Raw genomic sequence first — 110162 nt, 5'->3', positions numbered from 1 at the left:
CAACACCGGCGGACCGGCAAAGCCGGTTCCTCAGTGTTTCACGAACAGCGGGAGCCGGCCTGGCCGGTCCCGCTTCTTGTTTTTTTGAATGGGACCACGATGCTTGAACAGCAACTGGTTAACGCGCTCTCTTTGGGGTGCGTCTATGCGCTCTTCGCGCTGGGCTTCACCCTGATCTTCGGTGTGCTCGGCGTCATCAATCTTTCGCACGGCGCGGTCTTCATGGCGGGCGCTTACGCGGCCGTGCAGATCATGGCGCACTTCGATCTGCCGCTGTGGGCCGGGCTGTCGTTCGCCTTTCTTTTCTGCGGCCTGCTGGGGCTCTTGATCGATTTCCTGGTGCTCAAGCCGCTGCGGGCGCGCAATGCACCGCACCTGATCCCGATGATCGCGACCATCGGCGTGGCGATCATCCTCAACAACGGCGTGCAGGGCCTGTTCGGCGCGCAGAACGTGCGCTTCCCGGCGGACGCGGTGTCGGGCGAGTCGCTGAATCTCGCGGGCATCCATCTCACGGCGCTGGAGCTGGGCATCATCCTGCTGTCCTTCGTGCTGATGGCGGTGCTCATGCTGGCGCTGAAGCGCACGCAACTGGGCCGCGCGCTGCGCGCGATCGCCGAATCGCCGAAGGCCGCCTATTTGCTCGGCATCAATGTCGAGGGCCTGTTCTACCTGACCTCGTTCGCGGCCGCCGCGCTGGGCGGGCTCGCGGGCGTGCTGATCGGGCTCTATTCCAACGCGGTCTTCCCGCTCATGGGCCAGCCGATGCTGCACAAGGGCATTGCGGTGATCATCCTCGGCGGCATGGGCGACATCCGCGGCGCGATGCTGGGCGGCCTGTTCCTCGGCTTCGCGGAAGTGCTGTCGGTGGCCTACATCGGCTCGACCATGCGCGACGCAGTGGCGTTCGGCCTGCTGTTCCTGGTGCTGCTGGTGCGGCCCAAGGGTCTCTTCGGCACGGTGCAGGAGCGCAAGGTATGAGCGCCGCACGGCCGCCCGAAGGCGCTCGCACCGCAGTGCGAAGCACGGAGGTTTTTGAATGAGCGCCCTGGAGAACTTCTGGTCGGTCTACAGCAACCTGGTGCTCACCCTGGGCACCAATTCATTGCTGGCGTTGTCGATCTGGCTCACGCTGTCGTGCGGCATGCTCGCGATGGCGAACGCCGCCTTCATGGGCATCGGCGCCTACACCTCGGCGATCCTGTCGATGAACTATGGCGCCCCGTTCCCGGTCGCGATCGCGGCCGGCATGGCGGCGCCGGCCCTGACGGCTTTCGTGATCGGCAAGCCGACGCTGCGGCTGTCCGGCGTGTACCTGGCCATGGCGACGCTCGCCTTCGGCGAGGTGGTGCGCATCGTGGTGCTGAATGCCGAATCGCTCACGGGCGGCGCGCTGGGCCTGAACGGCATTCCGCAGGCCACGCAGTGGTGGCACGTGCTGCTCGCCGTGGTGCTGGTGCTGTTCGCGCTGTGGCGGCTGCGCCGCTCCAAGGTCGGCCGGGCGTTCGAGGCGATCAAGGAAGACGAGACCGCCGCCGGCCTGATGGGCATCGACGTCGGCGGGCACAAGATGCTGGCCTTCGTGCTCGGCGCCGCGATCGCGGGGCTGGCGGGCGTGCTCAATGCGCACCTGACCTTCTTCATCGGGCCGAACGAATACGGCTTCGACCGCGGCGTGGACATCCTGACGATGACCGTGCTTGGCGGCATCAACGGGCTGACCGGGCCGGTGCTCGGCGGCGTGATCCTCACGGTGTTGCCCGAGGCGCTGCGTGCGTTCGGCGACTTCCGGCTGGTGGTCAACGGCGTGATCCTGGTGCTGATCGTGCTGTTCCTGCCGAAGGGCATCTGGGACCCGGCGCGCTTGCGCCAATGGTTCGGGCGCAAGGGAGCCGCGGCATGAGCGCCGCGCCGGGCCGCTCCCAAGCAAGCTCGCGCCCCCTCGGGGGGCAGCGAGGACATGAAGTGCCGAGCGTGGGGGCAACAGCCTCGGCACTGCTCCAGCTCGACGGCGTCTCGCGCCACTTCGGCGGCCTCAAGGTGCTGCAGGAGGTGAACCTCGAAGTGCCGCAGGGCGGCGTCTTCGGTCTCATCGGCCCCAACGGCGCGGGCAAGACCACGGTCTTCAACCTGACGACGGGCCTGCTGCCGACCACCGGCGGCTCGATCCGCTTCGAGGGCCGCGACCTCGCGGGGCTCAAGCCCCACCAGATCACGCGCGCCGGCATCGCGCGCACGTTCCAGAACATCCGCATCTTCAAGGAGATGTCGCTGCTCGAGAACGTGATGGTCGGGATGCATGCCAACCTGCGCTACGGCGCATTCGGGTTGTTGGCAGGCACGGGTCTCTTCCGCGGCGAAGAGCGGCGGGCGCGCGAACGCGCGCGCGAGCTGCTCTCGTGGGTCCGGCTCGATCACAAGGGCGACGACGTGGCCGACAACCTCTCGTACGGCGACCAGCGCAAGCTCGAACTCGCGCGCGCCCTCGCCACCGACCCGAAGCTGCTCTTGCTCGACGAACCGGTGGCGGGCATGAACAGCACCGAAAAGACCGAACTGATGCACGAGATCCGCAACATCGCGGGGCGCGGCTACACCATCTTCATGATCGAACACGACATGCGCTTCGTGATGGGCTTGTGCGAGCACATCGCGGTGCTGAACTTCGGCCGCATCATCGCGCGCGGCAACCCCGACCAGATCCGCAACGACCCGCAGGTGATCGAGGCCTACCTCGGCCGCGAGGAAGACGAGGCGACGAACGAGGGAGCGTCCCAATGAGCGCAACCCCGCTGCTGAAGGTCGAGGGGCTCAAGGTCGCCTATGGCCACATCGAGGCCGTGAAGGGCATCGATTTCGAACTGCGCGAAGGCCGGATCACCACGCTGGTGGGCGCCAACGGCGCGGGCAAGTCGACGACGCTGCTGGCGCTGTCGGGACTGGTCGCGAAGGCTGCCGGACGGGTCGTGCTCGACGGGCAGGACCTCACGGCCCTTTCGCCCCACAAGATCGTCGCCGCCGGCATGGTGCAGGTCGCCGAAGGCCGCGCCACGCTGACGACGCTGACGGTGCGCGAGAACCTCGAACTCGGCGCCTACACGCGCCGCGACAGCCGCGCCCAGCGCGCCGATGACCTCGAACGCATCTACACGCTGTTCCCGCGGCTCAAGGAACGCGCCGACGGGCTCGCCGGCAACCTCTCGGGCGGCGAGCAGCAGATGCTGGCGATCGGCCGCGCGCTGATGGCCAAGCCGCGCGTGCTGCTGCTGGACGAACCGTCGATGGGCCTGGCGCCGATCATCGTGCAGGACATCTTCCGCACGCTGCGCGAGATCAACAAGGCGGGCCTCTCGATCTTCCTGGTCGAGCAGAACGTGCGGCAGGCGCTCAAGATCGCCGACAGCGCCTATGTGATCGAGACCGGGAGGATCGTGTTGACCGGCAGCGGGCGCGAGCTGCTCGGCAATCCGAAGGTGCAGGACGCCTACCTCGGCGGATAGCCGCAGACAGAACACCTTCGACTGACGGTCTTCTCCACTGACGGCGACTCTGTTTCCAACTCGATCGATCCCATGCCTGAAGGTCTCACCGCACTCAACGGCCTTCTGGGTCTCGCGCTGACTTCCGCCCTGCTGATCGCCGTACCTGGCCCGAGCATCATGTTCCTGGTCGGGCAGACCATCACGGTCGGACGCAGCACGCTTCTGCTGGCCGCGGAGTCTCTGCGATGAGCTCCGAGCCCTCCCCGGCGAACCGACCTACAGCTTCTGCGCCTGCATGAAGCGGTCGAAGCTGCCTTCGGCGAAGCGGAACCAGGCGTTCTGGTCGGCCAGGAACCTGGCGTAGTCGGTGTACACCTTCTTCCACTCGGGGTTGGTGTTGTTGAGGTCGGCGTAGATCTGCTGGGCCGACTTGAAGGCCGCGTCCACCACGCCCTTCGAGAAGGGACGCAGCTTGGTGCCGGAGTTCACGAGCTGCTTCAGCGCGATCGGGTTGCGCGCGTCGTACTTCGCGGTCATGCCGATGTTGGCCTGTGCGGCGGCCGCCGAAACGATCGCCTTGTACTCGGCCGACAAGCCTTCCCAGGCCCTGGTGTTGACGTAGAAGTCCAGTTGCGAACCGCCTTCCCACCAGCCGGGGTAGTAGTAGTACTGCGCGACCTTGTTGAAGCCGAGCTTCTGGTCGTCGTAGGGGCCGACCCACTCCAGCGCATCGAGCGTGCCCTTTTCGAGCGCAGGGTACAGGTCGGCGCCGGGGATGGACTTCGGAATCACGCCGAAGGGTTCGAGCACGCGGCCGGCGAGCGGGTTGGTGCCGAACTTCAGGCCCTTCAGGTCGGCGACCGACTTGATCTCCTTGCGGAACCAGCCGCCCATCTGCGCGCCGGTGTTGCCGCCCGGCAGGTTGTAGACGTTGTACCTGGCGTAGAACTCACGCATGAGCTTCAGGCCGTTGCCCTCGTACATCCATGCGTTCATCTGGCGGGTGTTCAGGCCGAAGGGCACTGCGCAGCCGAGGCAGAAGGTCGGGTCCTTGCCGTAGAAGTAGTACGGTGCGGTGTGCGCCATTTCGACCGCTGCGTTCTGAACGCCGTCGAGCACGCCGAAGGCCGGCATCAGCTCGCCGCCCGCATGGACCGAGATCTGGAACCTGCCGCCCGTCATGTCGCTCACGCTCCCGGCGAAGGTCTCGGCCGTGCCGTAGATCGTGTCGAGCAGCTTGGGAAAGCTCGAAGCGAGACGCCAGCGCACGGCGGCTTGCGCATGGACGGCGGGCGCGATACCGGCGGCAAGGACGCCGGCAATGCCTGCGTTCTTGATGAGGGAGCGACGATCCATTATTTACACGACCCCGGGCCGGGTCTTCCCTGCGGAAACCAGGCTGTCGAAGCGCTGCGCGATGGAGCGTTCGATGCCTTCGGCGTCCAGCCCGATGCCCGACAGCAGCTTCGCCGGATCGCCGTGCTCGATGAAGCGGTCGGGAAGGCCGAGCTGCAGCACCGGCTTCTGCAGACCCGCGGCCTGCAGGGCCTCGAGCACCGCACTGCCGGCGCCGCCCATGACCGCGCCCTCTTCCACCGTCACGATCGCGTCATGCGATCCGGCGACCTTGAGCAGCAGCTCGACATCGAGCGGCTTGGCCCAGCGCATGTTGACCACGGTGGCATCGAGCGACTCCGCTGCCTTCAATGCCGGATAGAGCAAGGTGCCGAAGGCGAGGATCGCGATCCTGCGGCCTTCGCGGCGGATCTCGCCCTTGCCGAACGGCAGCCCGTCGAGCGACTGCGGCGGCGTGACACCGGCGCCCGAGCCGCGCGGATAGCGCACCGCGACCGGATGGTTCTGCTCGTAGCCGGTGGTGAGCAGCTGCCGGCACTCGGCTTCATCCGCCGGGCAGGCCACGCTCATGTTGGGGATGCAGCGCAGGAACGAGATGTCGTAGGCGCCCGCATGCGTCGCGCCGTCGGCACCCACGAGTCCGGCGCGATCGAGCGCGAAGACCACCGGCAGGTTCTGGATCGCGACGTCGTGGATCAGCTGGTCGTACCCGCGCTGCAGGAAGGTCGAATAGATCGCGACCACCGGCTTGAGGCCCTCGCACGCAAGGCCTGCCGCGAAAGTCACCGAATGCTGCTCCGCGATGCCCACGTCGTAGTAGCGCTCGGGGAAGCGCTTCTCGAACTCGACGAGGCCCGAACCCTCGCGCATCGCCGGCGTGATGCCGACGAGGCGAGCGTCCTTCGCGGCCATGTCGCACAGCCAGCTGCCGAAGACCTGCGTGAAGGTCTGCTTGGGCGCGGTCGCCGGCTTGACGAGGCCGACGGCCGGGTCGAACTTCGACGGCCCGTGGTAGGCCACCGGATCGGCCTCCGCCAGCTTGTAGCCCTGGCCCTTCTTCGTGACCACGTGCAGGAACTGCGGGCCCCGCAGGTGCTTCAGGTTTTCGAGCGTGGGCACCAGCGAATCGATGTCGTGGCCGTCGATCGGCCCGACGTAGTTGAAGCCGAACTGCTCGAACAGCGTGGCCGGCACCACCATGCCCTTGGCGTGCTGCTCCAGCCGCTTGGCCAGTTCGAACAGCGGCGGCGCGGCGCGCAGCACGCTCTTGCCGACGTTCTTCGCGGCCGAGTAGAAGTTGCCGCTCATGAGTTGCGCGAGATAGCGGTTGAGCGCACCCACCGGCGGGCTGATCGACATGTCGTTGTCGTTCAGGATCACCAGCAGCTTGCAGTCGTCGCACACGCCCGCGTTGTTGAGCGCCTCGAAGGCCATGCCGGCCGTGAGCGCGCCGTCGCCGATGATCGCGACCGAATGGCGGTCCTCGCCCTTCTGCCGTGCCGCCAGGGCCATGCCGAGCGCGGCCGAGATGCTGGTGGACGAGTGCGCGGTGCCGAAGGTGTCGTACTCGCTCTCGGTGCGCTGCGGGAAGCCGGAGAGGCCGCCGAGCTGGCGCAGCGTCGGCATGCGGTCGCGCCGCCCGGTGAGGATCTTGTGCGGATAGGTCTGGTGGCCCACGTCCCACACCAGGCGGTCGTGCGGCGTGTTGAAGACGTGGTGCAGCGCGACCGTGAGCTCCACCGTACCCAGGTTCGAGCTCAGATGGCCGCCCGTGCGCGACACGTTGTCGAGCACGCAGCTGCGCACTTCGTCGGCGAGTTGCTTGAGCTGGGCGCGGTCCATTTGCCGCAGCTGGGAAGGGTCGTGGATGGTGGGAAGCAGCGGAGCCATGTGCAGATTCTTGTCGTTATCGATCGCGATCGACGACCATGTGGGCGAGCGCGCGCAGCGCGCCCGTGTCGGCCAGCGCGCTGCGGTCCAGCGCTTCGAGGGCCTTGGCCAGCAACTGGCGCGCCTGTGCACGCGCGCCGTCGAGGCCGAGCAGCGAGACGTAGGTGGGCTTGTCGCTCGCGGCGTCCTTGCCCGCGGTCTTGCCGAGCGTTTCGGAATCGGCGATGACGTCGAGGATGTCGTCGACCACCTGGAACGCGAGGCCCACCGCCGCGCCGTAGTCGCGCAGCGCGGCGAGCGACTGGGGCAGGAGCGCATCGCCGCAAGCCGCGCCCATCTCGACGCTGCCCTTCAGCAGCGCGCCGGTCTTCAGGCGATGCATGGTGCGCAGCTCGGCTTCGGTCAGGGCGACGCCGACGCTGGCGAGGTCGATCGCCTGGCCGCCCGCCATCCCCTGGCTGCCGGCGGCGCGCGCCAGCAGGCGGCACAGCGTCGCCTGGACCCCCGGCGAAATGCCGGTGCCGTCGGGCGTGAGCAGCTCGAACGCGAGCGCCTGCAAGGCATCGCCCGCGAGCAGCGCGCCGGCTTCGCCGAACTTGACGTGCACCGTGGGCTTGCCGCGGCGCAGCACGTCGTTGTCCATGCACGGCAAGTCGTCGTGCACGAGCGAATAGGCGTGGATCAGCTCGACCGCGCAGGCGGCGCGCAAGGCCGCTTCGGCATGGCCGTCGACCGCTTCGCTGGCGGCCAGCACGAGCAGCGGCCGAAGCCGCTTGCCGCCGTCGAGCACGGCATAGCGCATCGCGTCGCCCAGCTGCACCGGCGCATCGATGCCGACCCACTCGGACAGTGCGGACTCGACGCGCGCGAGCAGGGGTTCGCTCCACGCGGCCAGACGGGCGGCATCCCACCGCGAGGTTTCGCAGGCTGTCGTCATTCGCCGGTCCAGGCCTTGAGGCTGCCGGCGTCGAGCAGCTTGATCTGGTCTTCGACCGCCTGCAGCTTGTCGCGGCAGAACGCCAGCAGGGCCGCGCCCCGCTGGTAGCTGCCCAGGAGCCGATCGAGCGGCAGCTGGCCGGATTCGAGTTCGGTCACGAGTTGTTCGAGCTCCTGCAAGCCGGCTTCATAGGTGGCCGGCAACGCGCCGGTATCGGGCACGGCGGACTCGGCCGGCTGGGAGGAGGAAGGCACCTTGGGCATGCGGCGATGGTGGGTGAAACCCCACATTTTAGAGTGGGGGCCCCGATCGCATCCCGAAGGGTACAATCCGCGGTTCCCCGGGCCGGCAGATGCTGACCCATTTCTTTTGGGGCCGTCACACGTCGTCGCACGGTCGTCGCACGCATTCAAGACGGCCATCCGTTCTTCTTTCTCCCTGTGGGGAGCTTGGTCAGGTCACCCATGTCTGATTTAAGTCTTCAACTGCAGCAGGCTTCGAGCCAACTTCCGGTTACCGCATATTTCGACGAGGCGCTCTACGCCAGCGAAATGCAGACACTTTTCGCCGCCGGCCCGCGCTACGTGGGCCACCGGCTGGCGGTCCCCGAACCCGGCAGCTTCCACACGCTGCCGCAGGAACACCAGGGCCGCGCCTTGGTCCACACGCCCAAGGGCGTGGAGCTGATCTCCAACGTGTGCCGCCACCGGCAGGCGCTGATCCTGCAGGGCCGCGGCGAAATCGAGCCGACGAGCGGCGGCAACATCATCTGCCCCCTGCACCGCTGGACCTACGCGGCAGCGGACCCGCGCGCCACGGGCACGCTGATCGGCGCGCCCCATTTCGAGCAGGACCCCTGCCTCAATCTGCACAACTACCCGCTGACCGAGTGGAACGGTCTCCTGTTCGAGAAGAGCGCGAACCCCGGCACCCGTGACGTGGCGGCCGACCTCGCGAAGCTCGGGGCACGGGCCGACCTCGACTTCGAGGGCTACGCGCTCGACCGCGTCGAGCTGCACGAGTGCAACTACAACTGGAAGACCTTCATCGAGGTCTACCTCGAGGACTATCACGTCGGGCCGTTCCATCCGGGCCTCGGCAGCTTCGTGACCTGCGACGACCTGCGCTGGGAATTCGGCAGGCACCATTCCGTGCAGACGGTCGGCGTGGCCAACCGGCTCGGCCGCGCCGGCAGCCCGGTCTACCAGCGCTGGCAGGAGCAACTGCTGAAGTACCGCGAAGGCAAGCCGCCGAAGTACGGTGCGATCTGGCTCACCTACTACCCGAACGTCATGGTGGAGTGGTATCCGCACGTGCTCACGGTGTCCACGCTGCACCCGATCGGGCCGCAGAAGACGCTCAACATGGTCGAGTTCTTCTATCCCGAGGAAATCGTCGCCTTCGAGCGCGAGTTCGTCGAAGCGCAGCAGGCCGCGTACATGGAAACCTGCGTCGAGGACGACGAGATCGCCGAACGCATGGACGCCGGCCGCCGCGCGCTCATGCAGCGCGGCGACGACGAGAGCGGCCCCTACCAGAGCCCGATGGAAGACGGCATGCAGCAGTTCCACGAGTGGTACCGCCGCGAGATGAAGGCCTAAGACCCCGGGATGCAGGCACTATGGATGGTGCTGGGCGCACTGATCTTCGCCACCATGGGCGTGTGCGTGAAGATCGCCTCGGCCTGGTTCTCCTCTGCTGAACTGGTCTTCTACCGCGGCCTGATCGGCATCGTCTTCCTGTGGGTCCTGGCGCGCCAGCGCGGCGTCACGCTGGCCACGCGCTACCCCGGCATGCACGCGTGGCGCAGCCTGATCGGCGTGGTGTCGCTCGGCGCGTGGTTCTATGCGATCGCGCACATGCCGCTCGCCACCGCGGTGACGCTCAACTACATGAGCAGCGTCTGGATCGCGGCCTTCCTGGTCGGCGGCGCCTTGCTGGCGTGGGTGCCGGTGCCGGGCCGCGACGGCCGCGCGCCGAAGCCGCCGCTGCAGGGGCCGCTGGTGCTCACCGTGCTCGCGGGCTTCGGCGGGGTGGTGCTGATGCTCAAGCCTTCCGTCGAAGGCAGCCAGGGCTTCGCCGGCATGCTGGGCCTGCTGTCGGGCCTGACGGCCGCGTTCGCCTACATGCAGGTGGTCGCCCTGTCGCGCATCGGCGAGCCCGAATCACGCACGGTCTTCTACTTCGCCGTCGGTTCGGCCGTCGCGGGCGGGCTCGGTACGCTGCTGGGCCCTTCCACGCCATTCGGCGATTGGACCCTGGCGCATGCCTTCTGGCTGCTGCCGGTCGGCGTGCTGGCCGCGCTCGGCCAGCTCTGCATGACGCGCGCATATGCCACCGCGAAGACCGAAAGCGGTACGCTCGTGGTCGCGAATCTCCAGTACTCGGGCATCGTGTTCGCCGCGATGTACAGCGTGCTGCTGTTCGGCGATCGCATCGATGCGACCGGCTGGCTCGGCATGGCGCTCATCGTGGCGAGCGGCATCGCGGCGACGGTGCTGCGGCAACGCTCGCTGCCGAAGGCGCCGGCCGAGGAACATTGAAGGATTTGACATGTACACCACCCTGATTTCCGCCGAGCAGCTCCAGGCCCTGACGACCCGCGAGGCACGGTTGATGGTGTTCGACTGCACCTTCGACCTCATGAAACCCGAAGCCGGTGCGCAGCAGTACCGCGCCGCGCACATCCCGGGCGCGGTGTACGCCAACCTCGACACGGCGCTGAGCGCCAGGCACGGCGTGGCCGGCGCGCACGGTGTCGTGGTCGCGAAGGACGAAGGCCCGCCCGCATCGGGCGGCCGCCATCCGCTGCCCAGCCGCGAGAAATTCGCGGGGTGGCTGTCCGGCGTCGGCTTGGCGAACGACATGCAGGCCGTGGTCTACGACCGCAACGGCGCCAACTACTGCGGCCGCCTCTGGTGGATGCTCAAGTGGATGGGGCATGAGGCGGTGGCCGTGCTCGACGGCGGCCTCTCGGCCTGGCAGGCGGCGGGCGGCGCCGTCACGGACCGCGAGGAGCCTTCGCATTTCCAGTCGAACTTCGTCACCGGCCAACCGCTGATGCGACTCGTCGACACGAAGACGGTGGCCGCGCGACTGGCGCAATCTGACCAGACGCTGATCGACGCGCGCGCAGCGCAGCGCTATCGCGGCGAGGTGGAACCACTGGACCCGATCGCCGGTCACATCCCCGGGGCCCTGAACCGGCCTTTTTCCGAGAACCTCGGTCCCGACGGGAAGTTCAAGCCGGCCGCGCAGTTGCGTGCCGAATTCGAAACCTTGCTGGCGGGCCGGGATCCGTCCACGGTCGTCCATCAATGCGGCAGCGGCGTGAGCGCGGTGCCCAACCTCCTCGCGATGCAGGTCGCGGGACTGGGCCCGTCCGCGCTCTACGCCGGCAGCTGGAGCGAGTGGAGCAACACGCCGGGGCTGCCGACCCGGCAAGGCGCAGAACCATGAAACCGATGAGCCAGCCGCTCGTTTCGCTCCTACTGACCGCAGTCGTCATCGCCACACCGCTCGCCGCCCTCGCGCAGGCCCAGCACGCGCACGTGCATGGGCAGATCAAGCTCGACGTCGTCGTCGAAGGCCCCACGGTGGTGATCGAGATGGAATCGCCCCTCGACAACTTCACCGGCTTCGAACGCGCGCCGCGCACCGACGCCGAAACGAAGATCGCGGAAGCCGTCGTCGCGCAGTTGCGCGCGGCGGACCAGATCTTCCGGATCGACCCCGTCGCCAATTGCAAGCTCGGCCCGGTCACGCTGCGTTCGCCCGCGCTGGGCCTCGGCAAGGCCGAGGGCGAATCGTCCGAAGGCCATGCCGATCTCGACGGCACCTTCGCCTTCAACTGCACCAATGCGGCAGCAGCGAAGTTCATCGACATCGGCCTGTTCAGCGCGTTCAAGGGCCCACGCCAGATCGAGGCGCAGATCGCATCGCCGCAAGGCCAGTTCAAGCGCTCGCTGAAGCGGCCCGGCGAACGGCTCGCGTGGAGCAAGTGACCCGGTCGTGAGTTCCGTTCTTTCGGCTGCAGCGCTGCGATTCCAGTGGCCGGGCGCGAAGGCGCCGTGCATCGACATCGAGCGGCTCGACATCGCCGCCGGCGAGGCCGTGTTCCTGCACGGCCCGAGCGGATGCGGCAAGAGCACGCTGCTGTCGCTGCTGGCGGGCGTGCTGGTCGCCCAGGGCGGACGCACCACGCTGCTGGGGCACGACTGGGCTTCGCTTTCGGGCGCGGGTCGCGACCGGCTCCGTGTCGCGCATGTGGGCTACATCTTCCAGCAGTTCAACCTGCTGCCCTATCTGAGCGTGCTGGACAACGTGCTGCTGCCGTGCCGCTTCTCGGCGCGGCGCATGGCGCGGGCGACGCGCGATGATGGTTCCGCGCAGGCGCAGGCCGAGCACCTGCTCGAACAGATGGGGCTGGATTCCAGCCTGTGGTGGCGGCAGGCCCTGCAGCTGTCGGTCGGCCAGCAGCAGCGCGTGGCGGCCGCGCGCGCCTTGATCGGCCACCCCGAACTCGTGATCGCCGACGAGCCGACCTCGGCGCTCGATGAGGACCGGCGAGAAGCCTTTCTGGACGTCCTGCTCTCGGCCTGCAGGGAGAACCACAGCGCACTCGTCTTCGTGAGCCACGACCAGCGGATCGCCGAACGCTTCGCGCGCCACATCCTGCTGCCGGAGATCAATCGCGCAGCAAGCGGGGAACCTGCATGACCGCTCTCTTCGCCATCGCCTGGCGCAGCGCGTGGAACCGCCGCTTCACGCTCGCGCTGACCGTGCTGTCGATCGCGCTGTCGACCTTCCTGCTGCTGGGCGTCGAGCGCATCCGCACCGAGATGCGCGAGAACTTCGCGTCCTCGGTGTCGGGCACCGACCTGATCGTCGGCGCGCGCACCGGCTCCACGCAACTGCTGCTGTACTCGGTGTTCCGCATCGGCGCGGCGACCAACAACATCCAGTGGAAGAGCGTGCAGGCGCTGGCGGCGCATCCCGGCGTGAGCTGGGTCGTACCGCTGTCGCTCGGCGATTCGCACCGCGGCTTCGCGGTGCTCGCGACCACGCCCGAGTACTTCGAGCACTTCCGCTACGGCGACCGTCAGCCGCTGCGCCTCGCCGAAGGCAAGCCGTTCAGCGAGCTCTTCGATGCGGTGATCGGCGCCGAGGTCGCCGACCGCCTCGGCTATCGCGTCGGCCAGAAGATCACGCTCGCGCACGGCAGCGGCGAACTGGTCGCCGAGCATGCCGACAAGCCTTTCACCGTCGTGGGCATCCTTGCACGCACCGGCACGCCGGTCGATCGCACGGTGCACATCGGCCTCGGCGCGATGGAAGCCATCCACCTCGAATGGGCCGGCGGCGCGCCGCTGCCCGGCGTCAAGATCCCGGCGGACCAGGTGCGCAAGTTCGATCTCACGCCGAAGAACGTGACCGCCGCGCTGGTCGGCCTCAAGAATCGCGCGGCGGTGTTCGCGGTGCAGCGCTGGGTGTCGACCTATTCCGGCGAGCCGCTGATGGCGATCCTGCCCGGCGTGGCGCTCGACGAACTGTGGAGCGTGATCGGCGTCGGCGAGAACGCGCTCTTGCTCATGTCCGGGCTCGTCGCGCTGGTCAGCCTCGCGGGACTGGTGTCGGTGGTGATGGCCGGCCTCAACGAGCGTCGCCGCGAACTCGCGGTGCTGCGTGCGGTCGGCGCGAACCTGCGGCATGTGCTCACGCTGCTCGCGCTCGAAGGCGCGCTGGTCACGCTGCTCGGCGTGGTGACCGGGGCGGCGCTCGCAGCGCTGGGCATTGCGGTCATGTCGCCCTGGCTGCAATCGCACTTCGGATTGGCCCTTGCGCTGTCCGAACCTACACTGAACGAATGGCTGCTGCTGGCGAGCCTGATCGCGGCGGGATGGCTCGCGAGCCTCTTGCCCGGCATCCGCGCCTACCGGCTTTCGCTGGCCGATGGACTTTCCCCAAGGATCTGAAGATGACTCTGCGCCTTCCTCTTTCGTTTCTTCTCGCCGTGATCGTCGCGGGCAGTGCACTTGCGGCCGAGCCCGTGCCCTCGGCCACCTCGCCGACCAACCCGCTCGGCGGCAAGGCGGGCAGCGAGAAGGCCGCGCCCGGCCAGCCGCGCGTCATTTCGTGGGAAGAGCTGGTGCCCAAGGACTGGGACCCGATGAAGGAGCTCAAGGGCATGGACCTCGGCAAGCTCGACGACAGCGACCCGCGCGCGAACGAGCTGCTGATGAAGCTGCAGGACGTGTCGAACAACGCCCCCACCAACACCGCGATGAACGGCGTCGAGGTCAAGATTCCCGGCTTCATCGTGCCGCTCGAGGAGAACAAGGGCGAGGTCACCGAGTTCCTGCTGGTGCCCTACTTCGGCGCCTGCATCCACACGCCGCCGCCGCCGGCCAACCAGATCCTGCACGTGCGCCCGAAACAGGGCGCGAAGTTCCGCGCGATGGACACGGTCTGGGTCACCGGCAAGCTGCAGACCCTGCGCAACGATTCGATGATGGGCGTGAGCGGCTATCACGTGACCGCCGACAGCGTCACCAAGTACACCGGCGGCGCGAAGTAGGCTAGAGCCGCTTCGTCATGAAAAGGCTGTTGGGGTCCGGGGCGTAGTCACCGAACGGCCCGCAGCGCGTGAACCCGAACGACTCGTAGAGCCGTTGCGCGGGCTCGAAGGCCTGCATGCTGCCGGTCTCCAGGCTCAATCGCTCATAGGCGCGTGCCTTCGCTTCCGCGACGATGTGATTCAGCACGGCGCGGGCCACGCCGCGCCCACGGTGGGCCTCGGCGGTCCGCATCGACTTGATCTCGCCGTGCGCGGGCGAAAGCGCCCGCAGCGCGCCGCAGCCGAGCAGATCGCCGTCTTCCCACAGCGTCCAGAACGAGATGTCGGGCTGCTGCAGCTTGTCGAGGTCCAGCGCGTGCACGCTCTCGGGAGGCGACACGGCACGCATGTTGCGCAGGTGCTCTTCGAGCAAGGCGCGGATCTCGGGGCCGGAAAGATCGTCGAGTCGGATTTCCATGGGCGGAGAGTGGTTGAACGGCATGGCAAGCATATTCCACGCCTCGTCCCGCACAAGCAGTTGCGGGACATGCATGCGTGGCACCGATGCCCGGGTTTCAACTAGGGCCCCGGCGGCCGCCCGACGTGCCACCATGCAGCGCCAGTCCACGAATCCGAAACGACCACAAGGAGAACGCCATGACCAGCCACGTCTACAAGCTCATCGAACTCACCGGCTCCTCGCCCAGCAGCAGCGACGACGCCGTCCGCCGCGCCATCACCAAGGCCAGCGAGTCGGTGCGCAACATCCAGTGGTTCGAAGTCACGGAAACCCGCGGCCACGTCGTGGACGGCAAGGTCGCCCACTGGCAAGTCAGCCTGAAAGTGGGCTTCACCCTGGAAGAATAAAAGAAGCCCCCGAAAACACCAGGGCGGCGCAAAGCGCCCGCCCGTTCGTGGGCCGCCGCGGAACTGGCTCGGCCGGGCCGCAGGCGGCGCCCCCTCGAGGGGGTCCTAATCCGGTGCTTGAATCACCCGATCGAACTCCTCGTCCGCCAGCACGTTGTCCGCATCGAGCTCGCTCGCGTCCGAGAGATCGATGCCTGTCTCCTCGGAGAGTTCGTCCGTCGCCTCCGCCTCGAGCTCGGCATCTTCGAATTCTTCCTCCGTCTCTTCTCCGGACACGTTGTCATCGGTCTCGTCGATCTCGGGTTCGTCTGCGGCTTCTCCGGGACGCAGAGGGGGGTCGGCGCTCTTCATGATCGGACTCCTGGCTGACTGGCTGGCTGTCGCATCTCGACGGTGCACAACCCGAGTGTGGGCCCAACCGTCGAAGCCGTCTTGTGAGCAAAGAAGCAACAAGCGTTTCAGAACGTGCACGGCGCGGGCGGGCCTGCAATCAGGGCGCGTGATCGTGCGCCTCGTGCGCAGGGTCGGCGTCGTCGTGCGCATGCCCATGCTCGCCATGGGCGAGCCGGCTGACCAGCGTGACCAGTACGATGCCGACCGCCAGCCAGATGATCTGCATGGCGGTCTGGCGCGCCGGCAGGCGCTTCTGCAGCTGCGGGATCAGGTCGGCGAGCGCCACGTAGACGAAGCTGCTGGATGCGAGCACCAGAAAGTACGGCAGCCATCCGTGCAAGCGGTCGACCAGCCACCAGCCGACCACGCCGCCGAGCGCGGTCATGGTTCCGGCCAGCGACACCTTGACCAGCGCCGCGCGCTGATTGGCCGAACTCTGGCGCAGCACCACCAGGTCGCCGATGTGGTGCGGCACCTCGTGCGCCAGCACCGCGACCGCCGCGACGAGGCCGAGCCGGAGGTCGGCGATGAAGGCCGAGGCGATCAGGATGCCGTCGCCGAAGCAGTGCACGCTGTCGCCGGTGAGCACCGCCCAGCCGCCGCCCCGGGTGGTGGCATGGGAATGCGAGTGCGAATGGCCGTGCGCGTGCTGATGCTCGTGATCGTGACCCGGGTCGTGATCGTGGTCATGGTCGCTGTCATGGTGATGCTCGTGCCCGTGGTGCCACAGCTCGGCCTTGTCCAGCAGGAAGAAGAACACCAGCCCGAACAGCAGGGCGGCAAAGAGCACGCCGGGTTCGATGCGGCTTTCGAAGGCCTCCGGCAGCAGGTGCATGAAGGCGGTCGCGAGCAGCGCACCGGCCGCCAGGCTCAGCAGATGCTGCGGATTGACACCGCCTCCGTCGGTGCGCATCCCCACGCGCAGCAGCAACGCGGCGATCCAGACACTTCCGATGCCGGCGACCAGGGTCGCGGCGATGATGGCTAGCAAATTCATGACGATGACGCTGTTTGGCAAAACAAAAGCCGTCCATCGGACGGCTTTCGGTGGAAAGCGGCTGGAGGATGCGGCTTGTCCACACCTTTGGCTCCTGGCGCCCGGTCAGCCGGCCGCCAGTTCGCTTTTCATCTTATCAATCGTGTCAAGCACCATGTTCAGCGAAGGCGGAGGCCCCGTCGTAGGCCCGGTTGGCCAGCGCGCAAGCGAGCACCCGCGCCGGATCGACGAGCCGCAAGTCACCGACCGCCGCCCGGCCTTGCAGGCCCAGCGGAATCTCGGTGCAGCCCATCACGATGGCCGCGGCGCCATGTCGCCGCGCCAGTTGCAGCGCGACTTCGCTGAAGCACGCCTCTGCCAGCGCCATGTCGCCCGCCTTCACGCCGTCGTAGATGCCGCGCATGAGGAGGCGCCGCTCGTCGGCCAGCGGCAGGTGGCAACGCAGGCCCGCGTCGGCCATCGCATGTTCGTAGAGGCCGATCCGGTAGGTGCCTTCGGTTGCCATCAGGGCCACGTCGCGCACGCCCTGGGCCGCGAGATGCGCCGACACCTCGCGCGCGACGTGGAGCAGCTCGACGTTGGGAAAGCGCGCCTGCAGCGTGTCGTGCCACGCGTGCGCGGTGTTGCAGGCGATCGCGACCGTGCGGCTGCCGAGCGCGGCCAGACGGCCCAGCGCCTGCAGCATCGGCTCGAGCGGCTGGTGCGCGCCCTGCGCCGCGGAGTCCAGCGCGCCGCTGCGATCGGGCACCGGCACCTGCGCCAGCCAGTGCTCCGGAAAAGCCTGGTCCCGCACCGGCTCGCCGCGCGCCCGCATCAATCGGGCGCAGGCCTCCACGAAAAGGCGCACGAAATCCGCGCCGGCGGCCGGCCCCATGCCGCCGAGGATGCCGACCGTCTGCGGTGCAAGCACGATGCGCTTCCGATCAGGTCGCCGGCTTGTCGCTGGGCGCCTTGATGTTGTCGCGCAGCTGCGGGCTCATCGGCAGGCCGAGCGCGGTGCCCCGGGGCGGGATCGGCTGCATGAACCACTTGTCGTACATCTTCTCGAAGCGGCCCGATTTCATGAGGTCGATGATGGTGTCGTCCACCACCTTCTTGAAGGCCGGGTCGTCCTTCGGCAGCATGCAGCCATAGGGCTCGACCTGCAGCGAATCGCCGACGACCTCGAAGTCGCCCGGGTTCTTGGCGTTGGCGATCAGGCCGAACAGCAGGATGTCGTCCATCGCGAACGCCACTGCGCGATCGGTCTCCACCAGCAGGAAGGCATCGGCATGGTCCTTGGCGAGGACGATGTCCATGTCGAGGTTCTTCTCGACGTTGTACTTGCGCATGACCAGCGCGTTGGTGGTGCCGGTGGTGCTCGCGACCTGCTTCTTCGACAGGTCCGCGTAGTTCCTGATGTGGGCGGCCTTCTTCACCAGGAGCCGCGTGCCGGTGTAGAAGTGGTTGACCGCGAACGCGACATCCTTGCCGCGCGCCGTGTTGTTGGTGGTCGATCCGCATTCGAGATCGACGGTGCCGTTCTGGATCAGCGGGATGCGGTTGGCGGAGGTCACCGGCAGCAGCGCGACTTCGAGGTTGGGCTTGTTGAGCTTCTTCTTGACCGCATCGACCACCGCGTTCGACAGCTCGACCGAGAAGCCGATCGGCTTGCCGCCGTCCAGGTAGCTGAAGGGCACCGACGACTCGCGGTAGGCCAGCGTGATCTTGCCGGACTCGGCGATCTTGGCCAGGGTGTCGGCCGCCTGCGCGGCCGTCGCGGCGGCGGCGAGCAGGACGGCGGTCATCAATGCGGATAGCTTCATGCGAGCCCTTTCGGTGGTTTGAAAAAATGTGAAGCGGAGTGTAGGAAGCATTGGCCCGCTCTTCACAATTCCTTTTGCAGCGACGGCCATGACCAAAAGTTATGGGCCGGGCATCCCATGAGCTTTGGCTATGGGACGCGGCGCTTTTGGCATTTCCCGCCTGCGGCGGTGCGGCATAGAGTCGGCGCATTCGAAATCGACAGAGAGAGGAAAGCGTCATGCACGTGTGCGTGCTCGGTGCCGGCATCGTCGGCTTGGCCACCGCGTGGCAATTGAACCGGCAAGGCCACGAGGTGACCGTGATCGACCGCGCCGAGCCAGGTGCCGGCGCCAGCGGCGGCAACGGCGCGCAGCTCAGCTACTCGTACGTGCAGCCGCTGGCCGATCCTTCCATCTGGCAGCAGTTGCCCAAGCTGCTGCTGTCGCCCGCCTCGCCGCTGAAGCTGCGCCCGCAGCTCGATCCGCTCCAATGGCGCTGGGGGCTGGCCTTCCTCGCCGCGTGCAACGCGAAGACCTCGCGCGAGACCACCATGCGGCTGCTGGCGCTGGCTGCTCGCAGCCGCGTCGCCTTCGAGGCGATGCGCGCCGACGTGCAGCCCGACTGCGACTTCTCGGCCACCGGCAAGCTCGTGCTGTACGCCAGCGAAGCCTCGCTCGACGGCGCGCGGCGGCAGCTCGAACTGCAGCGCACCCTGGGCAGCGAGCAGCGGCTGGTGACGCCGGACGAATGCGTTGGGATCGAGCCGGCGCTCGCGGGCTATCGCGGCCAGATCGCCGGCGCGATCCATACGCCGAGCGAATGCGCGGCCGACTGTCTCAAGGTGTGCACGGCGCTCGCGCAGGCGCTGCGCGCGCGGGGCGTGCGCTTCGTTCTCGGTGCCGAGGTGGACGGATTCGATCTGCGCAACGGCCGCGTCGCCGCGGTCCGGACCTCCGGCGGCGACGTGCCCGCCGATGTCTGCGTGATGGCGCTGGGCACCGCGTCGCACGGGCTCGGCGCGCAGTTCGGCGCCTACCTGCCGGTCTATCCGCTCAAGGGCTACAGCATCACAGTGGACGTGGACCCGGCACCGGGCGCCGCGCCGCGCGTGAACGTGACCGACAGCGCGCGCAAGGTGGTCTTCGCGCGCATCGGTTCGCGCCTGCGGGTGGCCGGGATGGCGGAGCTGGTCGGCCACGATGCGAGCATCCCCGCGACCCGCATCGAGACGCTCGCGGAGGCCACGCGCGCCGTCTTCCCGAAGGCGAGCCGCATGGCATCGCTGCATCCGTGGACCGGCATGCGGCCCGCGACGCCGACCGGCGTGCCGATCGTCGGCAAGGTGGCGGGCGCACCGCCGAACATGCTGTTCAACACCGGCCATGGCGCGCTGGGCTTCACGCTGGCCTTCGGCTCGGCAGAGCGGATTGCCCAGGACCTCGAGGCGAAGCGGATCTGACAAAGGCGCGCCGGCGCGCGCCGCGCACTCACTTGGCCGGCGCGCTGCCCGGCGGGAAGCCCGCGAACATCTTGTCGAGGGCGGTCTGCAGCATCGCGTTCATGCGGGCGGGGTCGTCCTGCAAGGTGCCGCTCGCGGTGCCGCGCCACAGCCCGCGCTTGGTGGCGCCGTCGAACAGGTCGACGACCAGCGTGCCCACCTCGAAGGTGTCGACCGTCGTCATCGAGTTCGGCGCCGCGGGGCCGAAGCCTCCCCAGCCGAGGTAGCCCACGCTCGTGGTGTTGAAGACCTGGCGCTCCTGGCTGGTCACATGCGCGGCCACGTGGACTTCGCCACTGGGCACGAGCTTCCACCCCCGGGCCTGCAGGCGCGCATCGATGCCGTCGACGATGCGCTGCTGCATCAGCGGCGACCCGCCGTCGGGCTTCGTCACCCAGCTGTAGGTCCTGAAGCGCGAGAAGTTCACGCCGGGATCGAAATCGGTCTTGACCGTGGGTGTGGCGGCACAAGCCGACAGAAGCGCTGCCAAGACCAGTGCAACGAAGCGTCCCATCATGTTTGACTCCAGTTGCGAGTTGCGAAGGCCGGGGCAGTTTAGCCCCGCATCCGCGCAATGCGAACCGCGCCCGGTTCAGGCGCGCCTAAAGACGAGAACCGAGTTGGTGCCGCCGAAGGCGAATGAATTGCTGATCGCCGCTTCGAGCTGCGGCGCCGCCGCCCCGGCTTGCGGCACGAGGTTCAGGCGGCATGCCGGGTCCATCTCGGCGCAGTTCGCGTTGGGCGGCAGCTCGCGCCGCTCCAACGCCAGCACGGTGATGACGGCTTCGAGCGCGCCGGCGGCGCCGAGCAGGTGCCCGTGCAGCGCCTTGGTCGAGCTCACGCGCAGCCGATCGAGATCGTGGCCCCAGACCTCTGCCAGTGCATCGCGCTCGACCACGTCGCCGATGCGGGTGGCCGTGCCGTGCGCGTTGCAGTAGCCGATGTCGCGCGGCTGCAATCCGGCCTGCCGCAAGGCCTGCCGCAGCGCGCGCGACTGGCCGGGCGCGTCGGGCTTGGTCAAGTGGGTGGCATCGCAGCTCTGGCCCCAGCCGGTCAGGAGGGCGTGGAGACGGGCGCCGCGGCGGCGGGCGCGCCCGGCGGATTCGAGCACCAGGAATGCCGCGCCCTCGCCGAGCGCAAACCCGCTGCGGTCGCTCGCGAAGGGACGGACCGCCACCGACTCGTCGCCGGGCGCGAAGGTGGCGAGCGTCTGCATCGCCTGCCATGCGAGGACGACGCCGGGCACGATCAGCGCTTCGCTGCCGCCGGCGATCGCGAGGTCGACCTCGCCGCGCTGGACGGCCTTCGCGGCTTCGGCGATCGCGAGGCTCGACGAGGCGCATGCCACCGAGTAGGTCAGCACCGGGCCATGCACGCCCAGGCGCATCGCCACATGCGAGGCCGGCGCGCTGGGCATGAAGGCCGGGATGGTCAGCGGCGGCACGCGCCCGTTGCCGCGATAGGCCGTCTCCAGGGCCGCCGCGCCGCCCATGCCGCAGCCGGCGAACACGCCGATGCGCTCGGGGTCGGCGTCGGCCGCCTCGCCGGCATGGCCCGCGTCACGCATCGCCAGGTCGGCCGCGGCAACGGCCAGCTGGCTGACCCGGTCGACGCCGGCAAGCTGCAGCTTGGTGAACCAGCGCGATTCGTCGAATGCGGCGGCGGCCGCGGCGGCCGGCTTCGGGAGTTCGGGAAAGACCGGCCCGAGCGCCGACTCGCCGCGCATCAGCGCATCGAACATGGCCTGGGGATCGTCGCCATGCGGCGAGACGATGCCCAGCCCCGTGACGGCGATTTCGCTCACGCCGATTGCGCGGCTCTGGTCCTGTCGACCACGGCCGCAAGCTGGGCCAGCGTGTCGATCGTGGGATCGTCGTCAGGCATGCTGATGCCGAAGCGGTCTTCGATCGTGAAGACGAATTCGACCAGCGCCAGCGAATCGAAGCCCTTCTCGCGCATGGAAGCGTTCGGGTCGAGCGCCGCAGGCTCGATGCCGTATTTCTCGTGGATGAGGTCCTGCAGTTCCTTGAGCGAACTCGTTTGTGCGGTGTCAGTCGTCATGTTCTGTCCATCGGCCGGTCCCGCCGATGGCAATGTTGGTGGATGCTGCGCTGGCTCAACCCCTCCTGGGAAGGCCGCGATCGACCCGCTGGCCATGCATTTCCATGATATCCGCTCCGACCCGCAGGCTTGGCACCGGACGGGGCCGCCAATACAGCGAGGGGATCGCGAAAGCGATGCCGAGCGCGGCGCCGGCGACCGCGTCGAGCGCCACATGCTGGCGGGTCGCGAGCGTCGAATAGACGATCGCGAGGAACCACGCGCCGTTGATGGCCCGCAGCCACGCCGGCACGCGCACCCCCCTGAAGACGTGGTCCACCCAGATGGCGGTGAAGATCGCCACCGCCACGTGCATCGAGGGGCAGGCATTGCCCGCGGCATCGACGCCGCGAAGGATTTCGAAGCCGGGAAAGTCCGTCGGGTCCTTGGGAATCGTCGGGATCCGGCTCGGCCAGAGATAGAAGAAGCCGAGCCCGGTCAGCAGCAGCGCGCCGACCCAGAGGCCGTAGGACAGCAGTTCCCTGAACGTGAGCTGCAGCCCCGGCGCGACGCCGACATAGACCCAGAGCGAGAAGTACGCAATCAGCGCCGGCGGCTGGAAGGGGATCCAGCGGTCGAGCGCGGTGAGCGGCATCACCGTCACCGGACCGGTCGGCTCGCGCAGCAGATGAAAGTAACCGATGAAGAAGAGCCAGGTCCATGCCGTGGTGCCCACCACCTTCAGCGGCAGGTAGCGGCGGAACCTCATGCCGAGGTCAAAAGCCCAACGCGGGGACGGATGGGACGCGAGCCCCGGGCGGGATGGGTTCATGCAGGTCGGCGCTTTCGTTCGGTCAGGGCGGAGCTACGCCCATTGCACCGCCCGGACGACAACGCAGACTTACAGGATCAACAGCGCACGAAAGTCGTTGACGTTGGTGTGCGTCGGTCCGGTGACCAGCAGGTCCCCGATCGCCTCGAAGTAGCCATAGGCATCGTTGCGATCGAGGTGATCCGTGAGCTTGCGGCCGGCGGCTTGCGCGCGGCTGAGCGTGTCGGGCGTCACAAAGGCACCGGCATTGTCCTCGACGCCGTCGATTCCGTCCGTGTCGGCGGCCAGCGCCCACACGTTCTCCAGGCCGGCCAGCGCGCCCGCGAGGCCCATGCAGAACTCGCCGGCGCGACCTCCCCGGCCCTTGGGCTGGCCCGGCTGGCGCGGACGGATGGTCACCGTGGTTTCGCCGCCCGAAATGATCACGCAGGGCCTGGCGAACGGCTGGCCGCGCATCGAGACCGCGCGCGCCAGCGCGCCGTGGACCTTGCCGACCTCGCGCGATTCGCCTTCCATCTCGTCGCTCAGGACGTGCGCCTCGATGCCGGCGGCGCGCGCCGCGGCGGCCGCGGCTTCGAGCGACTCCTGCGGCGTCGCGATCAGGTGCGTGGCGTGATGCCTGAACACCGGGTCGCTCGGCTTGGGGGTTTCGAGCGCGCCGCTTTCGAGCCCGGCCCGAACGCTGGCCGGCACCGCGATGCCATAGCGGTCGAGGATCGCGAGCGCCTGCGCGCAGGTCGTGGCGTCGGGTACGGTCGGGCCGCTCGCGATCACCGCCGGATCGTCGCCCGGCACGTCGCTGATGGTGAGCGTGACCACCTGCGCCGGCCCGCAGGCCGCCGCGAGCCGGCCGCCCTTGATGCGCGAGAGGTGCTTGCGCACGCAGTTCATTTCGCCGATGTGGGCGCCGGATTCGAGCAGCTGCGTGTTGATGCGCTGCTTGTCGGCCAGCGTCAGCCCTTCGGCCGGCAGCGTCAGCAGGGCCGAGCCGCCGCCGGAGATCAGGCACAGCACCAGGTCGTCGGCGGTGAGGCCCTGCGTGAGCGCGAGGATGCGCTCGGCTGCCTTCATGCCGGCCTCGTCGGGCACGGGATGCGCGGCTTCGGCGACCTCGATGCGCTGCGGCAGCCCTTCAGGGCGCGGCGGGATGTGGCCGTAGCGCGTGACCACCAGCCCCGACAGCGGCGCGTCGGCCGGCCACAGCGCCTCCAGCGCCTGCGCCATGGAGGCGCCCGCCTTGCCGGCGCCGAGCACCAGCGTGCGGCCCTTCGGCGGCTTGGGCAGGCACGGCCCCATGCTGGCAAGCGGCAGGGCGCGCTCGACCGCGACGCGATAGAGATATTCGAGGAATTCGCGCGGCGCGCGCTGCGGATTCCGGGCGGGCGATGTGTTCAGCGGGGTCATGATTTCACCTTGTCTCCGTATTAGAGCGTGCAGCCCTGGGGGGTTATTTGGTACTCGCGCCGCCCTCGAACCACTTGGCGATCAAGGCGCGCTCCGAGTCCGTGATGCCGGTCGCATTGTTCATCGGCATGATCTTCGTGACCACCACCTGCTGGTACACCGCCTGCGCATGCGCGGCCACCTGGTCCGGCGCGTCGAGCCGCACGTTCTTCATCTGCACCTGTTCGCCGTGGCACATGTAGCAGCGCTGTTCGAGCACCTTCTGCACGTCGCCGAACGCGACCTTCTGGGCGGCGGCGCCCGCTGCGGGCGCGGCGGCGGGCTCGGGCTTCATCCAGACGATGGAAAGGCCCAGCACCGCAATGCCGACAAGCGCATAGGGCGACGGATTGCGCGCATTGCCCAGCTTGAAGCGATGGCGCACCACGAAGAACTGACGGATGGCCGCGCCGCCGAGCATGATCAGCAGCAGCACGATCCAGTTGTACTTGTTCGTGTAGGTGAAGCTGTAGTGGTTGCTCAGCATCGCGAACAGCACCGGCAGCGTGAAGTAGGTGTTGTGCACGCTGCGCTGCTTGCCGCGAGCGCCGTGGATCGGGTCGACCGGCCGGCCCTCGCGCAGCGCCGCGACGTTCTTGCGCTGGCCCGGGATGATCCAGAAGAAGACGTTGCCGCTCATGGTCGTCGCCATCATCGCACCCACCAGCAGGAAGGCCGCGCGGCCCGCGAACCAGTGGCAGGCGAGCCAGGCCGCGAAGGCGATGAAGATCGCCACCAGCACGCCGACGATGGTGTCGCCGTTCTTGCGCTGGCCGAAGATCTGGCAGATGCCGTCGTAGACCATCCAGAAGACGACGAAGAAGGCCAGCGCCACCGCGATCGCGGCGCCCGGCTGCCAGTCCATCTTCGACTTGTCGATGAGGTAGGTGCTGGCGTTCCACAGGTACGACACCGTGAAGAGCGCGAAGCCGGTGAGCCAGGTGGAATAACTCTCCCAATACGACCAGTGCAGGTGATCGGGCAGCCTCTTGGGCGCCAGCGCGTACTTCTGCATGTTGTAGAAGCCGCCGCCGTGCACGGCCCACTGCTCGCCGCCGACGCCCTTGTCCAGGGATTCGGGGTCCTGCGGCTTCTCGAGGCTGTTGTCCAGCATCACGAAGTAGAACGAGGCGCCGATCCAGGCGATCGCAGTGATGACGTGGACCCAGCGCAGCAGCAGATTGGCCCAGTCGAGGTAATAGCTTTCCATGGCTTTCAACCCTTACGGCGTATGGGAACGCCGTGGTGTTCCGGCCTGCTCACCACTGCGGGCGCTGTAAGCAGAATATTTGCCGCGAACGAAAGGCACCCGATGGCTCCTCGCTCCGCTGCGGCTTGTGAACTGAAGTGTATACAATTTTGCAAGAAAGTCATCGGGTTCTGGCACTGGGATGCGTGCAGGAAAACCCTGATCACCCTCAAGCGGAATACAGGGACTGCAACAACTGTGCCGCGACCGCCACAGCGATCACCTCGGGCTCCTTGCCGGTGATTCCGGGCACGCCAATCGGGCAGGTGACACGATCCATGTCGGCCGCCGTGAAGCCGCGCGCTTCGAGGCGATGGCGGAAGGTGGCCCATTTTGTCTTGCTGCCGATCAGGCCGATGTAGGGCAGGTCGTCGCGCTCGCGCAGGCGCTTGAGGCAGGCGATCACGATGTCGAGGTCCTCGGCATGGCTGAAGCTCATGATCAGCACGCGCGAGCCGGGCGCCAGGTCCGCGACCGCCTGCTGCACCGGGTCGGAGTATTCGGTCTCGATCTGCGCCGGCAGCGCATCCGGGAAGACGCCGTCGCGGCTGTCGATCCAGCGCACCGAGAACGGCAGCGTCGAAAGCAGCCGCGCCAGCGCCGCGCCGACGTGGCCGCCCCCGAACAGCGCCACCGGTTCGAGATGCGCGAGCAACTCCTTCTGCAGGGCCTGCGCATCGGAAGCATCGATGCGCCGGTACGAAAGAAAGACCACGCCACCGCAGCATTGCCCGAGGCTCGGGCCGAGCGGATAGCGGCGGATGCCTGCGATGGCCGGCCCGCCCGCGAGCCAGGCGCGCGCTTCCTCGGTCGCCTGGAATTCGAGCTGCCCGCCGCCGATGGTCGCGGTCAGGCTGTCGGCCCAGACGGCCATCCAGGTGCCGGCTTCACGCGGCGCGGAACCCTGCGTGGACTCGACTTTGACCAGGATTGCGCTCTCGCGCTTCAATCGCGCGAGCAGTTGGTCGACCACTCCCGTCATGGGCAATACCTCCGGTTGCGGCGCGTGTTGGCGGGCACGGTATAACCGAGCCGATGACTTTCCAGATCACGCCGCGCCGCCTCGCATTGGCGGGCGCCCTTCTCTCCAGCCTGTGGCTTGCCGGTTGCGGCACCATCACTTCGCCGGGCGCCGTGCCCGGCCAGCTCAGCGACGCGACGCCCGAACGTGGCACCCGCCCGCGCCCGACGCCATCGAACGCGACCACCGCGCGCGACTACCGCAAGGACGCGGCGCGCCATGTCTACCAGCTCAACAAGAAGCGGATCTACGAAGGCAAGCTGCCGCCGATGCTCTATGCGGTCGGCACGCTGCAGGTCGAGCTCGATGCCAACGGCAAGGTGCTTTCGATGCACTGGATGCGCGCACCCAAGCACGCGCCCGAGGTGATCGCGGAGATCGAGAAGACGGTGCTCGAAGACCAGCCCTTCCCCGCGCCGGCGCGGCTTGGCAAGGTCACCTGGACGGACACCTGGCTGTGGGATGAGGACGGTCACTTCCAGCTCGATACCCTCAGTGAAGGGCAGCTCTAGCCGCTTCAGGAACCTCTGTAGGTCGAGTAGCTCCAGGGACTGACCAGCAGCGGCACGTGGTAGTGCTGGTCGGCGTGCGCGATGCCGAAGTCCAGCGACACGCGATTGAGGAAGTTCGGCTCCGGCAGCTTCACGCCGCGGGCCTTGAAGTAGCCGGCGACGTCGAACACCAGCCGGTAAGTCCCCGCCTTGAGCGTGCTGTTGTCATAGAGCGGGCCGTCGCTGCGCCCATCCGCATTCAGTGTGAAACGCCGCACCAGCGTGGCGCGCGCGTCTTCGCCCGTGCCATCGGTGGTGTACAGCGCGACCTCCATGCCGGCGGCCGGGGTGCCATGCATCGTGTCCAGTACGTGGGTGCTCAGGCCCATGGATTCGCTCCTTCAGTGCATTCGGGAAATTCCGGTCGACAAAAGTGTATACAGTTCCAGGCTTTCGGTCTATCATGAAAAAACCATGGAATCGACCACCACCCGCGCGATCGTCGACGCACTCACCAAGGCCATTGTGGAGCACCGGCTCCAGCCGGGCAGCAAGCTGGCGGAGCAGAAGCTCGCGGACCACTTCGGCGTCTCGCGCACGCTGGTGCGGCAGGCGCTGTTCCAGCTCTCGCAGAACAAGCTGATCCGCCTCGAACCCGCGCGCGGCGCCTTCGTGGCGGCCCCGGCGGTCGATGAAGCCAGGCAGGTCTTTGCCGTGCGCCGCATGCTCGAGGCCGAGATGACGCGCGCCTTCGTGCGCAGCGTGACGCCGGCCAAGATCAAGGCGCTCAAGGAGCATGTGGCGCTCGAGAAGGCCGCCGTCTCCGGGGAGGACATCTCGGGCCGCACCGAGCTGCTCGGCGATTTCCACGTCCGCATGGCCGAGCTGATGGGCAACGCCGTGCTGGCGCAGATCCTCGGCGAGCTGATCTCGCGCTGCGCGCTCATCACGCTGATGTACCAGAGCGCCAGCGCCGCCGAGCACTCGAACGACGAGCACGCCGACATCGTGAAGGCGCTCGCCGCCAAGGACGAGGAACGCGCCGTCCGCCTCATGACCGAGCACCTCGAGCACGTCGAGGCCAATCTCACCTTCGACCGCAAGGTTCCCACCCACGACATCTCGCTGGCACTCGCATGACCTACGACACCACCCTTCCCTATCCGCGCGACCTCGTCGGCTACGGTCGCAATCCGCCGCATGCGCAATGGCCCGGCCGCGCACGCATCGCCGTGCAGTTCGTGCTGAACTACGAGGAAGGCGGCGAGAACTGCGTGCTGCATGGCGACGCGGGTTCCGAGCAGTTCCTCTCGGAGATGTTCAATCCGGCGAGCTTTCCTGAGCGCCACATCAGCATGGAAGGCATCTACGAATACGGCTCGCGCGCCGGCGTGTGGCGCATCCTGCGCGAATTCGAGAAGCGCCAGTTGCCGCTCACCGTGTTCGGCGTCGGCATGGCATTGCAGCGCTATCCCGAGATCGCCGCCGCCTTCAAGGAACTGGGCCACGAGATCGCCTGCCACGGCTGGCGCTGGATCCACTACCAGGCCATCGACGAAGCGACCGAGCGCGAGCACATGCGCCTGGGCATGGAAGCGATCGAGAAGCTCACCGGCGAGCGCGCCCTCGGCTGGTACACCGGCCGCGACAGCCCGCGCACGCGCCGGCTGGTGGCCGACTACGGCGGCTTCGAATACGACAGCGACTACTACGGCGACGACCTTCCGTTCTGGATGAAGGTGCAGAAGACCGACGGCGAGGTGGTGCCGCAGCTCATCGTGCCCTACACGCTGGACTGCAACGACATGCGCTTCGCACTGCCGCAGGGCTACTCGCACGCGGACCCGTTCTTCCAATACATGAAGGACAGCTTCGACGCGCTCTATGCCGAGGGCGACGAGGCGCCGAAGATGATGAGCATCGGCATGCACTGCCGCCTGCTCGGACGGCCGGGGCGCATCACCGCGCTGCAGCGCTTCCTCGATCACATCGCCGCGCATGACCGCGTGTGGGTCTGCCGCCGCGTCGACATCGCGAGACATTGGAAGACGACGCACCCGTACGCCGCAGCCTGAAACGGAGACCGACATGGCCCTCACCATCGACCAACTGAATGCCGCCTCGGGCGCCGAATTCGCCGCGCTGCTCGACGGCGTCTACGAGCACTCGCCGTGGATCGCACAGCGCGCGGCCAAGGCGCGGCCTCTGCGCTCGCTGCCGCATCTGAAGCACGCGCTGGTGCAGGCCGTGACCGGCGCATCGCGCGAGGAGCAGCTCGGCCTCGTCCGCGCCCACCCCGAACTCGCGGGCAAGGCGATGGTCGCCAAGAGCCTCACGGCCGAATCGACCAACGAGCAGAACAAGGCGGGCCTCACGCAATGCACGCCCGAGGAACTCGCGAAGATCCAGCAGCTCAACGCCGGCTACAACGCCAAGTTCGCCTTTCCGTTCATCCTCGCGGTGCGCGGTCCGCGCGGCACCGGGCTCGCAAAGCAGGAAATCATCGAGACCTTCGAGCGCCGGCTGCACAACCATCCGGACTTCGAACTCGGCGAGGCGCTGCGCAACATCCATCGCATCGCCGAGATCCGGCTCGACGACAAGTTCGGTGTCGAGCCGGATCTCGGCAACACGGTGTGGGACTGGCAGGAGAAGCTCTCGGTGCACACCGATCCGGGCTACGCCGAGAAGGGCCAGCTCACGGTGACCTATCTCACCGACGCGCACCGCGCCTGCGCGCAGCAGATCGCGCAGGACATGCGCGAGGCCGGCTTCGATAGCGTCGAAATCGATGCGGTCGGCAACGTCGTCGGCCGCTATGACGGCGCCACGCCGGGCGCGAAGACGCTGCTCACCGGCTCGCACTACGACACGGTGCGCAACGGCGGCAAGTACGACGGGCGCCTCGGCATCTTCGTGCCCATGGCCTGCGTGCGCGAGCTCAAGCGCCAGAACCGCCGCCTGCCCTTCGGCTTCGAGGTGGTCGGCTTCGCGGAGGAAGAAGGCCAGCGCTACAAGGCGACCTTCCTGGGTTCCGGCGCGCTGATCGGCCACTTCGACCCGGCCTGGCTCGACCAGAAGGATGCCGATGGCATCACGATGCGCGAGGCGCGCCGCAACGCGGGACTGAAGGATGAGGACATCCCCGGGCTGCAGCGCGATCCGTCGAAGTACCTCGGCTTCGTCGAAGTGCACATCGAGCAGGGGCCGGTGCTGACCGAGCTCGACCTGCCGCTGGGCATCGTCACCTCCATCAACGGCAGCGTGCGCTTCGTCGGCGAGGTCATCGGCATGGCGAGCCACGCCGGCACCACGCCGATGGACCGCCGCCGCGATGCAGCAGCCGCCGTGGCCGAACTGATTCTCTTCGCCGAGAAACGCGCCGCGAAGGACGGTGACTCGGTCGCCACGGTCGGCATGCTCGAAGTGCCGAACGGCTCGATCAATGTCGTGCCGGGGCGCTGCAAGTTCAGCCTGGACCTGCGTGCGCCGACCAATCCTCAGCGCGATGCGATGGTTGACGACGTGCTGGCCGCACTCAAGGAAATCTGCGAGCGGCGCGGCGTGCGCCACACGCTCGAAGAAACGATGCGCGCCGCCGCCGCGCCCAGCGCGCCGGCATGGCAGAAGCGCTGGGAAAAGGCAGTCGATGCGCTCAGCGTGCCGCTCTTCCGAATGCCCAGCGGCGCCGGCCACGACGCGATGAAGCTGCACGAAGTGATGCCGCAGGCGATGCTTTTCGTTCGCGGCATCAACTCCGGCATCAGCCACAACCCGCTCGAATCGAGCACCAACAACGACATGCAGCTCGCGGTGCAAGCCTTCCGCCTGCTGCTCGACGACCTGGCCACCGAACAAGCCCACTGAAGACCATGACCGACTACAACAAGCTCGACGCCTGGATCGATGCCCACTTCGACGAGGAAGTGCGCTTCCTGCAGGAAATGGTGCGCGTGCCCACCGACACGCCGCCCGGCAACAACGCCCCGCATGCGGAACGCACCGCGGAACTGATCAAGGCCTTCGGCTTCGAGGCCGAAAAGCATGCCGTGCCAGAGCAGGAAGTGAAGGACTACGGCCTCGAATCCATCACCAACCTGATCGTGCGCCGCAAGTACGGCAATGGCGGCAGAACCGTCGCGCTGAACGCCCACGGCGACGTGGTGCCGCCCGGCGAAGGCTGGACGCATGACCCCTATGGCGGCGAGATCGAGGACGGCCGCCTCTACGGCCGCGCCGCCGCGGTCAGCAAGAGCGACTTCGCGAGCTTCACCTTCGCAGTGCGCGCGCTCGAAGCCGTCGCCAAGCCCGCGCAGGGCAGCATCGAGCTGCACTTCACCTACGACGAGGAATTCGGCGGCATCCTCGGCCCGGGCTGGCTGCTCAAGAACGGCCTGACACAGCCCGACCTGATGATCGCCGCGGGCTTCAGCTACGAGGTGGTCACCGCGCACAACGGCTGCCTGCAGATGGAAGTCACGGTGCACGGCAAGATGGCCCACGCCGCCATCCCGACCACCGGCGTCGATGCCCTGCAGGGCGCGGTCAACATCCTCAATGCGCTGTATGCGCAGAACAGGCTCTATCAGGAAGTCACGTCGAAGGTCGAGGGCATCACCCACCCGTACCTCAACGTGGGCCTGATCGAGGGCGGGACCAACACCAACGTGGTGCCCGGCAAGGTGGTGTTCAAGCTCGACCGCCGCATGATCCCCGAGGAAAACCCGGCCGAAGTCGAGGCGAACATCCGCAAGGTGATCGCCGATGGCGCGGCACAGATGCCGGGCATCACGGTCGAGATCCGGCGCATGCTGCTGGCCAATTCGATGAAGCCGCTGCCGGGCAACAAGCCGCTGGTCGACGCGATCCAGAAGCACGGCCAGGCGATCTTCGACGAACCGATCAAGGCCATGGGCACGCCGCTCTACACCGACGTTCGTCTGTACGGCGAAGCGGGCATCCCGGGCGTGATCTACGGCGCCGGGCCGCGCACGGTGCTCGAGTCCCACGCCAAGCGCAACGACGAGCGCCTGGTGCTCGAAGACCTGCGCCGCGCGACCAAGGTGATCGCGCGCACGCTCAGCGACCTCCTGGGCTGATTGACAGGGCGCGGCGGGCGGCTTTAGGCGCGCTGGCCGCTCGGCAGCAGATAGCCGTTGCGATAGACGCCGATGACGAGTCCGCTGACGGCATCCGTCGGGCGGGCCGTGACGTATTTGCCGGCGCCCGCCTGGTAGACGACGATCGTGCAGGCGGAACTCTTGCTCAGGGTGCGGGCAACGCCGACGGCCTGGTTCGCGGTCTGGTAGGTGTTCATGTTCGGTTCCTCAGGCGCGGGCGACGGACAGGAGATCGTCGATCGCGAGCACCACGCCGTCCTGGGCATCCTTGCTCGGCGTGCCTTCGGTCAGCAGCTTGCGGATCAGGCCCAGGGTATTGAGCAGTTCAGCTTCCATGTCGGTCAGGAGCGGGATGACTTCGAAGTTCGGATACTTGCCCCGCGCGCCCATTGGCCGACCGGGGCCGGAAAGATCGACGTCGTAGCCTTCGCTGATCGCTTCGCTCTGGGTTTTCATGGCGTTGGGAGTGGGTTGGACAAACTGGAACGAAGGGGTCCGGCACCGCGTCCGGCGAATACGCTCCAGGCGGCGCGCGACGCGGCGGACATGCAGGCGACTCAAGGCAGCCTCATCAGATCGGTCAGGCGCCTGCCCATGGCCTGGATGCGATTCTGCCTTTCGGCGCGGCGCCGGGCCACCGACTCGAGGGCCTGCGCGACGGACTCGGCGCCGAGATCTCCAAACGAAGTGCGATCACGCCAGGCGCTGGCCACCTCGGCGATCTGCTCGCTGTCGAGGCGCTCGGGGGGCAGATTCGCATGCGCCGCCAGGGCGCGCTCGCGGTCCGAGGGCGGCAGGCTTGCGCGCAAGAGTGCGAGAAGTCCGGCACCCGTCCACTGCGGTTTGGAGATGTTTCGTGCGTCCATGTAATACATTGTGCCTATGTAAACATTAGGTTACAAGCCGCCTCGTTTAACTTTCTTCTTACGTCTTCGCAGACCGGAACAAATTCACGAATTTCGGCCATCCACCCCTCGCGCGCCGCCTTTTTCCCGCAACTCCGAGCCTGCCAGCCCTCGCCGCCATTGGCAGCAAGGGTAAATACGGATCTCCGGACACCATGTGGCGCTTGTTTGCACCCATTTTTTGTATACAAATATAGGGTGCAAACCACGAACCGAACCCGATGTTCGGAGATCCGCCACCCGCCACGAGGAGACAACCCGTGAACACAGCCATCCCATCTGTCGGCATCGAGATGCCGGTGCCGACCGCTACGCCGCAGCCGGAATCCCATGCACGGATCAAGCCGGGCTATGACCCGCGCCTGACCAACGAAGACCTCGCCCCGCTGAAGCAGCAGACCTGGGGCCAGTACAACATCTTTGCCTTCTGGATGTCCGACGTGCACAGCGTCGGCGGCTACATCACGGCCGGCAGCCTGTTCGCGCTCGGGCTGTCGAGCTGGCAGGTGCTGGTGTCGCTGCTGGTCGGCATCTGCATCGTGCAGTTCTTCTGCAACCTCGTCGCCAAGCCGAGCCAGGTGACGAGCACGCCCTACCCGGTGATCTGCCGCGCGTCCTTCGGCGTGCTCGGCGCGAACATCCCGGCGGTGATCCGCGGCTTGATCGCGGTCGCGTGGTACGGCATCCAGACCTACCTCGCCTCCGGCGCCTTCATGCTGCTCGCGCTGCACTTCTTCCCCGGACTCGCGCCCTATGCGGACGTGCAGCAGCACGGCTTCGTCGGCCTCTCGGCGCTGGGCTGGGTCGCCTTCATGACGATGTGGGTCATGCAGGCCTTCGTGTTCTGGCACGGCATGGAAGCGATCCGCCGCTTCATCGACTGGGCCGGCCCGGCCGTCTACGTCGTGATGATGATGCTGTGCGGCTGGCTGGTCTGGAAGGCCGGCTGGAACAACATCGACATGCGGCTCGGCGGCCTGAAATTCAGTGGCTGGGATGCCCTGCCGGTGATGCTCAGCGCGATCGCGCTGGTGGTCAGCTACTTCAGCGGCCCGATGCTCAACTTCGGCGACTTCTCGCGCTACGGCAAGAGCTTCGACGCGGTGAAGAAGGGCAACTTCTGGGGCCTGCCGGTGAACTTCCTGTTCTTCTCGCTGCTGTCGGTGGTCACCTCGGCCGCCACGCTGCCGGTGTTCGGCGAGCTCATCACCGACCCGGTCCATACCGTGGCCCGCATCGACAGCACCACCGCCGTCGTGATCGGCGCGCTGACCTTCATGATCGCCACCGTCGGCATCAACATCGTCGCGAACTTCGTCTCGCCGGCCTTCGACTTCTCGAACGTCGCGCCGCAGAAGATCAGCTGGCGCACCGGCGGCATGATCGCCGCGGTCGGCTCCGTGTTCATCACGCCGTGGAACCTCTACAACAACCCCGAGGTGATCCACTACACGCTCGACATCCTCGGTTCCTTCATCGGCCCGCTGTTCGGCATCCTGATCGCCGACTTCTACGTGGTGAGCAGGCAGCGCGTGAACGTCGATGCGCTCTATACGCTCAGCCCCAAGGGCGACTACTGGTACACCAACGGCTACAACCGCCGCGCGATCTTCGCGCTGGTCCCCGCCGCGCTGATCCCGGTGATGTGCGTGCTCATTCCCAACCTGCACGGCGCCGCGAACTATGCGTGGTTCATGGGCACCGGCCTCGCCTTCGTCTTCTACGTGGCCCTCAACGCACTCAAGCGCTGAGCCCGTGCTTCCCACTCACCGACTCCACGGACCCCGTTCCGCCTTTCCCATGCGCATCAAGATCATCAATCCCAACACGACCTGGAGCATGACCGAGAAGATCGGCGCCTGCGCCCGATCGGTCGCGCGACCCGGCACGGAGATCGTCGCCGTGAGCCCCTCGATGGGCCCGGCCTCGATCGAGAGCCACTACGACGAGGCGCTCGCCGTACCGGGATTGCTGCAGGAGATCGCCGCCGGCGAGCGCGAAGGCATCGACGGCTACGTGATCGCCTGTTTCGGCGACCCGGGCCTCAAGGCCGCGCGGGAACTCGCGCACGGGCCCGTGGTCGGCATCGCCGAAGCCGCCATGCACATGGCGAGCCTCGTGGGCAGCAGCTTCAGCGTGGTGACCACGCTGGGCCGCACGGTCGGGCAGGCATGGCATCTCGCCGAGGCCTACGGCATGAAGCGCTTCTGCGCCAACGTGCGCGCCTGCGAGATCCCGGTGCTCGAGCTCGAAGCGCCCGGCTCGCGCGCACGCGAGCTCATCATCGACGAATGCCGCCGCGCGCTCGACGAAGACGGCTCCGACGTCATCGTGCTCGGCTGCGCCGGCATGGCCGATTTCTGCCAGCACATCGGGCAGGTGCTCGGCGTGCCGGTGATCGACGGCGTGGCGGCCGGCACGCAATTGATCGAATCGCTGGTCAGCCTGCGCCTTGCGACCAGCAAGCGCGGCGAGCTCGCGCGCCCGCTGCCCAAGCCGATGACCGGGCTGCTTCAGGACTTCACCCTTGCATCGGAGCCGCCGTCCCTCAAGCGCGCGGCCTGAAATGAAGCTCACCCCCAGGCTCGCGCACTTCGTGTCGCTCTCCACCCCCTCTCCGGGGGCAATCCCGGCGGCCCGGCAAAGCCGGTTCCGCGGGATTCCCCGAACGGGCCCCGCGGCGCGGGCCGGAATGCTTCATGCCATGCAGGTGGCTTGCCGCGCCGCGGAAAACTGAAATGCGCGCGGTGCGGGTCGTCCACAATCGCGGGATGCCCCGCGCACCGAAGACGTCCTCGCCCACCACCGACAACACCGCCATGCCCGACAAGGGCGCGACCATCGAAGGCATCGCGCAGGACATCGCCACCGCCATCGTCGAAAAACGCCTGCCGCCCGGCACCTGGCTGCGCGAAGAAGCGCTGGGCCGCGTCTATGCCGTGAGCCGCACGAAGATCCGCGCCGCGCTCCTGACGCTGTCGAAGGACAAGCTGATCGAGATCATTCCCGACAAGGGCGCCTTCGTGAGCAAGCCCAGCGTGCAGGAAGCGCGCGAGGTGTTCGGCGTGCGGCGCATCCTCGAGAGCGAGGTGGTCCGACTGTTCGTCGCGCAGGCGAAGCCGGCCGACTACCTGGCGCTGGAACAGCACATCCAGTTCGAGCGCTCCACGCTGCGGTCCACCACGACCACCGGCACGGTGCGCGAAAAGCTCCTGGGCGACTTCCATGTCGCCCTGGCCGAAACTACCGGCAACCGGACGCTGGCCGAACTGGTGCGCGAACTGGTGGCGCGAAGCTCGCTGATCGCGATGCTCTATCACTCGTCGAACGACCCGCACTGCTCTTCGGACGAACATGCCGATTTCCTGCGCCTGTGCAAGAGCGGAAACGTCGAAGCGGCCGTCGCGAGCATGACCGAGCACCTGAGGCGGATCGAAGCGAATCTGCAGTTGACCAGCGGCGTGCCGGACCGGCAGCTCGATCTGGTCAAGGCACTGCTGGCCTGATCAGCGCAACGACTCGAACGGCCGCAAGAGCTTGAACTTGCGCCCGCCGTCCGCCGGCTGCGCTTGCGCCTTGCCGCCGCCTTTCGCGGCGCCGGCCTCCAGTCCGCAATCCTTGGCGACGCCGGCGTCGCCGAGCAGCGTCGGCGCGAGCAGCGACAGGCCGCCGGTTGCCGCCGCCACGCCGTAGGTCGCGGCCTGGCGCACGGTGCCTTTGGGGTCGATGCTCAGCTCGGGACTCTCCAGCGGGCCCTTCAGCAGCATGAGCTGAACGAGGCTGCCCGGATTCAGATCGAGCCCCTTCTTCACCCGCGGCCGGAATTCGAGCTCGATCGTCTGCTTCGCCAGATCGATCTGCCCGATCGCAGCGACCGCGATCTGGCGCGTTTCCATCGCGATCGAGCGGTCGATCGGCGCCACGCCGTTACGCAGCGGCAGCCGCGCCACCGCGCACTGCACCACGAGGTCTTCGTGCGAAGCCTGCTTGGGCAGCAGCACATCGAGCAGCCGCGCGACGATGCCGCGATCGAGCGTCGCGGCCCGGCCGGCCAACGCCACGTCGCGCACCGAGAACTGCACGTCGCCGTTCGACGAGGCGGCGAGGCTGCGCGGCGTTCGCCCGGTCATCGACAGCTTGGCCGCGAGGTTCGCGCGGCCGCCCTTGAACTGCTTGCCGCCGCCCCACATTCCATCGAGCGCATCGACCGACAGCGAGCGTGCCGTGAGCTGCACTTCGGTGCGGGGCGCCGCGCCCTTGCCGAGCGCGATCGCCAAGCTGCCCTTGACCTCGCCTCCGGCAGCGCCGAACGAGATCGGCTCGATCGTCAAATGCCCCTTGTCGGACACCGCGCGCGCCTTCACGCCCGACAGCAGCGGCAGCCCCGGCACCGTCAGGCGATCGACGCCGAGCGCGACCCGGAGCGAAAACTCCGGCAACGATTCGATCGTGAAGAGCGGCACGTCGCCGAAGACCGGCTTGTGCGGTCCGGAACCGGCCGCAGCCGGCTTGCTGGCAGATCGCCCTACACCCCATTTGCCGAGGTCGATCTCCGCGCCCGAAAGCTCCGCGTCCAGGCTCGGGGTCGGCCGGGTGGCCATCCACGTGACCCGCCCGTGAAGCGACTGTCCCGCCAGCGACAGCGTCAGCGCATCGAAGCGCCACTCGTCCCGGTTGCGCTGCAGATCCACGCTGGCCTCGACCGGCATCGGCAGCACGGCCGCAGCCTTCGACACCTGCGACAGCGCCTGTGCGTTGTCGGCGCGAACCGTCAGACTGGCCGACAGCGTTCCGGTGCGCGGGCCGACGCCCAGGCCGCCGCGCGCGGTCACGAGCGCACCGCCGGTCGCCAGGCGCAGGTTGAAAGGCCATTCGTCCGCGCCGGACAGAAGGGTTGCCGGCCGGCCGACGTCGCCTTCCACCGTCCACCGCTGCGGCCCGATCTTGAAGGCGGCGCTCAAGCGGTCGCGGTCGCCCTGCCCCTGGAGGTCGAGCGATTCGATATCGACGTCGCGCGACGTCCCCTGGCCCGCATTGCGATAGCTGATGTGCACCTGCGAGAGCAGGAGGCGGTCCAGCGCGAGCGGCGGCGCTTCCGTCTTGCCGGTCGACGGCTCACGCGGCGCCATCTGCCAGTTGTAGCGCCCGGCGCCATCCGTTTCGAGCAGCACGTCGGCGCCATCCACCTCGATGCTGAGGATGCGGATCCTGCGGTCGAGCAGATCCCGGAGCGACACATCGAAGGCCGCGCGCCGGAAGCGGAACATGTCCGGCCGCGAACCCCACTCGGCATTGGCCAGCGCGACGTCGTCGGCGCGGACCGCGATCGTCGGCAGCAGGCGGATCGACAGGTCGCCTTCGATGCGGAACGCACGACCTGTCGCGGCCGTGACCTGCTGTGCCAGCAGCGCGGCGATGCGCGCCGGCGGAAAGGCCATGCGCAGCCCGATGGCCGCGGCCAGCAACAGCAGCACGATGACCGCCAGCACGATGCCGGCGATGCGCCAGCCGCGCGGTCTGCGTTTCGGGACCGGGGTGCCGGCGGTGTCGGCCATGGCGTCGCAGGACCCGCTACTTCCTGAATGCCGATGCCGGCATCCGGATTTCAGTCAGCTTCCAGTCAACGAAGCCGCTGCGCTCGAACACCAGGCCGAGGCGCTCCGAATTGGGCGCGTCGGGCTTCGCCGGGTCGATCGCGAAGGCCGTCATGCGGCTGGCGCCTTGCCGGTCGATGACCCAGCGGGGCTTGCCGTCCGCCGGCGCGGCTTCGGGCGGCGCAGCGGAATTCTCCGCTGCCGCCCTGCCCGGTGCGGGCGCTGGCGCCAGCGCGGGCGCGGGCTGGGCCAGCCTGCCGTGGGTCATCGCGGCCATGACCGTTTCCGGCTGCACCATCACGTCCACGAGCTGGTTGACCAGTCCGAGTCCGATCATGCTGCCGAGCGCCGCAAGCGGATTGCCCGCATCCTGCGGCGTGCCGAGCTTCTGCGCGACCAGCGCGGAAAACTGGTCCTTGAGGCTCTCGCGCACCTTCGGGTAATCCACGTGCCGGTTGAATTCCTCCGCGTCGCCGTTGCGCGCCGCCGTCTGAAGCTGCCGCACCGCGAGAAAGGGCGACCAGTACCAATAGGCCGCGAGGCCCAGGAGCAGCGCCAAAACAACCGCGATCAGACTTTTAGATTTCATGCGAGAGATTCTGCAACGTGTCATCCGGCGTCGATGTCGCGCGTTGAGTGCTTTGACCAGTCCGGAATTCGTTCGAGCTGGCCATTTTCAAAAACCGTCACAAAACCGATCTCTCATGAAACGCACTCTCATCGCTCTTGTCGCCGCAGGTTTCGCACTCGCCGCCGGTTCTTCCTTCGCCCAGGCGCCTGCCGAACCCACCGCTGCGCCGGCTGCCAAGACCCCGTCCAAGCACAAGTCGTCGCACAAGGTGTCGCACAAGAAGTCCACCAAGGCCCACGCAGCCTAAGACGACCTGAACATGAAAAGCCCCTGCGGGGGCTTTTTTTGTTTCTGGCACCCACCCAGGGAATCACCGCGGTCGTCGGGAAGCCGCGTGGGAACCCGGGTTTTCCGCCATACAGCGCCTCGGCTCAACTGTATACAGTTTGGCGTACAGATTCGTGGACGCTTTCTGGGACGCGAGTCCTGAAAGCTCTTTTGCCCACTCTCACGCCGCTCCAGGAGAACCCGAAATGACGGCTGCCGCCTCCGTTCATCCCGTCGACCAGCGATTGCCGCTGGGCAAAGTCACCGCCCTCGGGCTGCAGCATGTGCTGGTGATGTATGCCGGCGCCGTGGCCGTGCCGCTGATCGTCGGCCGCGCGCTCAAGCTCAGTCCGCAGGAAGTCGCGCTCCTGATTTCCGCCGACCTCTTCTGCTGCGGCATCGCGACGCTGATCCAGTCGCTCGGCGCGACGCAATGGTTCGGCATCAAGCTGCCGGTGATGATGGGCGTGACCTTCGCTTCCGTCGCGCCGATGGTCGCGATCGCCAACGCCAATCCCGGCCCGTCAGGCGCCCAACTGCTCTTCGGCTCGATCATCGGTGCCGGGATCATCTCGATCCTCATCGCGCCGATGGTCTCGCGCATGCTGCGCTTCTTCCCGCCCGTGGTGACCGGCACCATCATCGCGGTGATCGGCATCAGCCTGATGCGCGTGGGCATCAACTGGATCTTCGGCAATCCGGTCGGCCCGACCGCGCCGGCGATCGTCGATCCGGTCTACGCCAAGTGGCTCGCCGACGTCACCTCGCCCGGCTCCGCGGTGCCACCGATGCCCAAGGGCCTGTCGATCGTGCCGTCGGTGCCCAACCCCAAGTACGCCGATCTCGGCGGCCTCGCGATCGCGGCGCTGGTGCTGGTGTCGATCCTGCTGATCGTGAAGTACGCCAAGGGCTTCATCGCCAACATCTCGGTGCTGCTCGGCATCGTGATCGGCGCCGTCGTCGCGACGCTCTTCGGCTTCATGACCTTCGAGAAGGTTGCCAATGCGGCCTGGGTCGACATCGTGCTGCCCTTCCACTTCGGCATGCCGAGCTTCGATCCGGTCCTGATCCTCACGATGTCGCTGATCATGATCGTGGTGATGATCGAATCCACCGGCATGTTCCTCGCGCTCGGCGAGATGACCGACCGCAAGATCTCGCAGCAGGACCTCGCGCGGGGCCTGCGCACCGACGGCCTCGGCACGCTGATCGGCGGCGTCTTCAACACCTTCCCCTACACCAGCTTCTCGCAGAACGTGGGCCTCGTGGCGGTCACCGGCATCAAGAGCCGCTTCGTCTGCGTCGCCGGCGGCGTGATCCTGATCGTGCTCGGCCTGCTGCCCAAGATGGCGGCGCTGGTCGAATCGCTGCCCACGGTGGTGCTCGGCGGCGCGGGCCTCGTGATGTTCGGCATGGTCGCCGCGACCGGCATCCGCATCCTCTCGGGCGTGGACTTCAAGATCAACCGGCACAACGCGATGATCGTCGCGGTGTCGATCGGCATCGGCATGATTCCGCTCATCGCGCCCAACTTCAAGCAGTGGATGCCGCACGCGATCCACTCGCTGGTGGAGTCGGGCATCCTGCTGGCTTCGGTCAGCGCCGTGGCGCTGAACCTCTTCCTCAATGGTGCGAAGCACGACGAAGCGGCGATCGTCGCTGCTGCGAAGCAGGCCGAAGCGCACTGATCAGATCATTGCCAGCGGCTTCTTGCGCCGCGGCGGCGGATGCAGGCGGTCGATCTCGGCGAGCGCTTCGGCGCTCAGCTGCAGGTCGGCCACCGCGAAGTTCTCGCGCAGATGGTTTTCGCGCACCGCCTTCGGAATCGCGACGACGCCGGGCTGCGCGATGACCCAGGCCAAGGCCAGTTGCGCCGTGGTGATGCCAAGCTCCTGCGCAAGCCTGCCCAGCGCCGGATCGGCAGCCAGCGCGCCCTGGTCGATCGGGCTGTAGGCCATCAATGGCATTCCGCGTTCGCGCTGCCACGGAAGCAGGCTGAACTCCGCACCGCGTTCGCCGACCGAGAAGTAGACCTGGTTCGCAGCGCAGCCGCCATCCACGGCCTCGAGTTCCTCCATGTCGTCGACGTCGAAATTGCTGACGCCCCAATGCCGGATGCGGCCACCGGCGACGAGCGCGCGCATCGCGTCGCAGGTTTCGACGAGCGGATGATCGCCGCGCCAGTGCAGCAGGTACAGGTCGATGTGATCGAGCCCCAGCCGTGAAAGACTGCGTGCGCAGGCCGCCGGCGTGCCGCGCCGGCTCGCGTTGTGCGGATAGACCTTGCTGACGATGAAGAGCTCCTCGCGCCTCACGTCACCGGCGCGCAGCGCTTCGGCCACCGCCTGCCCGACGACCTCCTCGGCCCCGCCCTCGCCGTACATCTCGGCGGTATCGATGAGCCGATAGCCCATCCCGATCGCAGTGCGCACCGCCGCCACTTCGGTGGCGCGGCGGCCGGCCGATTCGCCCATATGCCAGGTGCCGAGGCCGAGCGCGGACATCGCGCCGCCACCCGGGATTTCCAGACTCTGCATTGCGGGCTCCTGTTCGTGTCGCTGCATCATGAAGGCAATCGCCCGCCAAAGCCAAGTTCTCCCAAGTTCTCCCAAGTTCTCCACGTCCCGTCGCAGGCGGCCAATCGGATGTAGAGTGCCCGGCGACATGCACAAGCTCACGATCCAGGTCGGCGACGACAGCACCGTCTCGGGCCTCCTCCAGAGGCCGGACGATCCCGTGGCCTGCTATGTGTTCGCGCACGGCGCGGGCGCGGGCATGGAGCACGCCTTCATGACGGCGGTGGCCGACGGGCTCGCCGAACGGCGCATCGCCACCCTGCGCTACCAGTTCCCTTATATGGAACGTGGCAGCAAGCGGCCCGATACGCCGCCGGTGGCGCATGCCGCGGTCCGCGCGGCGGTGGCCTGCGCGGCGCGTGAATTCGGCTCGCTCATGCTGCTGGCCGGCGGCAAGTCCTTTGGCGCGCGCATGAGCTCGCAGGCTCAGGCGACCCTGCCGCTGCCGCAGGTCGCGGGGCTGGTGTTCCTCGGCTTTCCGCTGCATCCGGCCGGCACGCCCTCGACCTCGCGCGCGGACCATCTGTCGAAGGTCCGGATCCCGATGCTTTTCGTGCAGGGCACACAGGACAAGCTGGCCGAGCTCGACAAGCTGCGCCCGGTGGTTGCGGCACTCGGCGCGAGCGCCACGCTGATGACCATCGAGCACGCCGACCACGCCTTCCACGTGCCGAAGCGCTCGGGGCGCGATGACGAGGCGGTGCTGAAGGAAGTGCTCGACGGCGTCGCGCAGTGGGCCGAAGTCCTTCGCGCCGGCTCGCGCTAGGCTCACAGCGCCATGCGGATGATCGTGAAGTCGTCGTCCAGCGCGCCGGGGCCGTGCGCGTCGCGCGCGGACGCCAGCAGCTCGTCGAGCTCGGAGCGCCCCTGTGCCACCGGCCGCGCGAGGAGATCGCTCATCACCGAGAACGGCTGCATCGAGCCATCGGGCCGGGTGATCTCGTAGGTCCCGTCGCTGAAGACGAAGAGCCGCGCAGGCGCCTGCAGCGTGCACGCTTCTTCCTGATAGCGCGCCGCCGGCATGATGCCGATGCACGGGCCGCCGGCCGGCAGCGCGTGGCTTTCGCAGGCGCTGCCTGGCGCGCCGTTCACCAGCAGTGCCGGCGGATGGCCGGCCGAGGCGTAGCGCAGCTGGCCGCTCGCCCGGTGATAGACGCCGTACCAGACCGTCGAGAACAGCTCGCCGTGGCGCTCCATCTGGTAGGCCTGGTTGAGCGCCGCGAGCACCTCGCCCGGACGGTGGAAGTCGGTGCGGGCGAGCGCCTCCGAGCGCAGCGTGTTCGCCACCGCCACCGCCAGCAGCGACGAGCCCACGCCGTGCCCGCACACATCGATCAGGTAGAGCGCGAAATGCTCGTCGTCCACCCAGTGGTAGCCGAAGGAATCGCCGCCGAGCTCGGTCGAGGGCACGAAGCGCCAGTCCACATCCAGCGGCGCCGACAAGGGCTCGGGCAGCGTGGCGCGGACGTAGCGCTCGGCATCGCGCAGCTCGTGCTGGAGCCGGTCGTGCGTCGCCTGCAGGGCTTCGCGCGAGGCGGCGAGATCGCGATGCGCACGCGTCAGCTGCTCGTTGGCCGCCTCGAGCTGCGCGATGAGCCGCGCCTCGCGCTGGCTCAGCAGGGTCATGTCGTAGGCCTTCTGCTGCACCAGGCGGGCTTCCTCCCATTCCGCCGTCACGTCGAGCAGCAGCACCCAGACCAGGCTGTCGTCGGCGAAGAAATGCACGTCCGCCACGCGGCCGCTGGGCATTTCGAGGGAGCGGATCAGGAAGGGCGTTTCCACGAGCGGCAGCAGTCCTTCGAGGAACGGAAGCTGGTCGGAGGCGGGCACACCCGAGCGCAGGCCGCCCAGCCCGTAGTGCGCCAGATGGCCGCCGGACTGCACGAGCATCTGTGCCTCGTCGATGACCAGATGCGCGAGCACACGCTGCCCTTCGAGCAGTTGCAGCAGCGAATCCGCGACGCGGGTCGGCAGGTCGAGCATGGCTATCGCGCCAGGCGCGTCGCGAGTTCCCGAAAAGCTTCCTCGACCCCGATGCCGGTCTTCGCGCTGGTGCGGCGGAAGGTCCAGCCTTCGGCCTCCAGCGCTTCGATGCGCGCGGGCGAAAGGGCCCAGTCCTCCACCAGGTCCGACTTGTTGAGCAGCACGAAGAAGGGCACCTGGCCCAGCTCCGCGACGATGCGCCGCTGGATCGACTCGGCGGTGTCCAGCGTCTCGGGCCGCGTGCCGTCGACCACGAGCAGGTAGCCGGCCGCACCGCGCAGGTAGGTCACGCGCACGGCAGCGACTTCGTCCTCGCCCGCGATGTCCCAGAGGATCAGCGCGAGCTCTTCCGCGCCGACGCTCACCACCTTCTTGTCGATCTTCACGCCGACCGTGGTGAGGTAGGTGTCCGAGAAGATGGTGTCGACGTAGCGCCGCACCAGGCTGGTCTTTCCGACGCCGAATGCGCCGAGCAGGCAGATCTTCTTTTGCAGCATGGGCGCCCTAGTCTCCGGTGCTCACGCCGAAGGACACGCGGCGGTTCATCGAGAGCTCGTCCTCGCTGGCGCCGGGGCTCAGCGGCTCCAGCGGGCCGGCGCCGCGCACGAAGAGCACCGTCGGATCCACGCCGCGCGCGCGCAGCATCGAGCGCACGACCTCCGCACGGCCGACGCTGAGCGCGAGGTTGGACATGTCCCTGCCGGTGGCATCGGCGTGGCCGACGATCGTCACCTTCACCGGGAAGCCATGATCGCGCGCGACCTGCACCAGCTCGCGCATCTGCGCGGCGAGCTCGTCGATCTTGCCCTCCTGCCCCGCCGCTGGCCGCGGCACGCTGAAGTCGAAGTGGATGAGCTGGGCCTGGATGGCGTCGCGCAGGCGCACGTAGTCGGGATCCTGCACGTCCTTGACCGCGCTGAGGTCCACCCTGGGCGCACCGGCGGGCATGCTCAGCAGGTAGGCCCGGGCCTTGTCCAGCCAGCGCTGCGAGGCGCTGCCGGTGACGCGGATGATGCCCGCCTCCTGCACCATGCCGATGGTCTCGGGCGGATCGAGGGTCGCCTGCAGGCGCTTGAGCACCATCGCCGGATGCAAGGCCTGGTAGGGCTCCCAGCGGCCGGTGACGTGCGAGGGGTCCAGCTTGCTGGGCAGCAGGGTCTCGGGCGGGACCGCCAGCGGATCGCGCAGCCCGGACACCACCCACTTGCCGTTGCGGCGCTCGAAGCCGGTGACGACGATGCCGGGCTGGTCCTGCAGCGCTTCGACGTAGGTGTACACGCGGTGGCGTTCCACGAGCCGTTCGCCGACCCACCAGCCCAGCGCAGCCACGAGCGCCAGCGGAATGAGCCACATGAACGGCGAGAGCTTGCGGTGCGCGTCGGCCGTCTGCGAGAGCAGGCATGGCCGCAGAAGCGATTCGACTTCCTCGAAGGGCGCAGTGTCGCCGTTGAATTCCTCCAGCGGCAGATGCCACTGGTCGTGGATCTGCCCGAGCGTCTCGCCCAGGCGCGTGCGCACCATCGGCGGCGGGCTGCCGTGGATCACGGCGGCGAGGAATGCCGACGGGCCTTCCTCGCACCACAGCAGCAGGTCGCCGAGCCGCAGGCTGTCGACGCTGCGACTGCCGCCGCCGGCTGCACCGCCTTCGGCCGACTCGGCGAACGAATCGCGCACGAAGTCCTGGATCGCGGACAGCATCGCCGAGACCAGTTGGGGATCGCGCGTGGTCGCGTCGTCGCGCGCCACATGCGCGATCAGGAGGCCGGTCTTGCGATGGATCAGGAACAGGTGCTCGACGCGGAATTCCGCCGTGTGCTTGAGCACCACGTCCGCGAACGTGCTGCCGGTGCGCCACGCCTCGATGCGCCATTTGAGCCCGCGCCACGAGAGGCTGTGCTTGAACGCGAGGTTGAGCGACTGGAAGGTGCCTTCGAGCGTCTCGGCGATGGCCTTGCGGATCGCCGGCCCCATGACCGGGTACAGGATGTCGACCATCGTTCGCGGGTTCTTCTGGATCGACGCCTGCGTGGCGCGCTCCATCGCGGGCGCGATGGAGTGGCCGAGGCGTTCGTCGCGCACCGCCACCGAGAAGGCTTCGGGCAGCACCGCGCCGATCGCGTCGGCGAATTCCTGCGGGTCGTCGACCTTGCGCTGCAGGCGCGCGAGCATGGCCTGTTCGCGCTCGAACAGCATGTCGCGCATGGCCTCCAGACGGGGATCGGCGTCGAGCCGGCTCGGGATGTCGGCCACCACCTGCGGATCGACGCAGCGGGCCAGCTCCAGCAGCAGCCCCGCGAGCCGCTTGCTCGGGTCCTCCTCGTTGGCGGCGTCACCGGGCGCCCGCGTCGCGACCGGCGACAGGCGGGCGTTCACCCTGCCCTCTCGCCGGCCGAAGCGGCGTCCGGTCGCACGGACGGGCTCGCCTGCTCTTTCAGCCGCCCTGGCCGCCGTTGACGCCCTTCGGCGCTACGTCCTGATTGAGGCATTTGGCAATCTCCACAAACAGGCCGGCGAGCAGGTTGCGATCGGTCTTGACGTTGCTGAGCTCGGCGAACATGCGCTCGGTGGTCGCGCGCATGTCGTCCTGGCGCCGCCGCATCTCGTCGCGCAGGGCCTGGACCTCGTGGTTCAGGCGCTCGGTGAAGTCGCGCTCCTGCCGCGCGAGCTGGTCGGACACCTGCGCAAGGCGCTTCTCCAGCGCCTGGGTGTGGTCGCGCAGGCTGCGTTCCAGCTCCTTGTCGCCGTCGGTGCGCAGCTCCTTTTCCTCGCGGAACTGGCCGGCGACCGATTCGAGCTGCTTCTTGATGGTGGCCTCGAGGCTGGTCAGGCTGCGCGACGACTCCGACTCCATGTCGCGCATTCGCTGCTGGAAGCGGTCGTCCATGACCGCGAAGCGCTTGTCGTAGTCCTGCATCTGGTTGCCGAACAGCAACTCGCGCATCTTGTCGACACCGGAGGCGTCGGCGGGGCCGTTGCCGCGCGTCGCCAGCGCGGCCTGCGCTGCCAGTGCGGCTTGTGGATCAATGCTGGGTACGGGCTTGGCTGCTGTTGCCATCGACATCTCCTCGGTTGCGTATTGAACGGATCGAAAAAACGGATCGAACGGTGACGGGCACGGGGCTGCGCTGCCGCCGGCGGTCACGGCGGCGCCGCGGCGCGGAAAAGAAGCGTGAGCCGGTTGCGGCCGCCCTCGTGGCGGTAGCGCACGCCGTCGGAAAAATGCCGGACCATCGGGATGCCCCAGCCGCCGACCCTGGCGTCGCGCAGGCTGGTGGGGCGGGCGGGTTCCGGAACCTGCCGCAGGTCGAACTCGCTTCCTTCGTCCACCACTTCGAGGACCACTTCGTCACCCTGCCAGCCCAGGCGCAGCAGGATGCTTTGCGCGCTGTCGCCGACCGCGTGGGTCATGATGTTCGTCACCACTTCGGTCGAGCACAGGTCGAGGTTGTGCGCCACCCGCTCCGGCAGGTGCTGGTACTCGGCCCAGTCGTGCACCCAGGCGCTGATGCGCGGGAGCTCGCACAGGGCGTTGTCGACGATGAGGGAAGCGCGCGGCTCCCCGCCGGCCTGTGCCATCAGCGGCTTTCGGCAGACGACGCCATCAGCGCGCTGAAGGCGGAGTCGACGTCGGGGTACACCGGGATGATCGAATCGATGCCTGCCATCTTGAGCACCTCCGCCACCACGGGCTGTGGGTTTGCCAGGGCCATCAAGCCGCCGCGCAGCGACTGCGCCCTCGCGTTGACGACGAGGGTGCGGATGCCGATGGAGGCCAGGAACGAGACTTCGGACATGTCGACCACCGCAAACAGCTTGCGGCTCGCCACGAGTGCGGCCAGACGGGTATTGATGTCGTGGCCGCCGACGCTGTCCATGCGACCGACGAGACTGATCTTCTCGACGCCCTCGGCCAGTTGTTCGCTCCTCAGATCCATACACGCTCCGCGGTCGATATCGATGGTGCTGAACCGGTCTGCCGCCGCAGGGATGAGCTGCTTCGCAAGTTCCTCTTGTTCGCCAAAGAGAACAAGCACGCCTTGCTGTCCGGGGTAGAACCTTTTTCTAGCTTACGCTCAAATTTCCGGCGCGTATACCACCCCTTTAGGGGAGGAACCCACGGGCAGTGGGATCAGCGGTCGTTGCGGGCCGGCGCGTTGCCCAGGGCCTCGACCAGCCGCTCCACCCGGATCGGCTTGGTCAGGTAGTCGTCCATGCCGGCGGCGAGGCAGGCTTCCTGGTCGCCCTGCATCGCGTTGGCGGTCATCGCGATGATGTGCGGGCGCTGGCCGGGGCCGAACAGCGCGCAGATCCGCCGGGTGGCGTCGAGGCCGTCGAGCTCCGGCATCTGCACGTCCATCAGCACCACGTCGTAGACCTGCCGCTGCACCGATTCCACCGCCTCGATGCCGTTGGAGGCGAGGTCGGCCCGGTAGCCCATCTGCTGCAGAAGGCGCAGCGCGAGCTTCTGGTTCACGACGTTGTCTTCCGCGAGCAGGATCCGCAGCGGATGGCGCTCCCCCATCGAAGAGTCGATCTGCGGCTTGGGCGCGGCGCTTGTTGCGACCGGCCGCGCCGGCGCCTCGTGCGCCAGCAGGCTCACCAGGGTGTCGAAGAGCTGCGACTGGTGGATCGGCTTCGAGAGGTAGGCGTTGAAGAGCGATCCGGTGTCGCCCGACTCGCGGCGGCCCAGCGAACTGAACAGCACGAGCGGCAGCGCGGCATGGTTGGCCCGGATGCGCCGCGCGAGATCGACGCCGTCCATCTCCGGCATGTGCATGTCGAGGATCGCGAGGTCGTAGCGCTCGCCGGCATCGAGCCAGCGCAGGGCCTCGGCCGGCGACTCGGTTTCGCGCGGGCGCATGCCCCAGCGGCCGGCCTGGAGCGAAAGCACGCGGCGGTTGGTGGCGTTGTCGTCCACGATCAGCACGCGCTTGTCCGCAAGCTCGTGCTGCACGCCGGCCGAGACGGACCGCTTGCTCGGCGGCGCCACGGCCACCGGCGCCTCGATGGTGAAGAAGAAGGTCGATCCGGTGCCCGGCCCGGCGCTCTCGACCCACATGGTGCCGCCCATCAGCTCGGCCAGCCGCTTGCTGATCGCGAGGCCGAGCCCGGTGCCGCCGTACTTGCGCGTGGTGCTCGAATCGGCCTGCGAGAACGACTGGAACAGTCGGCTCTTGCCTTGCTCCGACAGGCCGATGCCGGTGTCGCGCACCGCGAAGGTCAGGCGGACTTCGCCATTCGGCAGGGAATCCGAGCTGACCGTGAGCACCACCTCGCCACGCTCGGTGAACTTCACCGCATTGCTCAGCAGGTTCAGCAGCACCTGCCGCAGCCGCGTGAGGTCGCCGGACACGCCCGCCGGTACGTCGCCTTCGAAGACGTAGGCGATCTCGAGCTTCTTCTCGCTGGCGCGCGCGCTCACGAGGTCGAGCGCCGATTCCACGCAGTCGCGCAGGTCGAAGGGCTGCGATTCGACATCCATCCGCCCGGCCTCGATCTTCGAGTAGTCGAGGATGTCGTTGATGATGGTCAGGAGCGCATCGCCCGATTCGCGGATGGTCGAGACATAGTCCTGCTGCTCGGCATCGAGCGGCGTGTCGAGCAAGAGCCCGCTCATGCCGATCACCGCATTCATCGGCGTGCGGATCTCGTGGCTCATGGTCGCGAGGAAGGCGCTCTTGGCCTCGTTGGTGGCCTCGGCGGCGGCACGCGCCTCCTTGGCCTCGTTGAACAGGCGCGCGTTCTGGATCGCGATCACCGCCTGGTCGGCGAAGGTCTCCAGGAGATTGATCTCCTTGTCCTCGAACGGCCCCGGCGGCTGGCGCGCGACGTGGATCGAGCCGATGTACTGGCCTTCCCAGATCAGCGGCGCCAGCATGACCGCGTAGTTGCCGATCTTCTCGGCCACCTCGCGCATGAACGGCGGCAGTTGCGGCTCGGCGAGCGCATCCGGCAGATGCAGGACCTCGGGCCCGGCCATGGCTTCGCCCATCGGCGAGTGGTCGATCGGCCGCGGGTAGTAGCGCTCCAGCTCCGAGCGCGCCGAACCGCTGTGCGCGGCCAGGTGCATCATGCCGTCGGCGCCGACCAGCGAGATGCCGAGCTGGGTGCCCGCGAAGAGGCGCTGGCAGCTCTCGAGGATCTTCTCGAACACAGGCTGGGCGTTCTCCATCGACTCGCTGATCACCTGCAGCACCTCGGCCGTGGCGGTCTGGCGCTCCAGCGTCTCGCGGGTCTCGTTGGCGAGCCGGGCGTTCTCGATCGCGATCACCGCCTGCTCGGCGAAAAGATCGAGCAGGTCGATCTGCCGCTTGGGCGACTTGCCCGGCTGCGGCCAGGCGGTGGTGATGGCGCCGATCGGCACGCCGTCCCTGAGCAGCGGGGCGGCGATGATCCGCCTGCGCACCTCGACGTCCGCGAGCGCCGGGTCGTAGTCGGGGTCGGCCCAGGCGTCGTCGTTGCTCAGCGAGCGGCGCTCCAGGATCACCCGGCCGTTCATCTGGTGCGGATCGGGCGGCGCGGGCCACACGGTGTGGGCCACCTCCAGCGCCTTCGGGGACCAGTTGCGCGTGGCGGCGAGATGCACCAGGCGTCCATCGAAGGTGAAGATCGCCGAAGCCGGGCCCTCGAAGAGCCACATGGTGCAGTCCAGGATGGCCTCGAACACCGGCATCGCGTCGGTGGGCGATTCGCTGATGGCCCGCAGCACATCGCTCACCGCGGTCTGGTATTCGAGCGACTCGGTCAGCTCGGCGGTGCGCTCCTCGACCTTCTGCAGCGCCGCCTGCGTCTCGTTGAACAGCCGCGCGTTCTGGATCGCGATGACCGCCTGGTCGGCGAAGGTCTTGAGCATCGCGCGCTCGCCCGGCCGGAACGGGCCGGTCTGGGTGCGCTGCATGCTCAGGATGCCGACGCCACGCCCTTCCCACAGCAGCGGCGCCGCGAGATTCGCGAAACTGGTGCCCGCCACCTCGGCATTGCGGCGCAGCACCAGCGGCGCGCCGGGATCGCTCAAGACGTCGGCGAACTCCACGACCTCGCCCGTGCGGAAGCAGATCTCGGCCGAAGTGCCCACTATCGGCATCGGGTGGTGGGCCTGGTCCTGCATCGCCGCGACGAGCCGGGCCGTGCGCTCCTCGCCGATCGCGGCGCGGCCGGCCGCGGTCACCAGCCAGCGGGTCAACGCCAGCTTGCCGTCGGCGTCGAGCATCATCAGCGCGAAGGAGCTGCCTTCGAACAGGCGCTCGCAGCACTCGAGGATCTTGTCGAACACCGGACCCGGATCGGCCACGGAACTGCCGATCACCCGCAGCACCTCGGCGGCCGCCGTCTGGTGCGCCAGCGCCTCCTGCATCTCACGGCTCTGGCGGCGCGATTCGTCCATCAGGCGGGCGTTCTCGAGCGCCAGTCCCAGGCTGCCGGCGACGGTCTCCAGGAGGCGGATCTCGTCGGCGCCGAAGGCGTATTCGCGCTCGTGGTTCTGCAGCACGATGACGCCCAGCGCCCGCTCGCTGCCGATGATCGGCACCGCCACGATCGAATGCGCCCAGTCGGTTCCGGGTGCGGGACGCACGCCCACCCGCGTCTGGTCCTCGCGCGTGTGGGCCACCGCCGTCTCGCGCCGCCGCAGGATGCCGGCGAGGAACCCGTCCGGCTTCAGCGGCCATGCCGGCGGCAGCGGCAGCGGCAGGTTGTGCTCGTAGCGGTAGAGCACCTGCACGAGGTTGGTCTTGTCGTCCCACCAGACGATGTTGAGGTCGCCGGAGCCGAACAGCTCGCGCAGCTTGTCGCCCACCATGTCGACGATCGCCTGGAACTCCATCCGGGCCGCCATGCCCTTCTGGATGCCATTGATGAGCGTGACCAGCAGCTTGCCGTCGAACGGCTCGCGCAGGGCGCTGCCGGCGCGCGGCGCGTCGTCTTTCAACAGGGGGCGAGACCGGGACGGGGCCATGGGGATCTGCCTTCTGCAACCAGCGGTTGGATGCGCGCAGGCGCACATGGTGCGAGTCTAGCGGCGATGGCGAGACCGCGGCGACCCCCAGGGTTGACTCGCGTCAGGCGCCATGGGTACCCTGCGCGCCACCTTTCGCATGCCGAACGACGCGTCGCGTCCGAAGGAGTTGAGATGGCTTCGAACACCGCTTTCTTCAGGTCGCTCCCGTTCGCGAATGCACCGCTGGCATTCGACGCGCTCCCGGCGCAGATCGGCGCCGCGACGCCGCTGGACTTGTGGTTCACGGTATTTCCCGCGCATCCGAGCAATCAGCTCGTGGTGAGCCGCCGGTCGAACGGCCTCGAACACCCTGCCGTGCGGGCCTGGCCGGATGGCATCGATGCGGCAACGGGCGCCCAGCGCTTCCGGGCGATGATGCCCGCGCTCGCGCCCGGCGAGATCGCGGAGTATTCGCCGGTGGTGACGCGCGCGGGCCTGCTCGTACAGGAGTTGCCGACCCGGTCGACGCGAGGCGTCCGCTCGCCCGAGGCGCCGGCAGCAGGCGACACCACGCAGCCGAATCCGGCTGCCGCCCCGCGGTACGAGTGGGCCTCCGAGTTCCTCGGCGCGTTCACCGTGAAGCTGATCAACCCGCCCGAGTCCTTCGGCCCCGGCCCGGACGGCATGCACATCACCTACTTCATCGATTCCGGCGAGATCCACGGACCGAAGATCAACGGCAGGATCCGCGGCGGCGACTGGATGGTGCTGCGCCGCGACGGCGTGGGCATCGCCGAATCGAGGATCAGCTACGAGACGGTTGACGGCGCGCGGATCCTGTCGCGCTACTACGGCATCTTCGACCTCGGCCCCGACGGCTATGCGCGCGCGGCACGCAACGAGTTCGATGCGGATCCGCCGCTCGTGCTGGCGCCGCAGTTCATCACCTCGCATCCCGACTGGCTGTGGCTGAACCGTCTGCAGTGCCTGGCCGTCGGCCGGGCCTCGATGGCAGACCTCGTCGTGCGCCTGGACATCTATGCCATTCGCGCGGGCCAGCCGCTGGCTTCCTCGGGCCTGCCGCGCGTCGATGCGCCGCCACTGACCGGAGATGTCCACTGATCGACTCGGTGGCCGTGCCCTCCTCTCCCGTGAGGAGGTTTCGTTCCGTTAGAACTCCTTCCGTTTGTTGCGGCATCGCAGGCGGCGGCGCATAATCCCGCCGCCATCCGAGGGCCCCGGCGATGGCAGCCAGTGTTTTCGGCATTCACCCATCCGTGAGGGGAGGATCGAGTGGCTGAATTGAATTGGACAGATGCCCAGTGGCAGAAGATCAACGACGCGGTCACTGAAGCCTTCGGCAAGGCGAGCGTGGCGAGCGCCTTTGTGCCGATGTACGGCCCGCTCACCGGCAGCGCGGAGGTCGTTCGCAACGAGCGACTCCTCGAGCATGGCACGACGATCAGTCTCGACAAGGACCACAAGGCGGTCAACCTGCCGCTCGTGAACCTGACGGTGAAGGTCAAGTTGTCGAGCGAACAGATTGCCGACGAGACGCTGTCGAATGCCTTGCTCGCGTTCCGGCGCGCGGCCAACATCCTGGCGCTCGAACAGGACCTGGTGGTCTTGGCTGGCTACGCGCGGGGCTTCCCCGACGAAAACTCGACCTTCGTCACCAATCAGATCGGACCGCAAAAGGGCCTGGCCGACCTGCCGGCGCGGTTCGACTTCGACCTCCTGGGATTTCCAGCCTCGGTGGATGCTCTCGGGCAAAGCGTCGTTGGCGCCGCGGTGAGGGCCATGAACACGCTGGAAACGGCATCCAATCCGGCGCCTTTTGCATGCGTGCTCGGCAACAACCTCTACGAGGCCGTCCACAACCCATCCTCCAGCCTGGTGCTGCCTGCCGACCGGGTGACGCCGATGCTGAAGGGCGGGCCGCTGCTGCGTTCGGGAAAGATCGACGGGGATACAGGCATCGTCGTTTCTCTCGGCGGCAACGTCGTCGACATCGTCATCGGGGTCCCGCCGACGGTGCAGTTCCTGCAACGCGACGAGGACGCGAAATTCCTTTTCCGGGTGTACATGCGGTTTGCCTTGAGGATCAGGGACAACGTCAGGCGCCCCGTTGCCGGATTCCGGGTGGCGGATGCGGCCAAGATTGCCCTCGAAGGCACCCAGCTGAGAGCGCTGCGCTGAAACCCGAGAACGGAGGCTGCGATGAGCAAAGGCGGAACCCAACGAAGCTACGTTCTGAAGTTTGATGCCGACAAGAAGCGACTGATCGCGATCCTCGAAGGGCCGGGGCCAGCGAAGCCAAAAGACGACAAAGACGTCAAGTCGAAGGACGACAAACTGGTCAGGAGCATTGAAGCGAGCGCGCGGGAAGCCTTCAACGCTGCGAACGACGTGAGAAGCGAGGCCAATGCTGGACAAGCAGCAAGGGACCAAGCCAGGCGAGCAGCATCCGCCAGTGAAGCCGGTAAGGCAGCAAGCAAAGCAGAAGGGCACGCTCAGGCCGCATTCGATCGATCGAATGTTGCTGCCGAGAAGGCATCGAAGGTCATCGACGACGTGGCAACAATTTTCGATGCGACCATGAGGCAAACCGCAGGCGCCATCGTCGCACGGGCGCTGGAGAATGCCGCAACGGCGATCCAGGACTCCGAGCGTGCCGACCTAACGGCGAAGGGCGCAAGTGAAATTGCAGCTTCTACAAAGGCGTGGAACACCCAGACCCAATGACCTGATCCGTGAACCCCAAGGTCATCATCCTCGGCGGCGGCATCGCGGGTCTGAGCGCCGCGCATGAACTCGTGGAGCGCAACTTCGACGTCGAAGTCCACGAACTGCTTTCCATCCCGGGCGGCAAGGCGCGAAGCTTCGGGTTGCCGGGCTCGGGAATCGATGGCCGCAAGGATCTCCCCGGCGAACACGGCTTCCGGTTCTTTCCCCGCTTCTACCGGCATGTCACCGACACGATGGCCCGGATTCCCTACGGCCCGGGCAACGGCCTGGTCATCGACAACCTCGTCGACACGACGCGCTGCCAGCTGAACCGCTACGGGCGCCATCCGATCGACGTGATCGCCCGTTCTCCGCGCACGTTCAGCGACGTCCGCGCGGCGACCACGGACCTCAGCCACTTCCTCAACGGCGATCTCGATCTCACGCACGACGACCTGCGGTTCTTCGGCGCGAAGGTCTGGCAGATCGTCACCTCATGCCGCGAGCGCCGCAACGAGCAGTACGAGAAGATCGACTGGTGGGACTTCATCAGCGCCGAGGACCGCTCCCCGGCCTACCAGAAGCTGCTCGGCCACGGCATCACGCGCTCGCTGGTCGCCGCGAAGGCGCGCAGCGCGAGCACGAAGACGATCGGCGACATCTTCGTGCAGTTGCTGTTCGACATCATCACGCCCGGGCCGAGCACCGACCGGGTGCTGAACGGGCCGACGAACGACGTCTGGATCGAACCCTGGCTGCGCTATCTCAGGTCGCGCGGCGTCGGCTATCACCTCGGGTCGAAGGCGGTCGCGGTGTCGTTCGACGGGCAGCGCATCCGCTCGGCCACCGTCAGCCAGGGCGGCAGGACGGTCACGGTGGAGGGCGACTACTTCGTGCTGGCGCTGCCGGTGGAGGACGTGGTCGGGCTGCTCACGCCGGAAATGATCCGGGCGGACCCCGGGCTCGAGTCGCTGTTCACGCTCGACAACATCACCGAATGGATGAACGGCATCCAGATCTACCTCAAGGAGGATGTGCCGCTCACCCACGGCCACTGCATCTATGTCGATTCGCCCTGGGCGCTGACATCGATTTCGCAGGCGCAGTTCTGGCAGAACGTGAGCCTGTCGCAGTACGGGGACGGCACGGTGAAGGGCATCCTGTCCGTCGACATCTCGGAATGGGAAGAACCGGGATTGAACGGCAAGACAGCGAAGGACTGCACGCCGGAAGAGATCAAGGCCGAGGTCTGGGAGCAGATCAAGCGCAGCGTGAACTACGGCGATGTCGTCAAGCTCAGGGACGAGCAGCTGCACGGCTTCAGCCTGGACCCGAGCCTGAGCCGGCACCAGGGCACGACGGCGAACGAGGAGCCCCTGCTCGTCAATCTCGTCGACACGTGGAGGCTGCGGCCGGAAGCGGCGTCGAAGATTCCGAATCTCTTTCTTGCCGCCGACTACGTGCGGACCTACACCGACCTCGCGACCATGGAGGCGGCCAACGAAGCCGCACGCCGCGCGGTCAATGCGATCCTGGACGCGACCGGGTCGGACGCCGCGCGCTGCAATGTCTGGAACCTGCACGAGCCCGAGATCTTCGAGCCTTGGCGGGAACTCGACCTGATCCGCTTCACGCAGGGCCTGCCGTGGGATGACACGCTCGTGCGTCTGGGCCTCTCGGTCCACGAACTGGTGGAGAAGTCGATCATGGCGCTCGAACAGGGCTCGGCGGAAGGCGGGCTCACCCGCGCCTACCAGACCGATTCGCCCCTGCCCTGGCAGGCCGCTCTGTCGATGATCGACCGCGAGGCCGAGCCCGGCTCCACGTCGGACCTCCGGCGCGAGGCGACCGCGCTGGTCGAACGCGTGGTGCGGCTTTTCGCGATGCGTCTCGCCGAGGCGCAGACAAGGCAGGGCGTGCCCCCGGCGACCGGCCACGGCGACGCGTCCGGCGGCAGGGTCGAGATCATTCCGAACTGAGCTGGGCAAGCGATGGCGCTCGACGGCTTCCACGAATCGCTATCGGGCTACCGCGAGACGACGCTGGCAGGCCTGCTCTCGGCGGTGCCGAAGCGGGAACCGCAGCGCTATCTCTACGAGCCGGTGAGGTCCTACCTGTTGCGCACGGGCAAGAGCATCCGGCCCGCGCTGTGCATGGCCACCTGCAAGGCGTTCGGCGGCGATCCCGCCCACGCGGTCGCGTCCGCCACGGCGATCGAGATGCTGCATAACGCGTTCCTCGTCCATGACGACATCGAGGACGAGAGCGAGCTGCGTCGCGGTCTTCCGACACTGCATGCCGAGCACGGCGTGCCGATCGCGATCAACGCGGGCGACATGCTGACCGCCCTGAGCGTCCGCATCCTGCGCGACAACCTGCCAACGCTGGGGCCGACGCTTTCGCAGCGGGTGTACGACGAGTTCGAGCACATGATGCAGCAGTCGCTCGAAGGCCAGGCGATGGAGCTCGGCTGGGTGCGCGACAACCGCTGCGACATCACCGACGAGGACTATCTCCGGATGGTCCTCAAGAAGACCTGCTGGTACAGCTTCATTCATCCGTGCCGTATCGGCGCGCTCATCGCCACGCGGGACGGCGTCGACCTGGATCGCTTCAACCGCTACGGCTACTTTCTCGGCACGGCATTCCAGATCCAGGACGACCTGCTCAACCTGACGGGCGACGAGCAGCGCTATGGCAAGGAAATCGGCGGAGACCTGCTGGAGGGCAAGCGCACCTTGATGCTGATTCACCTGCTGCGGCATCTTGATGCCCGGGAGGCCAATCGCGTGACCAGCTATCTCGGCCGGCCGCGCGAAGCGCGATCGACACAGGAGACGCGCTGGATTCTGGAGCGCATGCGTTCGGCAGGCAGCCTGGAGCAGGCGCGGAAGGCGACGAAGCAATTCGCGGGCGCCGCGCTGTTCGAGTTCGCACAGGCATTTCGCGACGTTCCCGAGTCGAACGAGAAGAGGTTCCTGAACCAGGTCATCTCCTATATGGTGAGCAGGGACCTTTGACCTGCCAACTGCCGCTGCGAAGGGAGTGCATGTGCAAGACGAACTGCGATTTCCCGAAGAAGTACCCGGCGCCCCTGGGCTGTCGCGCGCCGGCCCCTCTCTCGACCAGGCTGCTGCGTTCCTGCAGCGGCTGACACCGTTTCCGAATGCCGGATCGGTGGAGCCCGCGTCGCTGCTTCCGATGCTCCTGCAGCGGGGTCCCGCCGCCTCGAACCCGATCCAGGAGGCGGCCGCTGCGGCCAGCGAACCGGCGCCTTCGATCGTGTCGCAGGCCGCAGCGGTCCTCGATGAGGAAATGGCGAAAGGCGTACTCGCCGCGCGCGGTGGCGCGGCAACGCAAGGCGACGCGAACGCTGCGCATCCGGTATTGCGACAGATGCAGGACTTCGTCGAGAACCTGGCGGCGGCCTGGCCGAATCTGCAGGGCAGCGTTGCGCCAGCGGTGCCCGATGCGCATCAGCCATCGGCAGCGTCCAGCCACGTCGAGCCGCTGGCGCGGCTGAAGCCGCGCGCAGGCGTCAAGCCCGGCGAACGGACCACCATCTCGATGACGCTGCGCAACAGCGAAAGCCGGCCCGTTCGCCTGGTGCCCGCGGCCACCGACCTGCTCGGCGCGCGTGGCGGCCGCATCGCCGCCTCGCTGCTCGAGTTCACGCCTGCGGAGATGGCCCTCGCGCCGCAAGAGCAGAAGGAACTCGTGATCTCGGCCACCATCCCGGCCGACACCGCCCCGGGCTGCTATTCGGGCCTTCTAGTCGCCAGGGGCCTGGACTACCTGCGCGCGCTCATGACGATCGAAGTGGCCGGCAACGCGGTTGCCTCCGCGCCGCGCCCGTCGCCGCAACGCGCCGCGATCCCGGAGCGCATGGCCGACGGCTTCCCGATGTCCCGCAAGCTCGGCGGTGCGGACGGCGGCCCGATGATGCAGGAAGCGCTCCACCTCGCCCGCGATGGCGAGTTGGGGAATTCGGATGCGATCCGGCTGCTGCAGACGCAACGCCGCCCCGAAGACATCAGGGAGGTGCTCGCCAGGTTCGACCGCCAGTTGACGCCCGAAGCCAGAAGCAAGCTGACGCTGGCGGCCTTCGCGCCTCTGCCCGAGGGAGTCGACAACCAGCGCTACGAGCCGATCTTCGACAGGTACCCGATTTCAGGAAGGACCTATACCACCGGCGGCGGCTCGGTGGTCTTGAGCGAAGTGCAGTACTACAACGGGGAGATGGTGCAACTCCATGGCGTCTGCGCGAACGTGGCGGCGGTGCGCGAAGCCCTCGCCGGAAGCGGCTACAAGCCGATGACGATGAAGCACGCCGACGGCCGCGAAAGCGCCATCGTGCAGTTCTGGTCGCATCAGCTTTCGGACACCTCCCTGCGGCCTTACAACGCGATGTTCCTGATCGTCGTGGCGGTCAGCGACGACACGCCCGCGTCGCAGGCATGCATGCGAGCCGACGGGAGCGGTGCATCGAGCGTGCTGCCGATGCTCGATGGCCACTACGATCCGGGCCGGCGCAGCTACGAGAACCGGGCGAGCCTCTACTTCGTGCGGCTGCTCGATTCGACGCGGGTGGCGATCGACGTCGGACGCGAGCGGATGGGCACCGACAAGCGCCCCGGCACGATCGAGCTCACGCGCAACGGGCAGCAGCGCACCTTCTCGGTCAGGGACGGTGCCGGTCGCGCGGTCGCGCGGATCTGCTTCACGCCCGCCGAAGATTCCCGTGCCTTTGCTGCCGATCTGGCCAGGGCGGCGAGTACTGCGGGAATCGCCCTGCGCGAACTCCCGCGCGGCACGGAGTGCATCTATCCCGGCGTTGCCCGCATCGGCAACGGGCCTGTCTCCGAGTGGCAGTGGCGCTCGGACGTCACGCCGCGCTTCCAGCCGGTGCAGCCCGACACCGCCGTCTTCGATGCCGGTTCGGAAGAGGGCCAGACGCTGATCCGCTGGGGATTCGAGCCGAAGGTGCTGGGCTACATACCCAACGTCCGAGGCGTGATCACCGGAATTCCTTAGCATTGCTCGTGGCGTCCGCCAGTTCGGCGAGCAAGGCCTTGGCCTCGATCAGGTCCCGCGTGTTGAAGCCTTCCGTGAACCAGCTGTAGATCGGCGCCAGCAGATCGTGCGCTTCCCTGCGCCGCCCCTGCGTCTTCCACAGGCGCGCCAGGGAGGTTGCGGTGCGCAGCTCCCATGACTTCGCCTTTTGCCTGCGGGCCCAGTCGAGCGAGGAGAGATAGCTGCGCTGCGCACCCTCGAAGTCGCCCTTGAGCGTCAGCATCCAGCCCTTGAGCCGCAGGATCTCCGCCAGGTGGCTGCGCTCTTCCCAGCCGACCCGTGCGATCTGCTCCAGCATCGCATCGACCTGCGAAAGGCCGCCGACCACATCGCCGCTCAGCGCAAGCGCCTCGCCCAGACGCGCCCGGATGTAGGGGCTGACGGTCTTCGCGCCGCTGCCCTCCCAGAGCTGGATGCCCTTGCGCATATGCTCGATCCCCTCGGACAGCCGCCCCTGCTGCGCGAGGCTGATGCCGCTGCCGAGAAAGGGTGCGAGAACTTCCGAGATGAACGGCAGGCCGGCGTCGCGGGCGAGCTTTTGCATCGCGTCGTTGCGCGCGTACTGCTTTTCGGGCTCGCGCCGGTAGTGGAAGACCCACGCACCCAGCGTCAGCGCGAAGCAGAGGTCGAACGGATGGCCGATGCTCCGCGCATGCGCATCGCGCTCTTCCACCAGCGCAACGGCCTTGTCCGGATAGCCCAGTATCCAGAGCACCTGCGAGAGGTAGATCCCGGCGAGCGTCTTGGGGTCGTGGTTCATGGACTTCACGATCTCGCCGTGACGCTCGCGAACGTAGCGCTCCAGGATGGCGTGTGCGTGCCGCTCCACCACCGACGGATTGCCCAGCCAGAGATTGGTCACCATGACCGACATGTGCCCCACCAGCAGCAGCTCCTCGTCGCCCGACTCCTCTCCCGCTCGCAGGAGCTCCTGCGCCCAGACCAGCGATTCGGCAACCGGCCCGACCGACATCAGCTGCACCCACAGGCCCCACAACGTACGAGCCAGCAGCTTGGGCTGCCGGCTCGCTCTCGCCAGCGGAAGTGCGGGCTTGAGCACGGCCGCGAGCTGTGGCTCCGGCCAGCCGCCGTAGGCTTCCCACGCGGTGCTCAGGAGAACCCGGCACTCCAGTTCGAGCTTGTCGCGCACCGCCGACGGAGGCAGCGATCCGATCGCACCGAGCCCGGCCTGCAAGTGCGCGATGGCCTCCGTCACCGCCATGCGACCGAGTGCGTTCCGGCCCGCCTTGAGCCAGTACGCTGCACCCTGCTCGAACGACTCCGCCCGCGTGTAGTGCTCGGCGAGCACTTCGGGTTCGGTCTGCTGGCGTTTCGGCATGCGCTCCTCGATCGCGCGCGCGATCTCGATATGCAGCTGCTGCCGCCTGCGCCTGAGGAGCGACTCGTACGCCGCGGCCTGAACCAGCGCGTGCTTGAACGTATAGGTGGCGTCCGGCGGGGTCCCCTTTCGGAACGCCAGCCCCGAAGCGGTCAGGCGAGACAGCATGTCGGCGAGCTCGGTCTTCGAGCGCGGCACCACGGCCGCGATGAGCTCATAGCTGAACTCCCGCCCGATCGCCGCACCGATCTGCGCGATCTCCTTGAGCGGCATGTGGCGGTCCAGCCGGGCCATGAGCGAATCGCGCAAGGTCAGCGGGATGTCCGTGGTGCGGGAGGCGCGCAGATATTCGTAGTGACTGCCCACGTCCTTGAGCTGGCCCGACTCGAGGATCGACTTGGTCAGTTCCTCGACGAACAGCGGCACGCCTTCGGTCGTCTGCAGGATCCGTTCGACGAGGTCCTTCGGCAAGGCCTTGTCCCCGGCAAGCCGCGAAATCATGGCGTAGCTTTGCCCGCTCGTGAGCTTCCTGAGGTGGATGACCTCGACATGCTCGTGCGCCGCCCAACGATTCTTGAACTCCGGACGGTGGGTCAGCACCATCAGCAACGGCATGCGCTTGACTCGCTCGACCAGCAGGTCCAGCACCTCGAGCGAGGTGGCGTCGGCCCAGTGCGCATCCTCGAGAAAAAGCACGCTGGGCCGCTTGCGAGCGACCGCCTCGGCAAAATCCACCAGCGTTCGCAAGGTTTCGTCCTTGTGCTTCTGCGGGGTCAGGGCGAGCGGTCCGTAGCGGGACTCGCAGGGAATCGAAAGGATCGAGGCAATGAAAGCCACGTCCGCCAGCGGCAGACCGTGCTCCTCCACGATGAGCGTTTCCAGTTTGTCGAGCTTGGCGTCGGGGGCCTCGTCGCGTTCGAACTTCAGCGCCCGCTCGAAGTAGTCGATGCTGGGCCAGAAGGCGCTGTTGACGTGGTAGGGCGAACACTGGAACCGCAGCGCTTGCACGCCCTCCTCTTCGAGACGCGTGCGCAACTCGCTCAGCAGGCGGCTCTTGCCGATGCCCGGCTCACCTGAAAGCATCACCACCTGGCCTTCCCCCAGGGTGGCGCGCTGCCGTCGCTGGAGCAACAGGCCGATCTCCTGGGCACGCCCCACGAGCGGCGTGAGGTGTTCGCCGCGGTTGGCCTCGAAACGGCTCGCCGCAGCGCCCACGCGCAGGACTCGCCAGGCGCGCACGGGTTCGGCGATCCCTTTGAGCGCATGCGTGCCGAGATCCGCGACATCGAAGGTATCGCCGACCAGCCGCCGGGTGCTCGGTGCGATCACCACCTCGTCGGGACCGGCCAGAGCCTCCAATCGCGCGGCCAGGTTGGGGGTCTCGCCGACCGCGAGCTGGGCTTCCGCGTCGTCCGCCCCCGAAACCGCGCCCACCACGACGGTACCGGTGGCCACACCGACATGAACGGCGAGCGGCGGTTCCGCGCGCACTGCCTTCACCGCTTCCACGAGCTCGAGGGCCGCGCGCACGCTGCGCTCTGCGTCGTCCTCGTGGGCGCTGGGCCAGCCGAAGTAGGCCATCACGCCATCGCCCCGGTACTGCGCCACCTGCCCTTCATAGCGCGCCAGTACTTCGCCGGCCACCCGCCGGTACTCGACCATCAGATCGCGCAATTCCTCGGGGTCGAGGCGCTCGGACAGTTCGGTAGAGCCCACCAGGTCGCAGAACATGACGGTGAGCTGCCGCCGCTGTGCGCTCTGCGCGCCGATCGATTGTTGGACACCGGTCACGATCTCTCCGTTCATGCCGATTTCGCTAGGGATTCGGCGGCGAAACAGCCCTTGGTCCGCCGCATTATTGATCGGGTTAGGACTTTATTCTTAGACGACAGGGGCGAAAACAACTTTGTCGGCACTTGCGGGAATACCCGCACAGCAAAACCCCAAATCTTGCCTACATTGCTTGTATGCAAGAAAGCGGATGTCTTGCATGCAACCCCAACACGGAGAGCCTTCATGCCCCGATTCGCCAAATCCCTTTTCGGTCAGGTCGTCATCGCGCTGGTGCTCGGCGTGATCGCCGGCCTCTTCTTTCCCGACTTCGCCATCAAGCTCAAACCGCTCGGCGACGGCTTCATCAAGCTGATCAAGATGATCATCCCGGTGCTGGTGTTCTGCGTGGTGGTGCACGGCATCGCCGGCGCGGGCGACCTCAAGCGCGTGGGCCGGGTCGGCGTCAAGGCGCTGATCTACTTCGAGGTGCTCACCACCGTCGCACTGGGGCTGGGCCTCTTGCTCGCCTTCGTGTTCGAGCCCGGCGTGGGCATGAACGTCGATCCGTCGAAGCTCGACGCCAACGCCATGAGCGCCTATACGTCGACCGCCGACAAGCTCACCAGCGGCGGCACGGTCGAGTTCATCATGAAGCTGATCCCCACCACGGTGATCAACGCCTTCGCCACCGGCGACGTGCTGCAGGTGCTGCTGTTCGCGGTGCTCTTCGGCTGCGCGCTGACGCTCCTGGGCGATCGCGGCAAGCCGGTCGCGGCGGTGGTGGATGCCACGGCGCTCGTGATGTTCAAGATCATGGGCATCATCATCAAGCTCGCACCGCTCGGCGTGCTCGGCGCGATCGCGTTCACCGTGGGCCAGTACGGTATCGGCTCGCTCAAGCAGCTCGGCGCGCTGGTCGGACTGTTCTACGTCGCGGTGTTCCTCTTCGTGTTCGTGGTCCTCGGCATCGTGATGCGGCTGTCGGGCTTCAGCATCCTCAAGCTGCTGCGCTACCTGCGCGAGGAACTCACCATCGTCTTCGCGACCACCTCGTCGGACAGCGTGCTGCCGCAGATCATGGGCAAGCTGCGCCACATGGGCATCCGCGATTCGACGGTCGGCCTCGTGATCCCGACCGGCTATTCGTTCAACCTCGACGCCTTCTCGATCTACATCACGCTGGCCGCGGTGTTCATCGCCCAGGCGACCAACACGCCGGTCTCGATGACCGACCTGCTGACCATCCTCGCGATCGCGCTGGTCACCTCCAAGGGCGCGCACGGCGTGCCGGGCTCGGCGATCGTGGTGCTCGCGGCGACGCTGCATGCCATTCCGGCGATTCCCGCGATCGGGCTGGTGCTGGTGCTCTCGGTCGACTGGTTCATGGGCATCGCCCGCGCTTTGGGCAACCTGATCGGCAACTGCGTGGCCACCGTCGCGATCGCCGCCTGGGAAGGCGATATCGACCGCGAGCGGGCGCATGCGGTGCTCAACGGCACGCACTCGCCCGAGGACGAGCCGCTGCGCGAAGCGGACACGGCAGAATCCCCAGCCGTCGTCCAACCCGCGAGCTGAACACCCCCATGACCGACGTCACGCCCACCACCATCGCCGAGCGCGTGGTCGAAGCCATCCTCGCGCAGAAGCTCGCGCCCGGCGAGCGGCTCGGCGAGCAGGCGCTGGCGGAGAACTTCGGCGTCAGCCGCACCATGGTGCGCGAGGCGCTGATGCAGCTGCAGGCGCGCGGCTTCGTCGAGGTGCAGTCGCGCCGCGGCTGGTTCGTGGTGGAGCCTTCGGCCGAGGATGCGCGCGACGCCTTCGCCGCGCGCCGCATCGTCGAGTCCGGCATCCTCGCCGAAGCCGGCCGGCCGCTCTCGAAGGTGATCCGCAAGCTGCGCGAACACATCGCCGACGAGAAGCGCGCCATCGCCGGGGCCGATGCGGCCACCCGCGCCTTCCTCTTGGCCGACTTCCACGTCTGCCTGGCCGACCAGATGGGCCACCGCCTGCTGTGCGATGTGCTGCGCGACCTCACCGCGCGCACCACTCTCGCAGCCACCCTCTTCCAGTCCAAGCACGAAGCCGACCAGTCCTGCGCCGAGCACGCGGCCATCGTCGCCGCGCTGGAGGACGGCGACACCGCCCGCGCCCGCCAGCTGATGCTCGACCACATCGGCAATGTCGAAGAAGCCCTGCAGGTCGAAGCCGCCGCCGACCCGACCGAGAACGAACGCCTGCGCGCCACGCTGGCGCCCGTTGCGCTCCCCCGCAGCGCGCGTTAGCGCCTGCCGGGGGGAGAATCGCCGGGCATGAATTCCCCAGCCCTCCAACGCGCTGTTTTTCTCTTCCTGCTGGCGATCGTCACGCTCGCCTTCGGCTGGATCCTTCTCCCCTTCTTCGGCGCGGTCATGTGGGCAGTCGCGCTGGCGATCCTCTTCACGCCGTTCTACCGCTGGGTGGTCATCAAGGTGAAAGGCCGCCGCAATCTCGCGGCGCTCATCACCCTGCTGCTCGCGATGGTCCTCGTCATCATCCCGCTGGTGGCGATCATCCTCGCGCTGATCGACGAGATGGCCTTCGTCGCGCAGAAGGTGCGATCCGGCGACATCAGCTTCGCCGGCTACTTCCAGCAGATCGTGCACGCCCTGCCCAACTGGGCGGTCGAGCAGCTCAACCGCTTCGGTCTCACCAACATCGAGGCATTCATCAGCCGCTTCTCTGCCTCGGCCCTGCGGGGCAGCCAGATCATCGCGACGCGCGCGGTCTCCATCGGCCAGAACGCCTTCGAATTCATCATCGCCTTCGGCCTGATGCTGTACATGCTGTACTTCCTGCTTCGCGACGGCCGCGAGCTTTCGAAGACGGTCCGCGCGGCGCTGCCGCTCACCAGGGCGCACACCAATCACCTGTTCGCCAAGTTCGCCGCCGTGATCCGCGCCACCATCAAGGGCAATGTCGCGGTCGCCGTGGTGCAGGGATTCATCGGCGGCGTGACCTTTTCGTTCCTCGGCGTGCAGGGCGCGCTGCTGTGGGGTTCTCTGATGGCCTTTCTCTCGCTGCTGCCGGCCGTCGGCGCGGCGCTGATCTGGATACCGGTGGCGATCTATTTCCTCGCCACCGGCGCCGTCGTGAAGGGACTGGTGCTGATCTTCATCGGCGTCTTCGTGATCGGGCTGGTCGACAACATCCTGCGGCCGATCCTGGTCGGCAAGGACACGCAGATGCCCGACTACATCGTCTTGATGTCCACCATCGGCGGCATCGCGCTCTTCGGCATCAACGGCTTCGTGATCGGGCCGGTGATCGCGGCGCTGTTCATGGCGGCGTGGGACTTGTTCGCTTCGTCGAACGCGGAGGAAACGCCGCCGCCGCGCTGACCCTCATCCGCGATCGCCGAGCCACCACTGCTCGCCGAACCGCCCCTGGAGGAACGCGACGAAGGCAGACACCTTGCCCGGAACCAGCTTCGGCGACGGAAACACCGCGTGGATTTCCTGCTCGGCCAGCCCGTGGTCGGACAGCACTTCGACCACCTGCCCCGACACGAGCGAATCGCTCGCCACATAGCGCGGCATCAACGCGATGCCGAGGCCCGCGCGCGCGGCCGCCAGCACCGCCGAGACGTTGTTGGAACGCAGCCGCCCCGACACCGGCACCGACACCGCCTCCCCCTTGGGCGTGTGCATGTGCCAGACGTCATCCCCCACCACGCTGCTGTAGATCAGCGCCACGTGCGCGCTCAGGTCCTGCGCCTTCTTCGGCGTGCCGTGCTTCCTGAGATAGTCGGGCGCCGCGACCATCACCCACGGGTTCATGCCGAGATAGCGCGCGCCCAGCGATGAATCGGCCAGCTTGCCCATGCGGATCGCCACGTCGATGCCCTGCGCGACGAGGTCCACGTAGCGGTCCTCGAAGCTGAGATCGACCTGCACCTGCGGATGCCGCGCCATGAACTCGAGCGCCAGCGGCACGATGACACGGCGGCCGAATGCGGTCGAGGTGCCGATGCGCAGCAGCCCCTGTGCCTGCGACTGCTGCAGCTTGACGATGCTGTCGGCCTCCTCCGCCTCCCGGACGATGGATTTGCACTTCTCGTAGTAGAGCGCGCCCGCCTCGGTCAGGCTCACGCCGCGCGTGTTGCGGTTGAGCAGGCGGGCCTTGAGGCGCGCCTCGGTGGCCGCGACCTGCTTGGTCACGGTGGGCTGGGTGGTGTTGAACTCGCCGGCGGCCTTGGAAAAGCTGCCGGTTTCCACCACGCGCACGAACATCTCCATCGCAAGCAGTCGGTCCATTGACGCATGGTAGCGCCAGCTATTCCGCCACGGAATAGGCTTTATGGCCCTCAGGCGTCTTCTGCCGCATGCCCCCTCTTCCTACAGTGGAGTCCATCCCAAGGAGACTTCAAATGGCAAAGATGACCGCGGCCCAGGCCGCCGTGCTCGTGATGGAAAAGGAAGGCGTGACGCAGGCCTTCGGCGTCCCCGGCGCCGCCATCAATCCGCTGTATTCCGCGCTGCGCAAGCAAGGCAGCATCGCCCACATCCTCGCGCGCCACGTCGAAGGCGCATCGCACATGGCCGAGGGCTATACCCGCGCCGTCGCCGGCAACATCGGCGTGTGCATCGGCACCTCGGGCCCGGCCGGCACGGACATGATCACCGGCCTCTACTCGGCCTGGGCCGATTCGATCCCGATCCTCTGCATCACCGGCCAGGCCCCGCGCGCCCGGCTCTACAAGGAAGACTTCCAGGCGGTCGACATCGAGTCGATCTCCAAGCCGGTCACCAAGTGGTCGGTCACGGTGCGCGAGCCCGGGCAGGTGCCGCAGGTCTTCCAGCAGGCCTTCCACCTGATGCGCTCGGGCCGGCCGGGCCCGGTGCTCATCGACCTGCCCTTCGACGTGCAGATGGCGCAGATCGAGTTCGACATCGACACCTACCAGCCGCTTGCGGCCTACAAGCCCGAGGCCACCCGTGCCCAGATCGAGAAGGCGGTCGCAATGCTCAACGCCGCCGAGCGCCCGCTGATCGTGGCCGGCGGCGGCATCATCAATGCCGATGCGAGCGAGCTGCTGGTGCGTTTCGCCGAGGCGACCGGCGTGCCGGTGATCCCGACCTTGATGGGCTGGGGCACCATCCCCGACGACCATCCGCTGATGGCCGGCATGTGCGGCCTGCAGACCAGCCACCGCTATGGCAACGCGACGATGCTTGCGAGCGACTTCGTGCTCGGCATCGGCAACCGCTGGGCCAACCGGCACACCGGCTCGGTCGAGGTCTACACCAAGGGCCGCACCTTCGTGCACGTGGACATCGAACCGACGCAGATCGGCCGCGTCTTCACGCCCGACTTCGGCATCGTCTCGGACGCCAAGGCGGCGCTGAAGCTCTTCGTCGAAGTCGCCGAGGAGATGAAGGCCAGGGGCCAGTTGCCCGATCGCGCCAAGTGGGTCGGCGAATGCCGCGACCGCAAGAAGACCATGCTGCGCAAGACCAACTTCGGCGACGTGCCGATGAAGCCGCAGCGCGTGTACCAGTGCATGAACAACAACTTCAGCCACGACACCTGCTACGTGAGCACCATCGGCCTGTCGCAGATCGCGGCGGCGCAGTTCCTGCACGTCTACAACCCGCGCCACTGGATCAACTGCGGCCAGGCCGGCCCGCTGGGCTGGACGATTCCGGCGGCGCTCGGCGTGCGCGCCGCGGACCCGAGCCGCAAGATCGTCGCGCTCTCGGGCGACTACGACTTCCAGTTCATGATCGAGGAGCTCGCCGTGGGCGCCCAGTTCAAGCTGCCGTACATCCACATCGTGGTCAACAACTCCTACCTCGGCCTCATCCGCCAGGCGCAGCGCGGCTTCGAGATGGACTACTGCGTGCAGCTCGGCTTCGACAACATCAACGCCGGCGAGGACGCGGGCGTCGAGCGCAGCTACGGCGTGGACCACCTCAAGGTGGTCGAAGGGCTGGGCTGCAAGGGCATCCGCGTCACCAAGCAGGAAGAGATGACGCCGGCCATCCAGCGCGCCGAACAGCTCATGGCGCAGTTCAAGGTGCCGGTGGTGATCGAGGTGATGCTGGAGCGCGTGACCAACATCGCGATGGGCACCGAGATCGATGCCATCAACGAATTCGAACCGCTGGCGGAAAGCGTCGCGGACGCACCCACCGCGATCGCCGCCGCGATGCTCGACTGATTCCCGAGGAGACAGACAACATGCCCAAGTTCGCAGCCAACCTGACGATGCTGTTCAACGAGCTGCCGTTCATGCAGCGTTTCGAAGCCGCCGCCCAGGCGGGCTTCAAGGCGGTGGAGTACCTCTTTCCCTACGCCTACGAGAAGAAGGAACTGGCCGCCGCACTGAAGGACAACGGCCTGGTGCAGGTGCTGCACAACTTGCCGGCCGGCGACTGGGACGGCGGCGAGCGCGGCATCGGCTGCCACCCGGATCGGGTCGGCGAGTTCCGCGAAGGCGTCGGCCGCGCGATCGAGTACGCGACCGCGCTGGGCTGCCCGAAGGTCAATTGCCTGCTCGGCAAACTGCCCGCCGGCGTCACCGCTGCCGACGCGCGCAAGGTGGCGGTGGACAACCTGCGCTTCGCCGCGAAGGAACTGCAGGCCGCCGGCATCCGGCTCCTGATCGAGCCGATCAACACCTTCGACATCCCCGGCTTCTACCTGAACCGGACCGACCAGGCGCTGTCGATCCTCGACGAGGTCGGCTCGGCGAATCTGCTGGTGCAGTACGACATCTACCACGCGCAGCGCATGGAAGGCGAGCTCGGCAACACGCTCTCGAAGCACATCACGCGCATCGGCCACATCCAGCTCGCGGACAACCCGGGCCGCGGCGAGCCGGGCACGGGCGAGATCAACTACCCGTGGCTGTTCAGGCACATCGATTCGATCGGCTACGACGGCTGGATCGGCTGCGAATACAAGCCGCGCGGCAGCACGGTCGAAGGCCTCGGCTGGCGCACCGCACTCACGCAATAACGCACATCAGGACAAAAGAAGGAAATCTCGCGCTATGTCGAACACGAACGCACAGAAGATCGGTTTCATCGGCCTCGGCATCATGGGTGCGCCGATGGCGGGGCACCTGCTGGAGGCCGGCCACCAGCTCCATGTGAACACGCGCGGTCCGGTGCCGGAGCCCTTCGCTTCGAAGGCCTTGGTCTGCGCGACGGCCACCGATGTGGCCAGGCAGGCGGACGTGATCTTCCTCATGGTGCCGGACACGCCCGACGTGGAGAAGGTGCTGTTCGGCGAAGGCGGCGTCGCCGCCGGGCTCACCAAGGGCAAGGTGGTGGTCGACTGCAGCTCGATCGATCCGATCGCGACGAAGGAATTCGCCAAGCGCATCCTCGACCTGGGCTGCGGCTACGTCGATGCGCCGGTCTCCGGCGGCGAAGTGGGTGCCAAGGCGGCGAGCCTCACGATCATGTGCGGCGGCGACGAAGGCAGCTTCGCGCGGGTGCGGCCGCTGCTGGAGAAGATGGGCAAGAACATCACGCTGGTCGGCAACGTGGGCGACGGGCAGGTCTGCAAGGTCGCGAACCAGATCATCGTGGCGCTCAACATCGCCGCCGTGGGCGAGGCGCTGGTGTTTGCCTCCAAGGCGGGCGCCGATCCGGCCAAGGTGCGGCAGGCGCTGATGGGTGGATTTGCCTCCTCGCGCATCCTGGAAGTGCATGGCGAGCGGATGATCAAGCGCACCTTCGCGCCGGGTTTCCGCATCGCCCTGCATCAGAAGGATTTGAACCTTGCGCTGCAGGGCGCCAGGTCCCTGGGTGTCGCCTTGCCGCAGACCGCCAGCGCAGCCCAGCTCATGAACGCATGCGCCGCATTGGGATTCGCCCAGGAAGACCACTCAGCCCTGGTTCGAGCGCTGGAAGCAATGGCGAATCACCCGGTAGCGCAAGGCTAGTTCCCCCAGGACCAAAAACGCGAGGTCGAAGACGAGCCCCCGTTGATCGACCAGGAGCCCGGTTGGCGGTGCGGCGCCGGGGGCGCCTCTACGCCGCCGAGGAGCGCAGCCTTTCGCGGACCAGGGCTCGCGCTGTCTGAGCGAAGCGAGTTTGCGCGAGACCCCGCGAAAGGCGAGCACCGCAGGGCAGCCGCGCAGCGGCCGGCGTAGTGAAGCCCCCGGCGCCGCACCGCAAACCGGGCGGACGTCCCACAGAAAAAACACCCCATGCACCCCGCCAGTCCCATCCATGTACATCCCGCATCGATTCCAGAACCAATCGATGCGCTTCACCCTCGTTCCCGCCCCGACTTTGCGTTAGCCTCTCTCCTGAGCCAGTAAGCAAGGAGACACCGATGGCCAACAAAGAACTTTCCCCCGCCGAACAGGCGCTGCGTGACGCGGCTCGCGAATACCACCGCTCGCCGGTCAAAGGCAAGATCTCGATCTCGCCCACCAAGCCCCTTCTGAACCAGCGCGACCTCTCGCTCGCCTACTCGCCCGGCGTCGCCTATCCCTGCCTCGACATCGAGGCCGACCCGTCCCTCGCCGCCGAATACACCTCGCGCGGCAACCTCGTCGGCGTCGTCACCAACGGCACCGCCGTCCTCGGCCTCGGCAACATCGGGCCGCTCGCCAGCAAACCGGTGATGGAAGGCAAGGGCTGCCTCTTCAAGAAGTTTGCCGGCGTCGACGTGTTCGACATCGAACTCGCCGAGACCGACCCCGACAAGCTCGTCGACATCATCGCCTCGCTCGAACCCACCCTCGGCGGCATCAACCTCGAGGACATCAAGGCGCCCGAATGCTTCTACATCGAGAAGAAGCTGCGCGAGCGCATGAACATCCCAGTCTTCCATGACGACCAGCACGGCACCGCCATCATCTCGGCCGCAGCGCTCCTCAACGGCCTCGAACTCGTCGGCAAGAAGATCGGGGACGTCAAGATCGCCGTCTCCGGCGCCGGCGCGGCCGCCATCGCCTGCCTCGACGTCATGGTCGGCCTCGGCGCCAAGGCGTCGAACATCTACGCGGTCGATTCCAAGGGCCTGATCTACATCGGCCGCCCCGGCGGCTTCGACGACTCGAAGACCCGCTACGCGCAGAAGGACACCGGCGCCCGCACCCTCGCCGACGTCATGAAGGACGCCGACGTCTTCCTCGGCTGCTCCGCGCCCGGCGTGGTCTCGCAGGACATGGTCAAGAGCATGGCCAGCCAGCCGATCATCCTCGCGCTCGCCAACCCCGAACCCGAGATCCGGCCCGAGCTCGCCAAGGCGGTGCGCCCGGACTGCATCGTCGCCACCGGCCGCTCCGACTACCCGAACCAGGTCAACAACGTCCTGTGCTTCCCGTACATCTTCCGCGGCGCGCTCGACTGCGGCGCGACCAAGATCACGGAAGAAATGAAGCTCGCCTGCGTGCGCGAGATCGCCGATCTCGCCAAGGCCGACATCAGCGAGGAAGTCGCCACTGCCTACGCCGGCCAGGAACTGGCCTTCGGCCCCGACTACATCATCCCCAAGCCCTTCGACGCGCGCCTGATCCTGCGCATCGCCCCGGCGGTCGCCAAGGCCGCGCAGGAATCCGGCGTCGCCACCCGGCCGATCGAGGACCTCGAGGCGTACCGCCAGCACCTCACACGCTTCGTCTACCAGACCGGCATGTTCATGCGCCCGGTTTTCAGCGCCGCCAAGTGCGCAACCCGCAAGCGTGTCGCCTATGCCGAAGGCGAGGACGACCGTGTGCTGCGCGCCGCCCAGCTCGCGGTGGACGAGGGCCTCGCCAAGCCGATCCTCATCGGCCGCCCCGCGGTCATCGAGGCGCGCATCAAGAAGGCCGGCCTGCACATCCGTCCGGGCACCGACGTCGAATGCGTGGATCCCGAAGACGATCCGCGCTTCCGCACCTACTGGGAGGCCTACCACAAGGTCATGGGCCGCCGCGGCATCACGCCCGAGGCATCGAAGGCCATGGTGCGCCGCTCGAACACCACCATCGCCTCGCTGATGGTCCACCTGGGCGATGCCGACGCGATGCTCTGCGGCCTGGTCGGGCGCTTCGACAGCCACTTGCGCATCCTGCAGAACATCCTCGGGCAGAAGCCCGATGCGCCGGGCTTCGCGACGCTCAACGCGCTCACGCTCGACAAGTACACCCTCTTCATCGCCGACACCAACGTGCATGAAGACCCGAGCGCCGAGACGCTGGCGAAGATCGCGCTCATGGCCGCCGAGGAAGTGCGCCGCTTCGGCCTGCCGCCCAAGGTGGCCTTCCTGTCGCACTCGAACTTCGGCACCTCCGAGCGCGGCTCGGCCAAGAAGATGCGCCAGGCCCGCGAGTTGTTCGCGAAGATGGCGCCCGACATCGAATGCGACGGCGAAATGCACGGCGACGCCGCCCTGTCCGAAGAAGTTCGCCGCAAGGCGCTGCCCGAGAGCACGCTGGCCGGCGAAGCCAACCTGCTGATCTGCCCGAATCTCGACTCGGCCAACATCCTCTTCAACGTGCTGAAGATGACCGGCAGCAACGGCGTGACGGTCGGCCCGATCCTGATGGGCGCGGAAGGCCAGGCGCACATCCTGACCCCCTCGGCGACCGTGCGGCGCGTGGTCAACCTGACCGCGCTCGCGGTGGCGAACGCGAACTCGGCACGCTGATTTCGCGCACTCGGAAGAGACGCCCCGCCGCGGTGCACCCGGCGGGGCGTTTTTCTTTTTCCACTTTGCCGATATGAAGATGGCAACGGCCGCCGGCCATGCACCCCATTGGCACAGCGGAAGGGTTCGCACCAAGTGCGTGCGGGCACCGTTTTTGCTTGAATTCGTTACATCACTGAACGGAATCCGAATGAACAAGCGCCAACTGCTCCAGTCCTTCCTCGCCGCGTCGGCGCTCTCTTTCGGCCTCGGCACCGCCTACGCGGAGACCACGCCGATCAAGTTCCAGCTCGACTGGCGCTTCGAAGGACCCGGCGCCTTCTTCACCCATCCCGCCGCCAAGGGCTACTTCAAGGCCGCGGGCCTCGACGTGACGGTCGATGCAGGCAACGGCTCCGGCGGCGCGGTCACGCGGGTGGCCTCGGGCGCCTACGACATGGGCTTCGCCGACCTCGCGGCGCTGATGGAATTCCACGCCAACAACCCCGACAGCCCGAACAAGCCGGTCGCGGTGATGATGGTCTACAACAACACGCCGGCCTCGGTCATGGCGCTCAGGAAGAGCGGCATCACCAAGCCCGCCGACCTCAGCGGCAAGAAGATGGGCGCCCCGGTGTTCGACGCCGGCCGCCGCTCGTTCCCGATCTTCGCCAAGGCCAACAACATCGGCGCCGTGACCTGGACCGCGATGGACCCGACCCTGCGCGAGACCATGCTGATGCGCGGCGACATCGACGCCATCACCGGCTTCACCTTCACCTCGCTGCTCAACCTCGAAGCGCGCGGCGCGAAGGCGGCCGACGTGGTGATCCTGCCCTACCCCGACTACGGCGTGAAGCTCTACGGCAACGCGATCATCGTCTCGCCCAAGCTGATCAAGGAGAACCCGGCGGCGGTGAAGGCCTTCCTGCAAGCCTTCACCAAGGGGGCGAAGGAAGTGATCGCCAATCCGGCCGTGGCCATCGAATCGATCAAGGCCCGCGACGGCATCGTGAACAGCGAGCTCGAAACCCGCCGCCTGAAGCTCGCGATCGACACCGTGGTGAACACGCCCGACGCCCGCGCCGAAGGCTTCGGCCAGGTCAACGCCGGCCGCCTCGCGCTCATGGCCTCGCAGGTGTCCGACGCCTTCGGCACCAAGACGCGCGTGAACCCCGACGCGGTGTGGAACGGATCGATGCTCCCGACTGCGGCGGAACTGAACATCCTGCGCAAGTAATGCAGGCGCAGCAGGACCACACGCCCTTCGTCGATTTCCAGGACGTCTGGCTCGCCTACAACGAAGAACTGCTGCGCGCGAACCACTTCGCGGTCGAGGCCATCGACCTCCAGGTCACGCGCGGCGAATTCATCGCGATCGTCGGGCCCTCGGGCTGCGGCAAGTCGACCTTCATGAAGCTCACGACGGGCCTCAAGATGCCTTCGATGGGCAGGATCCGCATCGACGGACAGCCGGTCACCGGGCCGCTGAAGATCTCGGGCATGGCCTTCCAGGCGCCTTCGCTGCTGCCGTGGCGCACCACCGTCGACAACGTGCTGCTGCCGCTGGAGATCGTCGAACCGTACCGCTCCACCTTCAAGGCCAGGCGCAAGGAATACGTGGAGCGTGCCCGCAGCCTGCTGCAGAAGGTCGGCCTCGGCGGCTATGAAGACAAGTTCCCATGGCAGCTTTCCGGCGGCATGCAGCAGCGCGCGAGCATCTGCCGCGCGCTCATCCATGAACCGAAGATGCTGCTGCTCGACGAGCCGTTCGGCGCGCTCGACGCCTTCACGCGCGAGGAGCTCTGGTGCATTCTGCGCGACCTCTGGACCGAGCAGCGCTTCAACGTGATCCTCGTCACGCACGACCTGCGCGAGTCGGTGTTCCTCGCCGACACGGTGTACGTGATGAGCAAGAGCCCCGGCCGCTTCGTCGTCAAGCGCGAGATCGACCTGCCGCGCCCGCGCGAGCTCGAACTGACCTACACCCGCGCGTTCACCGACATCGTCCACGAGCTGCGCGGCCACATCGGCGCGATCCGCAGCCAAGGCGCTTCGACCGCCACCGCGATTCCTCGGTAGTCACATGAAGAACAACAAGCAAGTCGAACGCTGGTCGCCCTGGCTGCTGCTGGTTGCCGTCATCGTGCTGTGGCAGATCATCTGCTCGGGCTTCGGCGTGTCGGAATTCATCTTTCCGAGCCCGTGGCGCATCTGGACGCAGTTCTGGGAATTCAAGGAGGTCATCGCCGGCCACGCATGGCGCACCTTCTGGGTCACGATGGCGGGCTTCGGCATCGCGATCGTGGTGGGCGTGCTGCTGGGCTTCGTGATCGGCAGCTCGCGCGTGGCCTATGCGGCGGTGTACCCGCTGATGACCGCCTTCAACGCATTGCCGAAGGCGGCCTTCGTGCCTATCCTCGTGGTCTGGTTCGGCATCGGCATCGGGCCGGCGATCCTCACGGCCTTTCTCATCAGCTTCTTCCCGATCATGGTCAACATCGCGACCGGCCTGGCGACGCTCGAGCCCGAGCTGGAAGACGTGCTGCGCGTGCTTGGCGCCAAGCGCTGGGACGTGCTGGTGAAGATCGGCCTGCCGCGCTCGCTGCCGTATTTCTACGCCTCGCTCAAGGTCGCGATCACGCTGGCCTTCGTCGGCACCACGGTGTCGGAGATGACCGCGGCCAACGAAGGCATCGGCTACCTGCTGATCTCCGCCGGCTCGTCGATGCAGATGGGCCTGGCCTTCGCGGGCCTGATGGTGGTGGGCGCGATGGCGATGGGGATGTACGAGCTCTTCAGCGCGGTCGAGAAGCACACCACCGCCTGGGCGCATCGGGGCTCGCAAGGTGAATGACGAACAGAAGCTGAAGGCCCTGCGCCGCGCCAACGAGGTCGCGCGGCGCGCGATGGCGATGGGCCGCCATCCCTTCGGCGCGGTCCTGGTCGCGCCGGACGGAGAAACGGTGCTCGCCGAGCAGGGCAACATCGACACGGTGCAGCACGCCGAGGCCACGCTCGCACGTACCGCGTCGCTGAACTACCCGGCCGACTACCTCGCGCAGTGCACGCTGGTGACCACTTTCGAGCCCTGCGCGATGTGCGCGGGGACGATCTACTGGGCCAACATCGGGCGCGTGGTCTACGGCGCGGAAGAAGCCGCGCTGCTCGCGCTCACCGGCGACCATCCCGAGAACCCGACGCTGTCGCTGCCCTGCCGCGAGCTGTTCGCGCGCGGCCAGAAGACGATCGAGGTCGACGGTCCGGTGCCCGAGGTCGCGGAGGAGCTGATCGCGACGCACCGCGGTTTCTGGGAATCCCGCGGCCGCTGAGTCCGCCGCGCCTTGTTCGCGGCTGCGCGTTCTCCTATGCTCCCTCGCTTGGCAACAGGAGACGCAACATGATCAAAGTCAGCGTGATGTACCCGCACACGCCCGGGTCCCGCTTCGACCACGACTACTACCGCGATTCGCACATGCCGATGCTCAAGCGCTTGCTGGGCGATGCGTGCAAGTCCTACACCATCGACAAGGGGCTGGCCGGCGGCGCTCCCGGCGCGCCGCCGGTGTATGTCGGCATGTGCCATGTCTTCTGCGATTCGGCCGAAGCCTTCCAGGCCGCGTTCGAACCGCATGCCAAGGAAATCCTCGGCGACATCGCGAACTACACCGATATCAAGCCGGTGATGCAGATCAGCGAAGTGGTGGTCGGCTAGGGGCGTGTTCCCCCTAGACCGAACTTTGAGCCTCGAATGAGCGCAACCCCTTGATCCTGCTGAGTTTGTTCAGCGAGGCTGGGTGGGCTTACTGGGTACAGGCGGGATTGGCGCCGAGCAGCTTGAAGGCCTTGTCCTGCAGCGGCGTGGGCCGCGTGGTGATGACGATCTTGGCGTTCGGGTTCAGGCTCGTGTGGGTGATGTTGTAGGCGAGCGTGGCCAGGTCCTGCAGCAGCGTGCGCAGGCTGTGCAGCGGTAATCCGTCGCTGGCGTGCTTGGATGTGTCCTTGTCGCGGGCGTGCTCGGAGCGCATCGCCTTGGCGACCGGAGAAGCCCGCTGGCCTTGGGCCTGCTCGAGGAACTCGTCGTCGAACAGCACAGGCTTCAGGCGCTCGCGCAGGTGCCACTCGACGTAGTAGGCGAGCATGCACAGGAAGACATGCGCGCGAACACGCTCGGTGTTGTAGTGGAAGACCGGCCGCACATGCAGGTCCACGGTCTTCATCGAGCGGAACGCGCGCTCCACCTGGGCCAGGCTCTTGTAGGCGGCCACCGCCGCGGCCGCATCGAGTTGCTGGGCGCTCAAGCTGGTGCGGATCACGTACAGACCGTCCAGCGCGGTCTCGCTGGCAATCGAATCGGCCTTGCGCCGGAATGCGAAGGTCGTCTCGGTGATCGTGAGCTCGAAGTGCTTGGCCACGTTGAAGCGGTCGATGAGGCGCCCCACGCGCAACGCGATGGCCTGCTCGCCGCGCAGCGGCTGGCGCGCACGCTGCGTGGCCGCGGCGACCTTGCCCAGATCGGCCTCGGTGGCCGCCAGCAACTCGCCGCGCTTGCGCGCGCGCTCGGCCGCCAGGAGCGGGTTGCGGCACACGACCAGGCGCTCGCCGGGGAAGTGAGCGCTGCGCACTTCGAGGAGGTTGCGCTCATCGAACAGCGACGGCTGGAAGGGCCCGAGCTCGGCGGCCAGCTGCGCGATTTGCGGCGCGCGCAGACTGCTGATCCAGTCCATGCCCTGCGGCTTGAGCACCTGCTCGATGCGTGCCGAGGTCAGCATCCCGCGATCGCCCACCCACGTGATGCGTTCGATGCCAAAGCGCTGCTTGAGCTTGGCCACCTGCTCGGCCACCGTGGCCGGGTCGCCCGTGTTGCCGGCGAACACTTCGACGGCGATCGGGCACCCCTCGGGCGTACAGATCAGCCCGAACACGATCTGTGGATCGTCGCGCTTGCCGTCGCGCGAATGGCCGCGCGCGGCCAGCTCGCAGCAGCGTCCCGTCAGCCAGGTCGAGGTGAGGTCGTACAGCACCAAGGTGCTGCCGGCCAGATGCTTGCGCGCCAGTCGTCGCTCGATCGCCGGCTGCGCGCCGTGCAGCCAGTCCAGCGCACGGTACAGATCATCGGCGCTGCACTGACCCACACCCAGCACGCGGCCCAGCGAGTGGGTGGCGGTGTCGTCGTGCAGCATGCGATGGGTCGCGAGCTTGGAGCCGGGCGTGAGCACGCGCGCGACGAGCATGGCCAGCAACAGTGCGCGCAGGTCCTCGGGCGCACTGGCAAACCAGGCCGGCGCGTCGCATTGGCGCGCGGCCGCCAGCACGGCGGCCACATGGCCGTGGGGCAGGCTGCGCTCGATGCTGAAGACCTCCTGCGCGTCGGGCACGGCCACGCCCCCGCGCAGCAACACCTTCAAGCCCTCTATGACCTCCGCACTCAGGCTCGACAGATTGGCCAGCGTGCGCTTGCGCACCTTGCCGTCTTCGCGATAGGACTCGCGCAACAGGATCGCGGGGGGCGAGTCGCGGTTGGGGACGGCCTCGATGTACATGGCTTCATGTATGGATCATCAATAGACGAAATTCAAGAAGCATTTGCACAATTTACATGGCTACACAAACGAGGCAAAAAATAGCTGGAACCCGCGCCATGCTTGGGTTCCAGCTACTTCATGTGCCCAAAGTTCGGCCTAGAACTTCGTCGAGTAGCCCACGGTCAATCCGCGCGGAAGAATCTCGACGAAGAACGGCGTGTCGTACCGGGTGGCGAAATAGCCGGTGGCGGTGCCGAGCGCCCAGCCCGCGAGCACGTCGGTCTGCCAGTGCGCCTGGCCTTTCATGCGCGCGACGCCGTCGTACAGCGGCAGAAGCTCGAGCGCCCAGACCCATGGATTGCGGGCGGCGTAGTTGACGATGATCGGTGTCACGAAGCTGGCCTGCAACGCCACCTCGCCACTCGGGAAGCTGTTGTGTCCGCGCCCCTTGAACCAGGCATCGGGGCCCTCGCCGCTGATGGGCCGGGGCCGTCCGGTCGTCTCCTTGAGCACTTGCGCGGCCACGCCGGACGCGATCGACGCATCGATCGTCTGCCATAGCGTGTGACCGAACTCGTCGTCATTGCCGAGCCACACGGCGCCCGCCACCTCGAACAGGATGACCCCGTACTGCAGGGCGTTCTGGTTGCTGCGCGACCAGATTCCGCTCTGGTCGTATTTCAGCACGCTGTCGATGCCGAGCGGGCCGCCCCCGGCATGGGCGCCGAGCGCGACCAGCCCCAGCACCAAGGCACCGAAGAGTGGGCGGATGCGGCGAGCCGGCATGACGAAACCGTAGGCTCCTTCCATGAGCGGAAGCTGAACGCGACGCGAAACAAGGGTATCTCTCTATCGCTGAGCTGCCGCCGCCTCCCTCCGGCCTGGCCGGCTCAGACCAGCTTGGTCTCGATCTCGGTCTTCACCTCGGTCATCAGGCGGTGCAGCGGGCACTTGCCCGCCACGCGCAGAAGCTCCTCGCGCTGCGCCTCGCTGAGCTCGCCCGTCACGCGCAGCGAAGTGCCGAGCCGGTAGGTGCCCTGGCGCTCCTCGCTGTCGTCGCGGTCGACCACGACCTCGATCTCTTCCACCGGGATCCCCTTGCGCCTGGCGTAGACCAGCACGGTGAGCGCCTTGCAGGCGCCGAGCGAAGCGTCGTAGAGGTCATGCGGCTGCGGCCCGGCGTCGGCGCCGCCGGCGGCAACGGCCGCGTCGACCGGAATTTCGTGGGCGCGAATGCGGACCGTGTGCCGCGTGCCGCTGACGTCGTCGCGGCGGACCGTGATGCTCATTTTGGGTCTCCTGGGGATGGGCACGATGGTCGCACAAGCGGCCCCGGCCCACCCCCGGCTGGCTCATACTAAGTTGCGTTCAAAGATATAGAAGTTATCCAATCGAAACCGGTCATCGATCGGGTTCTCTCGTGATCTGATTCGAGCGCCACCAGCCCTGTCGTGAGGGCGCGTTCGACGGCGTCGAGGTTGGCGAAGACATGGTTGGCAAAGCAGTCCTCGCGAATCGCCTCCCACAGATGCTCGGCCGGGTTGAGTTCGGGGCTGTACGGAGGCAGGTAGATCAGTCGCATGTGATCCGGGACCGCGAGTTGACCTGCCAGATGCCAGCCCGCCTGGTCCATGACCATCACGATGAATTCCTCGACATGGCGCTGGGCGACCTCGGCCAGGAATAGCGACATGGTCTCGGCGTTCACCCAGGGCAGCACGAGGCTGTCCATCACGCCGTCGTGTGGGCTGACGGCACTGAAGGCATAGATGTACTTGCGCTCCAGGCGAGCGCCGACGACAGGTCGAATGCGGTGTGGCGCCCAGCAGCGACGCGGCGTGCCCAGCAATCCGAATCGCCCCTCGTCCTGGAACATCAGCCGCACCGCGCGACCTTGTTCAGCCTGGCGCACGACCTCTTGGCGTACCTGGCGGCGGAGTTTTTTTAAAGGCGGCCTGTGCCGCGACGTCCGCCTTGGGATGCCGGGGCCGGGGCACGACCTTGCGCCAGCCGTGACGGTCGAGCAGCCGATAGATCGTCGAGGGCGCCACCGCCTTGCCGAGTTGCTTCTGGTAGGCCTGCTGGATCTCAGCTACCGTCAACATCCCGCCTGCCTGTGCGCGTTCGACGAAGGGTGCCAGCAACTCCTGCTCCTGTTCGGCGCTCAAATGCTGGTGGTGTCTGCCACCGCGGCCTCGAAGATCGAAGATGGCATCACCTTCCTTGGCCCATCGAGAGTGCATCACATGCACGGTGGTGGTTGACCAACCCAGCAACTGTGCAATCTGCGCGGCCGAGCTGCCCAGCGTGGCCCTGATCAGCACGCACTGGATGCGCTGGTACTGCGCATGGCTGTCGGCTTGCTTGAGCCGTTCTGCCAAGCGCATCACGGTCGCCTTATCCCCAACGATCAGACTCTTCATCCACGACTCCTTGAAGTACGTGGACAGACATGATATCTAATCTATTGAACGCAAATTGGTATCAGCGGTGCACTTCGCTCTCGCCATGCCTGGCGAGCAACTGCATCAGATGCTTGCGGATCAGCATGCCGGGGCGATCGGACTCCATCGAATACTCCACGCCGCGCCGGCGCGTGTCGACCAGCGCATCGGGGTCGGTGGATTCGAGGATGTCCTTGTCCTCGCGCGTGATCTCCTGGTCGAAGTCGATCAGCATGCGCGCCGCGCAATCGGCCTCGGTGTCGTTGCGGAACAGCCATTGGCACAGCTGGATGCGCGCGTCGTCGATCGGCGTGAAGCAGTTGATGATGATGTGGCGGATGCCCGAGGGGTATTCGATGTCGAGCCGGCGCGAGAACGGCAGGAAGTACGCATTGCGCATGTGCCGCGTGGTGATCGGGTCCGTCACGCCGCTGATGGGGTGGAACTTCGCGGGGTTCACGGCGTCGATCACCGTCTCGGCATGGAAGCCGCCGTCGTTCTCGACCAGTTCGTACTTGCTCGGCTTCGGGCTTGCGGCCACGCCGAAGGTCGCGCGGTGCACGAAGCTGAAGTGCGAATTGTCGAAGGAGTTCTCCAGCGCGCGCATCGGGCTGGTTTGCCACTCCTCGTAGAACTGATGGATCGTGCGCCAGGCCGGATCGCCGTATTCCGGGACCGCCGGGATGTCCGCGATCGGATCCTCCAGCGCAACCCAGGCATAGCCGTAGCGCGCGGCGCAGTGGTAGGCCGTGGTCCTGTACTCCAGCGAGATCCTGCGCTCGGGCCCGTACTGCGGAATGCGGACCACCTGGCCGCTGCGGTCATAGGTCCAGCCGTGGTAGCCGCACTGGATCGCGCCCCGGCCGCAGGCCTTGCCCTCGGCATCCACGCACCAGCCCTTGGAGAGCTTCGCGGTGCGATGGCAGCAGCGGTCGCGCAGCGCGGCCGGCTGGCCGTCGGCGTCCAGGAACAGCACGATGTTCTCGCCGAGCAGCGTGAAGGGCCTGGGCCCCTGCTGCAGAGCGGCCAGCGGCATGACGGCATGCCAGAACTTGCGGAAGACGGGTTGCTGCGTGACGAGCATGGGAAGACTCCTTCGGATGTGCGTGGGGACGACCATGAAAGAGCAATTTCCCACCGCGGACGGGGCCGGGCTGAACGCTTCTACTCTGTCCCCGGGCGCACGCAAGTTGCGCGCCCGACGCGATGCTGCCGGTGCGCTTTGAACGTAGCATCGAGGCATGACCGCCCTTCCTCCCGATTTCTTTCCGGCCGAATCCCCGCTCGACGAACGCGACGGACGCTACCTGCGCAAGGCCATCGTCTGGTCGCACGCGGCCCGGCGACGGGGCAACCGGCCCTTCGGCGCGGTCATCGTCTCCGCGGCCGGCGAGGTGCTGGCCGAGGCCTACTGCAACACCGCCGAGACGGGCGACGTCACCGGCCATGCCGAGACCAATGCGGTGCGGATGCTCGCCGAACGCAAGCTGTCGCGCGAGGAGCTGGCCGGCGCGACGATCTACTCGTCCGGCGAGCCCTGCGTGATGTGCGCCGGCGCGATCTTCTGGGCCAACATCGGCCGCGTGGTGTTCGGCATCGACGCAGTGCGGCTGCGGGTGTTCCGCGGCGCGCGCGGCGACCAGCGCGATGCCGAGCTGTCGTGCCGCGACGTGTTCCGCGCGTCGCCGCATCCGATCGAATGCATCGGCCCCGCGCTGGTCGACGAGGCCGCGGCGGCGCATGACGGCGCCTGGAAGAGCGCGTAGCCTTGGCGCCGGCCGATCGCCGCCCGTCGCCGGATCGACTAACCTCCGCGTCCATGAAACCCAAAGTGCAGTTCCGCCTGCGCATCTACCGCGACGACAGCATCGCCATTGGCCCCGGCAAGATCGCGCTGCTCGAAGCCATCGCGGAAACAGGCTCCATCTCCGCTGCCGGCCGCCAGCTCGGCATGTCGTACCGGCGCGCCTGGATGCTCATCGACGAGATGAACCGCTCGCTCAGCTCGCCCGCGGTCAGCACCGCCACCGGCGGCGCGCATGGCGGCGGCACCGCGCTCACGCCGGTCGGCGAACAGATCGTGCGCCACTACCGGGCCATCGAAAGCACCGCGCGTGTCGCGGCGGCATCGGACATCACGGCGCTCACCCGCCTGCTCGCGCCTTGAGGTGATCGGCCACGGGTGCCTTGCCCGATCGCTGTATCCGCGAGTATATGAAGGTCGATCTTCTCAAGATCCAGGACACCGCCCTGGCGCTCTCCTGCTTGTAGGGAACGGATTCACGGACCCCGCATCTTTGCCATGTGCAACAATGCCGTCATTCCCTCAAGTGCATGACGATCACCCTCCTCTCCTCGATCGACTGGTCACCGCTGGTGCTCTCGGTCAAGGTCGCGGCCTTTGCGACGCTGCTCGCGATGCTGGCCGGCGTCGCACTGGGCTGGGTGTTCGCGCGCAAGCCGTTTCCGGGTTCCCTGGTGCTCGAATCGCTGTTCATGCTGCCGCTGGTGCTGCCCCCCACGGTGATCGGCTACGCGATCCTGGTGGCGGCCGGCCGGCGCAGTCCGCTCGGCGGCTGGCTGCGCGAGCACTTCGACTACACCATCATCTTCAGCTGGCACGGCGCGGTGGTGGCCTCGGCGGTGGTGGCGCTGCCGCTGGTGCTCAAGTCGGCCAGCGCGGCCTTCGAGCATGTGGACCGGTCGCTCGAAGCCGCGGCAAGCACGCTGCGCCAGTCGCCGCTTTCGGTCTTCCTGCGCGTGACGCTGCCGCTGGCATGGCCGGGCATCCTCGCAGGAACGCTGCTCGCCTTCGCACGCGCCATGGGCGAGTTCGGCGCGTCGCTGATGGTCGCAGGGTCGATCCCCAAGCAGACGCAGACCCTGTCCATGGCCATCTATGACGCCGCGCAGGCGGGCAACGACGACCTCGCGCTGGTGCTGGTGGTCGTCACCTCGCTGCTTTCGATCACGGTGCTGGTTCTGTCGAACCGGTTCTTCTCGCTTCGCTGACGCCAGGAGCCTCTTCATGCCCACGTCCCGCCTCGCTCGCCGCCTTGCCGCCATCGCTCTCGTCCTGGCCCTGCCGGCCGGCGCGATGGCGCAGCAGCTCACGGTGTCGGCGGCCGCGAGCCTGACGGATGCCTTCAAGGAAATCGGCGCCAGGTTCGAGGCAAGCAGGCCGGGCGCGACCGTGCGCTTCAACTTCGCCGCCTCGGGCGTGCTGCTGCAGCAGATCAGCCAGGGCGCGCCGGTGGACGTGTTCGCCAGCGCCGACCAGGAAACCATGGACCGCGCCGCGAGCCAGAAGCTGATCGACGCCGCGACGCGCAGGGACTTCGCCGCCAACAGCCTCGTGCTGATCGAGCCCGCCCAGGGCGGCGTCGGCCTCAAGACCCTGCAGGACCTCAGCGGTCCCGGCGTGAAGAAGATCGCGGTCGGCAAGACCGCGACCGTGCCGGTGGGCCGCTACACGCGCGAGGCGCTCGAGGCCGCCGGGCTCTGGACCCCGCTGGAACCCCGCTTCGTGCAGGCCGACAGCGTGCGCCAGGTGCTCGACTACGTCAGCCGAGGTGAAGTGGAAGCCGGCTTCGTGTACCGTACCGATGCCGCCGTCATGGGCGACAAGGTGCGCGTGGTGCTCACGGCGACCGGCCACGCGCCCGTGTCCTATCCGATCGCCGTGACCGCGGAAAGCAAGGAGAAGGCGTTGGCGAAGGACTTCATCGCGTTCCTGTCGAGCGAGCCGTCGCAGGCGGTGCTGTTGCGCTTCGGCTTCGGCAAGCCGTGATCGACGTCGACCTGCAACTGACGGTCACCGATGGAACGCGCCGCTTCGATCTCGCGGCGCGCTTCGCCACGAGCGTTCCTTTTGCCGCGCTCTACGGCCCATCCGGGGCCGGCAAGTCGCTGACCTTCCAGGCCATCGCCGGGCTGCTGCATCCGTCGCGCGGGCATGTCACGCTCGACGGCCGGACGCTATTCGATTCCACGCAGGGCATCGACATACCGGCGTCCGAGCGGCGCATCGGCTACCTGTTCCAGAATTACGCACTGTTTCCGCACCTCTCGGTGCGCGACAACGTCGCCTTCGGCCTCACCTCGTGGCGCAAGCGGCGCCTATCGCGCGAGGACGGGGAGCGGGTCGATGCCCTGCTGCGCAGCTTCGATCTCGACGCCATGGCCGACAGCCGGCCGCGCACCCTGTCCGGTGGACAGCAGCAGCGCGTGGCGCTCGCCCGCGCGCTCGCGTGCCGCCCGCAGGTGCTGCTGCTGGACGAGCCCTTCGCAGCGCTCAATCCGATGCTGCGCAGTGCCGTGCGGCAGGATCTCGCGGCCATGCAGCGCGAATGGGGCATCCCGGTGCTGATGATCACGCACGACATCGACGACGTGCTCGACCTGGCCGACGTCGCCTTCGTCTACGAGGCAGGCCAGGTGGTACGCGAGGTCGACCTTCGGGGCGGCACGAGCCGCCCGCTCATGGTGCAGCAGCTCGGCGTGCCTGCGCGGCACGAGGAAACGCCCGAACGCGGCAGGCTGCGCCGTCTGCTCCACGGCGGCTAGAGGCGGTCCCGCGACAGCCTGCCTGCCACTGCTGAGCACAGCGAAATCCCTACACTCGATCCATGCCCTGGCACGCGCAACTCGACCTCGACTATCGCCTCGAACAACAACGCAGCACTGCGCGATTCCGCCATGACGGCCCCTTGCGCATTCTCCAGAGCCTCTATCCGGAGGGCGACGCGGTGTGTCACAACGTGCTGGTCCATCCGCCGGGCGGGCTGGTCGGCGGCGACACGCTGGATATCCGCGTGCGCGCCGCGTCGGGGAGTCACGGGCTGATCACCACGCCCGGCGCAAGCCGCTTCTACCGTTCCGAAGGCGAGCTCGCGCGACAGCGCACCGAGCTCGCGCTCGAACCCGGTGCGCGCCTCGAATGGCTGCCGCTCGAAGCCATCTGCTACAGCGGCTGCCGCGCCGAGAACCGGCTGACCCTGCGCGTCGCGCCGGGCGCCGAGCTGATCGGCTGGGACGTGACCGCGCTCGGGCTGCCCAACGCCGGCAAGCCCTTCGAACACGGCACGCTGCAGCAGCACATCGAGGCGCCCGGCGTATGGCTGGAGCGCGGGCGCATAGATGCCAGCGATCTGCGGCTGCTGCAGAGTCCGCTCGGCCTCGCGGGGCATCGCTGCATCGCGTCGATCTTCTTCGTCGCCGGCTCGCCGATCGCGCGCGAGCGGCGCGAGGCGGCACTCGACGCGGCGCGCTCGCTGATCGAGCGCCATGCGCTGCAGGAAAGCGCGGGCGTCACCAGCCCGCACGCCGAGGTCATCGTGCTGCGCGCGCTCGCGCCGGTGGTCGAACCGGCGATGCAGCTGCTGCGCCAGGTCTGGATGGCCTGGCGCGGCGAACTCTGGAAGCTTCCCGGCCAGCCGCCGCGCATCTGGGCGATGTAGCCGGGCACCGGGCGGAGCCGATATGCGCATCGAACGAAGCGACATCCCGGCCCGCCTCGATGGCCTGCCCTGGTCGCGCTGGCACTGGCGCGTCGTCATCGCGCTCGGCGTGGCCTGGGTGCTCGACGGGCTGGAGGTCACGCTGGTCGGCTCGCTCGGCGGCGTGCTGGAGCGGCCGGACACGCTGGCGCTGAGCGCAACACAGGTCGGCTGGTCCGGCTCGCTCTACATCGCCGGAGCGGTGGTCGGCGCGCTGGTGTTCGGCCGGCTGGCGGACCGGTTGGGGCGCAAGCGGCTCTTCCTGCTGACGCTCGCGGTCTATGCGGTCGCGACGCTGGCGACCGCGCTTTCGACGGGCTTCGCGTTCTTTGCCGTCTGCCGCTTCGCGACCGGCTTGGGCATCGGCGGCGAGTACGCGGCCATCAACTCGGCGATCGACGAGCTGATCCCGGCGCGCGTGCGCGGACGCGTGAACCTCGCGATCAACGGCAGCTTCTGGGTCGGCGCAGCGCTCGGCGCGGGGGTCAGCCTGTGGCTGCTCGATCCGCGCGTGCTGGGTCCGGTGGCGGGCTGGCGCGCCGGCTTCGCCTTGGGCGCGCTGCTGGCGGTGGCGATCCTGCTGGTGCGGCGCGACGTTCCGGAAAGCCCGCGCTGGCTGATCGCGCACGGCCGCGCAGAGGAAGCCGAAGGCATCGTGCGCCGCATCGAGGAACAGGTGACGGCGCAGCACGGCCCGCTGCCGTCTGCGGCTGGCCACGTGGCCTTCGGCGAGCGCGCGCATCCCGGCTGGCGCGAAGTGTTGCACGTGCTGCTGCGGCGCTATCCGCAGCGCAGCATGGTGGCACTGGCGCTGATGATCTCGCAGGCCTTCTTCTACAACGCGATCTTCTTCACCTATGCGCTGGTGCTCACGCGCTTCCACGGCGTGCCCGAAGGCAGGGTCGCGCTCTACATCTTTCCTTTCGCGCTCGGCAACGTGCTCGGGCCGCTCGTCCTCGGCCCGCTCTTCGACCACGTGGGGCGGCGGCGCATGATCGCGCTGACCTACGTGTGCTCGGGCATCGGGCTCGGGCTGACGGGATTGGCCTTCATGCAGGGCCTCCTCGACGCGCGCAGCCAGGCGCTTTGCTGGTCGGCGGTGTTCTTCCTGGCGTCGGCCGCGGCGAGCTCGGCCTATCTCACGGTGAGCGAGGTCTTCCCGCTGGAGATGCGCGCGATCGCGATCTCGATCTTCTATGCGGTGGGCACCGGTGCCGGCGGCTTCGTCGCACCGGCGCTCTTCGGCGCGCTGATCGAGACCGGCAGCCGGGCCGCGGTCGCGGCGGGCTATGCGATCGGCGCGGTGCTGGTGGTCGTGGCCGGATCGATCGCATGGCGCTGGGCGGTGGACGCCGAGCGCAAGCCGCTCGAGGAGATCGCGCCGCCGCTCGGATCGGCGCCCCGCGAGGCGCCGGGGCCGCGCCCGTGACTCAGGCCGTCTGGGTCGGGTGGCCGGCCTCGACCCACGCTTCGAGCCCGCCCGCGAGCGGCCGGGCGCGCTTCAGGCCGCGCGACGCCAGCGCCTGCGCGCCCAGCGCGGCCGAGACCTCGTTCGGGCAGCTGCAATAAAGCACGATCTCGCGATCGGCGCCCTCGAAGGGCAACTCGACGCGCCGCTGCTGGATGTCCTTGAGCGCGATCGGCAGCGCACCGGGAATGCGCCGCGGATCGACCTGCACCCCCGCCTCGCCGCGCACGTCGATCACGATCGGCGGCGGCTCGCCATCCATCATGGTCAGCAGTTCGCCGACGGTCACGCGCGGCATGCCGGTCAGGCGCATGAAGTTGCGGCGCCGCCAGAAGCGCCACGCAAGCATCGCGGCGAGCACGACGACGATCGCCACGATCGCGAAGCCGCCCGCCTCCGACAGGGCATCGAGCACCGCCTGGATCTGGCCACGGAAGATCCAGCCCAGCGCGAGGAAGATGCCGGTCCACAGCAGCGCGGCGGCCGTATCGAAGGCCACGAAGCGCCACGACGACATCCCCAGCGCGCCCGCCATCGGCGGCGCGATCACCGAGACGCCGGGCACGAACTTCGCCAGCACCAGCGACATCCCGCCCCAGCGGCCGATCAGCGTTTCGCTGCGGCGCACGCAGGAATCGGGCGAGATCGAGATCTTGCACAGCAGCCGCATGAAGCGGTAGCCATAAAGCCGCCCGGTATAGAACCAGACGGCGTCGCCGAGCAGGTTCGCGAGCCACGACGCGGCCACCATCGCCACCATCAGCACCGGCTGCGCGATGGCCGCCAGGGCGCCGGCCACCACGAGCAGCGGCGATGCCGGCACCGGGAGCCCGACCCGCGCCAGGAAGGTGGCAACGAACACCACCGCGACCGCGTGCTCCACCAGCAGCAGGCTCAGCAGCTCCACGCGAGGCTCCCGGATGGCAGCGGACGGGCGACGGGAGGGATCGGCATGGCGGGCGGCTCTGGCTGTTGGAGTGGCCTGAGCGTACCGCCTTTCGCCACGATCACGTCGTCAGGCGCCCCTGAATGGATCGGGAAGGAACAGAATCGCCCTGTGCATGACGGCCGCCGGGCGCCGCCTGTTCCCGCAGCCCGGGAATAAATCCGCGACCCGCCGCGTCATGCAGGGGACTGTGTTGAACGACCGCACCCGCCGATTCGAGACCGCGGCCCTGCCGCACCTGCACGCCGCGTACAACCTGGCGCGCTGGCTGCTGCGCGACGACCAGCAGGCCGAAGACGCAGTGCAGGAGGCTTTCTTGCGCGCGTTCCGTTTCTTCGACGACCTTCGCGGCGGCGATGCGCGGCCGTGGCTGTTCGGCATCGTGCGCAACGCCTGCTACGACGCGATGCGGCAGTCGCGCCATCTGGCGGACCAGGTCGAGTTCGACGAGTTCCGCGATGTCGGCACCGAGGACCCCGGCATCGGCGCGGCGCAGCGCGACGGCGGGGACCCCGCAGCCGCCTGGGAGCAGCGTGCCCTGGGCCGGCGCATCGATGCGGCCATCGAGGCGCTCGCCCCGCCGTTCCGCGAGGTCATCGTCCTTCGTGAGATGGAAGACATGTCGTACGAGGAGATTGCGCGCATCGCCGGCATCCCGGTGGGGACGGTGATGTCGCGCCTTTCGCGCGCCCGCGCGCTGCTGCGCAATGCGCTCCAGGAGGAAGCGCCGCCCGACAAATCAGGAGCCCATCGCGATGCAACCCAATGAAGCGCACGACGATCTCGGCCGGCTGATCCGGCAGGAGGCCACGCGCCACGCGCCGTCGCCCGCGCTGGCCGAGCGCATCCGCGCCGGAGTGCGGAACGCGAACGGCGCGCCGGCGTTCGTGCCGCCGCCGCGGCCGAAGACCCGGCCGCGCTGGCTGCCGGCGCTGGCGCTGTTCGGCGGGGGCGCGGCCACGGCATGGGCGCTCTCGTTCGCGCTGTTGCTGGGCTCGGCAGGCCATGCGCTCGGCGACGCGGTCACCGACAGCCACATCCGCTCGCTGATGGCCGGACATCTGATGGACGTGGCCTCGTCGGACCATCACACCGTCAAGCCGTGGTTCGCGGGCAAGCTCGATTTCTCTCCGCCGGTGGTCGATCTGGCGGCCGAAGGGCATCCGCTGATCGGCGCCCGGCTCGACTACATCGAAGGGCGCGCAGTGGCGGCGCTGGTCTACCGGTCAGGGCAGCACATCGTCAACCTGTTCGTCTGGCCGGATTCGCGGGATGCCGCGTCCGCGCCGCAGTTGCTGGCGCGCCGCGGCTACAACATGGTGCACTGGACCGAAGGCGGCATGCAGGCCTGGGCGGTGTCCGACCTCAACGCGGCCGAGCTGCAGACCTTCGCAAAGCTCGCGCGCGAACGCATGGGCGCCGCGCAGCCGCCGCCCGCAAGCTGATCAGATCGCGACGAGTTGGCGCACCCCTTGCGCTTCCATGTCCTTGCCGAGCCCGCGCGCGATCACTTCGCCGCGCTCCATCACGAGGTAGTCGTCGGCCAGTTCCTGCGCGAAGTCGTAGTACTGCTCGCACAGCACGATCGCCATGTCGCCGCGGTCGGCCAGCATGCGGATCACGCGGCCGATGTCCTTGATGATGCTCGGCTGGATGCCCTCGGTGGGCTCGTCGAGGATCAGCAGCTTGGGCTTGGGCGCCAGCGCGCGGGCGATCGCGAGCTGCTGCTGCTGCCCGCCCGACAGATCGCCGCCCCGGCGATTGAGCATCTGCTTGAGCACCGGGAACAGCTCGTACAGCTCCGGCGGCACCGGCGTGCTGCCGGACTTGTAGGCCAGGCCCATGCGCAGGTTTTCCTCGACCGTGAGCCGCGCGAAGATCTCGCGCCCCTGCGGCACGAAGCCCATGCCCGCGCGGGCCCGCTCGTAGGGCGTGCGCTTGTGGATCGGCACGCCGTCGAACTCGATGCTGCCGCTCTTGATGGGCACCAGGCCCATCAAGGACTTGAGCAAGGTCGTCTTGCCGACGCCGTTGCGGCCGAGCAGCACGGTGACCTTGCCGGGCCGTGCTTCGAAGCTGACGTCGCGCAGGATGTGCGAGCCGCCGTAGTACTGATGGATGTTCCTGACCGTGAGCATGAGCTGCTTCCTTAGCGACCGAGATAGACCTCGATGACGCGCTCGTCCGCCTGCACTTCATCGAGCGTGCCCTGCGCGAGCACCGAGCCGTCGCACAGCACGGTCACGATCTCGGAGATGGTGCGGATGAAGCTCATGTCGTGCTCCACCACCATCAGCGAATGCTTGCCCTTGAGCGAGAGGAACAGCTCCGCGGTGCGCGCGGTTTCCTCGTCCGTCATGCCGGCCACCGGCTCGTCGAGCAGCAGCAGCTTCGGGTCCTGCATCAGCAGCATGCCGATCTCCAGCCACTGCTTCTGGCCGTGGCTCAGGTTGCCGGCCATGCGCAGCACGCTGCTTTCGAGATGGATGGTCTGCAGCACCTCGGCCAGACGGTCGCACTGCTCTGAATCGAGCTTGAAGAGCATCGAGGACTTCACGCCCTTGTCGGTCGCGAGCGCCAGCTCGAGGTTCTCGAACACGGTGAGGTGCTCGAACACCGTCGGCTTCTGGAACTTGCGGCCGATGCCCAGCTGCGCGATCTCGGCCTCCTTGTGGCGCAGCAGGTCGATGGTGCTGCCGAAGAACACCGTGCCTTCGTCGGGCCGGGTCTTGCCGGTGATGATGTCCATCATCGTGGTCTTGCCCGCGCCGTTCGGGCCGATGATGCAGCGCAGCTCGCCGGGCGCGATGTCGAGCGACAGCTTGTTGATCGCCTTGAAGCCGTCGAAGCTCACGCTCACGTCTTCGAGGTAGAGGATGCGGCCGTGCGTCACATCGACTTCACCCGGCGTCATGTGCCGACCGTAGCCCGCGGCGCGTCCGCCGGATTCGGTGTGCAGCGCCTGTTCGAAGGCAATGTGGCGGGCGACGCGCAGGGCGCCGGCGTCCATCAGGTCGGGGGTCATGCGCGTGCTCCCTTGGGTTCCACGGCCAGCGGCGGCGTGAGCGATGCGGGCTCGACGCCCTGCTCGGCCGCGGCCGAGCGCTGCACTTCATGGCGGACTTCGCCGGACACCGCTTCGGCCGCTTCCGCTTTCTGCTTTTCCCTCGATGCCAGTTTCTTCGCCAGCCCCACGATGCCGTCCGGCAGGAACAGCGTGACCGCGATGAACAGCGCGCCGAGGAAGTACAGCCAGTATTCGGGATAGGCCACCGTGAGCCAGCTCTTCGCGCCGTTGACGATGAAGGCGCCGATGACCGGCCCCACCAGCGTCGCGCGCCCGCCGACCGCGGTCCAGATCGCGATCTCGATCGAATTGGCCGGGCTCATCTCGCCCGGGTTGATGATGCCGACCTGCGGCACGTAGAGCGCCCCGGCCACGCCGCACATCACGGCCGAGATCACCCAGATCGTGAGCTTGTAGCCCAGCGGGTTGTAGCCCGAGAACATCACGCGCGACTCCGCATCGCGGATCGCCTGCAGCACGCGGCCGAACTTGCTCGCGATCAGCCACTTCGACAGCAGCAGGAAGGCCAGCAGCGTCAGCCCGGTGAGCACGAACAGCACCATGCGCATCTCCTGCGTCGCGATCGGGATGCCGAGGATGCGCTTGAAGTCGGTGAAGCCGTTGTTGCCGCCGAAGCCCGTCTCGTTGCGGAAGAAGAGCAGCATCGCCGCGAAGGTCATCGCCTGCGTGATGATCGAGAAGTACACGCCCTTGATGCGCGAGCGGAAGGCGAAGAATCCGAACACGAAGGCGATGAGCCCCGGCACCAGGGCGATCAGGATCAGCGTCGCGATGAAGCTGTCGGAGAGCGCCCAGTGCCACGGCAGCGCCTTCCAGTCGAGGAACACCATGAAGTCCGGCAGGTCGCTCTTGTAGTTGCCGTCGCGGCCGATCTGGCGCATGAGGTACATGCCCATCATGTAGCCGCCGAGCGCGAAGAAGAGGCCATGCCCGAGCGAGAGGATGCCGGTGTAGCCCCAGATGAGATCCATCGCGAGCGCGCAGATCGCATAGCACATGATGCGGCCGACGAGCGCCACCGCGTAGTCGCTCATGTGCAGCGCGCTGCCGGCCGGCACCACCATGTTGAGCACCGGCGCGAGCGCGCAGACCACGACCAGCGCGACGAAGAAGGCCGTCCAGCCCTTGCCGCTCAGCAGCGGGCCTTTGGTTGGAAGAGAAACGGAAGAACTCATGGGTTCGCAGGGGTGCAAGGGGTTCTCATGCCAGAAACACCGCGGAACCGGCTCCGCCGGGCCGCTGGTGTTGCCCCCTTGAGGGGGTGCAGAGCCACACGAAGTGGGCGAGGCTGGGGGTGGTCGTCATACTTCGGCGCTCCGCCCCTTGACTGCGAAGATGCCCTGCGGCCGCTTCTGGATGAAGACGATGATGAAGACCAGCACCGCGATCTTCGCGAGCACCGCACCGGCCCAGCCTTCGATGAACTTGTTGAGGATGCCGAGGCCCATCGCCGCATACACCGTACCCGCGAGCTGGCCGACGCCGCCCGTCACGACCACCATGAACGAGTCGACGATGTAGTTCTGCCCGAGGTCCGGGCCGACATTGCCGATCTGCGAGAGCGCGCAGCCTGCGAGCCCGGCGATGCCGGAGCCGAGGGCAAAGGCGTAGGTGTCGATGCGCGCGGTGTTCACGCCCATGCACGAGGCGATCGGCCGGTTCTGCGTCACGCCGCGCACGAAGAGCCCGAGGCGCGTTCGGCCGATCAGCCAGCCCATCGCAAGCAGCACCAGGCCCGCGAAGATGATGATGCAGATGCGGTTCCACGGCAGCGTGACGTTGCTCAGCAGGTTCAGCCCGCCGCTCATCCAGGCCGGGTTCTCCACGCCGACGTTCTGCGCGCCGAAGATCGAACGCACGAGCTGCTGCAGCATCAGGCTGATGCCCCAGGTGGCGAGCAGCGTTTCGAGCGGACGCCCGTAGAGGAAGCGGATCACGCCGCGCTCGAGCACCGCCCCGACCAGGGCCGAAGCGAGAAATGCGACCGGAATGGCCGCCACCAGGTACCAGCCGAACATCGACTCGGGCAGCAAGCGTTGGAAGATGCCCTGCATCACGTAGGTCGCATAGGCGCCGATCATCATCAGCTCGCCATGCGCCATGTTGATCACGCCCATCAGCCCGTAGGTGATCGCAAGGCCCAGCGCCGCAAGCAGCAGCACCGAGCCCAGGCTGATGCCGCTGAAGACCGCATTGATGCGATCGCCCCAGACGAGCGAGCCATCGATGCTGCTGATCGAGGCAGTGATCGCCGCCTTCACGTCCGCTTCGGTCTCGTCGGCGAGCCGCTGGTTGAGCAGCAGCTTGGTTTCCGGGCTCCGGCTGTCGCCGAGCGCCTTGGCCGCCTCGAGGCGCTTGGCCTTGTCGGCGCTGCCGAGCAGGCTCGCCGCGCGCACCAGTTCGAGCTGCGCCTTGATCTTCGGGTTCGTCTCGCCTGCCAGCGCCTTCTCGACCATCGGCAGCCGCGATTCATCGGGCTCCTTGAACAGCGCCTGCGCGGCCTCGGCGCGCACCGCGTCGTCCTTGCTCGTGAGCTTGAGCGCCGCCTGCGCTGCATCGAGCGCGCCACGCATCATGTTGTTGTTGACCACGTCCTCGGCATCGTCCGGCAGCTTCAGCTGTGCTCCGGTGACCGGGTCGTAGGCCTTGTCGTCCTTGATGACGAACACCTTGTCTTCGCTGACCTTCACCGCATCGTCGGACATCGCCTGAATGAAAGCGGCCGTCTTCTCATCCGCGGCAGCCACCGCCTTGTTGAGCGCCGCGATTCGCGCTTCGGTATCGCCCGAAGCAATGCCCTTGGCCTCATCAGCGGTCAGCGCGTAAGCCGAACCGCCCAGCGCCAGCGTGAGCACGACCGCAAGCAAATGAATGTGGCGCAAAACTTTGAGCACAACGGTCCCTATTCCAGAAACACCGCGGAACCGGCTCCGCCGGTCCGCTGGTGTTGCCCCCAGCAGGGGGGTGTCAGAGCCACACGAAGTGGGCGAGGCTGGGGGGTTACAACGATTTTCCTGCGGGGTAATCAGGCTTCTTGTCGTTACCCTCGATATACGGGCTCCACGGCTTGGCCTTGACCGGACCCGGCGTCTTCCACACCACGTTGAACTGGCCATCGGCCTTGATCTCGCCGATGAACACGCTCTTGTGCAGGTGGTGGTTCTTCTCGTCCATCTTCGAGACGATGCCCGAGGGCGCGGTGAAGGTCTGGCCGGCCATCGCCGCGATGACCTTGTCGGTGTCGGTGCTCTTGGCCTTCTCGACCGCCTGCTTCCACATGTGGATGCCGATCCAGGTGGCTTCCATCGGGTCGTTGGTCAGCGGCTTGTCCTTGTGGCCCGCGATGTTGTGCGCCTTGGCGTAGTCGCTCCACTGCTTGATGAACGCCGTGTTGGTCGGGTTCTTGATGCTCATGAAGTAGTTCCATGCCGCGAGGTGGCCCACGAGCGGCTTGGTGTCCACGCCGCGCAGTTCTTCCTCGCCGACCGAGAAGGCCACCACCGGCACGTCCTTGGCCTTCAGGCCGGCGTTGCCGAGTTCCTTGTAGAAGGGCACGTTCGAATCGCCGTTGATGGTCGAGACCACCGCCGTCTTGCCGCCAGCCGAGAACTTCTTGATGTCGGCCACGATGGTCTGGTAATCGCTGTGGCCGAAGGGGGTGTACTTCTCGTCGATGTCCTTGTCGGCCACGCCCTTGCTCTTGAGGTAGGCGCGCAGGATCTTGTTGGTGGTGCGCGGATAGACGTAGTCGGTGCCCAGCAGCACCCAGCGCTTGGCACCGCCGCCTTCCTTGCTCATGAGGTAGTCGACTGCCGGAATGGCCTGCTGGTTGGGCGCGGCGCCGGTGTAGAACACGTTCTTGCTGAGCTCTTCACCCTCGTACTGCACGGGGTAGAACAGGAGGCCGTTCATTTCCTCGACCACCGGCAGCACCGACTTGCGCGAGACCGAGGTCCAGCAGCCGAAGATCACAGCGACCTTGTCCTGGCCGAGCAGCTGCTTGGTCTTCTCGGCGAACAGAGGCCAGTTGGAGGCCGGGTCGACCACCACCGGCTCGAGCTTCTTGCCCATCACGCCGCCCTTGGCGTTGATGTCGTCGATGGCCATGAGCACCGTGTCCTTGAGCACGGTTTCCGAGATCGCCATCGTGCCGGAGAGCGAGTGCAGCACCCCGACCTTGATGGTGTCCTGCGCGAACGCGGGCGCGGCCGAGAGGCCTGCCAGCATGGCGGCGGCGGTGAGCGCCTTGAGGGTGAAACGACGTTGCATGATGAGACCTTCTCCTGTGTTGAACGATGGAGAGAGTCTGCGGATTCGCCCCTGGAGCTGAAATACGCCGGGTGGCGTACAAGACGTCGCGCGCCAATAGGCGCGCCCTAGAAAAAGCCGCGGGCGTAGTTGATGGGCGCGTGATCCGCCAATTCACGCAGCAACACGGCGCCGGGCTTCCACGCATGCTCCGACGCATAACGCGCCCGGCCTTCGATGCGGTCGGCCTCGATCATCGTCGGCGCGGGATCGTCGACGCATTCGCCCGTGAGGCAGGTGATGTAGGTCACCGCACCGGCATGCGCATAGAACGACAGCGCCGGCGGCAACTGGGTGACGACGTCGCATCCGTCGACCAGCCGCACGACGTTCATGTGCGCCAGCGAGGCGACGAACTTCGCGTCGCCGACGCGCGGCGAGCCGAGCGTGATGAGCATCTCGGGCGCGAGCACGCTCGCGGCCAGCGTTGCGAGCGCGGCGCCGAGGCTGTGGCCGGTGAGGATGAGGCGGCTGCGCGGCTGCGCTTCGCCCGCGAGCCAGTCCAATACTTGCGGCAGCACGCCACGCGTCGCCTTGGCGAAGCCGGCGTGCACGCGGCCGCCGCTTTCCTGCCATTCGAGCTGCTGCGCCTGCAGGTTGGTGGCGAGGTGGCGGATCTCGTCCGGCTGCGTGCCGCGGAACGCGACGAGCGTCGTGCCGTCGGCGCCATGGATCGCACCGAAGGCGAAGGTCGCGGCATCGAGGAACAGCCTGGGTTCGCAAAAGCCCGCCTGCGCGAGTGCGGCGGCGAGGCGCCGCTGCTCGGATTCCGCCTGTTCCGCCCGGTAGTACGCGAGCCGCGAGGCTTCGACGGCCCATTGCGTCGGGGTGTAGAGAGTGCCGCGCTCGAACAGCGTCTCGCGGCGCTCCGGCATGTAGAGTGCGGCGCGGCTGGCGTCGTAGGCGATGGTGGACATGGTGGACACCTCCCGATTCAAGGCGTACGCCGGTCGGCACTCAGGCGAAACTGGCGTGCCGCGAAGGCCCACACCAGCTTGGTCGCGTCCGGCCCGGCCGCATCCGTGAACAGCATGCTGGAGGCGCCGCCGCTCCACGCGTGGCCGAGGCCCGCGATCTCGCACAGCGAGACCGCGATGCGCCCCCGGCGCGTGAAATCGGTGATGCGCATCGGATGGCGCCTGCCGCGCTGCACCGTGCGCGTGACGCCGGCGCGCGCGCCCGTGGCCATCGCCCAGACCGCCGCGGTGCTGCCGGCATTGCTCGCGGACACGACGCTGTCGGCGTCGCCGTGCAGCACGAGCAGCGGCGGCAGCGTCGTGAAGACCGCTGCGGCACCCATGGCCTTGCCGACGGCGGTGGCGGGCATCGGTGGCACGTGCTGCCCGCGCATCGCGCCCAGCGCGGTGGCCGGCGACTTGGCTGCGCCGGGCGCGACACCCGAATGCATCGCCACTGCCTTGAAGCGCAACGGGTAGCGCGTCGCCAGCAGCGCCGCCATGCTGGCCCCGGCCGACAGCCCGGCGAGCGCGATGCGGTCGCGGTCGATCGGATACAGCATCAGGACCTGGTCCACCGCCGCCAGCAGCGTGGCCGCCTCTGCGTCGGCCTTGCCGGAGCGACGGTCATACCAGTTCCAGCAGCCCTGCGCGTTGGCCAGCCGGTCCTGTTCGGGGTAGAGCACCATGAAGCCTTCGCGCGCGGCGATGCGGTTCATGCGGGTGCTGATGGCGAAGTCGCGCCCGGTCTGGCCGCAGCCGTGGAGCATGACCAGGAGCGGCAGCTTCTCGCCCAGCTTGAACTGCAGGTCGGGTGGCCGGTAGAGGTGATAGCGCCGCGCCCCTGCGGGTCCCAGCGCCACGCCGGGCAGCCAGTCGCCGCGGCCGGGCGGCGGCTTGAGCTGCTTCGCGGCGGCCCGCTGCACCTGGTTGGCGATGCGCTTGCTGCTGCCCAGCGTCGCCTTGGTGAGCGCCTTCAGGTTGCGCTGGTACGCGCGCGTGAGCGGTGAGGTTGCACGGCGGGCCATCAATGTGCGGCAAGGGTCGTCCGCGCACGGTAGCAGCTTCGGCCGAAGCAGGCTACCCGGCCGATCGGCCGGTCGTCAGTACAGCTCGGGCACGTACATGCTCGCCGGCACGGGATGGCGCAGGTAGTCCGCATGGCGCTCGCGAGCCGGCAGCACCACCGGCGCGTGCTCCATCTCCTGATAGGGAAGCTGGCCGAGCAGGTGGCTGATGCAGTTGAGCCGCGCCTTCTTCTTGTCGACCGCCTGCACCACCCACCACGGCGCCTCGGGAATGTGGGTGCGGTCGAGCATGGTTTCCTTGGCCTTGGTGTATTCCTCCCACCGGCGCCGCGACTCGAGGTCCATCGGGCTCAGCTTCCACTGCTTGAGCGGGTCGTGGATGCGGCTCAGGAAGCGCATGTGCTGCTCGTCGTCGGTGATGGAGAACCAGTACTTGATCAGCTTGATGCCCGAGCGCACCAGCATCCGCTCGAAGTCGGGCACCGTGCGGAAGAACTCCTCGTACTCGTCGTCGCTGCAGAAGCCCATCACGCGCTCGACGCCGGCGCGGTTGTACCAGCTGCGGTCGAACAGCACCATCTCGCCGGCCGCCGGCAGATGCGCCACGTAGCGCTGGAAATACCACTGCGTGCGTTCGCGGTCGTTCGGCGCCGGCAGCGCCGCCACGCGCGCCACGCGCGGGTTGAGGCGCTGAGTGATGCGCTTGATCACGCCGCCCTTGCCCGCCGCGTCGCGGCCTTCGAACAGGATGACCACCTTCTGCCGGGTGTTCTGCACCCAGTCCTGCAGCTTCACCAGTTCGCCCTGCAGCCGGAACAGGTTCTTGAAATAAGCCTGCCGCGCGGCCTTGTCGTCGATCTGGCCGGTTTCCAGTTCCTCGAGGCTGCGGTCTTCGATTTCGAGTTCGATCTCTTCGTCGTAGCTGTCGACCAGGTCGCGCGCGATGCGCTGCATGAGTTCTTCCTGGTCGCTCAGGATGTCGGGTAGCGTCATGATCCGCCTCTGGAGCAAACAAAAACCTTATCGTGCGACCGCCGAATGACAGTCCTGTGACGAAAAGTGAGCAAGACGGGCGCCCGTCACATGGCCGTCATATACGCGGAGGACGATGCCGGACTCGCCCACGGGGCGTTCACTCATCCCTGTTCTGACACATACGGCCTTGGCACTTTCCCAGGATTGGACGTTCGGTGCCTATGGCAGCGATGAAGCAGGACTGATCTGCGGCTACCTGTTCGACGCGGGGTCGGCCCAGCCGGTGCGCGCGGTCGATTCGTCGCGGGCGGCCGAATGGCTGGCCCGGGATGCCGGTCATGAAGACGGCACGGCGGATCGCGCGTTCATGTGGCTGCATTTCAACCTCAGCCATGCGCCGGCCGAGCGCTGGCTGACGCGCCACGCGGGCCTTTCGGACGTGTTCTACGAGACGCTGAAGGACGGCCTGCACTCCACCCGCATCGAGCGCGCGGACGATTCGCTGATCGCGGTCATCAACGACGTGCACTTCGAGTTCAGCTTCGAGCCCTCGGACATCTCCACCTTGTGGATCAGCGTGGGCCCGCGGCTGGTGGTCACCGCGCGCAGCCAGCCGCTGCGCTCGGTGGACGCGCTGCGCACGGCCGTGAAGGCCGGCGACGCGCCGCGCTCGACCACCGAGCTGCTCGAGCACCTGATGCGGGTGCAGGCCGACGTGCTGGTGAAGATCGTCCGTGACGGGACGGCGCGCATCGACTCGATCGAGGACGAGCTCCTGGCCGGCCGCCTCGACCACAAGCGCGCGCGGCTGGGCATGCTGCGGCGCGTGATGGTGCGCCTGCAGCGGCTCCTGGCGCCGGAACCGGCGGCGCTGTTCCGCCTGCTGCAGACCCCGCCGCACTGGATGTCCGAACCCGACGCCCTGCAGTTGCGGGCGGCGTCGGAGGAGTTCTCAGTCGTGCTGCGCGACATGGGCGCGCTGCAGGAGCGCATCAAGCTGCTGCAGGAAGAGATCGCGGCCAACGTGAACGAGGACAACAACCGAAGCCTCTTCGTGCTGACGGTGGTGACCGTGCTCGCGCTGCCGATCAACATCATGGCGGGCCTGTTCGGCATGAACGTCGGCGGCATCCCGCTCCAGGAGCACAAGCACGGCTTCTGGATCCTGGTCGGCGTCGTGGCCACGTTCACCGCGGTGGCGGCATGGCTGGCTTTTCGCAAGAAGCGCTGAAAGCGCAGGAAAGTTAAGATTCGTGACGTGTCATCGATCCTTAATGCCGACCTGCACTGCCATTCCGTGGTCTCGGACGGCACGCTCACACCCGAGGAGCTCGCCGCGCGCGCCGCGGCCAACGGCGTCGAGCTCTGGGCATTGACCGACCACGACGAGATCGGCGGCCTGCACCGCGCGGCCGCTGCGGCACGCGAGAACGGCATCCGCTACCTCACGGGCACCGAGATTTCCGTCACCTTCGCGGGCGAGACGGTGCACATCGTCGGCCTGGGCTTCGACGCCGACGACGCGGGGATCACCGAAGGCCTCTACGACACCCGGGGCGGGCGCGGCAAGCGCGCGCTGGAGATGTCCGAGCAGCTGGCCAAGGTCGGCATCCAGGGCGCCTATGAGGGCGCGCTCCGATTCGTCGGCAACCCCGAGCTGATCTCGCGCACCCATTTCGCCCGTTTCCTGGTGGAAGGCGGCTACTGCCGCGACACGGCCGAGGTCTTCCGCAAGTACCTCACCGAAGGCAAGCCGGGCTACGTGCCGCACCGCTGGGCCACGCTGAAGGACGCGGTGAGCTGGATCACCGCCGCCAACGGGCTGGCCGTGATCGCCCATCCGGGCCGCTACAGGTTCACCGCCAACGAGGAATACGCGCTGTTCCTCGAGTTCAAGGCCCACGGCGGCAAGGCGATCGAGGTGGTGACCGGAAGCCACACGCCGACCGAGTACGTCGAGTACGCCGACAAGGCGCTGGAATTCGGCTTCGCTGCCTCGCGCGGCAGCGATTTCCACAGCCCCGACGAAAGCCATTGCGACCTGGGCAAGCTTCCCTGGCTGCCCGGGAACCTCACGCCGGTGTGGGAGCTGCTGGAGCACCGCATCCAGTGAGTTCCCTGCCCGGCGGCGCCACGGTCGCCACGCCAAGCGCGCGCCACCTCGAATCCGCACGGACCCTCGCCGGCATCGGGCTGGTGCTGCTCGCCGTCGCCTGCTTCGCGACGCTGGACACCGCCACCAAGCGCTCGACCGCGGCGGTACCGATCCTCATGGGGGTCTGGGTGCGCTACGCCTTCCAGGCGGTCGCCACCACGATGGTCCTTTTGCCCCGGCACGGCACTGCCCTGCTGCGCACGCACCATCCGCGCTACCAGCTCCTGCGCGGCACGCTGCTCTTGGCATCGAGCATCCTGGCGTTCTTGAGCCTGCGCTACATGCCACTGGCGGAATTCACCTCGATCGTGCTGATCGCGCCGCTCGTGATCACGCTGCTCGCCGCCACCACCCTCAAGGAACACGTCTCGCCGCTGCGCTGGGCGCTGGTGGCGGGCGGCTTCGCCGGCACGCTGGTGATCCTGCGCCCGGGCGGCGACGCCTTCGGCTGGGCCATGCTGCTGCCCATCGGGCTGGTGCTGACCAACGCCTGGTTCCAGGTGCTCACGAGCAAGCTGGCGCGCACCGAGAACCCGCTCACGATGCACTTCTACACCGGCTGGGTGGGCACCCTCCTGGCCTCGTTGGCGCTGCCCTTCGTCTGGACCGCGCTGCCGTCGTGGCACTGGTGGGCGCTGCTGTGCCTGATGGGGTTCATGGGCACCATCGGGCATTTCATCCTGATCCTGGCATACCAGCGCACGCCGGCCTCCACGCTCACGCCCTATCTCTACGCGCAGATCGCCTTCGCGATGCTGGCCGGCTGGATCGTTTTCTCGCAGGTGCCCGACACGCTCTCGCTGGCCGGCATGGCGCTGATCGCTGTCTGCGGGGCCGCGGGCGCATGGCTCACGGTGCGCGAGCGCCGCATGCCGATCGAACCCGCCGAATCTTGACCACCCCCGTTGCTTGCTCACTTCGTGTAGCCGCCTCCCCCCTCGAGGGGGCAACCCCGGCGGACCGGCAAAGCCGGCTCCGCGGGGTTCCTGGCGAGCGTTGGGGAGACTGACGGCAGAATGGCGGGCTCCCGTTCCCGTCAGGTTTTCATGGCCCAGTTCTTCGAAGTCCATCCCGACAATCCGCAGCAGCGGCTTCTCAAGCAGGCCGCGGCCCTGCTCGCGCGCGGCGAGATCGTCGCGGTGCCGACCGACTCCAGCTACGCGCTGGCCTGCCACCTCGACGACAAGGACGCCGTCGACCAGTTGCGGCGCATCCGGCAGGTCGACGAGAAGCATCACCTCACGCTGATCTGCCGCGACCTGAGCGAGCTCGCGAACTACGCGCGGGTCGACAACAAGCAGTACCGCCTGCTGAAGGCCGCGACGCCGGGGCCCTACACCTTCATCCTCGAAGCGACCAAGGAAGTCCCGCGCCGCGTGAGCCATCCGCAGCGCAAGACCATCGGCCTGCGCATGCCCGACCACAAGGTCCTGTGCGAGTTGCTCACCTTGCATGGCGAGCCGCTGCTGGCCACCACCCTGATCCCCCCCGGCGAGACCGAGGCCATGAACGACGCCGCGCAGATCCGCGAACGCTTCGAGAAGCAGATCGGCGGGGTGATCGATGCGGGCGCCTGTCCGTCGGAACCGACGACCGTGGTCGATCTCGTGCCCATGGGCACCGGCGGCGACCCGGTGCTGGTGCGGCAGGGACGCGGCTCGCTGGCGCTGCTCGGCCTCTGATCCGCCCAAGGGACACGCACCCGTCTGAGACAATCCGCAAGTGGACATCTCCAACACCATCCAGACCGTGCTCATCTACGCGCTGCCGGTGATCTTCGCGATCACCCTGCACGAGGCCGCGCACGGCTACGTCGCCCGCTATTTCGGCGACAACACGGCCTACGTGCTCGGCCGGGTGACGCTCAATCCGATGAAGCACATCGACCCGGTCGGCACCATCCTGATGCCGCTGCTGCTGTTCTTCGCCACCTCGGGCAGCTTTCTGTTCGGCTACGCCAAGCCCGTCCCGGTGAGCTTCGGCCGGCTGCGCCATCCCAAGCGCGACATGATCTGGGTCGCGCTGGCCGGGCCGGCCGCCAACTTCGTCCAGGCGATCCTCTGGGCGCTGTTCTACGTCGCGCTCGCCGGCTTCGGCATCAACGAGCCCTATTTCCTCAAGATGGCACAGGGGGGCGTGCTGGTGAACCTCGTGATGTGGGCGTTCAACCTCTTCCCGCTGCCGCCGCTCGACGGCGGCCGGGTCCTCGCGGGGCTGCTGCCGCGCGGCCGCGCGCAGGAATTCCTCGCGCGCATCGAGCCCTATGGGTTCTTCATCGTGATGGCCCTCGTCCTCGCCGGCGTCGTCAGTACTTATTGGCTACAGCCGCTGATGGCCATCGGCTACGAGGTCGTCAACCTGCTGCTCTCCCCCATCGTCGCCCTGATCCGCTGAGTCTTTTCACATGGCCTCGTCCAATCCCGACATCGTCCGCTTCCTCACCGGCATCACCACCAGCGGGACGCCGCATCTCGGCAACTACGTGGGCTCGGTGCGGCACTCGGTGCGCTTCAGCCGCCGCGCGGACGTGCAGAGCTTCTACTTCCTCGCGGACTACCACGCGCTCATCAAGGTCGACGACCCGGCGCGCATCCAGCGCTCGACCCTGGAGATCGCCGCCACCTGGCTGGCCTGCGGGCTCGACCCCGAGCGCGTGACCTTCTACCGGCAGTCCGACATCCCCGAGATTCCCGAACTCACCTGGTTCCTCACCTGCGTGGCGGGCAAGGGCCTGCTCAACCGCGCGCATGCCTACAAGGCGCAGGTGGACAAGAACGTCGCCAAGGGCGATGACCCCGACGCGGACGTCAGCGCGGGCCTCTTCATGTACCCCGTGCTCATGGCGGCCGACATCCTGATGTTCAATGCCCACAAGGTGCCGGTGGGCCGCGACCAGGTCCAGCACATCGAGATGGCGCGCGACATGGCGGCGAGCTTCAACCACCTCTACGGCGAGCACTTCCAGCTCCCCGAGGCCGAGATCGACGACGCGGTGGCGACGCTGCCCGGCCTCGACGGCCGCAAGATGAGCAAGAGCTACGACAACACGATCCCGCTCTTCACGCCGCGCGCCAATCTGCAGAAGCTCATCGCCGGCATCGTCACCGATTCACGCGCGCCTGGAGAGGCCAAGGACACGGAAGGCTCGGCGCTGTTCCAGATCTACCAGGCCTTTGCCGACAGCGAGGAGACCGAGACCCTGCGCCGGGCCTACGCCGACGGGATCGGCTGGGGCGATGCCAAGCAGATGCTCTTCGAGCGCATCGACCGCGAGATCGCACCGATGCGCCAGCATTACGACGAATTGATCAACGACCCGGCCCGGATCGAGAAGATCCTTCGCGCCGGCGCCGACAAGGCGCGCGCGCTGTCCAAGCCCTTCCTCGCCGAGCTTCGCCACGCGGTCGGCCTGCGCAATCTGGCGTCGAGCGCCAGGCCTGCGGCGCGCAAGGCGGCGAAGGCCCTACGCCCGAGCTTCAAGCAATACAGGGAAAGCGATGGCCTTTTCTACTTCAAGTTTCTCGACGCGACGGGCGCACAACTGGTACAAAGCCGGGGGTTCGCAACGCCGCAGGAAGCCGGCCGCGCCATCGCCATGCTGAAGCAGGAGCGCGGCGCCGCGCTGGCCCAGCTGGCCGCACAACTCGAGCCCATGGACGACGAGGGAACGAGTGCAGCGTCCTCCGCGCTGGAGGCGCTGGCGGCCGAGGCGGCCAGCGAGGGCTGATTTGAGTGAGAGCAACGCGCGGCGAGGGGCACGGCCCGGACCGCGCACACAGTGAGAAAACCATGAGTATCTACGTCATCGACGACCACCCCCTGATGCGCGACGCCATCGTGATGGTGCTGCGCCGGCTTCGCCCGGCCGAGACCATCGTCGAGCTCGAACGGCTCGACAAGCTCTCCGCAGCCGTCAAGCAGCACGGGGCGCCGGGGCTCTTCTGCCTCGACCTGAAGCTGCCGGACACCACCGGCGTTTCCGGCGTGGTCGCGGTGAAGCATGACTATCCGGACGTGCCCGTGGCGGTCTATTCGGCATCGCCTTCGGCCGACATGGAAGAGGCCTGCATCGAGGCCGGCGCGGACACCTACATCGAAAAATCCGCCAGCTCGGCCGAACTCACCGCCGCGCTGCGCGGCCTGCTGATGGCCGACACCGAGGCCGAGGAGCCGGTGACGGCGACCAGCAACAAGCTGTCGAAGCGCCAGACCCAGTTGATCGCCATGCTGGACCAGGGCATGAGCAACCGCGACATCGCCACCGAACTCGACATCAGCGAGCACACCGTCAAGGTGCACCTGTGGCGCCTGTTCCGCCGCCTGGGCGTGAAGAGCCGCACCCAGGCGCTGCACCACGCCCGCACCAACGGGCTCCTGCCCGGCTAGCCTACGGCGCCCGAGATCCGGGTCTGGGCCTGGCTCTCATCCGCGTCGTGCAACGCGACGCGGAAGACGCTGCCGCGGCCCAGGCGTGACCGCACGCTGACGGGGTGACCCAGCGCGTGCGACAGGCGCGCGACGATCGCGAGGCCGAGGCCGAAGCCGTCCGAGGTGCCGGCGTGGTCGGCCACCTTGTAGAACTCCAGGAACACATCACGCAGGTGTTCGCGGGCGATGCCGATGCCCGTGTCCCAGACTTCCACCCTCAGGCCGTCGCGCGTCTGCCTCGACGCGAGCAGGACGCCGCCCTCTGCCGTGTACTTGATCGCGTTGGCGAGCAGGTTGCCGATCATGCGGCGCACGCGGATCGGGTCGGTGAGCACCGTTCCCGGCGTCACGTGCATGCGGAAGGTCAGGCCCTTGGCCTCGGCGACCGGTCGGTATTGCAGCTCGAGATCGTGCAGCAGCTGGGCCACATCGACCCGCTCGATGTGCAGCCGCACCTGGCCCGAGTCGATCCGGGCCAGATCGAACAGCGAATCGAAGAGCGCATTCACCGCATGCGTGGCGCGCACGATCTTGGGCGCGATCTCGGCCACCAGTTCGGGCTCGTTGCGCAGCCAGTCCGCATAGAGCGACAGCGCCAGCACCGGCTGGCGCATGTCGTGCGCAGCGCTCGCGAGGAAGCGGTTCTTCATCGCCACCGCCGACACGGCCGCCTGGCGCTGCTGCGTCAGCGAGTTGATCAGGATGTGGTTGTGGAACAGCAGCTCGAAGCTGTTGCGCGCCGTCTCGTGGATGCGCCGGCCGGCGCGCAGCAGCAGCCACCAGTGCAGGCCCGGCAGCATCAGGAAGCCGTAGTGGAAATGCGGCTTCTCGAAATTGAGCTCGATCATCCTGAGCCCGATGGCCGCGAGCATCGTGAAGAACAGCGTGTTCACGTAGCGCTTGAGCAGCGGCGGATGCAGCGCGAGGCCGTTGAGCGGGAAGGTCGCGACCCCGGCGACGATGAGCCAGCTCATGAACTGGTTCACCAGCGGCGTGCGTTCGAAGAAGATCAGGATCGACAGGCCCCACGCGAAGGCGCTGGTGCTCCACAGAAAGCGATAGTGGTCGACGAAGTACTGCTGGGCGGCCGAATCGCGGTCGGCGTAGTGGCGGGCATAGATCTGCTCGCCCCAGATGCGGCAGCCGGTGGCCGCGATGCCGATCGCCAGCCAGACCATGAGCTGCCAGACGGGGACATGGCCCCAGCTGAGCCCGACCATCGCAGGCATCAGCGCCGCAGCCAGCAGGTACGAGCCGCGCGAGGCCCGCATCAGGCTGCGGATCAACTCGCCGCGAACCCACGGCTCGGCCTCGTCGGCGGACGCGGGCGCCGGCGTGAGGCTCGCGAAAGATGAATTGCCCAGACCTGCGAACGACGAATTTCCCATCATGGCATCACTGCCCCTCAGTCGGCCGCCGGTTCAAGAAAAAGGCCCCTCGCGAGGGGCCCTGCATGCGGCGCCGTGCGGCTCGCAAGATGATGATGAACGGAACTCGGCGGGATACATGCACACGCGACGGACCGCCACCGATCATCGGCCCGTCGCAGGCGCGATCTTAATTGCCTGCGGAAATGTCTAGCTCGAGTGATTCCCAATGCGTCGCGTGCACACAACGAGTTGATTGGAGCAGCGCAATGCCACGCGCGCGGCGACGCCCTGCCATGCCTGCGAAGCCACGGGGGCGATTCGCCCGCTCGCACTAGAACGGCGCGTCGGCCTCGTCCTCGCTGGTCACCGCATCGGGCTGCGCGGCGCCGGCGCCCGGCCCGCCCTTCGCGAGCAGCGCCAGGACCTGCTTGCGCAGCGCGGCGTTCTCGGCCGTCAGCCTGGCGTTCTCCGCACGCAGTTCGCCCACCTGGCGCCGCAGCGCGGCCGCGCCGTCATCGCCCTGCTGCGGCCCAGGCGTATCGGACCGCGCCGCCGCTTCGTCGTCCTTCTCGCGCGCCGGCGTACGCCGTGCATCGCGTACGCGCTTCGCGGCCTGCCTGAGTTCGTCCTTGCCGGCGGTCGCTGCGGCGACCTGTTCCTCGGCCGGCAGGCTCGCGACCGCGGCCGCCGCGTTGAGCGAGAGCGTTCCGGACTTCACGGCGGCCACGACCTCGGGCGCCGCGCTCTGCTGGATCTTCTCGATCATCACGACCTGATTGCTGCGCAGTCGCGCTGCGCGGGCCACGGCCTCGCGGGTCTGCAGGGACTCGCCAGCAGACGGCGCATCGACCTGAGGTGCATCGGCGGCGCCGTCTGCCGACGCCTCGCCGGCAGGCATCTGCGCCTCGCGCCGGGCCCGTCGCGCCGCCACGATCTCGCGCTTGCGCAGGGCCAGCACGCCGCGCTGGAAGTCGGAGATGCTTCGCCGCCCCAGGTGCTGGTCGATCATCCAGAGATGAACGTCCTCCATCGACTGGAAGCGCGTGTTCTGCACGGTCCGGAACGGCAGGTCGTGCTTGCGGCAGATCGCGTACCGGTTGTGGCCATCCACCAGCACCTTGCCCCACAGCACCAGGGCGTCGCGGCAGCCCTCGGCCAGCAGGCTGCGCTCCAGCGCTTCGAATTCCTCCGCCGTCAAGGGATCGATATAGGCCTTGAGTTCCTCGTTGACGACGACGTCCATGGGTGCGGTGCGATGCGGAAAAGATGCGGATAGGAAGCAAAAACGCCCCGGATGGGGCGTTTTGCGGCTGGCAGAAGTGTACAGCGCCGCCCTAGGCATCCTGATGCGGGTGAACAGGAAGTGCGTTCAACGGAATCCGCAGGTACGCGACGCCGTTGTCGTCGGCTGGCGGAAGCCGCCCGGCCCGCACGTTCACCTGGATCGACGGGAGGATGAGCGTCGGGACATCCAGGGTGGCGTCGCGGGCCGTGCGCATCGCCACGAATTCGGCCTCGCCGATGCCATCGCGCACATGGATGTTGCGAGCGCGCTGCTCTGCGACGCTCGTCTGCCATTGGGCTTGCCGCGATGCAGGCGGATAGTCGTGGCAGACGTACATCGTCGTCTCGGCAGGCAGGTCCAGCAGGCGCCGCATCGAGGCATAGAGCTGGCGCGCGTCGCCGCCGGGGAAGTCCGCCCGCGCGCTGCCCACGTCGGGCATGAAGAGCGTGTCGCCGACGAAGACCGCGTCATCGACCAGGTAGGCCATGTCCGCGGGGGTGTGACCCGGCACCAGCAGTGCCCTTGCCTCGGTGTCGCCGATCTTGAAGACCTCGCCGTCCTTGAAGAGGTGGTCGAACTGGCTGCCGTCCGGCAGGAAGCTGCGCTCGAGGTTGAAGAGCTTCTTGAAGGTCGACTGGACGACGCGAATGTTTTCGCCGATGGCGATGCGGCCCCCGGCCTGGGCCTGAACGTAGCGTGCGCCGGACAGGTGGTCGGCATGGGCATGGGTTTCCAGGATCCAGTCGACCTTCAGGCCCTGGTCCCTGACATGGGCCAGCAGCCGGTCGGCCGAGGCGGTGCTGGTGTGACCCGACTTGAAGTCGTAGTCCAGTACCGGGTCGATGATCGCGGCGCGCGCCGTCGCGTGGTCCCACACGACGTAGGAAATCGTCCACGTCGTGGGGTCGAAGAAGCCTTTGGTTGTCGTCGTGCGGTTCGTCATGAGGGACCTCGGTGAGTGCCAGTTTTAATCTATTGACTGATATTATGTTTTTATACATAATATGTCAATCGAAACCGATGCCCCCGTCCATGAAGCGCCCACTCGTCATCGCCCCCGAAGCCTTGCGCGCCGCCGCCGGCGGCGCGGTCGCCGCGCTCAAGGTGCTCGCCAACGAGGACCGTCTGCTGCTGCTGTGCCAGCTCTCGCAGGGCGAGATGTGCGTGAGCGAGCTCGAAGAAGCGCTGGACATTCACCAACCGACGCTGTCGCAGCAACTGGGCGTACTGCGGGGCGAGGGGGTGGTGAGCACGCGCCGCGAAGGCAAGAACATCTTCTACAGCGTGGCCGACCCATCGATGCTCGAAATCCTCGC

Annotated in this window: 110 protein-coding genes (1 of these 110 only partly in view); 60 read left to right on the top strand and 50 right to left on the bottom strand. The window is 67.5% G+C overall.

Features of this window, described 5'->3' with window-relative positions; translation table 11 throughout:
• Positions 1-99 precede the first annotated feature (99 nt).
• The 5 genes from VAR608DRAFT_RS22610 to VAR608DRAFT_RS22590 all read left to right on the top strand — a co-directional run bounded on the left by VAR608DRAFT_RS22610 (position 100) and on the right by VAR608DRAFT_RS22590 (position 3731).
• The gene (locus VAR608DRAFT_RS22610) at positions 100-981 is read left to right on the top strand and encodes a branched-chain amino acid ABC transporter permease (RefSeq protein ID WP_088956101.1); all 882 of its coding nucleotides are present in this window, start codon (positions 100-102) and stop codon (positions 979-981) included.
• A gap of 58 nt (positions 982-1039) precedes the next feature.
• Positions 1040-1903: a branched-chain amino acid ABC transporter permease gene (locus VAR608DRAFT_RS22605; RefSeq protein WP_088956100.1), complete on the top strand. Its 864-nt coding sequence runs from the start codon at positions 1040-1042 to the stop codon at positions 1901-1903.
• Between the two features lie 92 nt (positions 1904-1995).
• Positions 1996-2781 (top strand): ABC transporter ATP-binding protein, encoded by a 786-nt coding sequence (locus VAR608DRAFT_RS22600; RefSeq protein ID WP_088958920.1) that lies wholly within the window; start codon positions 1996-1998, stop codon positions 2779-2781.
• Entirely contained in the window at positions 2778-3500 is a 723-nt protein-coding gene (locus VAR608DRAFT_RS22595) for an ABC transporter ATP-binding protein (RefSeq protein WP_088956099.1), read from the top strand. Before VAR608DRAFT_RS22600 ends, VAR608DRAFT_RS22595 begins: the two co-directional genes overlap by 4 nt.
• 72 nt (positions 3501-3572) lie before the next feature.
• Positions 3573-3731: a hypothetical protein gene (locus VAR608DRAFT_RS22590; RefSeq protein ID WP_231972927.1), complete on the top strand. Its 159-nt coding sequence runs from the start codon at positions 3573-3575 to the stop codon at positions 3729-3731.
• Positions 3732-3758: 27 nt separating this feature from the next.
• Here VAR608DRAFT_RS22590 and VAR608DRAFT_RS22585 read toward each other — a convergent pair whose 3' ends face one another.
• Genes VAR608DRAFT_RS22585 through xseB form a run of 4 tightly spaced genes read right to left on the bottom strand, consistent with a single transcriptional unit; the run spans position 3759 to position 7928 of the window.
• Positions 3759-4838, bottom strand: a complete 1080-nt coding sequence (locus VAR608DRAFT_RS22585; RefSeq protein ID WP_088956098.1) for a TRAP transporter substrate-binding protein — start codon at positions 4836-4838, stop codon at positions 3759-3761.
• 3 nt (positions 4839-4841) lie between these two features.
• Positions 4842-6728: a 1-deoxy-D-xylulose-5-phosphate synthase gene (gene dxs, locus VAR608DRAFT_RS22580; RefSeq protein WP_088956097.1), complete on the bottom strand. Its 1887-nt coding sequence runs from the start codon at positions 6726-6728 to the stop codon at positions 4842-4844.
• Between the two features lie 16 nt (positions 6729-6744).
• Entirely contained in the window at positions 6745-7665 is a 921-nt protein-coding gene (locus VAR608DRAFT_RS22575; RefSeq protein ID WP_088956096.1) for a polyprenyl synthetase family protein, read from the bottom strand.
• Positions 7662-7928, bottom strand: a complete 267-nt coding sequence (xseB, locus tag VAR608DRAFT_RS22570) for an exodeoxyribonuclease VII small subunit (protein WP_088958919.1) — start codon at positions 7926-7928, stop codon at positions 7662-7664. Before xseB ends, VAR608DRAFT_RS22575 begins: the two co-directional genes overlap by 4 nt.
• A 201-nt stretch (positions 7929-8129) precedes the next feature.
• On the opposite strand from xseB, the gene VAR608DRAFT_RS22565 reads away from it, so the two are divergent.
• From VAR608DRAFT_RS22565 to VAR608DRAFT_RS22535, 7 genes are read left to right on the top strand one after another with little or no spacing between them, the layout of a single operon-like run.
• Positions 8130-9266 carry an aromatic ring-hydroxylating oxygenase subunit alpha gene (locus tag VAR608DRAFT_RS22565; protein WP_088956095.1) on the top strand — a complete coding sequence of 379 codons (1137 nt, stop codon included), beginning with the start codon at positions 8130-8132 and terminating at the stop codon, positions 9264-9266.
• Between the two features lie 9 nt (positions 9267-9275).
• Entirely contained in the window at positions 9276-10208 is a 933-nt protein-coding gene (locus VAR608DRAFT_RS22560) for a DMT family transporter (RefSeq protein ID WP_172843888.1), read from the top strand.
• A 10-nt stretch (positions 10209-10218) separates the two neighbouring features.
• Positions 10219-11124 (top strand): sulfurtransferase, encoded by a 906-nt coding sequence (locus VAR608DRAFT_RS22555; protein WP_088956093.1) that lies wholly within the window; start codon positions 10219-10221, stop codon positions 11122-11124.
• Entirely contained in the window at positions 11121-11669 is a 549-nt protein-coding gene (locus VAR608DRAFT_RS22550; RefSeq protein WP_088956092.1) for a DUF2796 domain-containing protein, read from the top strand. The genes VAR608DRAFT_RS22555 and VAR608DRAFT_RS22550 overlap by 4 nt, the downstream gene beginning before the upstream one ends.
• Positions 11670-11676: 7 nt before the next feature.
• Complete coding sequence (locus VAR608DRAFT_RS22545; RefSeq protein ID WP_088956091.1) at positions 11677-12384, top strand: ABC transporter ATP-binding protein; 708 nt, start codon at positions 11677-11679, stop codon at positions 12382-12384.
• A complete protein-coding gene (locus VAR608DRAFT_RS22540; RefSeq protein ID WP_088956090.1) occupies positions 12381-13640 on the top strand; it encodes an ABC transporter permease in 1260 nt (419 codons plus the stop codon). The genes VAR608DRAFT_RS22545 and VAR608DRAFT_RS22540 overlap by 4 nt, the downstream gene beginning before the upstream one ends.
• 2 nt (positions 13641-13642) lie before the next feature.
• Positions 13643-14242, top strand: coding sequence for a DUF3299 domain-containing protein (locus VAR608DRAFT_RS22535; RefSeq protein ID WP_088956089.1), 600 nt, complete (start codon positions 13643-13645; stop codon positions 14240-14242).
• Between the two features lies 1 nt (position 14243).
• Here VAR608DRAFT_RS22535 and VAR608DRAFT_RS22530 read toward each other — a convergent pair whose 3' ends face one another.
• Positions 14244-14699 (bottom strand): GNAT family N-acetyltransferase, encoded by a 456-nt coding sequence (locus VAR608DRAFT_RS22530; RefSeq protein WP_088958918.1) that lies wholly within the window; start codon positions 14697-14699, stop codon positions 14244-14246.
• A 179-nt stretch (positions 14700-14878) separates the two neighbouring features.
• Between VAR608DRAFT_RS22530 and VAR608DRAFT_RS22525 the strand changes: the two genes are divergently transcribed.
• Complete coding sequence (locus VAR608DRAFT_RS22525) at positions 14879-15088, top strand: dodecin (RefSeq protein WP_088956088.1); 210 nt, start codon at positions 14879-14881, stop codon at positions 15086-15088.
• A 105-nt stretch (positions 15089-15193) separates the two neighbouring features.
• On the opposite strand, the gene VAR608DRAFT_RS22520 is transcribed toward VAR608DRAFT_RS22525, so the two are convergent.
• The 4 genes from VAR608DRAFT_RS22520 to VAR608DRAFT_RS22505 form a co-directional block, all read right to left on the bottom strand.
• A complete protein-coding gene (locus tag VAR608DRAFT_RS22520) occupies positions 15194-15439 on the bottom strand; it encodes a hypothetical protein (protein WP_231972926.1) in 246 nt (81 codons plus the stop codon).
• Positions 15440-15578: 139 nt separating this feature from the next.
• Complete coding sequence (locus VAR608DRAFT_RS22515; protein WP_088956087.1) at positions 15579-16478, bottom strand: ZIP family metal transporter; 900 nt, start codon at positions 16476-16478, stop codon at positions 15579-15581.
• 145 nt (positions 16479-16623) lie between these two features.
• Positions 16624-17391 carry an aspartate/glutamate racemase family protein gene (locus VAR608DRAFT_RS22510; RefSeq protein ID WP_088956086.1) on the bottom strand — a complete coding sequence of 256 codons (768 nt, stop codon included), beginning with the start codon at positions 17389-17391 and terminating at the stop codon, positions 16624-16626.
• Between the two features lie 10 nt (positions 17392-17401).
• The gene (locus tag VAR608DRAFT_RS22505; RefSeq protein WP_088956085.1) at positions 17402-18283 is read right to left on the bottom strand and encodes a transporter substrate-binding domain-containing protein; all 882 of its coding nucleotides are present in this window, start codon (positions 18281-18283) and stop codon (positions 17402-17404) included.
• A 218-nt stretch (positions 18284-18501) separates the two neighbouring features.
• Here VAR608DRAFT_RS22505 and VAR608DRAFT_RS22500 point away from each other — a divergent pair, with 218 nt between their 5' ends.
• Positions 18502-19722, top strand: a complete 1221-nt coding sequence (locus tag VAR608DRAFT_RS22500; RefSeq protein WP_088956084.1) for a D-amino acid dehydrogenase — start codon at positions 18502-18504, stop codon at positions 19720-19722.
• Between the two features lie 28 nt (positions 19723-19750).
• On the opposite strand, the gene VAR608DRAFT_RS22495 is transcribed toward VAR608DRAFT_RS22500, so the two are convergent.
• From VAR608DRAFT_RS22495 to xdhC, 7 genes are all read right to left on the bottom strand, one after another.
• On the bottom strand, positions 19751-20278 hold the full coding sequence (locus VAR608DRAFT_RS22495; RefSeq protein ID WP_197700405.1) for a DUF4136 domain-containing protein: 528 nt from the start codon (positions 20276-20278) through the stop codon (positions 19751-19753).
• A gap of 75 nt (positions 20279-20353) precedes the next feature.
• Positions 20354-21565, bottom strand: coding sequence for a beta-ketoacyl-[acyl-carrier-protein] synthase family protein (locus tag VAR608DRAFT_RS22490; protein ID WP_231972925.1), 1212 nt, complete (start codon positions 21563-21565; stop codon positions 20354-20356).
• Positions 21562-21822: an acyl carrier protein gene (locus VAR608DRAFT_RS22485; protein WP_088956082.1), complete on the bottom strand. Its 261-nt coding sequence runs from the start codon at positions 21820-21822 to the stop codon at positions 21562-21564. Before VAR608DRAFT_RS22485 ends, VAR608DRAFT_RS22490 begins: the two co-directional genes overlap by 4 nt.
• Before the next feature lie 55 nt (positions 21823-21877).
• Positions 21878-22570 carry a phosphatase PAP2 family protein gene (locus VAR608DRAFT_RS22480; protein WP_231972924.1) on the bottom strand — a complete coding sequence of 231 codons (693 nt, stop codon included), beginning with the start codon at positions 22568-22570 and terminating at the stop codon, positions 21878-21880.
• Between the two features lie 132 nt (positions 22571-22702).
• Positions 22703-24037: a glycerate kinase type-2 family protein gene (locus VAR608DRAFT_RS22475; RefSeq protein ID WP_088956080.1), complete on the bottom strand. Its 1335-nt coding sequence runs from the start codon at positions 24035-24037 to the stop codon at positions 22703-22705.
• 43 nt (positions 24038-24080) lie between these two features.
• Entirely contained in the window at positions 24081-25286 is a 1206-nt protein-coding gene (locus tag VAR608DRAFT_RS22470) for a urate hydroxylase PuuD (protein WP_088956079.1), read from the bottom strand.
• Between the two features lie 208 nt (positions 25287-25494).
• Positions 25495-26307: a xanthine dehydrogenase accessory protein XdhC gene (gene xdhC / locus VAR608DRAFT_RS22465; protein WP_088956078.1), complete on the bottom strand. Its 813-nt coding sequence runs from the start codon at positions 26305-26307 to the stop codon at positions 25495-25497.
• A 53-nt stretch (positions 26308-26360) separates the two neighbouring features.
• Between xdhC and VAR608DRAFT_RS22460 the strand changes: the two genes are divergently transcribed.
• Positions 26361-26858, top strand: a complete 498-nt coding sequence (locus VAR608DRAFT_RS22460) for a hypothetical protein (protein ID WP_088956077.1) — start codon at positions 26361-26363, stop codon at positions 26856-26858.
• A 5-nt stretch (positions 26859-26863) separates the two neighbouring features.
• On the opposite strand, the gene uraH is transcribed toward VAR608DRAFT_RS22460, so the two are convergent.
• Positions 26864-27226 carry a hydroxyisourate hydrolase gene (gene uraH / locus VAR608DRAFT_RS22455; protein ID WP_088956076.1) on the bottom strand — a complete coding sequence of 121 codons (363 nt, stop codon included), beginning with the start codon at positions 27224-27226 and terminating at the stop codon, positions 26864-26866.
• A gap of 85 nt (positions 27227-27311) precedes the next feature.
• On the opposite strand from uraH, the gene VAR608DRAFT_RS22450 reads away from it, so the two are divergent.
• Genes VAR608DRAFT_RS22450 through VAR608DRAFT_RS22435 form a run of 4 tightly spaced genes read left to right on the top strand, consistent with a single transcriptional unit; the run spans position 27312 to position 31936 of the window.
• The gene (locus tag VAR608DRAFT_RS22450; protein ID WP_088956075.1) at positions 27312-27977 is read left to right on the top strand and encodes a GntR family transcriptional regulator; all 666 of its coding nucleotides are present in this window, start codon (positions 27312-27314) and stop codon (positions 27975-27977) included.
• Positions 27974-28912, top strand: coding sequence for an allantoinase PuuE (gene puuE, locus VAR608DRAFT_RS22445; protein WP_088956074.1), 939 nt, complete (start codon positions 27974-27976; stop codon positions 28910-28912). The genes VAR608DRAFT_RS22450 and puuE overlap by 4 nt, the downstream gene beginning before the upstream one ends.
• A gap of 13 nt (positions 28913-28925) precedes the next feature.
• Positions 28926-30704, top strand: a complete 1779-nt coding sequence (gene uraD, locus VAR608DRAFT_RS22440; RefSeq protein WP_088956073.1) for a 2-oxo-4-hydroxy-4-carboxy-5-ureidoimidazoline decarboxylase — start codon at positions 28926-28928, stop codon at positions 30702-30704.
• A 5-nt stretch (positions 30705-30709) separates the two neighbouring features.
• Complete coding sequence (locus VAR608DRAFT_RS22435; protein WP_088956072.1) at positions 30710-31936, top strand: M20 family metallopeptidase; 1227 nt, start codon at positions 30710-30712, stop codon at positions 31934-31936.
• 23 nt (positions 31937-31959) lie between these two features.
• Here VAR608DRAFT_RS22435 and VAR608DRAFT_RS22430 read toward each other — a convergent pair whose 3' ends face one another.
• Genes VAR608DRAFT_RS22430 through VAR608DRAFT_RS22420 form a run of 3 tightly spaced genes read right to left on the bottom strand, consistent with a single transcriptional unit; the run spans position 31960 to position 32823 of the window.
• Positions 31960-32154, bottom strand: coding sequence for a hypothetical protein (locus tag VAR608DRAFT_RS22430; protein ID WP_088956071.1), 195 nt, complete (start codon positions 32152-32154; stop codon positions 31960-31962).
• A 10-nt stretch (positions 32155-32164) separates the two neighbouring features.
• On the bottom strand, positions 32165-32518 hold the full coding sequence (locus VAR608DRAFT_RS22425; protein WP_157731085.1) for a hypothetical protein: 354 nt from the start codon (positions 32516-32518) through the stop codon (positions 32165-32167).
• Positions 32515-32823 carry a hypothetical protein gene (locus VAR608DRAFT_RS22420; protein ID WP_157731084.1) on the bottom strand — a complete coding sequence of 103 codons (309 nt, stop codon included), beginning with the start codon at positions 32821-32823 and terminating at the stop codon, positions 32515-32517. The genes VAR608DRAFT_RS22425 and VAR608DRAFT_RS22420 overlap by 4 nt, the downstream gene beginning before the upstream one ends.
• Before the next feature lie 332 nt (positions 32824-33155).
• On the opposite strand from VAR608DRAFT_RS22420, the gene VAR608DRAFT_RS22415 reads away from it, so the two are divergent.
• The 3 genes from VAR608DRAFT_RS22415 (at position 33156) to VAR608DRAFT_RS22405 (ending at position 36368) form a co-directional block, all read left to right on the top strand.
• Positions 33156-34613: an NCS1 family nucleobase:cation symporter-1 gene (locus VAR608DRAFT_RS22415; protein WP_088958915.1), complete on the top strand. Its 1458-nt coding sequence runs from the start codon at positions 33156-33158 to the stop codon at positions 34611-34613.
• 49 nt (positions 34614-34662) lie between these two features.
• Positions 34663-35427 carry an aspartate/glutamate racemase family protein gene (locus tag VAR608DRAFT_RS22410; RefSeq protein ID WP_088956068.1) on the top strand — a complete coding sequence of 255 codons (765 nt, stop codon included), beginning with the start codon at positions 34663-34665 and terminating at the stop codon, positions 35425-35427.
• A 206-nt stretch (positions 35428-35633) separates the two neighbouring features.
• Positions 35634-36368, top strand: coding sequence for a GntR family transcriptional regulator (locus tag VAR608DRAFT_RS22405; protein ID WP_088958914.1), 735 nt, complete (start codon positions 35634-35636; stop codon positions 36366-36368).
• On the opposite strand, the gene VAR608DRAFT_RS22400 is transcribed toward VAR608DRAFT_RS22405, so the two are convergent.
• Together VAR608DRAFT_RS22400 and VAR608DRAFT_RS22395 are read right to left on the bottom strand one after the other, a co-directional pair.
• Complete coding sequence (locus tag VAR608DRAFT_RS22400; RefSeq protein ID WP_088956067.1) at positions 36369-38417, bottom strand: AsmA family protein; 2049 nt, start codon at positions 38415-38417, stop codon at positions 36369-36371. It lies immediately after the preceding gene.
• Positions 38418-38433: 16 nt separating this feature from the next.
• Complete coding sequence (locus VAR608DRAFT_RS22395; protein ID WP_088956066.1) at positions 38434-39045, bottom strand: DUF2939 domain-containing protein; 612 nt, start codon at positions 39043-39045, stop codon at positions 38434-38436.
• Between the two features lie 115 nt (positions 39046-39160).
• Between VAR608DRAFT_RS22395 and VAR608DRAFT_RS37515 the strand changes: the two genes are divergently transcribed.
• Both VAR608DRAFT_RS37515 and VAR608DRAFT_RS22390 read left to right on the top strand, forming a co-directional pair.
• Entirely contained in the window at positions 39161-39334 is a 174-nt protein-coding gene (locus VAR608DRAFT_RS37515) for a hypothetical protein (protein WP_172843887.1), read from the top strand.
• Positions 39335-39560: 226 nt separating this feature from the next.
• A complete protein-coding gene (locus VAR608DRAFT_RS22390; protein ID WP_088956065.1) occupies positions 39561-41042 on the top strand; it encodes a nucleobase:cation symporter-2 family protein in 1482 nt (493 codons plus the stop codon).
• Here the strand turns inward: VAR608DRAFT_RS22390 and VAR608DRAFT_RS22385 are convergent, their stop codons facing one another.
• On the bottom strand, positions 41043-41891 hold the full coding sequence (locus VAR608DRAFT_RS22385; protein WP_088956064.1) for an aldo/keto reductase: 849 nt from the start codon (positions 41889-41891) through the stop codon (positions 41043-41045).
• A 127-nt stretch (positions 41892-42018) separates the two neighbouring features.
• Here VAR608DRAFT_RS22385 and VAR608DRAFT_RS22380 point away from each other — a divergent pair, with 127 nt between their 5' ends.
• The gene (locus VAR608DRAFT_RS22380) at positions 42019-42696 is read left to right on the top strand and encodes an alpha/beta hydrolase family protein (protein ID WP_088956063.1); all 678 of its coding nucleotides are present in this window, start codon (positions 42019-42021) and stop codon (positions 42694-42696) included.
• Between the two features lie 2 nt (positions 42697-42698).
• Here VAR608DRAFT_RS22380 and VAR608DRAFT_RS22375 read toward each other — a convergent pair whose 3' ends face one another.
• From VAR608DRAFT_RS22375 to VAR608DRAFT_RS22345, 7 genes are all read right to left on the bottom strand, one after another.
• The gene (locus tag VAR608DRAFT_RS22375; RefSeq protein ID WP_088956062.1) at positions 42699-43913 is read right to left on the bottom strand and encodes a PP2C family protein-serine/threonine phosphatase; all 1215 of its coding nucleotides are present in this window, start codon (positions 43911-43913) and stop codon (positions 42699-42701) included.
• A 2-nt stretch (positions 43914-43915) separates the two neighbouring features.
• On the bottom strand, positions 43916-44410 hold the full coding sequence (locus VAR608DRAFT_RS22370; RefSeq protein ID WP_088956061.1) for a Rab family GTPase: 495 nt from the start codon (positions 44408-44410) through the stop codon (positions 43916-43918).
• Positions 44411-44417: 7 nt separating this feature from the next.
• Positions 44418-46286 carry an OmpA family protein gene (locus tag VAR608DRAFT_RS22365; RefSeq protein ID WP_088956060.1) on the bottom strand — a complete coding sequence of 623 codons (1869 nt, stop codon included), beginning with the start codon at positions 46284-46286 and terminating at the stop codon, positions 44418-44420.
• A 58-nt stretch (positions 46287-46344) separates the two neighbouring features.
• Complete coding sequence (locus tag VAR608DRAFT_RS22360) at positions 46345-47055, bottom strand: hypothetical protein (RefSeq protein ID WP_197700404.1); 711 nt, start codon at positions 47053-47055, stop codon at positions 46345-46347.
• A complete protein-coding gene (locus VAR608DRAFT_RS22355; protein WP_088956059.1) occupies positions 47052-47489 on the bottom strand; it encodes an ATP-binding protein in 438 nt (145 codons plus the stop codon). The genes VAR608DRAFT_RS22360 and VAR608DRAFT_RS22355 overlap by 4 nt, the downstream gene beginning before the upstream one ends.
• Positions 47489-47848, bottom strand: a complete 360-nt coding sequence (locus tag VAR608DRAFT_RS22350; RefSeq protein ID WP_088956058.1) for an STAS domain-containing protein — start codon at positions 47846-47848, stop codon at positions 47489-47491. The genes VAR608DRAFT_RS22355 and VAR608DRAFT_RS22350 overlap by 1 nt, the downstream gene beginning before the upstream one ends.
• Before the next feature lie 194 nt (positions 47849-48042).
• Complete coding sequence (locus tag VAR608DRAFT_RS22345) at positions 48043-51867, bottom strand: response regulator (protein WP_172843886.1); 3825 nt, start codon at positions 51865-51867, stop codon at positions 48043-48045.
• A gap of 174 nt (positions 51868-52041) precedes the next feature.
• Between VAR608DRAFT_RS22345 and VAR608DRAFT_RS22340 the strand changes: the two genes are divergently transcribed.
• The 6 genes from VAR608DRAFT_RS22340 (at position 52042) to VAR608DRAFT_RS22315 (ending at position 59610) form a co-directional block, all read left to right on the top strand.
• Positions 52042-52971 (top strand): DUF3237 domain-containing protein, encoded by a 930-nt coding sequence (locus VAR608DRAFT_RS22340; protein ID WP_157731083.1) that lies wholly within the window; start codon positions 52042-52044, stop codon positions 52969-52971.
• A gap of 171 nt (positions 52972-53142) precedes the next feature.
• On the top strand, positions 53143-54048 hold the full coding sequence (locus VAR608DRAFT_RS22335) for an encapsulin (protein WP_088956056.1): 906 nt from the start codon (positions 53143-53145) through the stop codon (positions 54046-54048).
• Positions 54049-54069: 21 nt separating this feature from the next.
• The gene (locus VAR608DRAFT_RS22330; RefSeq protein ID WP_088956055.1) at positions 54070-54594 is read left to right on the top strand and encodes a hypothetical protein; all 525 of its coding nucleotides are present in this window, start codon (positions 54070-54072) and stop codon (positions 54592-54594) included.
• Positions 54595-54602: 8 nt separating this feature from the next.
• Positions 54603-56555 carry a hydroxysqualene dehydroxylase gene (locus VAR608DRAFT_RS22325; protein ID WP_088956054.1) on the top strand — a complete coding sequence of 651 codons (1953 nt, stop codon included), beginning with the start codon at positions 54603-54605 and terminating at the stop codon, positions 56553-56555.
• A gap of 12 nt (positions 56556-56567) precedes the next feature.
• Positions 56568-57596, top strand: a complete 1029-nt coding sequence (locus VAR608DRAFT_RS22320) for a polyprenyl synthetase family protein (protein ID WP_088956053.1) — start codon at positions 56568-56570, stop codon at positions 57594-57596.
• Positions 57597-57627: 31 nt separating this feature from the next.
• Positions 57628-59610, top strand: coding sequence for a COG1470 family protein (locus VAR608DRAFT_RS22315; protein WP_088956052.1), 1983 nt, complete (start codon positions 57628-57630; stop codon positions 59608-59610).
• On the opposite strand, the gene VAR608DRAFT_RS22310 is transcribed toward VAR608DRAFT_RS22315, so the two are convergent.
• Positions 59594-62794, bottom strand: a complete 3201-nt coding sequence (locus VAR608DRAFT_RS22310) for an AAA family ATPase (RefSeq protein ID WP_088956051.1) — start codon at positions 62792-62794, stop codon at positions 59594-59596. The two genes, VAR608DRAFT_RS22315 and VAR608DRAFT_RS22310, sit on opposite strands and share 17 nt — an antisense overlap.
• A gap of 210 nt (positions 62795-63004) precedes the next feature.
• Between VAR608DRAFT_RS22310 and VAR608DRAFT_RS22305 the strand changes: the two genes are divergently transcribed.
• The 3 genes from VAR608DRAFT_RS22305 to VAR608DRAFT_RS22295 are packed head-to-tail and all read left to right on the top strand — an operon-like array spanning position 63005 to position 66138.
• Positions 63005-64336: a C4-dicarboxylate transporter DctA gene (locus VAR608DRAFT_RS22305; protein ID WP_088956050.1), complete on the top strand. Its 1332-nt coding sequence runs from the start codon at positions 63005-63007 to the stop codon at positions 64334-64336.
• A gap of 8 nt (positions 64337-64344) precedes the next feature.
• Positions 64345-65043, top strand: a complete 699-nt coding sequence (locus tag VAR608DRAFT_RS22300) for a GntR family transcriptional regulator (RefSeq protein WP_088956049.1) — start codon at positions 64345-64347, stop codon at positions 65041-65043.
• A gap of 27 nt (positions 65044-65070) precedes the next feature.
• Positions 65071-66138, top strand: coding sequence for an AI-2E family transporter (locus VAR608DRAFT_RS22295; protein ID WP_088956048.1), 1068 nt, complete (start codon positions 65071-65073; stop codon positions 66136-66138).
• A gap of 3 nt (positions 66139-66141) precedes the next feature.
• On the opposite strand, the gene VAR608DRAFT_RS22290 is transcribed toward VAR608DRAFT_RS22295, so the two are convergent.
• On the bottom strand, positions 66142-67053 hold the full coding sequence (locus tag VAR608DRAFT_RS22290) for a LysR family transcriptional regulator (RefSeq protein WP_088956047.1): 912 nt from the start codon (positions 67051-67053) through the stop codon (positions 66142-66144).
• 113 nt (positions 67054-67166) lie between these two features.
• On the opposite strand from VAR608DRAFT_RS22290, the gene gcl reads away from it, so the two are divergent.
• The 9 genes from gcl (at position 67167) to VAR608DRAFT_RS22245 (ending at position 77087) form a co-directional block, all read left to right on the top strand.
• Entirely contained in the window at positions 67167-68960 is a 1794-nt protein-coding gene (gene gcl / locus VAR608DRAFT_RS22285; protein ID WP_088956046.1) for a glyoxylate carboligase, read from the top strand.
• A 20-nt stretch (positions 68961-68980) separates the two neighbouring features.
• On the top strand, positions 68981-69760 hold the full coding sequence (gene hyi / locus VAR608DRAFT_RS22280; protein ID WP_088956045.1) for a hydroxypyruvate isomerase: 780 nt from the start codon (positions 68981-68983) through the stop codon (positions 69758-69760).
• The gene (locus VAR608DRAFT_RS22275) at positions 69666-70694 is read left to right on the top strand and encodes a 2-hydroxy-3-oxopropionate reductase (protein ID WP_269458567.1); all 1029 of its coding nucleotides are present in this window, start codon (positions 69666-69668) and stop codon (positions 70692-70694) included. Before hyi ends, VAR608DRAFT_RS22275 begins: the two co-directional genes overlap by 95 nt.
• A gap of 395 nt (positions 70695-71089) precedes the next feature.
• Positions 71090-73393, top strand: a complete 2304-nt coding sequence (locus tag VAR608DRAFT_RS22270; RefSeq protein WP_088956043.1) for an NADP-dependent malic enzyme — start codon at positions 71090-71092, stop codon at positions 73391-73393.
• 190 nt (positions 73394-73583) lie between these two features.
• Entirely contained in the window at positions 73584-74612 is a 1029-nt protein-coding gene (locus tag VAR608DRAFT_RS22265; protein WP_088956042.1) for an ABC transporter substrate-binding protein, read from the top strand.
• Positions 74612-75454: an ABC transporter ATP-binding protein gene (locus VAR608DRAFT_RS22260; protein ID WP_088956041.1), complete on the top strand. Its 843-nt coding sequence runs from the start codon at positions 74612-74614 to the stop codon at positions 75452-75454. The genes VAR608DRAFT_RS22265 and VAR608DRAFT_RS22260 overlap by 1 nt, the downstream gene beginning before the upstream one ends.
• A gap of 4 nt (positions 75455-75458) precedes the next feature.
• Complete coding sequence (locus VAR608DRAFT_RS22255) at positions 75459-76229, top strand: ABC transporter permease (RefSeq protein WP_088956040.1); 771 nt, start codon at positions 75459-75461, stop codon at positions 76227-76229.
• Positions 76222-76704 (top strand): nucleoside deaminase, encoded by a 483-nt coding sequence (locus VAR608DRAFT_RS22250; RefSeq protein ID WP_088956039.1) that lies wholly within the window; start codon positions 76222-76224, stop codon positions 76702-76704. The genes VAR608DRAFT_RS22255 and VAR608DRAFT_RS22250 overlap by 8 nt, the downstream gene beginning before the upstream one ends.
• A gap of 68 nt (positions 76705-76772) precedes the next feature.
• Positions 76773-77087, top strand: coding sequence for an EthD family reductase (locus VAR608DRAFT_RS22245; RefSeq protein WP_088956038.1), 315 nt, complete (start codon positions 76773-76775; stop codon positions 77085-77087).
• A gap of 88 nt (positions 77088-77175) precedes the next feature.
• Here the strand turns inward: VAR608DRAFT_RS22245 and VAR608DRAFT_RS22240 are convergent, their stop codons facing one another.
• The 6 genes from VAR608DRAFT_RS22240 to VAR608DRAFT_RS22215 form a co-directional block, all read right to left on the bottom strand.
• Positions 77176-78915, bottom strand: a complete 1740-nt coding sequence (locus tag VAR608DRAFT_RS22240) for an IS1634 family transposase (RefSeq protein WP_088956037.1) — start codon at positions 78913-78915, stop codon at positions 77176-77178.
• Between the two features lie 138 nt (positions 78916-79053).
• Positions 79054-79707 (bottom strand): phosphatase PAP2 family protein, encoded by a 654-nt coding sequence (locus VAR608DRAFT_RS22235; protein ID WP_231972922.1) that lies wholly within the window; start codon positions 79705-79707, stop codon positions 79054-79056.
• Between the two features lie 80 nt (positions 79708-79787).
• Positions 79788-80186 (bottom strand): OsmC family protein, encoded by a 399-nt coding sequence (locus VAR608DRAFT_RS22230; protein WP_088956035.1) that lies wholly within the window; start codon positions 80184-80186, stop codon positions 79788-79790.
• Between the two features lie 68 nt (positions 80187-80254).
• A complete protein-coding gene (locus tag VAR608DRAFT_RS38095) occupies positions 80255-80878 on the bottom strand; it encodes an IS630 family transposase (protein ID WP_231973569.1) in 624 nt (207 codons plus the stop codon).
• Positions 80796-81320, bottom strand: a complete 525-nt coding sequence (locus tag VAR608DRAFT_RS22220; RefSeq protein WP_088953016.1) for a winged helix-turn-helix domain-containing protein — start codon at positions 81318-81320, stop codon at positions 80796-80798. The genes VAR608DRAFT_RS38095 and VAR608DRAFT_RS22220 overlap by 83 nt, the downstream gene beginning before the upstream one ends.
• 61 nt (positions 81321-81381) lie before the next feature.
• Entirely contained in the window at positions 81382-82425 is a 1044-nt protein-coding gene (locus tag VAR608DRAFT_RS22215) for an aromatic ring-hydroxylating dioxygenase subunit alpha (RefSeq protein ID WP_088956034.1), read from the bottom strand.
• Positions 82426-82582: 157 nt separating this feature from the next.
• Here VAR608DRAFT_RS22215 and VAR608DRAFT_RS22210 point away from each other — a divergent pair, with 157 nt between their 5' ends.
• The 7 genes from VAR608DRAFT_RS22210 (at position 82583) to VAR608DRAFT_RS22180 (ending at position 88268) form a co-directional block, all read left to right on the top strand.
• Positions 82583-83107: a nucleoside deaminase gene (locus tag VAR608DRAFT_RS22210; protein WP_088956033.1), complete on the top strand. Its 525-nt coding sequence runs from the start codon at positions 82583-82585 to the stop codon at positions 83105-83107.
• A gap of 53 nt (positions 83108-83160) precedes the next feature.
• Complete coding sequence (locus VAR608DRAFT_RS22205) at positions 83161-83508, top strand: winged helix-turn-helix domain-containing protein (protein WP_088956032.1); 348 nt, start codon at positions 83161-83163, stop codon at positions 83506-83508.
• A 167-nt stretch (positions 83509-83675) separates the two neighbouring features.
• Positions 83676-84353: a molybdate ABC transporter permease subunit gene (modB, locus tag VAR608DRAFT_RS22200; protein WP_088956031.1), complete on the top strand. Its 678-nt coding sequence runs from the start codon at positions 83676-83678 to the stop codon at positions 84351-84353.
• 16 nt (positions 84354-84369) lie between these two features.
• Positions 84370-85131 carry a molybdate ABC transporter substrate-binding protein gene (modA, locus tag VAR608DRAFT_RS22195; protein WP_088956030.1) on the top strand — a complete coding sequence of 254 codons (762 nt, stop codon included), beginning with the start codon at positions 84370-84372 and terminating at the stop codon, positions 85129-85131.
• Entirely contained in the window at positions 85128-85907 is a 780-nt protein-coding gene (locus tag VAR608DRAFT_RS22190) for an ABC transporter ATP-binding protein (RefSeq protein WP_088956029.1), read from the top strand. Before modA ends, VAR608DRAFT_RS22190 begins: the two co-directional genes overlap by 4 nt.
• Before the next feature lie 62 nt (positions 85908-85969).
• Positions 85970-86800: an urease accessory protein UreD gene (locus VAR608DRAFT_RS22185; protein WP_088956028.1), complete on the top strand. Its 831-nt coding sequence runs from the start codon at positions 85970-85972 to the stop codon at positions 86798-86800.
• 22 nt (positions 86801-86822) lie between these two features.
• Positions 86823-88268: an MFS transporter gene (locus VAR608DRAFT_RS22180; protein ID WP_088956027.1), complete on the top strand. Its 1446-nt coding sequence runs from the start codon at positions 86823-86825 to the stop codon at positions 88266-88268.
• A 1-nt stretch (position 88269) separates the two neighbouring features.
• On the opposite strand, the gene VAR608DRAFT_RS22175 is transcribed toward VAR608DRAFT_RS22180, so the two are convergent.
• Positions 88270-89214, bottom strand: a complete 945-nt coding sequence (locus VAR608DRAFT_RS22175; RefSeq protein ID WP_088956026.1) for a VTT domain-containing protein — start codon at positions 89212-89214, stop codon at positions 88270-88272.
• Between the two features lie 232 nt (positions 89215-89446).
• Here VAR608DRAFT_RS22175 and VAR608DRAFT_RS22170 point away from each other — a divergent pair, with 232 nt between their 5' ends.
• Positions 89447-90022, top strand: a complete 576-nt coding sequence (locus VAR608DRAFT_RS22170; RefSeq protein WP_088958911.1) for a sigma-70 family RNA polymerase sigma factor — start codon at positions 89447-89449, stop codon at positions 90020-90022.
• Positions 90009-90698 carry an anti-sigma factor family protein gene (locus tag VAR608DRAFT_RS22165; RefSeq protein ID WP_088956025.1) on the top strand — a complete coding sequence of 230 codons (690 nt, stop codon included), beginning with the start codon at positions 90009-90011 and terminating at the stop codon, positions 90696-90698. Before VAR608DRAFT_RS22170 ends, VAR608DRAFT_RS22165 begins: the two co-directional genes overlap by 14 nt.
• On the opposite strand, the gene urtE is transcribed toward VAR608DRAFT_RS22165, so the two are convergent.
• From urtE to ppk2, 8 genes are all read right to left on the bottom strand, one after another.
• Positions 90699-91391 (bottom strand): urea ABC transporter ATP-binding subunit UrtE, encoded by a 693-nt coding sequence (gene urtE, locus VAR608DRAFT_RS22160; protein ID WP_088956024.1) that lies wholly within the window; start codon positions 91389-91391, stop codon positions 90699-90701.
• An 11-nt stretch (positions 91392-91402) separates the two neighbouring features.
• The gene (gene urtD / locus VAR608DRAFT_RS22155; protein ID WP_088956023.1) at positions 91403-92278 is read right to left on the bottom strand and encodes an urea ABC transporter ATP-binding protein UrtD; all 876 of its coding nucleotides are present in this window, start codon (positions 92276-92278) and stop codon (positions 91403-91405) included.
• Positions 92275-93516, bottom strand: coding sequence for an urea ABC transporter permease subunit UrtC (gene urtC, locus VAR608DRAFT_RS22150; protein ID WP_088956022.1), 1242 nt, complete (start codon positions 93514-93516; stop codon positions 92275-92277). Before urtC ends, urtD begins: the two co-directional genes overlap by 4 nt.
• Before the next feature lie 126 nt (positions 93517-93642).
• Positions 93643-95235, bottom strand: coding sequence for an urea ABC transporter permease subunit UrtB (urtB, locus tag VAR608DRAFT_RS22145; RefSeq protein WP_443082880.1), 1593 nt, complete (start codon positions 95233-95235; stop codon positions 93643-93645).
• A gap of 106 nt (positions 95236-95341) precedes the next feature.
• Complete coding sequence (gene urtA / locus VAR608DRAFT_RS22140; RefSeq protein WP_088956021.1) at positions 95342-96610, bottom strand: urea ABC transporter substrate-binding protein; 1269 nt, start codon at positions 96608-96610, stop codon at positions 95342-95344.
• 107 nt (positions 96611-96717) lie between these two features.
• On the bottom strand, positions 96718-97566 hold the full coding sequence (locus VAR608DRAFT_RS22135; protein ID WP_088958909.1) for a lipase family protein: 849 nt from the start codon (positions 97564-97566) through the stop codon (positions 96718-96720).
• A 17-nt stretch (positions 97567-97583) separates the two neighbouring features.
• Positions 97584-98633, bottom strand: a complete 1050-nt coding sequence (locus VAR608DRAFT_RS22130; RefSeq protein WP_088956020.1) for an extracellular catalytic domain type 1 short-chain-length polyhydroxyalkanoate depolymerase — start codon at positions 98631-98633, stop codon at positions 97584-97586.
• A 75-nt stretch (positions 98634-98708) separates the two neighbouring features.
• A complete protein-coding gene (gene ppk2 / locus VAR608DRAFT_RS22125; protein ID WP_088956019.1) occupies positions 98709-99626 on the bottom strand; it encodes a polyphosphate kinase 2 in 918 nt (305 codons plus the stop codon).
• A gap of 169 nt (positions 99627-99795) precedes the next feature.
• Between ppk2 and VAR608DRAFT_RS22120 the strand changes: the two genes are divergently transcribed.
• The 7 genes from VAR608DRAFT_RS22120 to VAR608DRAFT_RS22090 all read left to right on the top strand — a co-directional run bounded on the left by VAR608DRAFT_RS22120 (position 99796) and on the right by VAR608DRAFT_RS22090 (position 106149).
• Positions 99796-100839 (top strand): transporter, encoded by a 1044-nt coding sequence (locus VAR608DRAFT_RS22120; protein WP_231972921.1) that lies wholly within the window; start codon positions 99796-99798, stop codon positions 100837-100839.
• 27 nt (positions 100840-100866) lie between these two features.
• Positions 100867-101721, top strand: coding sequence for a 3',5'-nucleoside bisphosphate phosphatase (locus VAR608DRAFT_RS22115; RefSeq protein WP_088956017.1), 855 nt, complete (start codon positions 100867-100869; stop codon positions 101719-101721).
• Between the two features lie 5 nt (positions 101722-101726).
• Positions 101727-102659, top strand: a complete 933-nt coding sequence (locus tag VAR608DRAFT_RS22110) for a DMT family transporter (protein WP_231973585.1) — start codon at positions 101727-101729, stop codon at positions 102657-102659.
• A gap of 150 nt (positions 102660-102809) precedes the next feature.
• Complete coding sequence (locus VAR608DRAFT_RS22105) at positions 102810-103445, top strand: L-threonylcarbamoyladenylate synthase (protein ID WP_088956016.1); 636 nt, start codon at positions 102810-102812, stop codon at positions 103443-103445.
• Positions 103446-103485: 40 nt separating this feature from the next.
• Complete coding sequence (locus VAR608DRAFT_RS22100) at positions 103486-104157, top strand: site-2 protease family protein (protein WP_088956015.1); 672 nt, start codon at positions 103486-103488, stop codon at positions 104155-104157.
• A gap of 10 nt (positions 104158-104167) precedes the next feature.
• Entirely contained in the window at positions 104168-105490 is a 1323-nt protein-coding gene (locus VAR608DRAFT_RS22095; protein ID WP_088956014.1) for a tryptophan--tRNA ligase, read from the top strand.
• 62 nt (positions 105491-105552) lie between these two features.
• Entirely contained in the window at positions 105553-106149 is a 597-nt protein-coding gene (locus VAR608DRAFT_RS22090; protein ID WP_088956013.1) for a response regulator transcription factor, read from the top strand.
• On the opposite strand, the gene shkS is transcribed toward VAR608DRAFT_RS22090, so the two are convergent.
• The 3 genes from shkS to VAR608DRAFT_RS22075 all read right to left on the bottom strand — a co-directional run bounded on the left by shkS (position 106146) and on the right by VAR608DRAFT_RS22075 (position 109789).
• Positions 106146-107582 carry a surface-behavior sensor histidine kinase ShkS gene (shkS, locus tag VAR608DRAFT_RS22085; RefSeq protein WP_231972920.1) on the bottom strand — a complete coding sequence of 479 codons (1437 nt, stop codon included), beginning with the start codon at positions 107580-107582 and terminating at the stop codon, positions 106146-106148. The genes VAR608DRAFT_RS22090 and shkS overlap by 4 nt on opposite strands.
• 310 nt (positions 107583-107892) lie before the next feature.
• Positions 107893-108804 (bottom strand): plasmid replication/partition related protein, encoded by a 912-nt coding sequence (locus VAR608DRAFT_RS22080; protein WP_231972919.1) that lies wholly within the window; start codon positions 108802-108804, stop codon positions 107893-107895.
• A gap of 91 nt (positions 108805-108895) precedes the next feature.
• Complete coding sequence (locus VAR608DRAFT_RS22075; protein ID WP_088956012.1) at positions 108896-109789, bottom strand: MBL fold metallo-hydrolase; 894 nt, start codon at positions 109787-109789, stop codon at positions 108896-108898.
• A gap of 89 nt (positions 109790-109878) precedes the next feature.
• Here VAR608DRAFT_RS22075 and VAR608DRAFT_RS22070 point away from each other — a divergent pair, with 89 nt between their 5' ends.
• Positions 109879-110162, top strand: the 5' portion of a protein-coding gene (locus VAR608DRAFT_RS22070) for an ArsR/SmtB family transcription factor (RefSeq protein WP_088956011.1). It continues 37 nt past the right edge of the window; 284 of the gene's 321 nt are visible here — the first part of the coding sequence; its start codon is at positions 109879-109881; its stop codon lies off the right edge, out of view.

Origin of the sequence: Variovorax sp. HW608 (genome assembly GCF_900090195.1) — a bacterium.
Taxonomy (GTDB): Bacteria; Pseudomonadota; Gammaproteobacteria; order Burkholderiales; family Burkholderiaceae_C; genus Variovorax.
This window is presented reverse-complemented; position numbering and strand designations above follow the sequence as displayed.

Excerpts from the sequence above, each read along its gene's own strand:
- VAR608DRAFT_RS22605 (WP_088956100.1), top strand. The coding sequence starts at position 1,040 with ATGAGCGCCCTGGAGAACTTCTGGTCGGTCTACAGCAACCTGGTGCTC.
- VAR608DRAFT_RS22185 (WP_088956028.1), top strand. The coding sequence starts at position 85,970 with ATGCCCTGGCACGCGCAACTCGACCTCGACTATCGCCTCGAACAACAA.
- VAR608DRAFT_RS22550 (WP_088956092.1), top strand. The coding sequence starts at position 11,121 with ATGAAACCGATGAGCCAGCCGCTCGTTTCGCTCCTACTGACCGCAGTC.
- VAR608DRAFT_RS22380 (WP_088956063.1), top strand. The coding sequence starts at position 42,019 with ATGCACAAGCTCACGATCCAGGTCGGCGACGACAGCACCGTCTCGGGC.
- VAR608DRAFT_RS22215 (WP_088956034.1), bottom strand. The coding sequence starts at position 82,425 with ATGCTCGTCACGCAGCAACCCGTCTTCCGCAAGTTCTGGCATGCCGTC.
- VAR608DRAFT_RS22565 (WP_088956095.1), top strand. The coding sequence starts at position 8,130 with ATGTCTGATTTAAGTCTTCAACTGCAGCAGGCTTCGAGCCAACTTCCG.
- VAR608DRAFT_RS22245 (WP_088956038.1), top strand. The coding sequence starts at position 76,773 with ATGATCAAAGTCAGCGTGATGTACCCGCACACGCCCGGGTCCCGCTTC.
- VAR608DRAFT_RS22265 (WP_088956042.1), top strand. The coding sequence starts at position 73,584 with ATGAACAAGCGCCAACTGCTCCAGTCCTTCCTCGCCGCGTCGGCGCTC.
- VAR608DRAFT_RS22345 (WP_172843886.1), bottom strand. The coding sequence starts at position 51,867 with ATGGCCCCGTCCCGGTCTCGCCCCCTGTTGAAAGACGACGCGCCGCGC.
- VAR608DRAFT_RS22395 (WP_088956066.1), bottom strand. The coding sequence starts at position 39,045 with ATGAAATCTAAAAGTCTGATCGCGGTTGTTTTGGCGCTGCTCCTGGGC.
- VAR608DRAFT_RS22105 (WP_088956016.1), top strand. The coding sequence starts at position 102,810 with ATGGCCCAGTTCTTCGAAGTCCATCCCGACAATCCGCAGCAGCGGCTT.
- VAR608DRAFT_RS22300 (WP_088956049.1), top strand. The coding sequence starts at position 64,345 with ATGACCGACGTCACGCCCACCACCATCGCCGAGCGCGTGGTCGAAGCC.
- VAR608DRAFT_RS22320 (WP_088956053.1), top strand. The coding sequence starts at position 56,568 with ATGGCGCTCGACGGCTTCCACGAATCGCTATCGGGCTACCGCGAGACG.
- VAR608DRAFT_RS22505 (WP_088956085.1), bottom strand. The coding sequence starts at position 18,283 with ATGAAGCTATCCGCATTGATGACCGCCGTCCTGCTCGCCGCCGCCGCG.
- VAR608DRAFT_RS22220 (WP_088953016.1), bottom strand. The coding sequence starts at position 81,320 with ATGAAGAGTCTGATCGTTGGGGATAAGGCGACCGTGATGCGCTTGGCA.
- VAR608DRAFT_RS22240 (WP_088956037.1), bottom strand. The coding sequence starts at position 78,915 with ATGTACATCGAGGCCGTCCCCAACCGCGACTCGCCCCCCGCGATCCTG.
- VAR608DRAFT_RS22370 (WP_088956061.1), bottom strand. The coding sequence starts at position 44,410 with ATGCTGCAAAAGAAGATCTGCCTGCTCGGCGCATTCGGCGTCGGAAAG.
- VAR608DRAFT_RS22205 (WP_088956032.1), top strand. The coding sequence starts at position 83,161 with ATGAAACCCAAAGTGCAGTTCCGCCTGCGCATCTACCGCGACGACAGC.
- VAR608DRAFT_RS22515 (WP_088956087.1), bottom strand. The coding sequence starts at position 16,478 with ATGAATTTGCTAGCCATCATCGCCGCGACCCTGGTCGCCGGCATCGGA.
- VAR608DRAFT_RS22310 (WP_088956051.1), bottom strand. The coding sequence starts at position 62,794 with ATGAACGGAGAGATCGTGACCGGTGTCCAACAATCGATCGGCGCGCAG.
- VAR608DRAFT_RS22180 (WP_088956027.1), top strand. The coding sequence starts at position 86,823 with ATGCGCATCGAACGAAGCGACATCCCGGCCCGCCTCGATGGCCTGCCC.
- VAR608DRAFT_RS22525 (WP_088956088.1), top strand. The coding sequence starts at position 14,879 with ATGACCAGCCACGTCTACAAGCTCATCGAACTCACCGGCTCCTCGCCC.
- VAR608DRAFT_RS22610 (WP_088956101.1), top strand. The coding sequence starts at position 100 with ATGCTTGAACAGCAACTGGTTAACGCGCTCTCTTTGGGGTGCGTCTAT.
- VAR608DRAFT_RS22305 (WP_088956050.1), top strand. The coding sequence starts at position 63,005 with ATGCCCCGATTCGCCAAATCCCTTTTCGGTCAGGTCGTCATCGCGCTG.
- modB (WP_088956031.1), top strand. The coding sequence starts at position 83,676 with ATGACGATCACCCTCCTCTCCTCGATCGACTGGTCACCGCTGGTGCTC.
- VAR608DRAFT_RS22270 (WP_088956043.1), top strand. The coding sequence starts at position 71,090 with ATGGCCAACAAAGAACTTTCCCCCGCCGAACAGGCGCTGCGTGACGCG.
- VAR608DRAFT_RS22405 (WP_088958914.1), top strand. The coding sequence starts at position 35,634 with ATGCCCCGCGCACCGAAGACGTCCTCGCCCACCACCGACAACACCGCC.
- VAR608DRAFT_RS37515 (WP_172843887.1), top strand. The coding sequence starts at position 39,161 with ATGAAACGCACTCTCATCGCTCTTGTCGCCGCAGGTTTCGCACTCGCC.
- VAR608DRAFT_RS22135 (WP_088958909.1), bottom strand. The coding sequence starts at position 97,566 with ATGTCCACCATCGCCTACGACGCCAGCCGCGCCGCACTCTACATGCCG.
- VAR608DRAFT_RS22130 (WP_088956020.1), bottom strand. The coding sequence starts at position 98,633 with ATGGCCCGCCGTGCAACCTCACCGCTCACGCGCGCGTACCAGCGCAAC.
- VAR608DRAFT_RS22075 (WP_088956012.1), bottom strand. The coding sequence starts at position 109,789 with ATGACGAACCGCACGACGACAACCAAAGGCTTCTTCGACCCCACGACG.
- VAR608DRAFT_RS22560 (WP_172843888.1), top strand. The coding sequence starts at position 9,276 with ATGCAGGCACTATGGATGGTGCTGGGCGCACTGATCTTCGCCACCATG.
- VAR608DRAFT_RS22520 (WP_231972926.1), bottom strand. The coding sequence starts at position 15,439 with ATGAAGAGCGCCGACCCCCCTCTGCGTCCCGGAGAAGCCGCAGACGAA.
- VAR608DRAFT_RS22415 (WP_088958915.1), top strand. The coding sequence starts at position 33,156 with ATGCCGGTGCCGACCGCTACGCCGCAGCCGGAATCCCATGCACGGATC.
- VAR608DRAFT_RS22595 (WP_088956099.1), top strand. The coding sequence starts at position 2,778 with ATGAGCGCAACCCCGCTGCTGAAGGTCGAGGGGCTCAAGGTCGCCTAT.
- VAR608DRAFT_RS22555 (WP_088956093.1), top strand. The coding sequence starts at position 10,219 with ATGTACACCACCCTGATTTCCGCCGAGCAGCTCCAGGCCCTGACGACC.
- VAR608DRAFT_RS22460 (WP_088956077.1), top strand. The coding sequence starts at position 26,361 with ATGACTTTCCAGATCACGCCGCGCCGCCTCGCATTGGCGGGCGCCCTT.
- VAR608DRAFT_RS22420 (WP_157731084.1), bottom strand. The coding sequence starts at position 32,823 with ATGGACGCACGAAACATCTCCAAACCGCAGTGGACGGGTGCCGGACTT.
- VAR608DRAFT_RS22165 (WP_088956025.1), top strand. The coding sequence starts at position 90,009 with ATGCAACCCAATGAAGCGCACGACGATCTCGGCCGGCTGATCCGGCAG.
- gcl (WP_088956046.1), top strand. The coding sequence starts at position 67,167 with ATGGCAAAGATGACCGCGGCCCAGGCCGCCGTGCTCGTGATGGAAAAG.
- ppk2 (WP_088956019.1), bottom strand. The coding sequence starts at position 99,626 with ATGACGCTACCCGACATCCTGAGCGACCAGGAAGAACTCATGCAGCGC.
- VAR608DRAFT_RS22590 (WP_231972927.1), top strand. The coding sequence starts at position 3,573 with ATGCCTGAAGGTCTCACCGCACTCAACGGCCTTCTGGGTCTCGCGCTG.
- VAR608DRAFT_RS22385 (WP_088956064.1), bottom strand. The coding sequence starts at position 41,891 with ATGCAGAGTCTGGAAATCCCGGGTGGCGGCGCGATGTCCGCGCTCGGC.
- VAR608DRAFT_RS22470 (WP_088956079.1), bottom strand. The coding sequence starts at position 25,286 with ATGGAAAGCTATTACCTCGACTGGGCCAATCTGCTGCTGCGCTGGGTC.
- VAR608DRAFT_RS22400 (WP_088956067.1), bottom strand. The coding sequence starts at position 38,417 with ATGGCCGACACCGCCGGCACCCCGGTCCCGAAACGCAGACCGCGCGGC.
- VAR608DRAFT_RS22475 (WP_088956080.1), bottom strand. The coding sequence starts at position 24,037 with ATGACCCCGCTGAACACATCGCCCGCCCGGAATCCGCAGCGCGCGCCG.
- urtA (WP_088956021.1), bottom strand. The coding sequence starts at position 96,610 with ATGCAACGTCGTTTCACCCTCAAGGCGCTCACCGCCGCCGCCATGCTG.
- VAR608DRAFT_RS22485 (WP_088956082.1), bottom strand. The coding sequence starts at position 21,822 with ATGACGACTGACACCGCACAAACGAGTTCGCTCAAGGAACTGCAGGAC.
- xseB (WP_088958919.1), bottom strand. The coding sequence starts at position 7,928 with ATGCCCAAGGTGCCTTCCTCCTCCCAGCCGGCCGAGTCCGCCGTGCCC.
- urtE (WP_088956024.1), bottom strand. The coding sequence starts at position 91,391 with ATGCTCACGGTCAGGAACATCCATCAGTACTACGGCGGCTCGCACATC.
- VAR608DRAFT_RS22450 (WP_088956075.1), top strand. The coding sequence starts at position 27,312 with ATGGAATCGACCACCACCCGCGCGATCGTCGACGCACTCACCAAGGCC.
- hyi (WP_088956045.1), top strand. The coding sequence starts at position 68,981 with ATGCCCAAGTTCGCAGCCAACCTGACGATGCTGTTCAACGAGCTGCCG.
- VAR608DRAFT_RS22435 (WP_088956072.1), top strand. The coding sequence starts at position 30,710 with ATGACCGACTACAACAAGCTCGACGCCTGGATCGATGCCCACTTCGAC.
- puuE (WP_088956074.1), top strand. The coding sequence starts at position 27,974 with ATGACCTACGACACCACCCTTCCCTATCCGCGCGACCTCGTCGGCTAC.
- VAR608DRAFT_RS22255 (WP_088956040.1), top strand. The coding sequence starts at position 75,459 with ATGAAGAACAACAAGCAAGTCGAACGCTGGTCGCCCTGGCTGCTGCTG.
- VAR608DRAFT_RS22390 (WP_088956065.1), top strand. The coding sequence starts at position 39,561 with ATGACGGCTGCCGCCTCCGTTCATCCCGTCGACCAGCGATTGCCGCTG.
- shkS (WP_231972920.1), bottom strand. The coding sequence starts at position 107,582 with ATGATGGGAAATTCGTCGTTCGCAGGTCTGGGCAATTCATCTTTCGCG.
- VAR608DRAFT_RS22340 (WP_157731083.1), top strand. The coding sequence starts at position 52,042 with ATGGCTTCGAACACCGCTTTCTTCAGGTCGCTCCCGTTCGCGAATGCA.
- uraD (WP_088956073.1), top strand. The coding sequence starts at position 28,926 with ATGGCCCTCACCATCGACCAACTGAATGCCGCCTCGGGCGCCGAATTC.
- VAR608DRAFT_RS22090 (WP_088956013.1), top strand. The coding sequence starts at position 105,553 with ATGAGTATCTACGTCATCGACGACCACCCCCTGATGCGCGACGCCATC.
- urtD (WP_088956023.1), bottom strand. The coding sequence starts at position 92,278 with ATGACCCCCGACCTGATGGACGCCGGCGCCCTGCGCGTCGCCCGCCAC.
- urtC (WP_088956022.1), bottom strand. The coding sequence starts at position 93,516 with ATGAGTTCTTCCGTTTCTCTTCCAACCAAAGGCCCGCTGCTGAGCGGC.
- VAR608DRAFT_RS22575 (WP_088956096.1), bottom strand. The coding sequence starts at position 7,665 with ATGACGACAGCCTGCGAAACCTCGCGGTGGGATGCCGCCCGTCTGGCC.
- VAR608DRAFT_RS22230 (WP_088956035.1), bottom strand. The coding sequence starts at position 80,186 with ATGAGCATCACGGTCCGCCGCGACGACGTCAGCGGCACGCGGCACACG.
- VAR608DRAFT_RS22585 (WP_088956098.1), bottom strand. The coding sequence starts at position 4,838 with ATGGATCGTCGCTCCCTCATCAAGAACGCAGGCATTGCCGGCGTCCTT.
- modA (WP_088956030.1), top strand. The coding sequence starts at position 84,370 with ATGCCCACGTCCCGCCTCGCTCGCCGCCTTGCCGCCATCGCTCTCGTC.
- VAR608DRAFT_RS22480 (WP_231972924.1), bottom strand. The coding sequence starts at position 22,570 with ATGAGGTTCCGCCGCTACCTGCCGCTGAAGGTGGTGGGCACCACGGCA.
- VAR608DRAFT_RS22530 (WP_088958918.1), bottom strand. The coding sequence starts at position 14,699 with ATGGAAATCCGACTCGACGATCTTTCCGGCCCCGAGATCCGCGCCTTG.
- VAR608DRAFT_RS22535 (WP_088956089.1), top strand. The coding sequence starts at position 13,643 with ATGACTCTGCGCCTTCCTCTTTCGTTTCTTCTCGCCGTGATCGTCGCG.
- VAR608DRAFT_RS22350 (WP_088956058.1), bottom strand. The coding sequence starts at position 47,848 with ATGGATCTGAGGAGCGAACAACTGGCCGAGGGCGTCGAGAAGATCAGT.
- VAR608DRAFT_RS22095 (WP_088956014.1), top strand. The coding sequence starts at position 104,168 with ATGGCCTCGTCCAATCCCGACATCGTCCGCTTCCTCACCGGCATCACC.
- VAR608DRAFT_RS22540 (WP_088956090.1), top strand. The coding sequence starts at position 12,381 with ATGACCGCTCTCTTCGCCATCGCCTGGCGCAGCGCGTGGAACCGCCGC.
- VAR608DRAFT_RS22295 (WP_088956048.1), top strand. The coding sequence starts at position 65,071 with ATGAATTCCCCAGCCCTCCAACGCGCTGTTTTTCTCTTCCTGCTGGCG.
- dxs (WP_088956097.1), bottom strand. The coding sequence starts at position 6,728 with ATGGCTCCGCTGCTTCCCACCATCCACGACCCTTCCCAGCTGCGGCAA.
- VAR608DRAFT_RS22355 (WP_088956059.1), bottom strand. The coding sequence starts at position 47,489 with ATGGCACAGGCCGGCGGGGAGCCGCGCGCTTCCCTCATCGTCGACAAC.
- VAR608DRAFT_RS22260 (WP_088956041.1), top strand. The coding sequence starts at position 74,612 with ATGCAGGCGCAGCAGGACCACACGCCCTTCGTCGATTTCCAGGACGTC.
- VAR608DRAFT_RS22330 (WP_088956055.1), top strand. The coding sequence starts at position 54,070 with ATGAGCAAAGGCGGAACCCAACGAAGCTACGTTCTGAAGTTTGATGCC.
- xdhC (WP_088956078.1), bottom strand. The coding sequence starts at position 26,307 with ATGACGGGAGTGGTCGACCAACTGCTCGCGCGATTGAAGCGCGAGAGC.
- uraH (WP_088956076.1), bottom strand. The coding sequence starts at position 27,226 with ATGGGCCTGAGCACCCACGTACTGGACACGATGCATGGCACCCCGGCC.
- VAR608DRAFT_RS22235 (WP_231972922.1), bottom strand. The coding sequence starts at position 79,707 with ATGGAAGGAGCCTACGGTTTCGTCATGCCGGCTCGCCGCATCCGCCCA.
- VAR608DRAFT_RS22410 (WP_088956068.1), top strand. The coding sequence starts at position 34,663 with ATGCGCATCAAGATCATCAATCCCAACACGACCTGGAGCATGACCGAG.
- VAR608DRAFT_RS22375 (WP_088956062.1), bottom strand. The coding sequence starts at position 43,913 with ATGCTCGACCTGCCGACCCGCGTCGCGGATTCGCTGCTGCAACTGCTC.
- VAR608DRAFT_RS22080 (WP_231972919.1), bottom strand. The coding sequence starts at position 108,804 with ATGGACGTCGTCGTCAACGAGGAACTCAAGGCCTATATCGATCCCTTG.
- VAR608DRAFT_RS22495 (WP_197700405.1), bottom strand. The coding sequence starts at position 20,278 with ATGATGGGACGCTTCGTTGCACTGGTCTTGGCAGCGCTTCTGTCGGCT.
- VAR608DRAFT_RS22430 (WP_088956071.1), bottom strand. The coding sequence starts at position 32,154 with ATGAACACCTACCAGACCGCGAACCAGGCCGTCGGCGTTGCCCGCACC.
- VAR608DRAFT_RS22500 (WP_088956084.1), top strand. The coding sequence starts at position 18,502 with ATGCACGTGTGCGTGCTCGGTGCCGGCATCGTCGGCTTGGCCACCGCG.
- VAR608DRAFT_RS22290 (WP_088956047.1), bottom strand. The coding sequence starts at position 67,053 with ATGGACCGACTGCTTGCGATGGAGATGTTCGTGCGCGTGGTGGAAACC.
- VAR608DRAFT_RS22210 (WP_088956033.1), top strand. The coding sequence starts at position 82,583 with ATGACCGCCCTTCCTCCCGATTTCTTTCCGGCCGAATCCCCGCTCGAC.